Here is a 113,172-nt window from a genome sequence, read left to right on the forward strand (position 1 = left end):
AACGATCTGGGCGAAATCGTGGATCACCTGCGGGTCGGACAAGTCCTTGCGCTGGGCGGTGGTCGACATCACCAGGTGGTTTTGCACCAGCCACACGATCAGGCGACTGTCCCACGTGGGCAGTTGATGACGCTGGCAAAAGGCCTCGGCATCCACGGCACCGATGTCCGAGTGATCGCCATGCCGGCCTTTGCCGATGTCGTGGTACAGGCCGGCCATGTAGATCAGCTCGGGCTTGGGCAGCTTGCCCATGACTTTGCTGGCCAGCGGGAATTTTTCCGACACCTGGGTGTACTGCAACTTACGCAGGTGTTTGATCAGGTTCAGGGTGTGGGCATCGACCGTATAGATGTGGAACAGGTCGTGTTGCATCTGCCCGACGATAAAGCCGAATTCGGGCAAATAACGCCCAAGGATGCCGTAACGGTTCATTCGCCGCAGGTTGCGGTGGATGCCGATCTTGCATTTGAACAATTCGATAAACAGGCTGGTGTTGCGAATATCGTTGCGGAAGTCGTCGTCGATCAGGTGGCGGTGTTCCCGCAGCAGGCGAATGGTGTCGGCGCGCACGCCCTTGATTTCGGGCTGCTGGGCCATCAGCACGAAGATTTCGAGCATGGCGAACGGCGTGCGGCGAAAGACGTTGTCGTTGCGTGCCTCGATGTAGCCGTCATGCAACTGGAAACGCGAGTTGATCGGCTGCGGTGGCGCTTCGTCTTCCGGTGCGAGGATGACTTCCTCGAAGTGCTGGATGATCAGGTCGCTGAGTTGGGCGATGCTCATGACCACCCGATAATACTGTTGCATGAAGTTTTCGATGGCTTGCTTGGCGTCGTCGCCTTTGAAGCCCAGCAGCCCGGCAATGGTGCGCTGGTGATCGAACAGCAGGCGGTCTTCGGCGCGGCCGGCCAGCATGTGCAGGGCATAGCGAACCTTCCACAGGAACTCCTGGGAGGAGGCGAGCAGGGCGTTTTCGCTCTCTACCAGGAACCCTTCGCCTGCCAGTGCCCGCAGGTTCAGGGTGCCGTATTCGCGACGGGCCACCCACAGAATCGTCTGGATATCCCGCAGGCCGCCGGGTGAGCCTTTGACGTTGGGTTCCAGGTTGTATTCGGTGTCGTTGTACTTGTGGTGGCGAGCCTTTTGTTCGGCATGCTTGGCCAGGAAGAAGTCCTTGCTCGGCCACATATGCCCGGTGCTGGTGACGTCCAGCATGCGCTGGCGCAAGCGCTCGGGGCCGGCGATGGTGCGGCTTTCCATCAGGTTGGTGACGACCGTCAGGTCGGCGCGGGCCTCGACGGCGCATTCGTCGACCGAGCGAACGCTCTGGCCGACCTCCAGGCCGATGTCCCACAACAGCGTCAGAAAACGCTCGATGGAATCGCGGAAAACCTCGTGGTCGGCGCTGTCCAGAAGGATCAGCAAGTCGATATCGGAATAAGGGTGCAATTCACCACGGCCGTAGCCGCCGACCGCGACCAGCGCGATGTCGGCGTCCTCGCTCCAGCTGAACTGCTCCCAGGCCTTTTGCAGGATGTTATCGACGAACCAGGCGCGATCCTCGATCAGCCGGCGAATGTCCCGGCCATTGCGAAAACGCGTGTCGAGCACTTCGCGGGCCTGGCGGATCGCCTTCTTGAAGGCCGCGATCGGGCTTGCCTTCAGGGCCAGTTCAGCCTGGAACTGGCCGCGGTCGAAGAGTTCGGGATCCACCTGCGGCATCGATTGGCTTTCCTTTCTATAGGCGATGTACGGTAGCGGGATCAGGCCGAAACGCGAGGGATGGTGTCATCGCTGCGCAAGGTGAAGATCTCGTAACCGGTTTCGGTCACCAGCAGGGTGTGTTCCCACTGTGCCGAGAGCTTGCGGTCCTTGGTGATCGCGGTCCAGCCGTCGCCCAGTACCTTGGTGTCGGCGCGGCCCTGGTTGATCATCGGCTCGATGGTGAAGGTCATGCCGGCCTTGAGTTCCATGCCGGTGCCAGCGCGACCGTAGTGCAGGATCTGCGGCTCTTCGTGGAATACCTTGCCGATACCATGGCCGCAGAATTCGCGAACCACCGAGAAGCCGTTCTTTTCCGCATGCTTCTGGATAATTTCGCCGATGTCGCCCAGGCGGCAGCCGGGTTTGACGATCTCGATCGCCTTGTACATGCATTCCTGGGTCACCTGGGACAGGCGCTCGGCCCAGACAGGTACGTTGCCGACGTGGAACATCCGGCTGGTATCGCCGTGGAAACCGTCCTTGATGACGGTGACGTCGATGTTCAGGGTGTCGCCATCTTTGAGCGGCTTGTCGTTTGGAATGCCATGGCAGACCACATGGTTGATCGACGTGCAGATCGACTTTGGATAGCCCTTGTAGTTGAGCGGGGCAGGGATGGCTTTCTGCTCATTGACGATGTAGTCGTGGCAGATCTGGTTCAGTTGATCGGTGGTAACGCCCGGCTTGACGTATTCGGCAATCATTTCCAGCACATCGGCGGCCAGTTTGCCGGCGATACGCATTTTGGCGATATCCTCGGGAGTTTTGAGGGTGACGGTCATACAGGCTCTCTCTGCGCCAGGCGGCGCTTTCTAGACGGAAGGGGCAATGCGCGATCGAACTTCGCGGCCCTGAAAAATACGATTCTACCAGACGATCAGCGCAAATCTGCGGCTGTGTGCATCGCTTCTCTCTATAGAATGGTGCATTCTTGGCGGATTCCAAGGGGTGGAACAAAACGCTCGCCAGGATTTCAGAATCCGGGTTCCGTTTTGCCCTGTCTTGTGATATAAAATGCGCCGCTTTCCGGGGATGTCCCGGGAAGCCTAAATCCACACACGTGTCGACACGATGACCTGGGTGCCTTCAGCTGATGCTGCTGGTTGGTCATTGGGATACGTGGAGGCCAAACCCGACTTATTAAGGAACTATCATGTCCCAAGTCAACATGCGCGATATGCTGAAGGCCGGTGTGCACTTCGGTCACCAGACCCGTTACTGGAACCCGAAAATGGGCAAGTACATTTTCGGTGCGCGTAACAAGATCCACATCATCAACCTTGAAAAAACCCTGCCAATGTTCAACGAAGCTCTGACTTTCGTAGAGCGTCTGGCCCAGGGCAAAAACAAGATTCTGTTCGTCGGCACCAAGCGTTCCGCTGGCAAGATCGTTGCTGAAGAAGCAGCACGTTGCGGTTCGCCGTACGTCGATCACCGCTGGTTGGGCGGCATGCTGACCAACTTCAAGACCATCCGTGCTTCCATCAAGCGTCTGCGTGACCTTGAAGTACAAGCCGAAGACGGTACTTTCGCCAAGCTGACCAAGAAAGAAGCGCTGATGCGCACTCGTGACCTGGAAAAGCTGGATCGTTCCCTGGGTGGTATCAAGGACATGGGCGGTCTGCCAGACGCTCTGTTCGTTATCGACGTTGATCACGAGCGCATCGCGATCACCGAAGCCAACAAGCTGGGCATCCCGGTTATCGGCGTAGTCGATACCAACAGCAGCCCGGAAGGCGTTGACTACATCATCCCAGGCAACGATGACGCAATCCGCGCTATCCAGCTGTACATGGGTTCGATGGCTGACGCTGTCATCCGCGGTCGCAACAATGTTGCCGGCGGCACCGAAGTTTTCGTTGAAGAAGCTCCGGTAGCAGCAGCTGAGTAATTGACGCCTTGGCGTTGACTCAGTAAGCAAAAAGGGGGCTTGGCCCCCTTTTTGCCACCTCGAAAACCATTTGTCGGCGCCCACTGCTCTATCTGTAACGTGCGGCAGCTAACAAGGGTGGTTCGGGAAGAATTGATCGCCCGTTCGATCGGGTGGAATGGTTGAAAACCTATCCAAGAGGATTTTGAAATGGCAGAGATTACTGCAGCGTTGGTCAAAGAACTGCGCGAGCGTACTGGCGAAGGCATGATGGACTGCAAAAAGGCCTTGACCAAGGCTGGCGGCGACATCGAGAAAGCCATTGATGACATGCGTGCTTCGGGCGCCATCAAGGCTGCCAAGAAAGCCGGCAACGTTGCCGCTGAAGGCGCTATCGCCATCAAGGCTGACGACAAGGCAGCCGTGCTGCTGGAAGTTAACTCGCAGACCGACTTCCTGGCCCTGCAAGACGACTTCAAGAACTTCGTTGCTGCCTGCGTAGAAAAAGCCTTCGACGAAAAACTGACCGACGCAGCTCCGCTGATCGCCGCTCAGGAATCGGCTCGTGAAGCTCTGGTCGCCAAAGTAGGCGAGAACGTCAACATTCGTCGCCTGGTACGCGTAGAGGGCGACGTTGTCGGCACCTACCTGCACGGTAACAAGATCGGTGTTGCTGTTGTTCTCAAGGGCGGCGATGTTCAGCTGGCCAAAGAGATCGCCATGCACGTGGCGGCAAGCAACCCTGAGTTCCTGCTGCCATCGCAGGTTTCGCCAGAAGCCATCGAGCGCGAGAAGGGCGTTTTCCTGACCCTGAACGAAGACAAGATGAAAGGCAAGCCAGCTGAAATCGTCGAGAAGATGATCGCCGGCCGTATCACCAAGTTCCTGGCTGAAGCCAGCCTGGTAGAGCAAGCTTTCGTGATGAACCCGGAAGTCACCGTTGGTGCCCTGGCCAAGAAAGCCGGCGCTGAAATCGTTTCCTTCACTTACTTCAAAGTAGGCGAAGGCATCGAGAAGCCAGTGGACAACTTCGCAGAAGAAGTTGCTGCCCAGCTGGCTGCCGCCAAGCAATAAGACGGTTTTTTAACTGTCGCCCAGAAGAGGCTGCCCGCTCACGCGCGCAGCCTCTTTTCAGATGGGGTATCAATTTTTATTTGGTTTCCCTTTGGAACTGGCTTACAAAGCCATGTTCCGATGGCGCTGAAGCAGTGCCAAGCTAGAGTGAGCGTCAGCTGTAAAACAGCTCGCAAAGAATTTTTTTTAAAATACGCCGCAGGAGAGATTCGCAATGGCTCAGCAGGGCAGTGGTTATCAGGCTCGCTATAAACGCATTCTACTCAAGCTTAGCGGCGAGGCCCTGATGGGCTCGGAAGAGTTCGGGATCGATCCGAAAGTTCTGGATCGTATGGCATTGGAAGTTGGCCAGCTGGTCGGCATCGGCGTTCAGGTTGGTCTGGTTATCGGTGGTGGCAACCTGTTCCGCGGTGAAGCGCTGAGCAAGGCTGGCATGGACCGGGTCACCGGCGACCACATGGGCATGCTGGCCACTGTGATGAACGCCCTGGCGATGCGCGACGCCCTTGAGCGCGCCAACATCTCGGCCATCGTGATGTCCGCTATTTCCATGGTTGGCGTGACCGATCACTACGATCGTCGCAAGGCCATGCGTCACCTGAATTCCAAGGACGTGGTGATTTTCGCGGCCGGTACCGGCAACCCGTTCTTTACGACGGATTCGGCAGCCTGTCTGCGTGCAATCGAAATCGATGCCGATGTCGTGCTCAAGGCGACCAAGGTCGATGGTGTCTACACCGCTGACCCGTTCAAAGACCCGCATGCCGAGAAGTTCGATCATCTGACTTATGATGAAGTGCTGGATCGCAAGCTGGGTGTGATGGATCTGACGGCCATTTGCCTGTGCCGCGACCACAAGATGCCACTACGCGTATTTAACATGAACAAGCCCGGCGCCCTGCTGAATATCGTACACGGCGGCGCTGAAGGGACCCTGATCGAGGAAGGCGAACAATGATCAACGAAATCAAGAAAGACGCTAAAGAGCGCATGCAGAAGTCTGTGGAGTCCCTGTCGCACAACTTCGGCCGCATCCGTACCGGCCAGGCGCACCCGAGCATCCTGGAAGGCGTGATGGTGCCGTACTACGGCGCTGACACCCCGATCAAGCAAGTGGCCAACATCACCGTCAAGGACGCCCGCACCCTGCAAGTCGTTGCCTTCGAGCGCAACATGCTCGGCGCAGTCGACAAGGCTATCGGCAGTGCAGGTCTGAACTTGAACCCGACCAACCTCGGCGAGCTGCTGCTGATCAGCATGCCGGCCCTGACCGAAGAAACCCGCCGCGGTTTCACCAAGCAGGCCCGTGACGTCGCTGAAGACGCTCGTGTTGCCGTGCGCAACATCCGTCGCGATGCCAACAGCTCGTTGAAAGACCTGGTCAAAGAAAAAGAGATCAGCGAAGACGAAGAGCGTCGCGCCACTGGCGAGATCGACGACCTGACCAAGAAATTCGTGGCTGAAATCGACGCGAAGCTGGCAGAGAAAGAAAAAGACCTGATGGCCGTATAAGGGTCGCGTTTTCATGGAAAAGACTAAGCAGACTGCACCGTCCGCGGTGCCGCGCCATGTCGCGATCATCATGGATGGTAACAATCGCTGGGCGAAAAAACGCTTTATGCCAGGTGTCGCCGGGCATAAAGCGGGCGTGGATGCGGTACGTGCAGTCATTGAAGTCTGCGCCGAGGCCAAGGTCGAAGTGCTGACTCTGTTCGCCTTCTCCAGTGAGAACTGGCAACGTCCGGCCGATGAGGTCAGCGCTTTGATGGATCTGTTCTTCAAGGCGCTGCGTCGTGAGGCCAAGCGCCTCAACGACAACAACATCAGCCTGCGCATCATTGGTGACCGCTCGCGTTTTCATCCAGAGCTGCAGGCTGCCATGCGTGAAGCCGAGGCCATGACGGTTGGTGCCAATCGTTTTGTCCTGCAGATCGCCGCCAATTACGGCGGTCAGTGGGATATCGCGCAAGCTGCGCAACGACTGGCGCGAGAAGTTCAGGCCGGGCACTTGCGTCCGGAAGACATCACGCCTGATCTGCTGCAGACCTGCCTGGTCACGGGCGATCTGCCGTTGCCGGACCTGTGCATCCGCACCGGTGGCGAGCACCGCATCAGCAACTTCCTGCTCTGGCAACTGGCCTATGCCGAGTTGTATTTCTCCGACCTGTTCTGGCCGGACTTCAAACACGATGCCATGCGCAATGCGCTGGCCGATTTCGCTTCCCGCCAGCGCCGCTTCGGTAAAACGAGCGAGCAGGTCGAGGCTGGAGCCCGGGTTTAATGCTTAAACAACGAATCATCACCGCACTGATCCTGCTGCCGATTGCCTTGTGCGGATTCTTTCTGCTTGAAGGTTCCGGTTTTGCACTGTTCATCGGGCTGGTCGTGACCCTTGGTGCCTGGGAATGGGCGCGTCTGGCGGGTTTTGCCGCTCAAGCGTACCGCGTTGGCTATGCCGCTGTGGTCGCTCTGGTGCTGTTCCTCATGTACATCCTGCCCGGCCTCGCGCCTTGGGTATTGGGCGCTTCAGTGCTGTGGTGGGCAGTGGCGACGTATCTGGTGCTGACCTATCCGCGCTCGAGCGAGCAATGGTCCAGTGCGGCGACCAAGTTGGTGATCGGCCTGTTGATTCTTCTGCCGGCCTGGCAAGGTCTGGTGCAGATCAAGCAATACCCGCTGGGTAACTGGCTGATCATGGCGGTGATGGTGTTGGTCTGGGGTGCCGATATTGGCGCCTACTTCTCCGGTCGCGCTTTCGGCAAACGCAAGCTCGCACCACAGGTCAGTCCGGGCAAAAGCTGGGAGGGCGTGTACGGTGGTCTGGCGCTGAGCCTGGTGATTACCACAATCGTTGGTCTGGTACGCGACTGGACGGTGGCCGAGCTGCTCAAAGGGTTGATCGGTGCCGCGCTGATCGTGTTCATTTCGGTGGTGGGTGATCTCACTGAAAGCATGTTCAAGCGTCAGTCCGGGATCAAGGACAGCAGTAATCTGCTTCCGGGTCACGGCGGCGTGCTGGATCGTATCGACAGCCTGACGGCAGCGATTCCGGTGTTTGCAGTGCTGCTGTGGATGGCTGCACCATGAGCCGCCCACAACAGATTACCGTTCTGGGGGCGACCGGCTCGATTGGCCTGAGCACGCTCGACGTCATCGCTCGTCACCCTGATCGATATCAGGTCTTTGCCTTGACTGGCTTCAGCCGCTTGAGTGAATTGCTGGCGCTCTGCGTACGCCATGTCCCGCGATTTGCCGTGGTGCCTGAGATCGCAGCTGCCCGCACCCTGCAAGATGATTTGCGCGCGGCGGGTCTCTCGACCCGTGTTCTGGTGGGTGAGGAAGGTTTGTGTCAGGTCGCTTCCGATCCGGAAGTCGATACGGTCATGGCGGCCATCGTCGGTGCGGCGGGTTTGCGCCCGACACTGGCGGCGGTGGAGACTGGCAAGAAAATTCTGCTGGCCAATAAAGAAGCGCTGGTCATGTCCGGCGCGCTGTTCATGCAGGCCGTGCGCAAGAGCGGTTCGGCGTTGCTGCCGATCGATAGCGAGCACAACGCCATTTTCCAGTGCATGCCGCTCGATTATGCCCGTGGCCTTGAGGTGGTTGGCGTACGTCGGATTCTGCTGACGGCTTCCGGCGGTCCGTTTCGACAGACGCCCATGGCGGAGCTGGCGAATGTTTCTCCCGATCAGGCGTGTGCTCATCCGAACTGGTCCATGGGGCGAAAAATCTCCGTCGACTCGGCCAGCATGATGAACAAGGGGCTTGAGTTGATCGAAGCCTGCTGGCTGTTCGATGCCAAGCCTTCGCAGGTGGAGGTGGTGATTCACCCGCAAAGTGTGATCCATTCGCTGGTCGACTACGTCGATGGTTCTGTTCTGGCACAGCTGGGTAATCCGGACATGCGCACGCCCATCGCCAATGCCCTGGCCTGGCCGGAGCGGATTGACTCGGGCGTGGCGCCGCTGGACCTGTTTGCCATTGCGCGGTTGGACTTCCAGGCGCCCGATGAAAAACGTTTCCCGTGCCTGCGTCTGGCTCGTCAGGCGGCCGAAGCGGGTAACAGCGCGCCAGCCATGCTCAATGCGGCGAACGAAGTGGCGGTAGCGGCATTTCTCGACGAACGGGTTCGTTACCCGGAAATCGCGAGTATCATCGAGGAAGTACTGAATCTGGAGCCCGTAGTGGCGGTGGATGATCTCGATGCGGTGTTCACGGCAGACGCGAAGGCCCGATTGCTGGCCGGGCAATGGTTGAGCCGTCACGGGCGGTAAATGCTGCGGATAGTTGGCCCAGGCAGCAGCGGATAGGAATGCGGAGAAAGTAGATGAGCGCGCTCTATATGATTGTCGGCACCCTGGTCGCTCTGGGTGTGCTGGTTACCTTCCACGAGTTCGGCCATTTTTGGGTCGCGCGTCGCTGTGGGGTCAAAGTGCTGCGTTTCTCCGTAGGCTTCGGCATGCCTTTGCTGCGTTGGCACGACAAGCAGGGCACCGAATTTGTCGTCGCCGCCATCCCGTTGGGCGGCTACGTCAAAATGCTCGACGAGCGCGAAGGTGAAGTACCGCTCGATCAGCTTGATCAATCCTTCAATCGTAAATCCGTTCGTCAGCGCATTGCCATCGTAGCGGCGGGGCCGGTTGCCAACTTCCTGCTGGCATTGGCGTTCTTCTGGGTGTTGGCAATGCTCGGCAGCGAGCAGGTGCGTCCGGTCATCGGCGCTGTCGAGTCCGGGAGTATTGCGGCCAAGGCAGGTTTGAGCCCCGGCCAGGAAATCGTGGCCATTGATGGTGAGGCGACTTCCGGCTGGGCGGCGGTGAACCTGCAACTGGTGCGTCGCCTGGGCGAAAGCGGTTCGTTGCAGATAGTGGTGCGCGAACAGGGTTCCACGGCCGACTCTCCTCGTGAACTTGTGCTGGACAAGTGGCTCAAAGGGGCTGACGAGCCCGACCCTATCCATTCTTTGGGGATTCGTCCATGGCGTCCGGCATTGCCGCCTGTCCTGGCCGAGCTCGATCCAAAGGGGCCGGCCAAGGCTGCCGGCCTGAAGACCGGTGACCGGTTGCTCGCGCTCGATGGTCGTACGCTCGATGACTGGCAGCAGGTTGTCGATACCGTCCGTATGCATCCTGATACCAAAATCATGCTGCGGGTTGAGCGCGACGGTGCTCAGATCGACGTCCCGGTGACGCTTGCCGCTCGCGGCGAGAGCAAGTCGCCAAGCGGTTATTTGGGGGCAGGGGTGAAAGCGATCGACTGGCCGCCGGAGATGATCCGCGAGGTCAGCTACGGGCCATTGGCAGCAATTGGCGAGGGGGCTCGACGCACCTGGACCATGAGCGTGCTGACCCTCGATTCACTGAAGAAAATGTTGTTCGGCGAGCTCTCGGTAAAAAACTTGAGTGGACCGATAACCATTGCTAAAGTGGCGGGCGCTTCGGCCCAGTCGGGTGTTGCTGATTTCCTGAATTTCCTTGCTTATCTGAGTATTAGCTTGGGCGTTCTGAATTTGTTGCCCATTCCGGTACTGGATGGGGGGCATTTGTTGTTTTATCTGATCGAGTGGGTGCGTGGTCGTCCCTTGTCAGATCGGGTGCAAGGTTGGGGGATACAGATCGGTATCAGTTTGGTGATCGGGGTGATGTTGCTTGCTCTGGTTAATGATCTGGGTCGACTGTAACGCTTCGCTGAATTGCGAATCTGCCGCATTTTGCGGCAGTTTGTTTATTGCCAGTTGGAATAAGAAAGGACTTCATGAAACGTCTGCTGCTAACTGCGGTTCTCACCGTATTGATGATCGCCGAAGTTCACGCCGAGTCCTTCACTATCTCTGATATTCGCGTCAATGGCCTCCAGCGGGTCTCCGCGGGTAGCGTCTTTGGTGCTTTGCCGTTGAACGTCGGTGAACAGGCGGATGATCGTCGCCTGGTGGAATCCACTCGTGCGTTGTTCAAAACCGGTTTCTTTCAAGATATCCAGCTGGGCCGCGATGGCAACGTCCTGGTCATCACGGTAGTCGAGCGCCCGTCGGTCGCCAGTATCGAGATCGAAGGCAACAAGGCGATCTCTACCGAAGACCTGATGAAAGGCCTCAAGCAATCCGGTCTGGCCGAAGGCGAGATCTTCCAGCGTGCCACCCTCGAAGGTGTGCGTAACGAGCTGCAACGTCAGTACGTCGCCCAGGGTCGCTACTCGGCTACCGTCGACACCGAAGTGGTGCCGCAGCCGCGTAACCGCGTCGGCCTGAAGGTCAACATCAACGAAGGCACCGTTGCGGCTATCCAGCACATCAACGTGGTGGGCAACACGGTCTTCCCTGACGAAGACCTGATCGACCTGTTCGAACTCAAGACCACCAACTGGTTGTCGTTCTTCAAGAACGACGACAAGTACGCCCGTGAAAAGCTGTCCGGTGACCTGGAGCGCCTGCGTTCCTACTATCTGGACCGTGGCTACATCAACATGGATATCGCTTCGACTCAGGTCTCCATTACGCCAGACAAGAAACACGTCTACATCACCGTCAACGTCAACGAAGGCGAGAAGTACACCGTTCGTGACGTCAAGCTCAGCGGTGACCTGAAAGTCCCTGAAGACCAGATCAAGTCCCTGTTGCTGGTGCAAAAAGGCCAGGTGTTCTCGCGCAAGCTGATGACCACCACCTCCGAACTGATCACCCGTCGCCTGGGTAACGAGGGTTACACCTTCGCCAACGTCAACGGTGTGCCTCAACCGCACGACGAAGATCACACCGTAGACATCCTGTTCGCGGTCGATCCGGGCAAGCGTGCCTACGTGAACCGCATCAACTTCCGTGGCAACACCAAGTCCGAAGACGAAGTGCTGCGTCGTGAAATGCGTCAGATGGAAGGCGGCTGGGCTTCCACTTACCTGATCGACCAATCCAAGACCCGTCTTGAACGTCTGGGCTTCTTCAAGGAAGTCAACGTTGAGACTCCGGCCGTGCCGGGTGTCGATGACCAGGTGGACGTCAACTACAGCGTTGAAGAACAAGCCTCCGGTTCGATTACCGCCAGCGTCGGTTTCGCCCAGAGCGCCGGTCTGATCCTCGGTGGTTCGATCACCCAGAACAACTTCCTGGGTACCGGTAACAAGGTCAGCGTCGGCTTGACCAAAAGCGAATACCAGACCCGCTATAACTTCGGCTTTGTCGACCCCTACTGGACCGCCGATGGCGTGAGCCTGGGTTACAACGCGTTCTACCGCACGACTGACTATGACGAGCTCGATACTGACATCGCCAGCTACGCCGTAGACAGCCTGGGTGCAGGCGTGAGCGTTGGCTACCCGATCAGCGAGACTTCGCGTCTGACCTTTGGCCTGACGGCTCAGCAGGACGAGATCAAGACAGGTGTGTACACCGTTGACGAGATCTTCGACTTCGTTAACAAGGAAGGCGACAAGTACCTGAACTTCAAGGCTTCGGCCGGTTGGTCCGAGTCCACCCTGAACAAGGGTGTGCTCGCTACCCGTGGTCATTCCCAGAGCCTGGTGCTGGAATCCACGATTCCAGGCAGCGACCTGTCGTTCTTCAAGCTCGACTACCGTGGCCAGTTGTTCCAGCCATTGAGCGAGAACTACACCATGCGCCTGCACACCGAGCTGGGTTATGGCGATGGCTACGGGTCGACGGATGGCTTGCCATTCTATGAAAACTACTATGCTGGTGGTTTCAACTCGGTTCGTGGCTTCAAGGACAGCACCCTGGGGCCTCGCAGTACACCAAGTACCGGCAAGAACCCTGGTACAGCGGTCGACCCGGACCAGGATCCGCTGCCGTTCGGTGGTAACGTCCTGATCCAGGGTGGTGTGGAGGTTCTGTTCCCGCTGCCGTTCATCAAGGATCAACGCTCCCTGCGGACCTCGGTATTCTGGGATGTGGGTAACGTGTTCGATTCATCTTGCTCGGATACCACAAACGCGGATGGCTCGAAGTCCAACACCAAGTGCAACGATATCAGTCTGAGCAACATGGCCAGTTCCGTCGGTGTGGGTGTGACCTGGGTCACCGCACTGGGTCCTCTGAGTTTCGCCTTGGCCATGCCAGTCAAGAAACCGGATGACGCTGAAACTCAAGTGTTCCAATTCTCTCTCGGCCAGACGTTCTAAGCGTCTGACCCAAGATAACGACAATGAATTTTGTAGGGGTGCATCGTGCGTAAGTTGACTCAATTGGTTCTCCTGGCCAGCGTACTGGTCGCTGGTCCGGCGTTCGCCGACATGAAAATTGCTGTTCTGAACTATCAGATGGCTCTGCTGGAGTCCGATGCGGCCAAGAAATACGCCGTGGATGCCGAGAAGAAGTTCGGTCCTCAGCTGACCAAGCTCAAGACGCTGGAAAGCAGCGCCAAGGGCATTCAGGACCGTCTGATGGCCGGTGGCGACAAAATGCAGCAGGGCGAGCGCGAGCGTTTGGAGCTTGAATTCAAGCAAAAGGCCCGTGACTTCCAGTTCCAGTCCAAGGAACTGAACGAAGCCAAAGCCGTTGCCGACCGTGAAATGCTGAAGCAGCTCAAGCCGAAACTGGACAGCGCTGTGGAAGAAGTCATCAAGAAAGGTGCTTTTGACCTGGTCTTCGAGCGTGGCGCAGTGATTGATGTCAAGCCTCAGTACGACATCACTCGCCAGGTTATCGAGCGCATGAATCAGCTGAAGTAACTATGACAGCGACTATAAAGCTCGGCCAATTGGCCGAGTTCCTCGGCGCCACGCTACGTGGCGACCCGGAGAAAGAAATTACTGGGCTAGCCACTTTGCAAGAGGCTGGCCCAGCTCAGTTGAGCTTTCTCGCAAACCCTCAATACCGTAAGTACCTGGCAGATAGTCAGGCCGCAGCTCTGTTACTGAAGGCTGCTGATGCTGAAGGTTTTGCCGGTAATGCGCTGATGGTGCCTGATCCGTATCTGGCCTACGCGCGTGTTTCCCACCTGTTCGATCCAAAGCCGAAAGCGGCTGCCGGCATTCACCCGACAGCCGTTGTGGCCGAGGACGCGGTGGTTGACCCGGCTGCGAGTATTGGTGCCTTTGCGGTGATCGAAAGCGCGGCACGTATTGCTGCGGGTGTGACCATCGGTGCGCATTGCTTCATCGGTGCCCGTTGCGAAATTGGCGAAGGCGGCTGGCTGGCCCCGCGGGTCACGCTGTATCACGACGTGCGCATCGGCAAGCGTGTGGTCATTCAGTCAGGTGCCGTGCTCGGCGGCGAAGGTTTCGGTTTTGCCAATGAGAAAGGTGTCTGGCAGAAAATTGCCCAGATCGGTGGTGTGTTGGTCGGTGACGATGTGGAGATTGGCGTGAATACCGCTATCGACCGCGGCGCATTGGCCGATACCGTTCTCGGTAATGGTGTGAAGCTCGACAACCAGATCCAGATCGCCCACAACGTTCAGGTCGGTGATCACACCGCCATGGCCGCCTGCGTCGGGATCTCCGGCAGCACCAAAATCGGCAAGCATTGCATGCTCGCTGGCGGTGTAGGGCTGGTGGGGCATATCGAAATTTGCGACAACGTTTTCATCACCGGGATGACCATGGTGACCCACTCGATTACCGAAAAGGGTTCCTATTCTTCCGGTACGGCAATGCAGCCAGCAGCCGAATGGCGCAAAAGCGCGGCTCGCATCCGTCAGCTCGATGACATCGCGCGGCGCCTGCGACAGCTGGAAAAGCGTGTAGGGGAAGTGACCCCTGACGGTAATGCTTCATCAGATGGCTGATACCATTTCCATATCAAGTGTGCACAGCCGTTAGACGGCCTGCTTGATTTGCTAGAGGGGCGTGTGTCAGTCGCGCGCTCCCAATCTTTACATAGGCTTCCCCCCGAAATGATGGACATCAACGAGATTCGCGAATACCTGCCTCACCGTTACCCGTTCCTGCTGGTGGACCGGGTAGTGGAGCTGGATGTTGAAGGCAAGCGCATTCGCGCCTACAAGAATGTCAGCATCAACGAACCGTTCTTCAATGGTCACTTCCCTGCGCATCCAATCATGCCGGGCGTATTGATCATCGAGGCAATGGCTCAGGCTGCCGGGATCCTTGGTTTCAAAATGCTCGACGTGAAACCGGCTGACGGCACGCTCTATTACTTCGTCGGGTCCGACAAGCTGCGCTTCCGCCAGCCGGTTTTGCCGGGCGATCAGCTGATCCTTGAGGCCAAGTTCATCAGCTGCAAGCGTCAGATCTGGAAGTTCGAGTGCCAGGCTTCGGTCGATGGCAAGCCTGTCTGCTCGGCTGAAATCATCTGTGCGGAACGCAAGCTATGAGTTTGATTGACCCTCGTGCAATCATCGATCCGACAGCCGTTCTGGCTGACGGCGTCGAGGTCGGCCCGTGGTCGATCGTCGGCGCAGGTGTGGAAATCGGCGAGGGGACAGTCATCGGGCCACACGTGATTCTCAAGGGCCCGACCCGAATCGGTAAGCACAATCGCATCTACCAGTTTTCCTCGGTGGGCGAAGACACACCCGACCTGAAGTACAAGGGCGAGGAAACCCGCCTGGTGATCGGTGACCATAACGTCATCCGTGAAGGCGTGACGATTCACCGTGGCACCATCCAGGACCGCTCGGAAACGACCCTGGGCGACCACAATCTGATCATGGCCTATGCCCACATAGGCCACGACAGCGTTATCGGCAACCATTGCATCCTGGTGAACAACACCGCACTGGCGGGCCATGTGCATGTGGAAGACTGGGCGATCCTTTCCGGTTTTACCCTGGTTCACCAGTATTGCCACATTGGCGCCCACAGCTTTTCAGGTATGGGTACAGCGATCGGCAAGGATGTTCCTGCGTATGTCACGGTGTTCGGCAACCCTGCCGAAGCCCGGAGCATGAACTTCGAGGGCATGCGCCGTCGGGGCTTCAGCGAAGATGCGATCCACGCGCTGCGTCGTGCCTACAAGGTGGTGTACCGCCAGGGCCTGACCGTGGAGCAGGCGCTCGCCGAACTGGCGGAGCCTTCTGCGCAGTTCCCGGAAGTAGCGGTGTTCCGTGACTCCATCCAGTCTTCGACCCGCGGCATCACCCGCTAACCATGGCCAATCTGCGTATTGCGCTGGTAGCGGGTGAGGCTTCCGGTGACATTCTGGGTGCGGGTCTCATGCGCGCGCTCAAGGCTCGCCACCCGGCGGTCGAGTTCATCGGTGTCGGTGGTCCGTTGATGCAGGCTGAAGGCCTGACCTCGTATTTTCCGATGGAGCGTCTGTCCGTCATGGGCCTGGTGGAAGTGCTGGGCCGATTGCGCGAGTTGCTGGCTCGGCGCAAGAAGCTGGTCGCCGACCTGATCGACGCGAAACCCGATGTATTCATCGGTATCGACGCGCCGGACTTCAACCTCAATATCGAACTCAAGCTGCGCCAGGCCGGGATCAAGACGGTGCATTACGTCAGCCCGTCGGTTTGGGCCTGGCGGCAGAAACGTGTGCTGAAGATTCGCGAAGGCTGCGACCTGATGCTCACGCTGTTCCCGTTCGAAGCCAGATTCTACGAAGAGAAAGGCGTGCCGGTGCGTTTCGTCGGCCATACCCTGGCCGATGCCATTCCACTGCAGGCCGATCGCGCTGCTGCGCGGGCCGAACTCGGTTTGCCTGACGGGCCGCTGGTGGCGTTGATGCCAGGCAGCCGTGGCGGTGAAGTTGGCCGGCTCGGTTCATTGTTTCTCGATACGGCGCAGCGCCTGCGGGCGTTGCGCCCGGGGGTGCGGTTTGTCATGCCGTGCGCCAGTGCGCAACGTCGCGCACAGCTCGAAGAACTGTTGGCCGGTCGCGATCTGCCGCTGACCCTGCTCGACGGTCAATCTCATCTGGCCCTGGCAGCGTGCGATGCGGTGTTGATTGCCTCCGGTACCGCGACGCTTGAAGCGTTGCTGTACAAGCGACCGATGGTGGTCGCCTATCGCCTGGCGCCGCTGACGTTCTGGATTCTCAAGCGAATGGTGAAAAGCCCCTACATTTCGTTGCCGAACCTGTTGGCCCAACGTCTGTTGGTGCCCGAGTTGTTGCAGGACGATGCCACGGTCGAAGCGCTGGCCCAGACCTTGTCGCCACTGATCGAGGATGGGGAAGAGCAGACCCGCGGTTTTGACGAGATTCACCGGACCCTGCGTCTGGATGCCTCCAACCAGGCTGCGGACGCAGTGCTGAACCTGATCGGCCAAGTAAAATGAGTAAAACGAATATGCAGATGGGGCTGGATTTCACCTTGGTCGCTGAAATCGAAGAGTTGGTTGCCGGTGTCGATGAGGTGGGTCGCGGTCCGCTCTGTGGTGCGGTGGTGACAGCGGCGGTGATCCTCGATCCGAACCGCCCGATCCTCGGCCTGAATGACTCGAAGAAACTCACCGAAGCCCGTCGCGAAAAGCTCTACGACGAAATCTGCGAAAAAGCCCTGAGCTGGTGCATCGCTCGCGCCGAAGTCGAAGAAATCGACGAACTGAATATCCTGCACGCCACCATGTTGGCCATGCAGCGCGCGGTCGCCGGGCTGCACGTTCAGCCGAAGCTGGCGATGATCGACGGCAATCGTTGCCCGAAACTGCCGATGCGCTCCGAAGCCGTGGTCAAGGGCGATAGCAAGGTTCCAGCCATCGCCGCCGCATCGATTCTGGCCAAGGTCAGCCGTGATCGTGAAATGGCCGCGTTCGAATTGATCTACCCGGGTTACGGCATCGGCGGGCACAAAGGCTACCCGACCCCCGTTCATCTGGAAGCGCTGGCACGGCTTGGGCCGACCCCGATTCACCGGCGTTCGTTTGCCCCGGTGCGGCTGGCGTATGAGGCACGGGAAGGTCTCATCGAGAGTTAGTCGCGAGGCTGATGTTTTACTCAAGGCCCGGTACAATCCGGGCCTTGTTGTTTTCATGACTTAACGCAGGATCACTATGCCGGCTTCATTCGTTCACCTACGCCTGCACACTGAATACTCCCTGGTCGACGGTCTGGTGCGGATCAAGCCGCTGGTCAAGACCCTGGTGGGCATGAACATGCCTGCCGTGGCGGTCACCGACCAGAACAACATGTGTTCCCTGGTCAAATTCTATAAAAACGCCATGGGTGCCGGGATCAAGCCGATCTGCGGCGCCGACCTGTGGCTGTCGAACAAGGATCCGGACAACCCCCTGAGCCGGATCAGCCTGCTGGTGATGAACGCCGAAGGCTATCGCAACCTCACCGAGCTGATTTCCCGCGGCTTTATCGATGGTCAGCGCAACGGCGCGATCATCATCGAGCGCGAATGGGTTGCTGAAGCCAACTCGGGCTTGATCATGCTGTCGGCGGCCAAAGAAGGCGAGATCGGCCAGGCCATGCTCAGCGGCAACCCCGCCGAGGCCGAAACCCTGGCCCGCGAATGGATGGACGTGTTTCCGGATCGTTTCTATCTGGAAATCCAGCGCACCAACCGCCCCAATGATGAAGAACAACTGCACGGCGCCGTGGCCCTGGCCGAGAAGCTCGGTGCGCCGCTGGTGGCGACCAACGACGTGCGCTTCATCAAGCAGGAAGACTTCGCTGCCCATGAAACCCGCGTCTGCATCGGTGAAGGCCGCGCCCTCGACGATCCGCGGCGCTCGAAGAATTACAGCGATCAGCAGTATCTCAAAAGCGCCGAGGAAATGGCCGAGCTGTTCAGCGACATTCCCGAAGCGCTGGAAAACACCGTCGAGATCGCCAAGCGCTGCAACATTGAAGTGAAGCTGGGCACGCACTTCCTGCCCAACTTCCCGATCCCTGATGGCATGACCATCGACGAATACTTCCGCAAGGTGTCCTTCGACGGCCTGGAAGAGCGCCTTGCCGTTCTGCTGCCCAAGGACACCACCGAAGACTACGAGGCCAAGCGCCAGGTCTATGTCGACCGGCTGAATTTCGAGCTGGATATCATCATCCAGATGGGGTTCCCCGGTTACTTCCTGATCGTGATGGACTTTATCCAGTGGGCCAAGAACAACGGCGTACCGGTGGGTCCTGGCCGTGGATCGGGTGCCGGGTCGCTGGTGGCCTATGTGCAGAAGATCACCGACCTCGACCCGCTGGAATATGACCTGCTGTTCGAACGATTCCTCAACCCGGAACGGGTATCCATGCCCGACTTCGACGTCGACTTCTGCATGGACGGTCGCGACCGGGTAATCGACTACGTAGCCGAGAAGTACGGCCGCAACGCCGTGAGCCAGATCATCACCTTCGGTTCCATGGCGGCAAAGGCCGTGGTCCGCGACGTGGCGCGGGTGCAGGGCAAGTCCTATGGCCTGGCGGATCGTCTGTCGAAGATGATTCCGTTCGAAGTCGGTATGACCCTGGAAAAGGCCTATGAGCAGGAAGAGATCCTGCGCGATTTCATCAAGGTCGATGAAGAGGCCGCAGAAATCTGGGAGATGGCCCGCAAGCTCGAAGGCGTTGTGCGTAACGTCGGCAAGCACGCCGGTGGTGTGGTAATCGCCCCGACCAAGCTGACCGACTTCTCGCCGATCTATTGCGACGAAGCCGGTGATGGCCTGGTAACCCAGTTCGACAAGGATGACGTCGAGGCGGCCGGCCTGGTGAAGTTCGACTTCCTCGGCCTGCGGACCCTGACGATCATCGACTGGGCGCTGAAAACGATCAACCGCGACCGTGCCAAGGTCAACGAACCGCCGCTGGATATCGCGTTCATCCCGCTGGATGACAAACCGACCTACACCTTGCTGCAAAAAGCCGAAACCACGGCGGTGTTCCAGCTTGAATCCCGGGGCATGAAGGAGCTGATCAAAAAGCTCAAGCCCGACTGCCTGGAAGACTTGATCGCACTGGTGGCACTGTTCCGTCCGGGCCCGTTGCAATCGGGCATGGTGGACGACTTCATCAACCGTAAGCACGGTCGCGCCGAGCTGGCGTATCCGCACTCGGACTACCAGTACGAAGGCCTCAAGCCGGTACTGGCACCGACTTACGGCATCATCCTGTACCAGGAACAGGTGATGCAGATTGCCCAGGTCATGGCCGGTTACACCCTCGGTGGTGCGGACATGCTGCGTCGAGCCATGGGTAAGAAAAAACCCGAGGAAATGGCCAAGCAGCGCGGTGGCTTCATTGAAGGTTGCGCCACCAACAACATCGACGCGGACCTCGCCGGTAACATTTTCGACCTGGTGGAAAAATTCGCCGGTTACGGCTTCAACAAATCCCACTCCGCCGCCTATGGCCTGGTGTCGTACCAGACCGCATGGCTGAAGGCGCACTACCCGGCGCCGTTCATGGCCGCGGTACTCTCTGCGGATATGCACAACACCGACAAGGTCGTGACCTTGATCGAAGAAGTGCGGACGATGAAGCTGCGTCTCGACGCGCCGGACGTGAACACCTCCGAATTCAAGTTCACGGTGAACGACGAAGGCCGGATCATTTACGGCCTGGGCGCCATCAAGGGCGTGGGTGAAGGCCCGGTCGAGGCGATCACCGAAGCGCGTCTGGCCGGTCCGTTCAAGGATCTGTTCGATTTCTGCGCACGGGTCGACCTCAAGCGAATCAACAAGCGCACCCTCGACGGTTTGATCCGCAGCGGCGCCCTGGATCGCCTCGGGCCGTATTTCCACGACGAGCAGAAAGCCTACCAGGCCAACATCGACCGCAATCGCGCGGTGCTGCTGACGGCCATGGAAGAGGCGATCAAGGCGGCCGAACAGACCGCGCGCACCCAGGACAGCGGTCACTCCGACCTGTTTGGCGGTCTGTTTGTCGAAGAAGACGCCGACGTCTACGCCAATCACCGAAAGGCCAAGGAACTGACCCTCAAGGAGCGCCTGAAGGGGGAGAAAGATACCCTCGGCCTGTACCTGACCGGTCACCCGATCGACGAGTACGAAGGTGAAATCCGTCGCTTCGCCCGCCAGCGCATCATCGACCTGAAACCGGCGCGTGATACCCAGACCGTTGCCGGGATGATCATCGCCTTGCGGGTGATGAAGAACAAAAAGGGCGACAAGATGGGGTTCATCACCCTCGACGACCGCTCCGGACGGATCGAGGCCTCGCTGTTTTCCGAGGCGTTCCATTCCGCGCAGTCACTGTTGCAGACCGACGCGATGGTGGTGGTCGAAGGCGAGGTCAGCAACGACGACTTCTCCGGTGGCCTGAAGTTGCGGGTCAAGCGGGTGATGAGCATGGAGGATGCGCGCACCAATCTGGCCGAAAGCCTGCGCCTGAAGTTGCATACCAAGGACCTCAAGGGCGATCAGCTACGCTGGCTGGGTGAACTGTTGAAGCGTCACCGCGGCGCGTGCCCGATCACCTTGGACTACACCAGCCCCGATGCGAAGGCGTTGTTGCAGTTCGGCGAAGGCTGGCGAATCGATCCGGCGGATGCGTTGATTCAAGCCCTGCGTGACCAGTTCGGGCGAGACAACGTCTTCCTCCAATACCGTTGACGGTCAGTGCTATCAGATTGCCCTGACCTTGACCTGAATTTTTAATCTCGACCTCAACGCGCCTGTCCCTTAAGGTAGGGCGCGAATAGACAACCGGCCGGCCCAAGAACCCTTGGGACTCGACCCAAGACGGACGCCTATGAACCCGAATTTTCTAGATTTCGAACAGCCGATCGCCGACCTGCAAGCCAAGATCGAAGAGTTGCGCTTGGTCGGTAATGACAATTCGCTGAATATCGGCGATGAGATCTCCCGCCTGCAGGACAAGAGCAAAACGCTGACCGAAGACATCTTCGGCAAGCTGACCAGCTGGCAGATCGCACGTCTGGCGCGTCACCCGAAACGTCCGTATACCCTGGACTACATCGAACACATCTTCACCGAGTTCGACGAACTGCACGGTGACCGTCACTTCTCGGACGACGCTGCCATCGTTGGCGGTATTGCCCGTCTGGACGACAAGCCGGTGATGATCATCGGTCACCAGAAAGGCCGTGAAGTGCGCGAGAAAGTTCGCCGCAATTTCGGCATGCCGCGTCCGGAAGGCTACCGCAAGGCTTGCCGCCTGATGGAAATGGCCGAACGTTTCAAAATGCCGATCCTGACCTTCATCGACACTCCGGGCGCTTACCCTGGCATTGACGCTGAAGAGCGCAACCAGAGCGAAGCGATTGCCTGGAACCTGCGAGTGATGGCCCGCCTGAAAACCCCAATCATCGCCACCGTGATCGGTGAGGGTGGTTCCGGTGGTGCGCTGGCGATCGGCGTCTGCGACCAGTTGAACATGCTGCAATACTCCACCTATGCGGTGATTTCGCCGGAAGGTTGCGCTTCGATTCTGTGGAAAACCTCCGAGAAGGCACCGGATGCCGCAGAAGCGATGGGCATCACCGCCGAGCGCCTCAAAGGCCTGGGCATCGTGGACAAGGTGATTGGAGAGCCACTGGGCGGCGCGCACCGCGACCCGGCCGCCGCAGCCGCATCGATCCGCGCCGAGCTGAGCTCGCAACTGGCGATGCTGAAGAAGTTCGATAACGACGCGCTGCTCAAGCGCCGCTACGATCGACTGATGAGCTACGGTCTCTAAGCCGTACACGCAGTGCCCATGTGGGAGCGGGCTTGCTCGCGATGAGGGTATGACAGTCGACGAATCTGTTGAATGTCAGGCCGCTATCGCGAGCAAGCTCGCTCCCACATTTGATTTATGCAAGGTGATGGATATGAGTCGGTCCAATATTGATCTGCCCGCCAGACTCTTGTTGAATCTTGCCTCGTGGCGCAATGCTGCGACCTGGCGCATCGCCTTCTCCGGCGGCCTCGACTCCACTGTCCTGCTGCACCTTCTGGCAACACTCTCCCAAACCGAATCCCTGCCGGCGCTCAACGCCATCCATGTGCATCACGGCCTTCAAGCCGTAGCCGATGCGTGGCCGGAACATTGTCGTGCCGTGTGCGCTGCGCTGGGCGTGCCGCTGCAAGTGGTTCGCGTGCAGGTGCAACCGGGTGCCAGCCTTGAATGTGCAGCCCGGGATGCGCGGTATCACGCCTTCACTGAAGCCCTTCAGGCCAACGAAGTGCTGCTGACGGCCCAGCACCGCGACGATCAGGCGGAAACGCTGTTGTTTCGCTTGTTGCGCGGAGCGGGCGTGCGCGGGTTGTCCGGGATGCCGCGTCAGCGCCCTTTGGGCAAGGGGCATTTGCTGCGGCCAATGCTTGATGTCACGCGAGCTGAGTTGGAGGCTTATGCCAGTACGCATGGCTTGAGCTGGGTCGAAGATCCCTCGAACCAGGATCGGCAGTACTCGCGCAATTACCTTAGGCATCAAGTCTTGCCCGTGCTGATCCAACGCTGGCCGCAAGCGGTGGCGACCATGGCCCGCAGCGCGACGCATTTGAGTGAGGCGCAGGGACTGCTCGAAGAACTGGCGGACATGGATTTGCGTGAGGCCAGCTCTGCCAGTGAGTTTGCCTGGCTGGGCTTGCGGTCGCTTGAGCTGGCGCCGCTTGCGCAATTGTCTGATGCCCGGCAGCGCAACGCCTTGAGTCATTGGCTCGAACCGCTGACCCGCTTGCCGGACACTGACCATTGGTCGGGTTGGGAGGATTTGCGCGATGCCACCGGCGATGCCTGCCCGGTGTGGCGGCTGGCCGATGGCGAACTGCATCGGGCGGGCGGACGGATCTGGTGGCTGTCCGGCCACTGGCTGAGGCCTCTGCCCGGCGCCGGGGTGTGGCTGGATCCGGCTTCACCGCTGGCTATCCCGGGCAACGGCGTGCTTTCGCTGACCGGGCAAATCCCCGATGGCCCGCTGCATATCCGCTATCGTGAAGGGGGAGAGGTCATGGCATTGCCAGGCCGCGGCCATAGGGACCTGAAACGTTTGCTCAATGAAAGTGCTGTACCGTCCTTCGTACGCGGCAGATTGCCGCTGCTCTACAAAGACGGGCAACTGCTGGCGGTAGCGAACCTCAAGGGGCTCGATGGTGGTGCACTCGGCGACTGGCATTTGCATTGGCAGCCACTGAACGAAGATCAAGGTTTGAGCTGAAAGGGGCTTTCCGGTAGACTACGCTCCCTTCTTGATACAACTTCTGTGGATTCGCCTGAATTGCAGGAGTTGCCGATTACCAAGCAGTCTTTGCTGGGCGATTCCAAAAAATGTGTAGCGAGCAACGAACCGGTGTTTCATTTTCCGGTCTGTCCCAACGCGGCGGTTTTTTCGAAAGGTGCACTGTGATTAATGCAGGTGATCGGGGGCTTCGGCCTTCCTTCGCTTTCCCCGGCGGCTCGGACCGCTTTAACGCAGACTTCTAGGGTTTTTCATGACGCGCTACATATTCGTCACGGGCGGTGTTGTTTCTTCATTGGGGAAAGGCATTGCATCGGCATCATTGGCGGCCATCCTGGAGGCGCGGGGACTTAAGGTCACCATGCTGAAGCTGGACCCGTACATCAACGTCGACCCGGGCACGATGAGCCCGTTCCAGCACGGTGAAGTGTTCGTCACTCACGACGGCGCCGAGACCGACCTGGACCTGGGTCACTACGAGCGGTTCATCCGCACGACCATGACCCAGAACAACAACTTCACCACGGGCCGTGTCTACGAACACGTCCTGCGCAAGGAGCGCCGTGGTGACTACCTGGGTGCAACCATCCAGGTGATCCCGCACATCACCGACGAAATCAAGCGTCGCATCATCAAGGGGGCCGGCGACGCTGACGTGGCAATGGTCGAAATCGGTGGCACCGTGGGTGACATCGAGTCGCAACCGTTCCTGGAGGCGATCCGCCAACTGCGTTTCGAAGTCGGCGCCAAGCGCGCGATGCTGATGCACCTGACACTGGTGCCGTACATCGCCACTGCCGGCGAAACCAAGACCAAGCCTACCCAGCACTCGGTAAAGGAACTGCGTTCCATCGGCCTGCAACCAGACGTGCTGGTCTGCCGCTCCGACCACCCGATCGATGTGTCGTCGCGTCGCAAGATCGCGCAGTTCACCAATGTCGAAGAACGTGCGGTAATCGCGCTGGAAGACGCCGATACCATCTACAAGATCCCGGGTATCCTGCACTCCCAGGGCCTGGACGATTTCGTCGTCGAGCGTTTCGGCCTGCAATGCGGCGGTGCCGATCTGTCCGAGTGGGAAGCCGTGGTCGACGCCAAGCTCAACCCTGAGCACGAAGTCACCATCGCCATGGTCGGCAAGTACATGGAGCTGCTGGACGCCTACAAGTCGCTGATCGAAGCGATGAGTCACGCGGGCATCAGCAACCGTACCAAGGTCAACCTGCGCTACATCGATTCCGAAGACATCGAGAACCAGGGTACCGCGCTGCTCGAAGGCGTCGATGCCATCCTGGTACCGGGCGGCTTCGGTCTGCGTGGCGTTGAAGGCAAGATCACTGCCGTTCAATACGCTCGCGAAAACAAGGTTCCGTACCTGGGTATCTGCCTGGGCATGCAAGTGGCCGTTATCGAGTTCGCACGTAACGTGATGGGCTGGAAAGACGCCAACTCCACCGAGTTCGATCGTGCAAGCGGTCACCCGGTCGTGGGCCTGATCACCGAGTGGGAAGATGCCACCGGCGCCGTCGAAACCCGTACCGAAACCTCCGATCTGGGCGGCACCATGCGCCTGGGCGCGCAGGATTGCCTGCTGGAGCCGGGTTCCCTGGTCCACGGTTGCTACGGCAAGGACGTGATTGTCGAACGTCATCGTCATCGCTACGAAGTGAACAACAACCTGCTGCCGCAAATCATGGAAGCCGGTTTGAAAATCTCCGGTCGTTCCGGTGATGGCGCACTGGTTGAAGTGGTTGAAGCTCCGGATCACCCATGGTTCGTCGCTTGCCAGTTCCACCCTGAGTTCACCTCGACGCCACGCGACGGTCACCCGCTGTTCAGCGGTTTCGTCAAGGCCGCGTTGGCTCAACACCAGAAGAAGGCGTAACCCCGATGGCACAGAAGATCATCCGCGTCGGCGACATCGAGATTGCCAACGACAAGCCCATGGTGCTGTTCGGCGGCATGAACGTGCTGGAAAGCCGTGACATGGCCATGCAGGTTTGCGAAGAGTATGTGAAGGTCACCGAGAAGCTCGGTATCCCTTACGTGTTCAAGGCCAGTTTCGACAAGGCCAACCGGTCTTCTGTGACCTCCTATCGTGGTCCTGGCCTGGAAGAAGGCATGCGCATCTTCCAGGACATCAAGCAAGCCTTCGGCGTGCCGATCATCACCGACGTCCACGAGCCTGACCAGGCCGCGGTCGTCGCTGAAGTCTGCGACATCATCCAGTTGCCGGCATTCCTGTCGCGCCAGACCGACCTCGTGGTCGCGATGGCCAAAACGGGCGCCGTGATCAACATCAAGAAAGCCCAGTTCCTCGCCCCCCAGGAAATGAAGCACATCCTGAACAAGTGCGTGGAAGCGGGTAACGATCAGTTGATCCTCTGCGAGCGTGGTTCGAGCTTCGGCTACAACAACCTCGTCGTCGACATGCTCGGCTTCGGCATCATGAAGCAGTTCGAATACCCGGTGTTCTTCGATGTGACCCACGCGCTGCAAATGCCTGGTGGTCGCTCCGATTCCGCCGGCGGTCGTCGCGCCCAGGTCACCGACCTGGCAAAAGCCGGTATGAGCCAGTCGCTGGCCGGCCTGTTCCTGGAAGCCCACCCGGATCCGGACAACGCCAAGTGCGACGGTCCTTGCGCCTTGCGCCTGGACAAACTGGAGCCATTCCTGGCCCAGCTCAAAGCTTTGGACGAACTGGTGAAGAGTTTTCCGACGGTAGAAACCGCGTAATCCTCAATTCTCCGGTAAAGTACCGCACGATTTAACGCTCAGGCCCTCGGGCCTGAGCCTTGTCGTCTGCAAGACTGCCCGCTGCACCTCACTTGCCGACGATCAAAGATTTCCTACAGCTGCGTCGTTTTCGTCAACTTTGGAGTGTTTACAACAATGGCTAAAATCGTCGACATCAAAGGTCGTGAAGTTCTCGACTCCCGTGGCAATCCCACCGTGGAAGCGGACGTGCTTCTCGACAACGGCATCATCGGCAGTGCCTGCGCGCCGTCCGGTGCTTCCACTGGCTCGCGTGAGGCGCTCGAGCTGCGCGATGGCGACAAGAGCCGTTACCTGGGCAAGGGCGTTCTGAAGGCCGTAGCCAACATCAACGGTCCGATCCGCGACCTGTTGAAAGGCATGGACCCAAGCGACCAGAAAGCGCTCGATCTGGCAATGATCAAGCTCGACGGTACTGAAAACAAAGGTTCCCTGGGCGCCAACGCGATCCTCGCCGTTTCCCTGGCCGCGGCCAAGGCAGCAGCGCAGGACCAGGACCTGCCGCTGTACGCTCACATCGCCAACCTGAACGGCACCCCGGGTGTCTACTCGATGCCGGTTCCGATGATGAACATCATCAACGGCGGCGAGCACGCCGATAACAACGTCGACATCCAGGAATTCATGGTTCAGCCGGTTGGCGCCAAGTCTTTCTCGGAAGGTCTGCGCATGGGCACCGAGATTTTCCACCACCTCAAAGCCGTGCTGAAGGCCCGTGGCCTGAGCACTGCCGTCGGTGACGAAGGTGGTTTCGCGCCGAACCTGGCCTCCAACGAAGACGCTTTGAAAGTGATTTCCGAAGCTGTGGCCAACGCCGGTTACAAGCTGGGCACCGACGTGACCCTGGCCCTGGACTGCGCAGCCAGCGAATTCTACGAAGACGGCAAGTACAACCTGTCCGGCGAAGGCCAGGTGTTCACCGCCGAAGGTTTCGCTGACTACCTCAAAGGCCTGACCGAGCGTTACCCGATCATCTCCATCGAAGATGGCCTGGACGAGTCCGACTGGGCTGGCTGGAAGATCCTCACCGACAAGATCGGCGAGAAGACTCAGCTGGTAGGCGACGACCTGTTCGTTACCAACACCAAGATCCTGAAAGAAGGCATCGACAAGAAGATCGCCAACTCGATCCTGATCAAGTTCAACCAGATCGGCACCCTGACCGAAACCCTGGAAGCCATCCAGATGGCCAAGGCTGCCGGTTACACCGCAGTGATCTCGCACCGCTCCGGCGAAACCGAAGACTCGACCATTGCCGACCTGGCCGTGGGCACCTCGGCTGGCCAGATCAAGACCGGCTCCCTGTGCCGTTCCGACCGCGTTTCCAAGTACAACCAACTGCTGCGTATCGAAGAGCAGTTGAACGGCAAAGCCAAGTACAACGGTCGCGGCGAGTTCCGCGGTTAAGCGGTAACTGGTAAAAAGACACCGGATTGTGTCGGAAAAATCGCTACAGCGACGTTTTTGCCACTAATCTGATGCCTTATATGCACAAGCCTGGTTCTTCCAGGCTTCGTGCTATCAGAAGCTTCACGTTTGGCATGGCTGTCTTTTTTCACTGGATACCTGATATTCGATGCGCAGTCCCAATTGGTTGTTCCTCATCCTGCTTTTGTTGCTGGCTGGCCTGCAGTACCGCCTGTGGGTGGGAAATGGCAGTCTGGCGCAAGTGGCCGAGTTGACTCAGCAGATTGCGGATCAGCAGGCTGAGAACCAGGCATTGCTGGAACGCAACCGGGTGATGGACGCCGAGGTCAGTGAGTTGAAAAAGGGCATGGAGACCGTCGAAGAACGGGCTCGCCATGAGTTGGGTATGGTCAAGGACGGTGAAACCCTTTACCAGTTGGCCCAATGATTAATTCGTTACCGGCCTTCTGGGCCGTGATTCCTGCCGCGGGCGTCGGTGCCCGTATGGCTGCGGACCGTCCCAAGCAGTATCTGCAACTGGGCGGGCGCACTATTCTCGAACACAGCCTTGGCTGTTTCCTTGATCATCCATGCCTGAAAGGTTTGGTGGTCAGTGTTGCTGTAGACGATCCTTATTGGCCGAACCTGGCGTGTGCCAGTGATCCGCGTATTGCCCGGGTCGAGGGCGGCTCGGAGCGTTCCGGGTCGGTGCTCAATGCCTTGCTGCACCTGCATGCGCAGGGCGCTGATGATGAGGATTGGGTACTGGTTCACGATGCCGCACGGCCGAACCTCAGCCGTGACGATCTGGACAAATTGCTGGCTGAACTGGCTGACGATCCTGTCGGCGGGCTGCTGGCGGTTCCGGCGCGGGATACGCTCAAGCGGGTCGACAAGCACGGTCGTGTGGTCGAAACCGTGGATCGCAGTGTGATCTGGCAGGCCTACACGCCGCAGATGTTCCGCCTTGGGGCGCTGCATCGCGCACTGGCTGACAGCCTGGTGGCTGATGCTGTTGTGACCGACGAAGCGTCGGCGATGGAGTGGGCCGGTTCGGCGCCGCGCCTGGTCGAAGGGCGAGCCGACAACCTCAAGGTCACGCGTCCCGAGGACCTTGAGTGGTTGCGGCTGCGTTGGGCCAATCGTCACTGATTGATTTGGGTTCAGTGTTGTCCCCAATCGCGAGCAAGCTCGCTCCCACAGGGTTTGCTGGCGTTTGCAAGATTTGCGTTCGACCCCGCCCACTGTGGGAGCGAGCTTGCTCGCGATAGCGGTAGTCTGGGCACCGGCATCTTGCTGACACGCCAGCTAGCTTCGGTATTCCGGCCTTTCAGCCAATCCCTCTTTTAAAAAATCCACCAACTTGCGCACCTTCGGCGACAGATGCCGCTGCTGCGGATACAGCGCCCAAACCGCCGTGTTCGGCGGTTGATGCGCCTCCAGTAACGAAATCAACGCGCCGCTATTCAAATGTTCCAGCACGTAATAGTCCGGCAACTGACACAGCCCTACGCCTTGTAGCGCAGCATCCAGTACGGCTTGCCCACTGTTGCAGCGCCAGTTTCCTTGCACCCTTTGCGAAAACTCCCTCCCGTTCTGTTCAAGTTGCCAGAGGTCCGAGCTGCCGATGAGGCAGTTGTGGCGACTCAGCTCCGACAGGCTGTGCGGGCGACCGTAGCGTTCAATGTAGGAGGGTGATGCACAGAGAAACATGCGTCGCGGCGCGAGGCGGGTGGCGACCAGTCGTGAGTCCTGCAAGCGCCCGAGGCGAATCGCCAGGTCGAGGCCTTCGTGCACCAGGTCAAGCTGGCGATTGCTCAGTTCGATGTCGATCCGCAGTTGCGGATACAGCCCCATGAAGCGGGTCACCAGCGGCACGATGAAGCGCTCGCCGTAAGCCACGGCGCAGGTCATGCGCAGCATGCCCTTGGGTTCGCTGGTCAAATCGCCCACCGCGCGCAACGCCTCTTCGCGGCCATCCTGCAAGCGCTGACAATGTTGCAGGAAGGTTTGCCCGGCCTCGGTCAGCGTGACCCGGCGGGTGCTGCGGTAGAGCAGGCGGGTTTGCAGGCGCTCTTCGAGGCGTACGATTTGTCGACTGATATGGGAGGAAGAAACCCCCAGGCGTTGCGCGGCAGCGGTGAACTGGCTGCATTCGGCAACGGCGACAAACTCGTCGATCCCTTCCCAGCGATTTTCGGACATCAATGATTATCCCTGTATGGCAATAATATTTTGCATTTGCATCGATTATTCATCGTTGAGCCATGTATTACACTCCTTGTCTCGTTTTAATTCACTGGAGAATCACCATGATCAAGTCGCGCGCCGCCGTTGCCTTCGAGGCCAAGAAGCCCCTCGAAATCGTTGAAGTCGATGTCGCCATGCCCAAGGCCGGCGAAGTCTTGCTGCGTGTGGTGGCCTCCGGTGTTTGCCATACCGATGCCTACACACTGTCCGGCGCTGATCCGGAAGGCATCTTCCCGTCGATCCTCGGCCATGAAGGTGGTGCGATCGTGGAAGCGATCGGCGAGGGCGTGACCTCCGTTGCAGTCGGTGATCATGTGATCCCGCTGTACACCCCGGAATGCCGCCAGTGCAAATTCTGCCTGTCGGGAAAAACCAACCTCTGCCAGGCGATTCGCGCGACCCAGGGCAAAGGCTTGATGCCCGACGGTACTTCGCGTTTTTCCTACAAGGGCGAAACGATTTTCCACTACATGGGTACTTCCACGTTCTCCGAGTACACCGTGCTTCCGGAGATTTCCGTTGCGAAAATCGCCAAGGAAGCGCCACTGGAAAAAGTCTGCCTGCTGGGCTGCGGTGTCACTACCGGTATCGGTGCAGTGCTCAACACCGCCAAGGTGAAACCGGGTGATACGGTCGCCATTTTCGGTCTTGGCGGCATCGGTCTGTCGGCTGTTATCGGCGCCGTAAAAGCCAAGGCTGCCCGCATCATCGCCATCGACATCAACCCGGCCAAATTCGAGATTGCCAAGCAGCTGGGTGCAACCGACTGCGTGAACCCGAAAGACTTCGATCGTCCGATCCAGGAAGTCATCGTCGACATGACCGATGGCGGCGTGGATTTTTCCTTCGAGTGCATCGGTAACGTGCAACTGATGCGCGCCGCACTGGAGTGCTGCCACAAGGGTTGGGGGGAGTCGGTGATCATCGGCGTTGCCGGTGCCGGCCAGGAAATCTCGACCCGTCCGTTCCAGTTGGTCACCGGTCGCGTCTGGCGCGGTTCGGCGTTCGGCGGCGTGCGCGGTCGTACCGAGTTGCCAAGCTATGTGGAAATGGCCGAAACCGGCGAGATTCCGCTGGATACCTTCATCACCCACACCATGGGCCTGGAAGATATCAACAAGGCGTTTGACCTGATGCACGAAGGGAAAAGCATTCGCTCCGTCATCCATTTCTGAGGTCCGCCATGAGCCTGGAAAACATCTCCTGCCAGAAAAGCTTCGGCGGCTGGCACAAACGCTATCGCCATCGCTCGGAAGTGCTCGGCTGCGACATGGTGTTCGCCGTCTACCTGCCGCCGCAAGCGGAGCAGGGCGGCAAGCTGCCGGTGTTGTACTGGTTGTCCGGCCTGACCTGCACCGACGAGAACTTCATGCAGAAGGCCGGCGCCATGCGCATGGCCGCGGAGCTCGGTCTGATCATCGTCGCACCGGACACCAGCCCTCGCGGTCCTGAAGTGCCGGGCGATCCGGATGGCGCCTGGGACTTTGGCCTCGGCGCCGGGTTTTACCTGAATGCCACTCAGGAGCCTTGGTCGCGTCACTATCGGATGCATGACTATGTCGTGCAGGAATTGCCGACATTGGTCGAAGCCCATTTCCCGGCGTCGGACAGGCGCGGTATCAGTGGCCATTCCATGGGCGGCCACGGTGCGCTGGTCTGCGCCTTGCGCAATCCGGGGCGCTATCTGTCGGTGTCGGCGTTCTCGCCAATCAACAACCCGATGGATTGCCCGTGGGGGCAGAAAGCCTTTTCCCGCTATCTGGGAGAGGACCGTTCGAAATGGCGCGAATGGGATGCCTGCGCGTTGATTGCCGAGGTCGATGAAAAGCTGCCGCTGTTGGTCGACCAAGGTGATCGCGACGACTTCCTCGCCAACCAGCTCAAGCCGGAAGCCTTGCAGCAGGCGGCCAAACTGGCCGGTCACCCGCTGACGTTGCGCCTGCAACCGGGCTATGACCACAGCTATTTCTTCATTGCCAGTTTCATCGATGAGCACTTGCGGCATCACGCGCATGCTCTGGTTGGCTAATGCAGGTAGAATCACGCCCTGACAAAAATCGGGGCGTTTTTTTATGCGTATTGGCCACGGCTATGATGTGCACCGTTTCGCTGAAGGCGATTTCATCACTCTGGGCGGTGTGCGCATTGCACACAGCTTCGGGCTGCTCGCCCACTCTGACGGTGACGTCCTCTTGCACGCCTTGAGCGATGCCTTGCTCGGCGCCGCGGCGCTGGGCGACATCGGCAAGCATTTCCCGGATACCGACCCGCAATTCAAGGGCGCCGACAGCCGTGCGCTGTTGCGTCACGTCGTCGCACTGGTCCATGCCAAAGGCTGGAAAGTCGGCAACGTCGATAACACCATCGTCGCCCAGGCGCCGAAAATGGCCCCGCATATCGAATCGATGCGCGCGCTGATTGCCGCGGATCTTCAAGTAGAGTTGGATCAAGTGAACGTGAAAGCTACCACCACCGAAAAGCTCGGCTTTGTCGGTCGCGAAGAAGGCATTGCCGTGCACTCCGTTGCCTTGTTGCTGCGCGCATGAACGAACTGCAATTGCTCGGCCCGCGGGCTTACGGTGAGGCCCTCGGCACGGCGGTCCTGAAAGCGATCGCCGAAGATTTCCAGGTCGACGAAGTCCTCGACATTCCCCTCAGTGGCGAAGGCGAACACCTGTGGATCTGGGTGGAAAAGCGTGGTCTGAATACTGAAGAAGCGGCGCGACGGATTGCCAAGGCTGCCGGCGTGCCATTGCGCACCGTCAGTTATGCCGGGCTCAAGGACCGTCAGGCGTTGACTCGCCAGTGGTTCAGCGTGCAACTGCCGGGCAAGGCCGACCCTGATCTGTCGGCCGCGGAAAACGATACGCTGAAGATCCTCAAGACCGCCCGCCACAAGCGCAAACTGCAACGCGGTGCCCACTCGGCCAACGGCTTCACTTTGCGCCTCACCCAGTTCGCTGGCGACAAGGCTGCTATCGAAGAACGCCTGCAACTGATCGTTAAACACGGCATCCCTAACTATTTCGGCGCACAGCGCTTCGGCCATGACGGCGGCAACGTCGTCGATGCTCGCGCCTGGGCCGCGCGCAAGGCCTTGCCGGAGCAGCGCAACGTACGTTCGCGTCTGCTCTCGACCGCCCGCAGTTTTCTGTTCAACCAGGTGTTGGCCGCACGTGTCGCCGATGGTACCTGGCAGCGTGCCCAGGTCGGTGACCTGCTGGCGTTCACCGACAGCCGCAGCTTTTTCCCGGCAGGCGAAGCCGAGTGCAGCGACCCGCGCCTGGCGATTCTCGATCTGCACCCGACCGGCCCGCAGTGGGGCGAAGGTGACTCGCCGGCCACGGGCGTTGTCCATGAACTGGAGCAGGCAATCGCCGCGCGCGAAGCAGACCTTCGCGATTGGTTGATTAACGCCGGTATGAGCCACGAACGTCGCATCCTGCGGCTGCCCATTGGCGGGTTGACGTGGCATTATCCCGAGCCTGACATTCTGCAACTGGAATTCGTCCTGCCGGCCGGATGCTTCGCCACCGTATTGGTGCGCGAGCTTGTTGATCTGGTGCCGGTGGGGCAGACGGACAGCCCATGCGTATTCTGATTTCTAACGACGATGGGGTAACAGCACCCGGTCTCGCCGCGCTTTATGCTGCGCTGGCGGATTACACCGAGTGCGTGGTTATCGCCCCGGACCAGGACAAGAGCGGCGCCAGCAGTTCGCTGACGCTCGACCGTCCGTTGCACCCGCAAACCCTGGCCAACGGCTTTATCAGCCTCAACGGCACGCCGACCGATTGTGTGCACCTGGGCCTCAACGGCCTGCTGGAGCGCGAAGCGGACATGGTGGTTTCCGGAATAAACCTGGGTGCGAACCTGGGGGACGATGTCCTGTATTCCGGCACGGTGGCGGCGGCCCTCGAGGGGCGATTTCTGAATCACCCCTCGTTTGCCTTTTCGCTGGTCTCACGCCAGGTAGAGAACCTTCCCACAGCTGCCCATTTCGCGCGCAAACTGGTTGAAGCCCATGCTGACCTGGATCTGCCACCGCGTACGGTACTGAACGTGAACATTCCCAATTTGCCGCTGGACCGCATCCGCGGTATCCAGCTGACCCGCCTGGGCCATCGCGCCCGAGCCGCGGCACCGATGAAAGTGGTGGATCCGCGGGGCAAGTCCGGTTACTGGATCGCGGCGGCCGGGGATGCCGAAGACGGTGGCCCGGGTACCGATTTCCATGCAGTGATGCAGGGTTATGTTTCGATCACGCCGCTGCAACTGGATCGCACCTTCAATGATGCCTTCAGAAGTCTGGACGGCTGGCTGGAGGGGCTGCGCTGATGGGTCGCGAACAAGACGATATGCTGCGTCGCGGCATCGGCATGACCTCCCAGCGAACCCGGGAGCGGCTGATCCAGCGCCTGTACGAAGAAGGCATCTCCAACGCCAGGGTACTGGAGGTCATTCGCCGGACCCCGCGCCACCTGTTCGTCGACGAAGCGCTGGCGCACCGTGCCTATGAAGACACCGCGCTGCCGATTGGCAACAACCAGACCATCTCCCAGCCTTATATGGTGGCGCGCATGAGCGAGCTGCTGCTGGAGGCCGGTCCGCTCGACAAGGTGCTGGAGATCGGCACCGGGTCGGGCTATCAGACGGCGGTGCTGTCGCAACTGGTCGAGCGTGTGTTCTCGGTCGAGCGCATCAAGGTTCTGCAGGATCGGGCAAAGGAACGCCTGGTCGAACTGAATCTGCGCAACGTGGTGTTCCGCTGGGGCGATGGCTGGGAGGGCTGGCCGGCACTGGCACCATACAACGGGATTATCGTCACCGCAGTGGCAACCGACGTGCCCCAGGCATTGCTTGACCAGTTGGCACCGGGAGGCCGAATGGTGATCCCGGTCGGGGCCGGCGAAGTCCAGCAATTGATGCTGATCATCCGCGAGGAACAAGGTTTTTCGAGGCATGTCCTGGGGGCTGTGCGCTTCGTGCCACTGCTCAATGGGCCACTGGCCTGAGCATTTGTTTCGGCACGCTGAATTCTCTTCGATTGCCTTTGTCTTACAGCGGCATCGTTGTGTTAAACGGGATTCATCGTCAGGCAGCAAACGTGTGCGCGGCACCGATTCGCCACATTAAAGGTAAAGCGTGCACGGCCCGTTATACTTGCGACAGTTCATGCCGGACTCCGGCATTTCACATTTTCAGCCACCACAGAGGGAGCGGCGGGTGAGTCTCACAGTCATTGCGCAGCGTATGAGTAAAACGAGCTTTCAGCGCCTGGTGACTGGCCTTGTCTTGAGCACTTTGCTGGTCGGTTGTTCCAGCAACAAGTCCAGCGATGTTCGTGTCGTGGACCGTAACAATGCCGCGGCTCAGCGTCCAGCCGTGACCACCGGGCAATACATTGTTCGGCCCAAGGACACCCTGTTCTCCATCGCCTTCCGTTACGGCTGGGACTACAAGGCCCTGGCGGCACGCAACAACATTCCTGCGCCTTACACCATCCGTCCGGGTCAGACGATTCGCTTTGATGGTCGTACCAGTTCAACGTCGACGGCGGTGGTCAGCTCGTCCAGTTCAACACCTTCGTCGTCGAGTAAAACCACGGTCATCCGTCGTTCGGCAAACGGTACGACCACCAGCACAACGACGGTTGTACCGTCCGTCGCGAGCAAGCCAGCCCCTGCTCCTTTGCCACCTCCCGGGCCAGCCCCGACCGGCTGGGGATGGCCATCTAATGGCATTCTGATTGGAAAATTCTCTTCAAACGGTAGTTTGAATAAAGGAATTGATATCGCCGGAGATTTGGGACAGCCTGTTTTAGCTGCGTCTGATGGGACGGTGGTATACGCCGGGAGTGGCTTAAGGGGCTACGGCGAATTAGTGATCATCAAGCACAGTGAAACCTACGTCAGTGCCTACGGACATAACCGCAGGCTGTTGGTTCGGGAGGGGCAGCAGGTCAAGGTCGGACAGACAATTGCCGAAATGGGGTCAACGGGTACAGACCGGGTGAAACTGCATTTTGAGATTCGCCGCCAAGGTAAACCTGTAGATCCGCTGCAATTCCTGCCACGCCGTTGATCGCTACCAGCCTGTTCCGTCGCGTAGAGGGGACAGGCTCCAGCGTTGCCAGGGAGAAAGGCGCCGCTTGAGCTTGAGGTCGAACTCACCAAAGGACTATAACAATGGCTCTCAGTAAAGAAGTGCCGGAGTTTGACATCGACGATGAGGTTCTCCTGATGGAGAGCAGCATCGATACGGATTCGATGTCGAATGATGAAGGGGCGGCTCCACCTTCCGTTCGTGCCAAATCCAAACACTCCGCATCCTTGAAACAGCACAAGTACATTGACTACACGCGGGCACTTGATGCCACGCAGTTGTATCTCAATGAAATTGGTTTCTCTCCCCTGCTATCACCCGAAGAAGAAGTTCATTTTGCGCGCCTGTCGCAAAGTGGCGATCCGGCCGGGCGCAAACGCATGATTGAAAGCAACCTGCGACTGGTGGTGAAAATCGCCCGACGCTACGTCAATCGTGGGCTGTCGCTGCTGGACCTGATCGAAGAGGGCAACCTCGGCTTGATCCGGGCGGTGGAGAAGTTCGATCCGGAACGCGGTTTCCGCTTCTCGACCTACGCGACCTGGTGGATTCGCCAGACCATCGAACGCGCAATCATGAATCAGACCCGGACCATCCGGCTGCCGATCCATGTGGTCAAGGAGCTGAACGTGTACCTGCGGGCCGCGCGGGAGCTGACGCAAAAACTCGACCATGAACCCTCACCCGAAGAAATCGCCAACCTGCTGGAAAAACCGGTGGGAGAGGTCAAGCGTATGCTAGGCCTTAACGAACGAGTTTCTTCGGTCGACGTCTCGCTGGGTCCGGATTCGGATAAAACCCTGCTGGACACCCTGACTGACGACCGACCAACCGATCCATGCGAACTGTTGCAGGACGACGACCTGTCCCAGAGCATCGATCAATGGCTCTCGGAACTGACCGACAAGCAACGCGAAGTGGTTGTACGCCGCTTCGGCCTGCGCGGCCATGAAAGCAGTACCCTTGAAGACGTCGGCCTGGAAATCGGCCTGACCCGGGAGCGGGTCAGACAGATTCAGGTGGAAGGCTTGAAGCGGCTGCGCGAGATCCTGGAAAAAAATGGTCTGTCGAGCGAGTCGCTGTTCCAATAAGGCACTCACTGCGATGGCATGAAAAACCCCGACTGGCTCGGGGTTTTTTATTGCCTGGCCAGGAGACCGAGTCCCCTCGGGATTTTGGTTTCGTGCTGTAAGCCTAGGCTTACTCTTGCGTAAGTGTTCGTTATTTTTACACCCCGGCAGTCGTCCATTCGGAGCGTCGACCGCTTATATATCTTTGATTTATATTAATATTTTTTAGTATTAATGATGCGTGACACCTGAATCTCGCGCCAAGGGCCGATTGATCCCGGAGGGGAACACTCTAGTATTGAGGTTGTGTCGACGGACAGACACGTCCTTCATGGATGAGGGATATGGATATCGCAGGACGCGATTCATCAGGACGATGAAAAGGAACACAGGGAATAGGGAAAAAATGTGGGCGGGTCAAACCGCCCCTTTTTTTGCCCGAAGAAAAGCAAAAAGGCCCTTGTGGGGCCTTTTTCGCGAACGCGGGGGTAATCAGCGTTCGAGGTCTGCGATCTTGCCTGGCTTGCCGTCCCATTCTGCGGAATCGGGCATTGGATCTTTGCGTTCGGTGATGTTTGGCCAGATATCGGCCAACTCAGCGTTCAGCTCGATGAAGTTTTCCATGCCGGCCGGAACTTCATCTTCAGAGAAGATAGCCACGGCAGGGCATTCAGGTTCGCACAGCGCGCAATCGATGCACTCATCCGGGTGGATCACCAGGAAATTCGGGCCTTCGTAAAAGCAGTCCACCGGACAGACTTCTACGCAGTCGGTGTACTTGCACTTGATGCAGTTGTCGGTGACGACGAAGGTCATTTCTAATTTTCTCCTCAGGCGCGGCTTGCTGCGCCCCTTCTCGTAGGGGTCGCCAGGTTCGGGAGCGATAGTCTGCTGGCCAGGCTATTAGCCAGCAGCATCCCAAACCGCGCGAGATTCTAACAGCTTGCAAGCCGCTGCGTTAGATCCGTGTCTTTAGTGTATAGAGCAATTCGAGAGCACGACGTGGCGTCATGTCGTCCAGGTCGAGCTTGGCCAGGTCATCCAGCACCGGGTGCGGCAGGCTGGCGAACAGGTCGCTTTGCTGCGGCGCGGCCGGTTTGCCTTTAGCCGGTGCCGGTGTTTCGTGGGGCAAGGCGGTGTCTTCCAGGCGACTCAGATGCTCGCGAGCACGGGTGATGACCTCGCTCGGTACGCCGGCCAGCTGCGCAACGGCCAGGCCATAACTCTGGCTGGCCGGCCCGGGCAGCACGTGGTGCAGGAACACGATGCGCTCGTTGTGCTCGGTGGCATTGAGGTGCACGTTGGCCACCAGCGGCTGGGCTTCCGGCAGGACGGTCAGTTCAAAGTAGTGGGTGGCGAACAGCGTGTAGGCACGCAGATGCGCCAGGCGCTCGGCCGCCGCCCATGCCAGGGACAGACCGTCGAAGGTGCTGGTGCCGCGCCCGACTTCGTCCATCAGCACCAGGCTGCGCTCGGTGGCGTTGTGCAGGATGTTCGCGGTTTCGCTCATTTCCACCATGAAGGTCGAACGCCCACCGGCCAGGTCATCGCTGGAGCCGATCCGGGTGAAGATGCGGTCGACCAGCGACAATTCGCAACTGGCCGCTGGCACGAAGCTGCCGATGTGCGCCAGGAGCACAATCAATGCGGTCTGACGCATGTAGGTGGATTTACCGCCCATGTTCGGACCGGTGATCACCAGCATGCGGGTGTTGTCGTCCAGGCTCAGGTCGTTGGCCACGAACGGCGTGGTCAGCACTTGTTCGACCACCGGGTGACGACCCTGGCTGATGCGCATGCACGGCTCGCTGACGAAGCGCGGGCAGTTCAGATCGAGGTTCAGTGCACGTTCGGCCAGGTTGCTCAAGACGTCCAGCTCGGCCAGGGCGCCGGCGGTGTCCTGCAACGGTGGCAGCTGGCTGATCAGATCTTCGAGCAACGCTTCGTACAGCATCTTCTCGCGGGCCAGGGCGCGACTCTTGGCTGACAGTGCCTTGTCTTCGAATGCCTTGAGTTCCGGCGTAATGAAGCGTTCGGCGCCTTTGAGCGTCTGGCGGCGAATATAGTCGGCCGGTGCCGATTCCGCCTGCTTGCTTGGCAGCTCGATGAAGTAACCGTGGATGCGGTTGTAACCAACCTTCAGATGCGACAGGCCGGTGCGGGCCTTTTCCCGTGCCTCGAGGTCGATCAGGAACTGTCCGGCGTTTTCGCTCAGCGACTGCAATTCGTCGAGTTCGCTGTCGTAGCCGGTTTTTAGCACGCCCCCGTCACGAATGACCGCGGGCGGGTTGTCGATGATGGCTTTTTCCAGCAGTGCCGCCAGTTCCGGGTAGGTGCTGGTGATGGTGGCGAGTTGCTGGAGGTGTGGGGCTTCGAGCTCCGTCATTGCCACTTGCAGTTCGGGCAGTGCGCCGAGGGCGTCACGCAAGCGGGCGAGGTCGCGGGGGCGGGCATTACGCAGGCCGATCCGCGCAAGAATCCGCTCGATGTCGCCGATTTCCTTGAGCTGCGGTTGCAGTCTTTCGAAGCGATAACCGTCGAGCAGGCAGGTGATCGAGCTCTGGCGTGCCAACAGCACCGTCAAGTCGCGCAATGGGCGATTCAGCCAGCGGGTCAGCAGGCGGCTGCCCATGGCGGTCTGGCAACGGTCCACCACCGATTGCAGGGTGTTGTCGCGGCCCCCGGCCAGGTTGGTGTCGAGCTCCAGGTTACGACGGCTGGCGCCATCGAGCACCACGGTGTCGTCCAGGCGTTCATGACGCAAGCTGCGCAAGTGGGGCAGGGCGGTGCGCTGGGTTTCCTTGGCGTAGGCCAGCAGGCAACCGGCGGCACCGATCGCCAGGGTCAGGTTTTCGCAGCCAAAGCCCTTGAGGTCCTGGGTCGAGAATTGCTGGCACAGGCTTTTGAGCGCCGAATCGCGCTCGAAATCCCACGGCGCACGGCGACGTACGCCGCGGCGTTTTTCCGCCGGCAAGTCCTTGGGCCAGTCATCCGGGATCAGCAACTCCACCGGGTTGACCCGCTCCAGTTCCGCCAGCAGGTTTTCCCAACCCTTGATCTCCAGCACGCTGAAGTTGCCGCTGGTGATGTCCAGCACTGCCAGGCCGAACAGGCGCTCATCGCCCAGGACGGCGGCGATCAGGTTGTCCCTGCGCTCGTCGAGCAGCGCCTCGTCACTCACTGTCCCAGGCGTGATGATGCGTACCACCTGCCGCTCCACCGGCCCTTTGCTGGTGGCCGGGTCGCCGACCTGCTCGCAGATCACCACCGATTCGCCAAGCTTCACCAGTTTTGCCAGGTAACCCTCGGCGGCGTGGTAAGGAATCCCGCACATCGGAATCGCCTGGCCAGCCGACTGCCCGCGGGCCGTCAGGGTGATGTCCAGCAACTTGGCGGCCTTCTTCGCGTCTTCATAGAAGATCTCGTAGAAGTCGCCCATGCGGTAGAACATCAGCTGGTCCGGGTGCTGGTTTTTCAGGCGCCAGTACTGCTGCATCATCGGGGTGTGGGAGGACAGGTCGGAGACGGCTTTATTCATCGGATTGTCAGGAAGCTCGTTGAAAGAGGTGGGGCAAAAGCAGGGCAACGGCCGGGCTTTTCCGCGATGGGCGCAAGGTTACCATGGGCGGTCCGCCCGACGCAGGCGCCACGGCCGGGTGACATCCTTTACGATGCAAAAATCATGTTATGCATCGATTATGCAAATCAGCATTGTCTTCTTCGAAAAGTGCAAGCACTATGCGCGTTATGCAAAAGCGCAACGTATCTACTGTATTAAGGGCATTGCTCGATCAGCACGGGATCTCCCCCACGGAGCTTCACCGTCGCACCGGCGTGCCTCAGTCCACGCTCTCGCGCATTCTCAGCGGGAAGATCGTCGATCCTTCGGATAAACATATTTCGAAGATTGCCGAGTATTTCGCCTTGAGCACCGACCAGTTGCGTGGCCGCGCGGACGTCTCGTCTGCCGCCAATGCCGGGCGCGCTCCTGTGCATTCGGAACTCAAGGATATAAGTCTGTGGGACGACGATACCCCAGTCGATGACGACGAGGTGTCGGTCCCCTTTCTTCGCGAGGTTGAATTGGCTGCGGGATCGGGAAGATTCGTTATTGAGGAGAGCGAGCGCTCTAGCCTGCGCTTCGGCAAACGGAGCCTGCGCCATAACGGCGTGCAGTTCGACCAGGCCAAATGCGTGACAGTGCGTGGCAACAGCATGCTGCCGGTGCTGCGCGACGGCGCCACGGTCGGGGTCAATGCCGGCAAGTGCGGCATTGGCGATATCGTTGACGGCGACCTTTATGCAATCAATCACAACGGCCAATTGCGGGTGAAGCAACTCTATCGCCTGCCGACCGGCATTCGCTTGCGCAGCTTCAACCGTGACGAGCATCCGGACGAAGATTACACCTTTCAGGAGATCCAGGAGGAGCCGATTGTTATCCTCGGACATGTCTTCTGGTGGGGTATGTACGCCCGCTAACACTCATCCGTTTAGATAAAACCCGCTTCCCGAGCGGGTTTTTTTCGTGTGCCGAAAGCATTGGGCATACTTTTAGTAATGCGTTTGTGCATTGACTGATTATGCATAAGTGCATAATGTTGCTGCCTGACTATTAAAGAATGCGCTGTGATCACTCACTCAAGGAGGCATGAAATGACCGCTGAGCAATATGCATTGCTGGACATGCCTTTGTGGCTGGTCATCAGCCTGCCAATCCTTGGTGGCGTTGCCGGTGAAATGTGGCGTGCCGAAAAAGAGGGCGTTCGTGGCTGGTCCCTTGTCCGACGCCTGAGCCTGCGGTCTGGGTCCAGCATGATCTGCGGCGCTTCGGTCATCATGCTGCTGCACGCTGCCAATGTTTCCATCTGGGCTGCTTGTGCGGGTGGTTGTTTAGCGGCGATGGCCGGGACAGACGTCGTTCTGGGGTTGTATGAGCGTTGGCTGGCCAAGCGCATGGGTATCGGCCATCCCCCCTCCGGTGACGTGGAAGATTGATTCTCCGACAGGCCTTTTCCAGAGCCTCCGGTTCTTTACATTTTGATCGTTCCTGTCGCTTGCAAGTGCGGTCTGCTCGTGTACGGTTAACCTCATCCCGCCCGATCAGGAGATGACCGTGAACGAAATCACCCAGCTCGCCGCCGAACTCGGCAGACGCCTGCAGGTTCTCAATGCCCACGTCACCACGGCGGAGTCCTGCACCGGCGGAGGCATCGCCGAGGCAATCACCCGTATCCCCGGGAGTTCGGCCTGGTTCGAGGCCGGTTATGTCACTTATTCCAACCGACAGAAAACCCTGCAACTGAATGTCCCGGTGGAGTTGTTCACCACCGTGGGCGCGGTCAGCCGCGAGGTGGTCGAGGCGATGGTCCGGGGGGCGCAGGAGAAAAATAGCGCGTATTTCTCCGTGGCGGTCAGTGGCATCGCCGGGCCGGATGGCGGAACGGCGAACAAGCCGGTTGGCACGGTGTGGCTGGCCTGGGGCGTCGGAGATCAGGTGTTCTGCGAGCGGCAGCACTTCCCGGGTAATCGCGATGACGTCCGCCGACAAACGGTGAAGGCCGCGCTAGAGGGGCTGCTGCGCTATGCCGCGGCAGAAATCTCAAATCAGGGGTAGGCGATCCGGAAACGCTGTGGAATAATACTGGCTACTTATACAGGTGTTGGCCGTCAGGCCTTATTGATTACGTGAGGACTTTAATGGACGACAACAAGAAGAAAGCCTTGGCTGCGGCCCTGGGTCAGATCGAACGTCAATTCGGCAAGGGTGCCGTAATGCGTATGGGCGATCAGGACCGTCAGGCGATCCCGGCCATTTCCACTGGCTCTCTGGGGCTGGACATCGCTCTCGGCATCGGCGGTCTGCCAAAAGGCCGTATTGTTGAAATCTACGGTCCTGAATCTTCCGGTAAAACCACGCTGACCTTGTCCGTGATCGCCCAGGCTCAAAAAGCCGGCGCGACCTGCGCATTCGTCGACGCCGAACACGCCCTCGACCCTGAGTACGCCGGCAAGCTGGGCGTCAACGTCGACGACCTGCTGGTTTCCCAGCCGGATACCGGCGAGCAGGCCCTGGAAATCACCGACATGCTGGTGCGTTCCAACGCGGTTGACGTGATCATCGTCGACTCCGTGGCTGCCCTGGTGCCAAAGGCTGAAATCGAAGGCGAAATGGGTGACATGCACGTGGGCCTGCAAGCCCGTCTGATGTCCCAGGCACTGCGTAAAATCACCGGTAACATCAAGAACGCCAACTGCCTGGTGATCTTCATCAACCAGATCCGTATGAAAATCGGCGTGATGTTCGGTAGCCCGGAAACCACCACCGGTGGTAACGCACTGAAGTTCTACGCATCGGTTCGTCTGGACATCCGTCGTACGGGGGCGGTGAAAGAAGGTGATGAGGTCGTCGGTAGCGAAACCCGCGTCAAGGTTGTGAAGAACAAGGTGGCTTCGCCGTTCCGTCAGGCCGAGTTCCAGATTCTTTACGGCAAGGGCATCTACCTCAACGGTGAGATGATCGACCTGGGTGTTCTGCACGGTTTCGTCGAGAAGTCCGGTGCCTGGTATGCCTATGAAGGCACCAAGATCGGTCAGGGCAAGGCCAACTCGGCCAAGTTCCTGGCAGACAATCCGGAAGTCGCGGCAAAGCTGGAGAAGCAACTGCGTGACAAGCTGCTGTCGCCTGCATCGGTTGCGGACGCCAAAGCTTCTGCGGTCAAAGAGACCGAAGACGACCTGGCTGACGCTGATATCTGATCGAAGCGATGACCGCCGTACTCGATACACTCGTCGCGGTGCGGCGAACCGCAATGGACCTGCTCGCACGACGCGAGCACGGTCGTGTCGAGCTGACGCGTAAACTGCGTCAGCGCGGCGCCCTCCCTGAAATGATCGAAACAGCACTCGACCGGTTGACGGAAGAGGGGCTGTTGTCCGAAACCCGTTACCTGGAAAGTTTCGTTTCCTACCGCGCCCGCTCCGGTTATGGCCCTTTACGCATTCGTGAAGAGTTGGGCCAGCGTGGCCTGCAGCGCACCGATATTGAACTCGCCCTGCGTGAGAGCGGTATCGATTGGCAGGAGCAATTGATCGATACCTGGCGACGCAAGTTCTCCGGGCAATTGCCGGCAGACGCCCGGGAGCGAGCCAAACAAGGCAGGTTCCTGGCGTATCGGGGATACTCCATGGAAATGATCAACCGCCTGTTCAGCGGTCGAGGGATGGACGATTGAACTGAAACGGCCCGCTATTTAGATAGCGGGCCGTTTTTTTATGCCTCACGAAACCTTTGACGGCTCCCGCGTGCGTTGTTGTACCTGGGGTTTTGATTGTGCCCAGTTTTCCGGCAGGTTGATGTAGTCCACAAGCTCGCGCAGGCGGCCATGATTGCGGGCATTGAAGTTGAAGACCAGCCGCGCCAGATGGCTGAATTCGGCTTCGTTGTGTTCTTCACCGCTGTAAGCGTGCTGATGGAAATGATCGCTCAGGCACAGGTCGGCGAATGCCTCCTGCATGTGTTCGAGGGCGTGGTCGCTGAGTGTGTGATTCATGCGAATCAGGAACTGATGCTTGAGCCAGCGACTGGAGTGGAAGTTGCTGTAGAACTGGTTGATGTGCTCTACCGCTTCTTCGACGTTGTAGACCAGTTTCATCAGCTTCATGTCAGTGGGCAGGATGTAGTGGTTTTCCTCCAGTTGCTGGTGAATGAAGTCCAGTGCGCCTTGCCAGAATTTGCCGTCCGGCGTGTCGAGCAGCACCACGGGTACCAATGGGCTTTTGCCGGTCTGGATCAGTGTCAGTACTTCCAGCGCTTCATCCAGGGTACCGAAGCCACCCGGGCACAGCACGAGGGCATCGGCTTCCTTGACGAAGAACAGCTTGCGGGTGAAGAAGAAGTGGAAGGGCAGCAGGCTGGTCGTGCCGTCGACAGTGGGGTTGGCATGCTGTTCGAAGGGCAGGGTAATGTTGAACCCCAGGCTGTTTGCCAGTCCGGCGCCCTCATGGGCGGCGGCCATGATGCCGCCACCGGCGCCAGTGATGACCATCATGTCCGAGCGCGCCAGCGCGGCACCGAGTTCCCGGGCCATGCTGTAGAGCGGGTGTTCCATGGGGGTACGGGCCGAGCCGAAAACAGTGACCTTGCGCCGTCCCTTGAATTGTTCGAGCACGCGAAAAGCCTGTTCCAGTTCGCGCAGGGCCTGCAGGGTGATTTTGGCATTCCAGCGGTTGTGGTCTTCCTGGGCCATGCGTAGCACGGTCAGGATCATATCGCGGTAGATCGGGATGTTCGGGCTGTTGGGTGAAATCAGCTTGAGCTGTTCTTCGACCTTGCTGATGAGGTCGTGGCCGCTTTCTTCAAAATGACGGCTCAGGAGGTCATTCGGTTGGTAAGGCATTCAACTTCTCCTTCTGCACAGAACCCTCGGCCCGACAACGTACGTCGGTGCCACGACACTTCATGTGTCGCTGTCTGCCCCGGCCCATGCCTGGGCGATCTACTTGACCCGAAAAACACCGGATCATCCAAACAGGTTCTGTTTTTCCCTTGGATGAAAGAAACATTCGCACAATACGACAAGCGACGGGCAGCCCCTTTCCAGCCCTGAAAAATGAACGTGGATAACCTGAAATCTAGACCTTCACAGTGATTTGCGCTGCCTTGATCATTGCGCCTCAAAGTCTTTCCTGGCAACCGCTTATTGACGATTTGCAAGGTGCTTTCACCGCTCGTCTGAACGCACGTCGCGTGTGCTGCACTCTGATTTACTAAGTTACAGGTGCGACACGACAACTTTGCGTCAACGGCAAGGCGCGCAATACAAGCGGTTCAAGGATTTTTTGCTCAAACATGAGTGAAGTGCAAGGAGGCGGGAAACCATGGCCAGAGTCGTTCTGGAGATCGATACGCAACTGTATCGATTGCTGAAGTCATCGGCCGAGACCCATCATTTGAGTCTCGAAGAGGAGTGCTGCCGACGTTTGCGCGGTGGCGAGCGTCGTTCGCATTACTTGCAGGCGCTGCTGGCGGAACTGCGCGCCGAAGATGAACAGCGGCGCGCCAACTCCAGGTGATTACTTTTTCTTCTTGGCAGGTTGCAGGCAGTCCGATTCCTGGAAGCTTGCGGAACCGACCGGGCGGTTGGTCTTCACCTCAGTGAAGTCGTAACGCATGATCGCGCCCTTGGCCATCAGCTTGCGAAACCCTTCGTTTCGGCAGACTGAGGCTCCCAACTGGAAGTAAACCGCTTTTGGATCTGCGCGCATCTTGTCGGCGTGGCTGCTCTGCACGCTCAGATGGTTGATCAGCTGTTTGCCGTCAACGGTGTAGCCTTGATCGAGAATGTCTTCGTTGATCGCTCGAGGAGTGCCGACGCTGCTTTGGGTGGCGACGTTTTGCAGCATTTTGTTCAGTTCCGTGTCTTTCAAGGACGCAGCCTGGGCGTTGAAGGACGACGCCAGCAAAATGGCCGCGGTAGGAACGATAAGGCGCAGCATGAAACTCTCCTGGTTCAGTGATGCGGGGTTTGACCCGTCACGTGACTGTGCGTTCAGTGGCGGCGAATTATAGGGGAGGCTAGCTGGACGGTACAGGCTTGCGCCGGGCGGTCTGGTAAACTGCTGGCACTTTTTACCCTGTCGAGTGTTTTTCGTGTCGATTTCCCTTCTCTGTGGGCGTTGCCCGCGATGAGTCATACCCCCGCGCGCTTTGCCTTGAATGCCGTAGCCCGCTTGCGCGATCAGCGCGAAGAGGAGGGCATCAAGCCGATTCAGGCCCGCGGCTGGCGTGCGCCGCGCTGCCGTGACTGCCGGGTGATCGAGAGTCACTGTCTGTGTGCATGGCGTCCGCAGGTCGCTACCCGCTCCGGCGTGTGCCTGATCATGACCAACAAGGAGGTGTTCAAACCGAGCAACACCGGTTGGCTGATTGCCGACGTGGTGCCTGACAACCATGCCTTCATCTGGTCCCGTACCGAGGTTGATCCGAAGTTGCTGGCGCTGTTGTCCGACCCGCAATGGCAGCCTTACCTGGTGTTTCCGGGTGAGTACGTCGAACCTGAGCGCGTGACAAACACCGTGGACGTCGATGGCACGAAGCGCCCGCTTTTCATTCTGTTGGATGCGACCTGGACTGAAGCGCGAAAGATCTTTCGCAAGAGCCCCTATTTCGACCGACTGCCGATCCTCAGTCTGTTGCCAGAGAAACTCTCCCGCTACCGGTTGCGCCGCTCGACCCGCAGCGAGCATCTGTGCACGGCGGAAGTGGCGGCGCTATGCCTCGACCTTGCAGGTGATGTCGCGGCGGCGTCGGCGCTGGATGCCTACTTCGATGTGTTCAGCCAGCATTACCTCGATGCCAAACATCAGTTGGACATGAACGTTTCGACCCCTGCGCACGCCGAATTGATGCCCTATGTTCAGGTGGCCGCCCCATTGATGGACTGATTGTCGCGCATACTGCAATAAAGTGTACCGGCCATGCTGCTTGACCACCCCGGTTTCGCTGGGCATGCTTGGCGCCGATTAGGGTGCGGCCGGAGTTTTCGGCGCCGTTTTTTGCGCTGAGCGTGCCTTGTCAGTGCAGCTCCGTGGCTGTGCCTTGAGGTGCTTTGGCGAGGTCCGAATGCATCGGGCGTCCCATGAAAAACAGGATCATTTGAAAAATGGCCACATACGAAATCCTGATTGCCGATGATCACCCACTTTTTCGTAGTGCCTTGCATCAAGCGCTGACCTTGGGCCTTGGCCCGGATGTCCGTCTGGTGGAAGTGGCGAGCATCGCCGAACTGGAAGCCCGCCTGACGGAAAAGTCCGACTGGGATCTGGTGCTGCTGGACCTGAACATGCCGGGGGCCTACGGTTTTTCCGGGCTGGTCCTGCTGCGGGGGCAGTACCCGCAGATTCCGGTGGTCATGGTCTCGGCCCAGGAAGAACCGACCATCATGGTCAAGTCTCGTGAATTCGGCGCCAGTGGCTTCATTCCCAAATCCAGCGACTTGAGTGTGATCCAGAAAGCCGTGCGGGCGGTCCTCGATGGCGACGTGTTCTGGCCGCCACAGGCGTTCGAAGCGGTCAGCGTCTCGGATGAAGCCAAGGCGGCCAGCGAAGGGCTTGCCAGCCTCACCCCGCAGCAATTCCGGGTGCTGACCATGGTCTGCGAAGGCTTGCTGAACAAGCAGATCGCCTACGAGCTGAGTGTTTCCGAGGCGACTATCAAGGCGCACGTGACCGCGATTTTCCGTAAACTGAATGTGCGGACCCGGACCCAGGCCGCGCTGCTCTTGCAACAACTTGAGTCAATTTCCAGCCATTAAAGGCTGGCAAATTCACGCTTTTTTGACTTTGGTTGAACTAGCTTTCCCACTTCTTTTTTGCCAGTTGCCCACTCTATGTCACCTTTCAAAGGCCAGACCGGCCTGAAACGTATTCTCAATGCTTCCGGTTATTCGTTGGACGGCCTGCGTGCAGCCTTCACCGGTGAAGCTGCCTTTCGGCAATTGGTATTGCTCAACGTCATCCTGATTCCTTTGTCGTTCTTCCTGAATGTCAGCCGGGTCGAACAGGCGTTGTTGATCGCGGTATGCCTGTTGGCGTTGATCGTCGAGTTGCTCAACTCGGCCGTGGAAGCGGCCATCGACCGTATTTCCCTTGAGCGGCACCCGCTGTCCAAGAATGCCAAGGACATGGGCAGTGCCGCCCAGGCCGTGGCATTGAGCATGATTGCCCTGGTATGGGCGGTGATTCTGCTCTAGGCGATCGTCGGCAGCACGATCTCGTCGCTGCGCTGAACCCCGGCGGTGAAGGCGCGGCACAGATCGAGGAACTCGCGCATCGCCGAGGTCTGATATTTCTGTTTATGCCAGATGAAATAAAACTGTCGCGCCAGATCCAGATCCGGCGTCTCGACAGGCACCAGGCTGCCGCGGCGAAATGCGTCGCGCAAAGCCAGCCTGGAAATGCAGCCAATCCCCAAACCAGACTCCACCGCGCGTTTGATCGCTTCGGTGTGCTCAAGCTCGAGCCGGATGTTTAACGAAGTGCGGTGATGGCGCATGGCTTGATCGAAGGTCAACCGCGTGCCCGAGCCCTGTTCGCGCAGGATCCAGGCTTCGTGGCTCAACTCCTCCATGGTGGCCGTGCCACGCTTGGCCAACGGATGCTGAGGGGCGCAAAACACCACCAGTTCGTCCTCGACCCAGCTTTGCACTTCGATGTCCGGATGACTGCAGTCGCCTTCGATTAGACCCAGATCAATTTCATAGTGGGCCACTTGCTGCACGATATTGGCAGTGTTCTGCACATGCAGCTTCACCTGGCTTTCCGGGTGGCGCTGCATGAAGCTGCCGATCAACAATGTGGCCAGGTAATTGCCGATGGTCAGGGTCGCACCCACGGCCAGCGAGCCGAAACCGGATTTGCCATTGAGCAGGTCCTCGATTTCCTTGGCCTGGTCCAGCAGCGCCACCGCTTGTGGCAACAGTTGTTTACCAAGGGCGTTCAGGCTCAACCGTTTGCCGGCACGGTCGAACAACTGGCAGCTGCACTGGCGCTCCAGTTCGGTGATCGAGGTGCTCGCCGCCGATTGCGAGAGGTTGAGCAGACCCGCGGCACGGGACACACTTTCCTGCTGGGCGACGGCGACGAATACTTGAAGTTGACGGAGAGTAAATCGCATATCGATATAACCGATAACCCTTATCTTAATAATCCATTTAACAGATATTGTCTCTGCCTTTAGAATGCGATGCAATTGCGCAGAGCTGGCTTTTTTGCATAGCAGGCGCCGAACACGCGCAGACAAATCTCCAGGAGTCCCACGTACATGAGCAACATGAACCACGAGCGTGTCCTCAGTGTTCACCACTGGAACGACACTCTGTTCAGCTTCAAGTGCACCCGTGATCCGGGTCTGCGCTTCGAGAACGGTCAGTTCGTGATGATCGGCCTGCAACAGCCCAACGGCCGCCCGCTTATGCGCGCTTACTCGATTGCCAGCCCGAACTGGGAAGAGCATCTCGAGTTCTTCAGCATCAAGGTGCCTGATGGTCCGCTGACTTCGCAGTTGCAGCATCTGAAGGAAGGCGACGAGATCATCATCAGCAAGAAGCCTACCGGCACGCTGGTACTGGATGACCTCAAGCCTGGCAAACATTTGTACCTGCTCAGCACCGGCACCGGTCTGGCGCCGTTCATGAGCGTCATCCAGGACCCGGAAACCTACGAGCGCTTCGAAAAAGTGATCCTGTGCCACGGCGTTCGTTACGTCAACGAAGTCGCTTACCGCGAGTTCATCACCGAGCACCTGCCGCAGAACGAGTTCTTCGGTGACGCACTGCGTGACAAGTTGATCTACTACCCGACCGTGACCCGTGAGCCGTTCGAGAACGAAGGTCGCCTGACCGACCTGATGCGCAGCGGCAAGCTGTTCAGCGACATCGGTCTGCCACCGATCAACCCGCAGGACGACCGCGCCATGCTGTGCGGCAGCCCGAGCATGCTCGACGAGACCAGTGAAGTGCTGAACAGCTTCGGCCTGAAGGTTTCGCCGCGGATGCGCGAGCCGGGTGATTACCTGATCGAGCGGGCGTTCGTCGAGAAGTGACCGCAGGTCGCCTGTAGGAGCGAGCTGGCTCGCGATGGTCGTTAACGATAACGCGGGAAGCTTGATACCCCGCGGCGTCCTCAGGTTTTTCGCGAGCATGCTCGCTCCTACAGAAGATTTGCAGCGCATCTAAAAAGCCCGCATGACCTGAGAAGGTCATGCGGGCTTTTTCGTTTCCGGAGTTCAGACCCGCGCGGGAATGACTTCCAGGACGCGGATCAGCTCCGGTGTCGGGTAATGCCAACGCACATCCAGATCCCAGAACTGCGCGCCGTATTCCCGCTCGGGTGCAGGTATTTGATAGGCCGGGCGTGGATCTTGCGCCAGGCATTGCTCGATCAACTCAACCAAAGGCTCCTCAAGGCGCTGAGCGTGCTCGTGAGCCTGTTGCAGCGCTGCGTCCGTCCACTGCACGGGAATCAACAGCGGCGCAGCGCTGGCGATGCTGTTGGTGGCTGTATCGATGATGTCGGCGTAAGGCACGTAGGGTTTTATGTCGAGAATCGGCGTGCCGTCCAGCAAGTCAATACCGGATATCCACAGGCGATTGGCTTCGATCTTGTCCAGCTTGACCACGGATTGACCGATGCCATTGGGGCGGTGGGTGGCGCGGGTGGCGAACACGCCCATGGACTTGTTGCCGCCGAGGCGAGGAGGGCGGACCTTCAAGCGAGGTTTTTCTTCCAGGGCCTGGTGGAACAGGAACAGCAGCCACACGTGGCTGACCTGCTCCAGGCCTTGTACCGCGTCCCCTTGATCGAACGGAGCCACCAGTTCCAGCACGCCACGGGCAGCCGGGGCCAGTTGCGGTTGGCGCGGAATGGCGAATTTCTCCTTGAAGCAGGAGCGCACGAAGCCGATGGGGGAAACGCTGTAGGTCATGGTTTGGGGTCGAGGTGGAATTTAAGGCAGGCATGATAACCCACACGGCCTTTGGCCCGGTGGCGCCTATCGGTCCGTCATCGCGGGCAAGCCACGCTCCCACAGGGTTCTCGAGCGCACACAAGATTTGTGTCCGTCTCAAAACCTGTGGGAGCGTGGCTTGCCCGCGATGGCCGCACCGCCGATCTACAGGCTGAACCCACCATCCAGCGGAATGATATTCCCGGTCATATAAGCCCCGGCAGTACTCGCCAGGCTGATCGCCAGCGCCGCCATTTCCTCCTCGCGGCCCCAACGCTTCATCGGGATCAACGCCGTATCCTGCGCCAGCGCCTGTTCATCATTGCCGATGTGCTGGGTCATCTTGCTCGGAAACCGCCCCGGGGCGATCACGTTGACGTTGATGTGCTGGCTCACCAGTTCGCGCGCCAGAATCCTCGACAGTTGGTGCAACGCAGCCTTGCTCGGCCCGTAGGCATACGCCTGCTCGCCGAAGGAGGAAATCCCTGCCACCGATCCTATGTTGATGATCCGCGCCGGATTCGCTTCGGAACCGGCCTTGCGCAGCAGGGGCAGGAACTGCTGGATGCAGTTGAACACCGACGTCACGTTGAGCTGCATGACTTTTTCCCAGCCCTTGATCGGGTAGCTCTCCAACGGTGCGCCCCAGGTGGTGCCGGCATTGTTCACCAGGATGTCCAGATGAGTGATCTGCTCGCCCAGGCGGGTGGCCAGTTGCAGGACGCCCTCTTCGGTGGCGAGGTTTGCCGCGATGGCGCGGCAGCGCCCAAGTGCACCGAGTTCGTCAGCGGTTTGCTGGCAGGCTTCGACGTCGCGGGCGCAGACGTATACGGTGGCGCCCGCCTCGACGTAGGCCTTGGCGATCATCTTGCCGATACCACGGGTGCCGCCGGTCACCAGGGCGGTGCGGCCTTGCAGGGAAAAGTAGGGATGCATGGCGAATCCTGAGAACTGAGGTCTTTACACCCTAGTCGTCAGCCGCCAGAAGCGGAGCCACTATTTTTGCGCGGAATAGGGAGGCATTCGGTCCTGTAGGAGCTGGCTTGCCAGCGAAGGATGAGAGACCGCCGCGTTCATCCAGTCAGCACGCTTTATCGTTTGCGACCATCGCTGGCAAGCCAGCTCCTACAGAAAACAGATGTGTCTTGAGCTTACTGCGGACGCACTCGCAGGGTCAGGCCCTTGAGGAAATTGCGCAGCAGCTGGTCGCCGCACGGGCGATAGTTAGTGTGACCGAACTTGCGGAACAGTGCGCTCAGCTCAGGCTTGGACACCGGGAACTCGGCAGCCTTGAGGATCGCGTGCATGTCGTCTTCTTTCAGCTCGAACGCCACCCGCAGCTTTTTCAGGATGATGTTATTGGTCACCGGCACTTCGATCGGCTGCGGCGGGCGGCTTTCGTCCTTGCCGCGCTTGAAGATCACCAGACCGTCGAGGAAGTGCGCCATGACTTCGTCCGGGCAGCGTACGAAACCTTCCTCGTCTTCCTCTTTCTTGTCGAGGTAGGTCAACAGATCCGGCAGGGTCACGTCCAGGCCGCCGAGCTTGATGATCTCGATGACTTTCTTGTCGCTGATGTCGAGCATGTAGCGCACGCTGCGCAGTACGTCGTTATGAATCATGTGTGCAGTCCTGATATTCAGCTGTGGGCGTCGCGGCCAGGCGCGGCGCCGAAATGGATGGCGGCGAGAAAAGCCTTAGAACTTCTCTTTGCCGGACAGATAGCGCCATTGCCCCACCGGCACTTTGCCGATGGACACGCCACCGATGCGAATACGGCGGATACCGACGACCTTGAGGCCGACCGCCTGGCAGAGCAGGGCGATGATGCCCGGCTGCGGGTTCTTCATGGCAAAGCGCAGACGGTTCTCGTTCTGCCAGCTGGCCTTGACCGCCGGCAACTCCTTGCCCTTGTAGGTCAGGCCGTGGTTCAGGCGGTTCAGGCCGTGGGCCACCATCTCGCCTTCAACCTCGACCACATACTCTTGCTCGATCTTGCTGGAGTCGGCGGTAAGTTTGCGCAGGATTTTCCAGTCCTGGGTGAACACCAGCAGCCCGCTGGCGTTGGCCTGCAGGTCGGTGCTGGCGGTCAGGCGCAGGAAGTGCCCGCGCAACGGGCGCTTGCCGTAGCGGTGCTCTTCGCTCAGGGTCTCGGCGCCGAGGGTGGCCAAGGCGGTGTCTGCGTCCATGCCTGCGGGCACATTGAGCAGCAGGGTCACCGGTTCCGGTGCGGTGGCCTTGGCTTCTGGATCAAGCTCGACCTTCTGGGTGTCGACCTTGAATTGCGGCTCGTCGATGACCACACCGTCGACGGTGACCCAGCCGCCCTCGATGAACAGCTCAGCCTCCCGACGGGAACAGCCGACGAGTTCGATGAGGCGTTTGGAGAGACGAATCGGGTCAGTCATGTCAGGGCCGTAACAAAAAGGGGGTGGGCATTGTACCTGCCTGGCGCCGGTTAATCCCGGTTCCATTTACGCGCAGTGCTTTTTGTAGGAGCTGGCTTGCCAGCGATGGATTCAAGAGCACCGCGTTCTTCTGAAATAGCGCGTTATCGTTCACCACCATCGCTGCGATGCGGCGACCCGACAAGCCAGCTCCTACAGATGTCCGTGTTGTATCAGCCATGTTGGGAATGTTTCTGGGCCCGGCGCAAACGCATGTGCAACAACGGATACGGCTGGCCCATGCCATCGACCTCCGAACGACCGATGACCTCGAAGCCTTGCTTGAAGTAAAAGCCGAGGGCTTGCGGGTTCTGTTCGTTGACGTCCAGTTCGTCGGCGTTCAGGTGTTCCAGGGCATAGTGCAACAATTTCTTGCCCAGGCCCTGGCCGCGATGGTCGGGGTCGATGAAGAGCATTTCGATCTTGCCCGCCGCGACGCCGGCGAACCCGGTGATGCGCTGGTTCGAATCCTTGGTGCAGATCAGCATCACCGCGTCGAGGTAGCGGGTCAGCACCAGGTTCTTCAGCAGTTCGATGTAACTGTCGGGCAGAAAGTCGTGGGTGGCGCGTACCGAGGCCTCCCAGACCCGGGTCAATTCTTCGTAGTCGCTGAATTTCGGCGTGTGAATGACCGAATGCTGACGCATGCCTGTCTACCCCTGATGCGTGAGTGATTTGAATCCGTTCAATCTCAAACGATAGCCGTAAAAAAGCCCCGCATCTCGTCTAGAGAGCGGGGCTTTGCGTATTTTTTGCGTTTAGATCTGTTCAGCCCACAGGTCGTATTCGTCGGCGTCGGTCACTTTGCACCAGACCTTGTCGCCCGGCTTGAGATTGCTGCCGTTGTCGATGAAGACGTTACCGTCGATTTCCGGGGCGTCGAAGAAGCAGCGGCCTACCGCACCTTGCTCGTCGACTTCATCGACCAGCACTTCGATCTCGCGGCCGATGCGCATTTGCAAGCGTGCCGAGCTGATGGCCTGCTGGTGCGCCATGAAGCGCTCCCAACGATCCTGCTTGACGTCGTCCGGGACGACTTCCAGGTCCAGGTCATTGGCCGGTGCACCTTCTACCGGCGAGTACTGGAAGCAGCCGACGCGGTCGAGCTGGGCTTCGGTCAGCCAGTTCAGCAGGTACTGGAAGTCTTCTTCGGTTTCGCCGGGGAAGCCAACGATGAAGGTCGAACGGATGATCAGGTCCGGGCAGATTTCGCGCCAGTTCTTGATCCGCGCCAGGGTCTTGTCTTCGAACGCCGGGCGTTTCATCGACTTCAGCACTTTCGGGCTGGCGTGCTGGAACGGGATGTCCAGGTACGGCAGGATCTTGCCGGCGGCCATCAGCGGGATCAGCTCGTCAACGTGCGGGTACGGGTAAACGTAGTGCAGGCGAACCCAGACGCCGAGGGTGCTCAGGGCTTCGCAGAGTTCGGTCATGCGGGTTTTCACCGGCGCGCCGTTCCAGAAACCGGTGCGGTATTTCACGTCGACGCCGTAGGCGCTGGTGTCCTGGGAGATCACCAACAGCTCTTTGACGCCGGACTTGACCAGACGCTGGGCCTCGTCGAGCACATCACCCACCGGGCGGCTGACCAGTTTGCCGCGCATCGACGGGATGATGCAGAAGCTGCAGCTGTGGTTGCAGCCTTCGGAAATCTTCAGGTAGGCGTAGTGGCGCGGGGTCAGCTTGATGCCTTGTGGCGGCACCAGGTCGATCAGCGGGTTGTGGTCCTGGCGCGGCGGCACGACTTCGTGCACGGCATTGACCACTTGCTCGTACTGCTGCGGGCCGGTCACCGCCAGCACGCTCGGGTGTACGTTGCGAATGTTGCCTTCTTCGACGCCCATGCAGCCGGTCACGATGACCTTGCCGTTTTCCTTGATGGCTTCGCCAATCACTTCCAGGGACTCGGCCTTGGCCGAATCGATGAAGCCGCAAGTGTTGACTACCACGACATCGGCGTCCTGGTAGGTGGACACCACGTCATAGCCTTCCATGCGCAGCTGGGTAAGGATGCGCTCGGAGTCGACCAGTGCTTTGGGGCAACCCAGGGATACGAAGCCAACCTTTGGATTGGCCGGCGCAGGAGTGGTGGACATGTCTAACCTCGGTATTTTGTGACGCCGCTTGCCGGGCAGGCAAAACCGACGGACGGGCGCTTGAACTGCGCCTCTGATCAAAAAGTGCGCAATTCTAGCGATGAGTCGTTCACTTGACCAGCTTTATGCGGGGAAATACGACGAGTGCTGCGCTATGCTTCGCGCCGTTACGCCTTACAGATTTTTTACTGTCAACAAAACGTCTGTAACGTGAAGTAAAACAGCGCATGCTGCACGACAAAGCATAGTGCTTCTTTCAAAGAAGCCCGGGTCTGAGAAGTAGGAGTGGTGGATGGGTCAGGCAAGTAGTCAGGCTACCGATGCCGAGCATTCGGCGGTGAAGCCGATCGGCATGCTGGTCGCGGCAGTCGGGGTGGTTTATGGCGATATCGGCACCAGTCCGTTGTACACCCTGAAGGAAGTATTTTCCGGAGGCTATGGCGTGCCGGTCAACCATGACGGGGTGCTGGGGATTCTTGCGCTCATTTTCTGGTCGCTGATCTGGGTCGTGTCGATCAAGTACATGATGTTCGTGCTGCGCGCCGACAACCAGGGTGAAGGCGGGATCATGGCCTTGACCGCACTGGCCCGGCGGGCGGCGGCGGGGCATGCCAAATTGCGCATGTTGCTGGTGGTCTGCGGACTGATCGGCGCGGCATTGTTCTATGGCGACAGCATGATCACCCCGGCGATCTCCGTACTGTCGGCGATTGAAGGCCTGGGGCTGGCGTTCGAAGGTATCGACCATTGGGTCGTGCCGCTGTCGCTGGTGGTGCTGGTCGCGCTGTTTCTGATCCAGCGTCACGGCACGGCGCGCATCGGCATTCTGTTCGGGCCGATCATGGTCACCTGGTTCCTCGTGCTGGGTGCATTGGGCGTCTATGGCATCAGCCAGCATCCGGAAGTCCTGGAAGCGATGAACCCGATGTGGGGCGTACGTTTCTTCATGGTCCATCCGGGCATGGGCGTGACGATTCTCGGCGCCGTGGTGCTGGCATTGACCGGTGCCGAAGCGCTGTACGCGGACATGGGCCACTTCGGCCGCAAACCGATTGCACGTGCGTGGTTCATCCTTGTACTGCCGGCGCTGGTGCTGAACTACTTCGGTCAGGGCGCGCTGCTGCTAGGTGATCCGGAAGCGGCCCGTAACCCCTTCTACCTGCTGGCGCCGAGCTGGGCATTGATCCCGCTGGTCGGCCTTTCGACCCTGGCCACGGTGATTGCCTCGCAAGCGGTGATTTCCGGTGCGTTCTCCCTGACCCGCCAGGCGATCCAGCTCGGTTACATTCCGCGCATGCACATCCGACACACTTCCAGTGCCGAACAGGGCCAGATCTACATCGGTGCGGTGAACTGGGCGTTGATGGTCGGCGTGATCCTGCTGGTGATCGGTTTCGAATCCTCCGGCGCCCTGGCCTCGGCCTATGGCGTGGCAGTGACGGGCACCATGCTGATGACCACCATCCTGGTGTCGGCGGTGATGCTGCTGCTGTGGAAGTGGCCACCAATCTTCGCGGTTCCGATATTGTTCGGCTTCATGTTGGTCGATGGTCTGTACTTCGCCGCCAACGTGCCGAAAATCGTTCAGGGCGGTGCATTCCCGGTGATCGCGGGTTTCGCGCTGTTTGTGCTGATGACCACCTGGAAGCGCGGCAAGCAGTTGCTGGTCGAGCGTATCGATGAGGGTGGATTGCCACTGCCGATCTTCATTAGCAGCATTGCCGTACAACCACCCCATCGTGTTCAGGGCACCGCCGTGTTCCTGACGGCACGGCCGGATGCCGTGCCCCACGCGCTGTTGCACAACCTGCTGCATAACCAGGTACTGCACGAGCAAGTGGTGCTGCTGACGGTAGTGTACGAAGACATCCCGCGGGTGCCGCCGAATCGGCGCTTCGAGGTCGACTCCTATGGCGAAGGGTTCTTCCGGGTCATCCTGCATTTCGGCTTCACCGATGAGCCGGACGTACCGCAGGCGCTGAAGCTGTGTCATCTCGATGAGCTGGATTTCAGCCCCATGCGCACCACGTACTTCCTCAGCCGCGAAACTGTCATCGCCTCCAAGCTCGAAGGCATGTCGCGCTGGCGCGAGGCGCTGTTTGCGTTCATGTTGCAGAACGCCAACGGCAATTTGCGTTTCTTCAATTTGCCGCTGAACCGGGTAATTGAATTGGGGACGCAGGTCGAAATGTAAATCTGATCCTGTAGGAGCGAGCTTGCTCGCGATGGTCTCAAATGCACCGCGTTTATTCAGGATTTCCGCGTCATCGTTGACGTCCATCGCGAGCAAGCTCGCTCCTACAGTGTGTTGTGGTGTTGAATGAAAAAGCCCCCGCTATCGTGAGATGGCGAGGGCTTTTCTTCAACGAGGCTCAGCTCACTCTTGAGCTTCTGCTTCTTTGGCTTGACGCTTCTCGATCACATCCACCAGGCGCTTGGCCAGCGCCGGGTAGTTCTCGTCGAAGTGGTGGCCGCCAGGCAGCTTGATGGCTTCGCCTACTGCCGTCTTGTCGGTGCAGCCACTCTCGTCGGTTTCTTCTTCGCCGTAGATGCACACCACTTTGGCGGCTGGTAGCTTGGCCATTTCCGGGCCGGTGGCGGCTTCCTTGCCGGCGTTGCCGAGCCAGCCTTCGACTTCGATCTCGAAGCTGCCGGTACGGGCGAAGGCCAGCAGGATGATCGCGTCGACGCGTTGCTGTTCCGATTCGGCCAGGCGGTTGTAGATCGCCGGCAGTACGTCGGCGCCGAACGAATAACCGGTCAGGATGAAGCGCTTGGTGCCCCATTTCTGCCGGTAGTGCTGCATCAGTTCAGCCAGGTCCAGCGCGCTTTGCTCCGGGCTCTTGTGCTGCCAGTAGTAGCGCAGGGTATCGATGCCGACCACCGGGTAGCCGATCTTGGCCATCTCGCCCGCCACGTCGCGGTCGAGGTCGCGCCAGCCGCCGTCGCCGGACAGGAACAGGGTCACGGTGTCACTGGCCTGGCCCGCTGGCACTTCGACCACCGGGATCTGCAGGCCGCCAGCGGCTTTGTCGCCACCGACGAGGATCTTGCGCAGTTCGTTGTTCAGCACTTGCGGCAGGTTGATGTCGTAGTCGCTGATGCTGGTTTCGGCGTTCGGTTGATCACGCACGAAGCCGGCACTGGTGTCGTCCGGGTTGTCGTTCCACGCGACCAGCCAGTGACCGTGGGCCGCGCTTTTGGGCAGCAGGTGAGTGCAGCCGCCCTTTTCCAGGGCCAGGTCGACCGAGACGGCCTGGGCCTTGTCGTCCTTTTGCTCGGACAACCAGCGCCAGGCCAGCACAGCGCCAGGGCCGATGCCGCTGACCAGGGTCGCGGGGCCTTTGAGTTCGCGCAGGCCCGATTGCAGGGCGCGGCTTTGCAGCAGGCAATCCTTGGGCAGGATCACCTGGACAATTTGCGCCGCGCCACTGCGGCTCAGGGTCATCAATTGCTTGTCGCTGAGTTTCTGGTCTTCGTTGACCGCCACCAGCACCTGGGCGCGTGGCGTTGTGCCGGGGATGACACGGGTCATCGCCGCACCATCGGCCGGGGTCAGCAATTCGAGGGTCGGCTCCGGTGCCGGGCGTTTCAGGTACCAGAAACCGCCACCGAGAATCAGGGCCACTATCACCAGTGTGCCCAATACATACCGCAAGGAGCGTTGAATCATCAGCGTTTCACCAATCCGGTCAAGCCACCCGCGATCAGGGCAGCGGTGTCGGCCAGCGCAACCAGCGGATCGAGTCCGGCGGGCACGGCCATATAACGGGGTTCCCAATCAGGCTGGAACTTGTCTTTGAAGCGGCGCAAGCCTTGGAAGTTGTACAGCTGCTCACCACGGCGGAATACCATCGAGCCAAGGCGCTGGGTCAAGGGTGCGCCGCGACGGGGTTGCAACCCCGACAACGGCACCATGCCCAGGCTGAAACGCGCGTATCCATGATTTTTATAATGTTGAATCAGGCCGACCATCATGAACTCCATGGTCAGCTTCGGCGCATCCGGGTGTGCGCGCATCAGGTCGAGGCTGGCCAGGTCATGGCCGTAGGTCTCGAGCAAGTTTGCGAACGCCACCGGGCGTCCTTCGAAACGAATCACTGCGATGCGAAAATGCTTGAGGTAGTCATCGCTGAAGCGGCCCAGTGAAAAACCTTTCTCCCGGACGTTCTTGCCGGTCAGCCAGGCATCGGAAATTACCTTGAGCTCATCCATCGGCGCCTGGCCGGGTTCATGGATTTCCAGGGACAGGCCGTCGCGGGTGCCACGGTTCCAGGTGTAGCGCAGGTCCTTCATCTCTTTGCCCTTGGCATCGAGATCAAAACGCTTGAGGTCGACCCGGGCTTCTTCGCCGAGCTTGATCGCGGTCAGGCCGATGTCCATGTAGTACGGCAGGTTCTCTGCACGCACTTGATAGAACACGGGGCGGGCGTGGTGGATGTCACAAAGGTCGCGGAACTGCCAGATCATTTCCGCCCGTTGCTGGCCCGGGCCGATCGGGTCATACAACGCCACCAGGCTGCGACCGCGACGGGCGTACATCAGGAACGCCTCGTCGTTGGGGTGGAACAGCAGCGCCTTGTCGCCGGTCAAGGCCAGGCCGCCATCCGGTTGGGCCGATGCCATGAGGATCTTGCTGGCGCGCTCCAGTTCGTCGGGCGTGGGCAGGTGAATGACCGGACGCGCGGTGCGCAGCAGCCAGGTCAGCGACACCACCACCAGCAGCACGGCAGCCCCGAGCAGCGAGCGCAGGCCGCGAGGGGCATCGGCGTCCAGAGTGAACTGCCACCAGAGTTGGTGACTGTATGGAACATCCTGGTAGGCGAACAGCAGCAACCAGATCGAGGCGCCGAGCACGCACAGGCTGGCCACCAGGTACAGCGGCGAGAACGGTACTTCGGTCAGGCGGCTGGGGCGATAGAACGAGCGGCGGAATACCCCGAGCAGGCTCGCCGTCAGCACCATCAGGCTGGCTTCTTCCCAGTCGAAGCCTTTGAGCAGTGAGAGCAGAGCGCCGACCAGTAACAGAATGGTGGTCAGCATCCACGCGGCCGACAGCCGGCGACGCAGCCCCTGGGCCAGCAACAGGCAAAGCACGCCGACCAGGCTGGCGCCAAAGTGCGAAGCATCGACCAGTCGATGGGGGATCAGAAAACCGATGTGTTCCAGGCGCGTATCGATTTCCGGAGTGACGCCGGAGAACAGCAGGACAACACCGGACAGGAACACCAGCACCGCCAGTATCGGAGCCGCCAGACCCGAGGCCGCGCGCAACGTCTGGCGCGTCTGGAACAGGCGCTGGCCTTCGTTGATCAGCAGCAACAGGCAGGCCACCAGCAAGGGCAGGACCACGTAGATCAAGCGATAGAGCAGCAGGGCGGCCGCCAGTGGCGCAGCACCCAGGGTGTCGGAAAACGCCGCCAGCAAAATGGCCTCGAACACCCCGACACCGCCCGGCACATGGCTGAGCACGCCGGCAGCCAGCGCCAGCAGGTAAACCAGAAGGAACGCACCGAAGGGTGGTGTTTCCGGCAGCAGCAGATAGAGCACGGTCGCGGCGGCGGCTACGTCCAGGGCGGTGATGACCAATTGCAGGAAGGTCAGGCGACGCCCGGGCAGACGCAAGGTGCGGCGCCCGATCCTGACCAGCAGGTTGTCCGGGTAAGGCTGTTCCGGCAGCCGTCGACGGTAGATACCGATGGCCAGCACTGAAAACAGCACGAGCACGGCAGTCGCCACCACGCCCAGCAACGTCTCGGAGAGTCCCAGGGCGGAGGACGCCGCTGGCAGGTCGCTGAGCGTCGCCAGGGCAGCCAGCGGCGGCAGGGCGCAACCCAGCGAGAGGCTGGCGAACAAAGTCATGCGGGCGACTTCTGCCGCTCCCAGGCCATGACGGGCATAGAGGCGATAGCGAACCGAGCCTCCCGACAACATTGAAAGACCAATGGCGTTGCCGATGGCAAAGGCCGTGAAACCGCCCAGAGCCAGCGTGCGCGGTGCCAGGCTCGCCCCGGCATAGCGGCTGGCTGACCATTCGTAGCCGAGCAGAATGATGAAGCCCACCACAGTTGCAGCCAGTGCGCCCATCAAGGCAGGTTTCGGAACGTCGAGGATCGAGTCGTGCAGGGCGTTAAGGTCGAGTTCGCTCAACAGGTGGCGACAGGCAATCAGCGCGATCGCGAACAGCAGCAGGGTGACCGCCAGGCCAATGGGTTGACGGTATTTGCTCAAACGATCAAGCAGGCGCAGGCGCTCGGCATTGATCGGTTGTGTCGCTGTGACAGTGTCTTGTGAATCAGACGAGTTGGCGCGCATCAATCACCTCTTGGATCGTGCGCGACAGGATGGAGGTATCCAGCCAAGTTACCAATCCCTGTAGAAAAAAATAATCACAAATTTTAACGCTTATCACCCGGCAACAGGGATGGCGCGGTATCAGTCGCGGAGGCTTCAGCCTGTGATAGAGCATAGTCTGAACCCGGCGCATGGGTGACCCCCAAGCGGCTTGCTACACAGTGACAGGTCATTGTTGCGAAAGGACTTTTTCAACAGATACAAAAAAGGCCACTCTTTCGAGTAGCCTTTTTTGATGTTTGGTTGCGGGGAGCCGGATTTGAACCGACGACCTTCGGGTTATGAGCCCGACGAGCTACCAGACTGCTCCATCCCGCGTCTGTGTGGCGGCATTCTATAGAGATGCGCCGGGGTGTCAACCGTTAATCCTGAAGCAGGTCAAATAAATGTTGAATCGCGGCAAACGGTCGCAGGGATGGCCTAAGTTTCGGAATCAGAACGATTTCCGGTTTCGGTTTCGTTGAGCGTCCAGGCCTTGTTTCGGCGTTCGGTGCTACAAAACGAGCGCGCACAAAAAAGGCCACTCTTTCGAGTAGCCTTTTTTGATGTTTGGTTGCGGGAGCCGGATTTGAACCGACGACCTTCGGGTTATGAGCCCGACGAGCTACCAGACTGCTCCATCCCGCGTCTGTGTGGCTCATTCTATAGAGATGCGCTCGGGTGTCAACCTCCAATTCCGATAAAACCTCTTCCCGTTCAATCGCTTAGCGTTCAAAAGGGGAGGTCGGCCGGTCTGTGAGGCAGGCAGGACAAGGCCTGCGAGTCTATTGAAAGTATTTTTTCGATTGAAAAAATAAATTCACAATCGACTCTTCCTACAATTGGAAAAGAACATTCAGACTACTGGTGCTATATACAGGTGTCGGTGAGATACTGTTTGTCCGGCACGCCATGACGCCTTTTCCTTGCCATGAACACAGCTTTGCTATGACCCAACGCAAGATCATCCACGTCGATTGTGACTGCTTCTATGCAGCCATCGAAATGCGCGACGACCCACGCCTGGCCGGTAAACCACTGGCGGTAGGTGGGTCGGCGGACCGGCGCGGGGTGATCGCCACCTGCAATTATGAGGCGCGAGCGTACGGGGTGCGTTCGGCGATGTCCTCCGGGCATGCCTTGAAGCTGTGCCCGGACCTGACCATCGTCAAGCCACGCATGGATGCCTATAGAGAAGCGTCCAGGGAAATTCATGCGATCTTTCGCGATTACACCGAGATCATCGAGCCGCTCTCGCTCGATGAGGCGTACCTCGATGTGTCGGACAGCGCGCATTTCGCAGGCAGTGCAACGCGAATCGCCCAGGACATCCGGCGCCGGGTCTCCAACCAGTTGCACATCACCGTGTCGGCGGGTGTGGCGCCGAACAAGTTTCTGGCCAAGATTGCCAGTGACTGGAAAAAGCCCAACGGCTTGTTTGTCATCACTCCGGATCAGGTCGAGGACTTTGTCAGTGGTTTGCCTGTGAGCAAATTGCACGGGGTCGGCAAAGTCACCGCCGACAAGCTCGGCAAGCTGGGTATCAGCGATTGCCTGCAATTGCGCGAGTGGGACAAGTTGGCGCTGGTGCGTGAGTTCGGCAGCTTTGGCGAGCGACTCTGGAGCCTGGCCCGTGGGATCGACGACCGTGTGGTGCACAACGACAGTCGTCGTCAGTCGATCAGCGTTGAAAATACCTACGACGTTGACCTGCCGGACCTGAAGAGCTGCCTGGACAAGTTGCCCGAGCTGCTGGAGACCCTGGCCGGTCGCATGGCGCGGATCGACAGCAGCTATCGTCCGGGCAAGCCGTTCGTCAAAGTGAAGTTCCACGACTTCACCCAGACTACATTGGAGCAGGCCGGGGCAGGGCGGGATCTGGGCAGTTATCAGTTGATGCTGACCCAGGCCTTCAATCGCGGCGGTAAGCCGGTGCGGTTGTTGGGTGTCGGGGTGCGGCTGGAGGACTTGCGGGGCGGGTTCGAGCAGATGGAGTTGTTTGAGCGGTAGTTTTGTGGTGAATGTGGGGGCCCCTTCGCGAGCAAGCCCGCTCCCACATTGGATTTGTGAACACCTGAAATCCTATGTGGGAGCGAGCCTGCTCGCGTTTAGTTCAGCCCCGGATTCGCTACCAGTCGCTCGCCATTGCGGGCCAGTGACTTCAGGAACTCAGTCTGCAATTCGGGATCATTGCGTGTCAGTTCGATCAGGCTCTGTTCCAGTTCACTGGCTTCCTCTTCAAGACCCAGCTCCGACAGGCGCTTGACCCGGTGGACCCACTGATTGACTTCGTCGCCCTCGAGATCGTCATAAATCAGCCCGTGGGCCTCATAGAGCTTGCTGCGCAAGGTGCTGCTGACGGCTAGCGAGGAGTCGGTGTGTACGTCGTCCTTGGCATCCTCGACACGAATCAGCAATCGGCTCAGGTGATTGATGTCATGTTCGGCGAACGGGTTGTCCAACAGATTCAGGCGCAACACGCCGTTTTTGTCGGTGGTCAGTTCGAAGGTTTCCTTGCCGGCCTTGACCTCGACCGGGCGCTCGCTCCAGGGCAGGCTTGAGTACTCCGTGCGCTTGTCGCGCTGGACTTCATCAATGCCGGCCAGGTTCTGCTGCGCGCGACCATGGGACTGCACGTTCATGAACGGGTTGAGCCCGGCGAAACCGTAGCTCAGCCAGTCCTTGGTCACGCTGTCCGGCAAATTGCCGAGGGCAAACACATTGACCACGTTGGCACCGACACCCGCTACCACGGCCACCGCGCCCAGCGGGATTTCGTAAATCTCCCGCCAGGGTTGGTACGGCGTATAGCGGTCATAGTGACGCGTGACTTCGTATTCGGTGACTTCGAAAGTCTTCTGCTCGTGGATTTTCACCCGCCGTTGCGGAAGCTCAAGCACCTTGGGCTCACCGACATCGATCTGCAGGCTGTGATCGAGCAATTTGCGCTCGACACGTTCCTCGTGCTCGCTGCGTTGTGACATTTGATTGGCACAGCCGCTGACCAGCAGGGCGCCGCACAAGGCGGCACCACCGAGGCCTAAGGTGTTTCGCTTGAACATGACGTCTCTATATCTGCTATCAGCGGCGGATGCGGGCCTGAAGGAAGGACAGTACGTCGGCGACCGGCAGCGCTTGTGCGTCGGCCTCGGTACGGCTCTTGTATTCCAGGTTGCCTTCGGCCAGGCCGCGGTCGCTGACCACGATCCGGTGTGGAATGCCGATCAGCTCCATGTCCGCGAACTTGATGCCCGGGCTGGTTTTCTTGTCACGGTCATCCAGCAGCACTTCGAAGCCGGCAGCGGTAAGTTGCGCGTACAGCTTGTCGGTGGCTTCGCGAACCTGCTCGGTTTCATAGCGCAGCGGCACCAGGGCAATCTGGAACGGCGCGAGGGTGTCGCTCCAGATGATCCCGTTTTCGTCGTTGTTCTGCTCGATGGCAGCCGCCACCACGCGAGACACACCGATGCCGTAGCAGCCCATTTCCAGGGTGACCGGCTTGCCGTTCTCGCCCAGCACTTCGCATTTCATCGCTTTGCTGTACTTGTTGCCCAGCTGGAAGATGTGCCCGACTTCGATGCCGCGCTTGATCTCCAGGGTGCCCTTGCCGTCCGGGCTCGGGTCGCCGGCCACGACGTTGCGCAGGTCGGCAACGGTCGGAACAGGCAGGTCGCGTTCCCAGTTCACACCGAAGTAGTGTTTGTCATCGATGTTGGCACCGATGCCGAAGTCGCTCATCAGCTCGACCGAACGGTCGATGATGATCGGCAGCGGCAGGTTCAACGGGCCGAGGGAACCGGCACCGGCGCCAATGGCCTCGCGCAGTTCGCCTTCCGAGGCCATGACCAGCGGGCTGGCAACGCCTGGCTGGTTGGCGGCCTTGATTTCGTTCAGCTCATGGTCGCCACGGATGATCAGGGCAATCAGCTTGCCTTTCTCTTCAGCATGCACCACGAGGGTCTTGATGGTTTTCTCGATCGGCAGGTTGAAGCCTTCGACCAGTTGCGCAATGGTCTTGGCGTTCGGCGTGTCGACCAGGCGCAGCTCTTCGGTCGCAGCGGCACGCGAGGTTTCGCGAGGCACGGCTTCGGCCTTTTCGATGTTGGCGGCGTAGTCGGAGCCGTTGCTGAACACGATGTCGTCTTCACCGGACTCGGCCAGTACGTGGAACTCGTGGGAGCCGGCACCGCCGATGGAGCCGTTGTCGGCTTCTACAGGGCGGAACTTCAGGCCCAGACGGGTGAAAACGTTGCAGTAGGCTTGGTGCATGCGGTCGTAGGTGACCTGCAGCGAAGGCTGGTCGGCGTGGAAGGAGTAGGCGTCCTTCATGATGAATTCGCGGCCGCGCATCAAGCCGAAGCGTGGGCGGATTTCGTCACGGAATTTGGTCTGGATCTGGTACAGGTTGATCGGCAGCTGCTTGTAGCTGCTCAATTCGTTGCGCATCAGATCGGTGATGACTTCTTCGTGGGTCGGGCCGGCGCAGAAGTCGCGACCGTGGCGATCCTTGAAGCGCAGCAATTCAGGGCCGTACTCTTCCCAGCGCCCGGATTCCTGCCACAGCTCAGCCGGTTGCGTGCTTGGCATCAACACTTCGAGAGAGCCGGCAGCGTTCATTTCTTCACGAACGACGGCTTCGACCTTGCGCATTACCCGCAAGCCCATCGGCAGCCAGGTGTACAGGCCTGAGGCGAGTTTGCGGATCATGCCGGCGCGCAGCATCAGCTGGTGGCTGATCACGACCGCGTCGGAAGGCGTTTCTTTTTGTGTGGCGAGCAAAAATTGACTGGTGCGCATGGTTGGCCGTTATCGATTGCTGATGACGAGATATGACGGAGCATTGTACGGGCGAGATCCGCTGGCGTACAGGCGTGCGGTCGGTGGTGTGGCAGGAGGGCGCGATTCACTCGGCCCTCCGCGATTCTTCCTGCGTAAAGAACCTACGATTCTTCGGCGACCGGGGTGTGCACCGGTTCCGGTGTAGGTGTCGGACCTTCACGGCGGTTCTCCTGGAACCAGTGCAGCGCGATCAACAGCAGGGTCGGGACGCCCAGCAGGGCGGTAATCAGGAAGAAGTCGTGATAACCGAACTTCTCCACCATGACCCCTGAATAGCCGCCGATCAGGCGTGGCAGTAGCAGCATGATCGAGCTGAGCAGGGCGTATTGGGTGGCGGAGAATTTGAGGTTGGTCAGGCTCGACAGGTAGGCGACGAACGCCGAGGTCGCCAGGCCCGAGCTGAAGTTGTCCAGGGAGATGGTCAGCACCAGCATGTTCAGGTTGGGGCCCATGTCGGCGAGCATCAGGAACAGGATGTTGGTCGCCGCGGAGGCGACACCGCCGATGAACAGGATCGGCAGGATGCCGAAACGCACGATCAGCAGGCCGCCCATGCCGGCGCCGACCAGGGTCATGATCAGGCCGAAGATTTTGCTGACGCTGGCGATCTGGTCCTTGGTGAAGCCCTGGTCGATGTAGAACACGTTGGCCATCACGCCCATGACCGTATCGGACATCCGATAGGTGGCGATCAAGCCGAGCAGCAGCAGCGCTTGCCAGCGGTATCGCAGGATGAAGTCGTTGACAGGTGTCAGCACTGGCGCCAGGCCGCGGCGGCCCATGGCCGAGAGGCACAGGGCGGTGAGGGTGGTATAGAGAATCGCGCGCAGGAAGGCACGGTCCTCCAGCAGCAGGTCGAGCAGGCTCTCGCCTTCGAACAGTACGCTGGCGAAGTCGGTGTTGTAGAGCTGGGTGAACATGGCCGGCACGGACACCAGCAATACGATCAGCACGAACACCGAGGCCAGTTGATGCACGAAGCTGTAGCGCCCGGCCTGCAGTTGCGTGCGCAATGGTACTGGCGGCTCGCGCATGAACAGGGATGTCAGCAGTGCCGGGACCATCAGGGCACCGAACAGGATGTAAGTGCCGGCCCAGGCCGAATGCTTGTAGTTGAAGCCGGTGGAGCCAAAACCTTCGGCGAAGTACAGCGCGCCTGCGGTAGCCAGCAGCGCGGCGACCCGGTAACCGGACATGTAACTGGCGGCCAGTGCGGCCTGGCGGTTGTCTTCGGCGATTTCCAGACGGTAGGCATCGACCGCGATGTCCTGCGTCGCTGATGCGAAAGCGACGACGACGGCAATGGCGATCAGCCAGGACAAATGCTTTTGCGGGTCGCAGAAACCCATCCCGATCAGGCCAAGGATAACCAGTGCCTGGGACAGCACGAGCCAGGACCTTCGTCGACCGAGTTTGCCGAGCAATGGCAGTCGCCATTGGTCGAGCAGGGGTGACCAGACCCATTTGAAGGCATACGCCAGGCCGATCAGGCTTGCATAGCCAATGGTTTCACGCGCCACGCCGGCTTCACGCAGCCAGACTGAAAGCGTCGAAAACACCAGCATGTAGGGCAGGCCGGCGGCGAAACCAAGCAGCAACAGCACGAGTGTCGAGGGGCTGGCATAAGCGGCGAGCGCGGCGCGCCAGGTTTTACGGGGCATGGGCTGGAGTCTGCCTCAAGAAATACGGAAACAAAGCGCGCACTCTAACCGCTGTGCTCTACCGGACGCCAGCCATGGCGCTGAATATCAACACGATTATTCAGGACACTGATGCCCTCCATGTGTAATCGTGCGCGCTGCTCATCACCCGAAGGGCTGCCGACCGGCAGGCTGATACGCCCGTTTGCGCCCAGAACACGGTGCCAGGGCAACTTGCTGTCGCCGGGCAGTTGACTGAGGGTGCGCCCGACCCAGCGGGCGGCGCGACCCAGTCCTGCGAGCTCGGCCAACTGGCCGTAGCTGACGACTTTGCCCTCGGGTACTTGTGCCAGTGTCAAATACAGCGCCGTGCGTCGGATTTGCGCTGCACTCTCGGGGTCTTCGGTTGGATCGGTCACGTCCGTCAGTCCTGAAGAAGTTTGCCTTACCATCTGTAGAGTAATTCCTGCGCAGGAAGTTGAGAAATGAACTCAACAGAAATAGTCGGGTCAGTCCTTGTCAGGGCATTGTTCCTACGGATAATGCCGACTTTTCTCGCAAGCCTGAGCCTGTATTTTGTTTATGTTGTCCAGATCCCTGCTGTGTCTCGCCGTCCTTGGCGCATCCTCTCCCTTGTTGGCCGATACCGTGTGGTTGAAGAACGGTGACAAGCTGAGCGGCAAGATCACGCTGTTCGATGGCGGAAAGCTGCTGATCCAGACCGAGTACGCCGGTGCGGTGACGATCGACTGGAAACAGGTCAAGACCCTGGACAGCGATCAGGAGTTGCTGGTCAAGCAGGATGCCTACAGTGGTGAGAAAGCCAAATCGTTGAAAGCGGCGGACGACGGCAAGGTCACGCTGGCCAACGGCGAGGGACCGAAGACGGTCGAACTGGCGAGCATCCAGCAGATTCTCAAGCCAAAACCGGTGGTCGAGGATCTGGTGTGGAAAGGCAACGTCGATGTCGCGCTGGATTATCAGCGGGCGGAAAACGACACCGATGACTACGACATCGACTTCAAGACCAGTGCGCGACACGGGCGCTGGCGGCACACCGCTGAAGGTGAGTACAACCGTGAGTTCCAGGACGACGTGGTGACCACGGACAACTGGCGGGCGGAATACTCCATCGACCGATTCCTGACCGAGCAATGGTTCTGGCAGGGGCGCCTGGTCTACAAACGCGACAAGGTCGAAGACCTTTCCCGTCAACGCACCGTCGGTACCGGTCCCGGCTATCAGTTCTGGGATAACGAACTCGGGGCGTTCTCCCTGGGCTCGCTGGTCAACCGCACGGACTATGAATTCTCCGATGGCAGCGAGGAAAATTTCTACGCCTTGGCCATGAAGTGGGACTACAACCGCTACCTGATCGGCAAGCGTGTCGAGTTCTTCACCAATGGTGAGGTCGGCAAGCCGCTGTCGGGCGTGGCCGACTATGCGCTCGATGCCGAGATGGGGTTGCGCTACAAGGTGACTGACTGGGCTTCGCTGAACCTGAAGGCGGAACGCGATATCATCAGCGGCGCCGACGATGCGGATCTGGACAAGACACGCTACACCGCAGGGTTTGGCGTGACCTGGTAAGGGCATCAAAAGATCGTCGCCTTCGACAGCGCCTGCAGGGTCAACCCGGGAGCTGTCGAAGGCGGCGATCTTTTTTGTGTGGACAAAACATCCGCCCACAAAAAAGCCCCGCTGTTGAGGGCGGGGCTTTTTACTAAAGCAAGTACAAGTTAGATAACTTGAACTTCTTCAGCTTGCATGCCTTTCTGACCGCGGGTAGCGATGAAAGAAACCTGTTGGCCTTCTTTCAGGCTTTTGAAGCCGTCGGACTGGATAGCTTTGAAGTGAACGAACAGGTCGTCACCGGATTGTGGAGTGATGAAGCCGAAGCCTTTTTCATCGTTGAACCACTTAACGGTACCGGTTTGGCGATTAGACATGGTGTAACTCCTTGAACAAAGATAACTGCGACTCAGGAAGAACCCTGGCCGAGACTGAGTGCAAAGAGCAGGAAAAATTCTTGTAGATGGTTGGATCGAAATTCAACATATCGTGTAGAGATTCTCAGTGACACAAGCAGCACAGTGACGCCACCTTAACCCTTTTTCCGGAACGTGCCAATGCTTCTTGCACAGGTTTCTCTGTTTTAAGGATCGGCGGTGTGACGGTTCGTCGCCAGCGCAGGTAATTCCCGCCTGTTCGGCGAGAATTGCACCGCGGACTTTGAACCCGGCGGCGCGCCCGGTAAGATGCCGGACAGAATTTTTCGACCTCGCTATTCAGGACACCCGCCATGAGCATCAAATCGGACAAGTGGATTCGCCGCATGGCGCAGGAACACGGCATGATCGAGCCATTCGTCGAGCGCCAGATGCGCGGCAGCGACGATAGCCGTGTGATCTCCTACGGCGTGTCGAGCTACGGCTACGATGTGCGTTGCACCAATCATTTCAAGGTGTTCACCAACATCAATTCGGCCATCGTCGACCCGAAGAACTTCGATGCCGGCAGCTTCGTCGACATCCACAGCGACGTGTGCATCATTCCGCCGAACTCCTTCGCCCTGGCCAGCACCGTCGAATATTTCCGCATTCCGCGTAATGTTTTGACCATTTGCCTGGGTAAAAGCACCTATGCGCGCTGCGGCATCATCGTCAACGTCACACCGCTCGAGCCTGAGTGGGAAGGTCACGTGACCCTCGAGTTCTCCAACACCACCAATCTGCCGGCGAAAATCTACGCGAACGAAGGCGTGGCACAGATGCTGTTCCTTGAGTCTGACGAAGAGTGTGAAGTGTCCTACAAGGACCGTGGCGGCAAGTATCAGGGCCAGCGTGGCGTGACCCTGCCTCGCACCTGAGTCAACCGTCTGGCAAATGCCGGGAATTCCTGAGCGGGCGTACACTCTATGGGGTGTACTGTTCCGATCCGCGCAAGGTGGGTCGGGTCATCGCTCAGGAGTGCCGAATGAAGATCGATCCGCGAATCAGTGCCGAACTGGCAAGGCTTGAACCCAATCAGGTTGGCGTTCTGGCCTGGTCCTTGTTGGCACACCCGCCCGTCAGCATGGCAGGGGGTATTCCCGGCCAGCCTGATCCTGATACCCCGAACGAGCAGCCTAATGAGCCGGGCGAGCCTACGCTGCCGGATGAGCCGCCGCCAGCGCCTGTTGTCTGACTTTCGATTTCCGCTACTCATGGCCGGTGAACTGCCGCTGTCGTCTTCAGCAAGCAGGCCTGTGCCTGTTGTTGCTGTGGACGACCGTGGCGTCTGAATCAGCCTGAAAATATTCGGAAGTAACTGTGTCTGTCGTGGAAACCAATCGACGGGCACGGCTGTGGTTCCATTCAGGAGCTGCGTGCCCTTGGGCCGGAAGCAAAGGGCCTCAGGCAGTTAACTTCGAATATGAAAAGGAACATTCAGATGAGTGCAAATCGATCGGGGTATTTGAGTGCCGATGTAATCACGACGGGAGGCTCCATGCAGTTTCGCGTAACGGATGGGGTCGATTTTTATCAGCGCTCAGACATCCATTGCATTGAGGCGGATAACGGTCAGGGGACTGCGTTTTACGTGTACTTGCCGATGGACATCCAGAGTGGCAGCTACAGCCTCAGGCTCAACGAGGCAGCTCCCATGGTCATCCATGTGATCGGCAACTCGGAGGCAGAGCTTTATCCGGGAACGCTTGAGTTAACGGTGGGAGGTGACGCGCAGTTTGCCGGGCGCTTCAGTGGGACGGACGCTAATGGTCTACAGGTGACAAATGGCAGTTTCAGGCTGGAAAACGAAGCGGGGGCATAACGGTGATTGATGTTGGAAGCCGGACAAGCCGGCTTCCACTTCTACTTCCGGCGGCTATTTCAGGTTGCCGCTGAGGAACTGCTTCAACCGCTCGCTTTTCGGATTGCCCAGCACTTCTTCCGGTGCGCCTTCTTCCTCCACCAGGCCCTGGTGCAGAAACAACACCTGGCTCGACACTTTGCGGGCGAAGCTCATTTCGTGGGTCACCATGATCATGGTCCGGCCTTCTTCGGCCAGGCCCTGGATCACCTTGAGCACTTCACCCACCAGTTCCGGGTCCAGCGCCGAAGTCGGTTCGTCGAACAGCATGACTTCCGGCTCCATGGCCAGTGCGCGGGCAATCGCTACCCGTTGTTGCTGACCGCCGGACAGGAATGCCGGGTATTGGTCAGCCACACGGGGGGCCAGCCCCACTTTGTCGAGGTAGCGCCGGGCGCGATCCTCGGCTTCTTTCCTGTCACAGCCCAGCACCCGGCGCGGCGCCATGGTGATGTTTTCCAGCACCGTCATGTGGCTCCACAGGTTGAAATGCTGGAACACCATGGCCAGACGGGTGCGAATCCGCTGCAGTTCATTGGCGTCGGCCACGTGCATGCCGTGACGATCCTTGATCATGCGGATGTTCTGCCCGTCGAGGCTCATGGCGCCATCGTTGGGTTGTTCCAGGAAGTTGATGCAACGCAGAAAGGTACTTTTACCCGAGCCGCTGGCGCCGATCAGACTGATGACGTCGCCGGTTTTGGCCTTGAGCGAAACACCTTTGAGGACTTCATGGTCGCCGTAGCTTTTATGCAGGCCTTCGATGGTCAATTTGTACATGGGGCGTGCATCCTCAAGGCGAAAGTAGATAGCCGCTGCGATAGGCTTCGGTGCCCGCGACGTGGGCGATCACCATGCCGGCAGTGGCCATGCGGCGCAGCGAGCGGGCGTACATCAGCCCGGCTGTGGCGCAATGAACGGGAGTGACCAGATCGTTGACCGGATCAATGATCTCGGCGATCAGTTGGCCGGCTTCCAGGTACTGTCCCGGCCGCGCGGTGAATACCAGCAGGCCGCCGACGGGCGTGGCCACCGGCTCAACACCGGCCAGCGGTGTCGCCGGATAGGGCAGGTCGGGCAGGGGCGCGGGTTCGCCGGCGATCGCGCCGAAATGGATCAGGTAATCGATCAGTGCCTGGCAATCGAGGCTGGCCAGCGGGTGATTGACGTCGCCTTGACCGCGCAGTTCGACGGTCACCGAAAAACTGCCCGGCGGAATGTCGAACTCCTCGCCGAAGCGATCCTTCAATTGCCACCAGAGCAGGGTGAAGCATTCGTCGAACGACTGGCCACCGGAATCGGTTGCCAGCAGGCTGGCTTGGGCGCCGATGTAACGGGCCAGCGGCTCGACCTGCGACCAGGCTTCAGGTGTGGTGTAGAGGTGCGCGACCGCTTCGAAATCGCAATGCAGGTCGAGCACCATGTCGGCGTCGCAGGCCAGTCGCTGCAGGGTCAGGCGCTGGGATTGCAATTGGGTGCCGGCGGTCTGCCGGGCCAGCGCATCGCGCAGGTTGCTGCGGATCAATTGCAGGTTGTGCTGCGGATCGTCACCGAGCTTGCCTTCGATCGCGTTGCCGACTTCCTCGCTGAGGTCGACGAACCAGCGGTTGAAGTTCTGGCCGCTTTCCAGCTCGTAGCGACCCAGCGGCACATCCATCAGCACTTGTTCCAGGCCCACCGGGTTGGCGATGGGCACCAGCACGATTTCGCTGCGCAGGCGCCCGGCGGCTTCCAGCTCCGCCAGGCGTTGCTTGAGGTGCCAGGCCACCAGCATGCCGGGCATTTCGTCGGCGTGCAGGGAGGCCTGGATGTAGATCTTGCCGTTGGCCGATTGAGGGCCGAAGTGAAAGCTGTGGATCTGTCTCGCGGTCCCCGGCAGCGGGGCCAGCAGGTCATGTTTCTGGTGGCGCATCTGTTGTTCCTGAAGCAGGTTGAGACCTAGTGGGTCGGCCCGAGGAAGGCCAGCCATCGGCGTTCGGCAAGGCGGAACAGGCCGACCAGCGCAAAAGTGACGGTCAGGTAGATCAGCGCGGCGATGCCGAACGACTGGAAGGTCAGGAAGGTCGCCGAGTTGGCGTCCCGAGCAACTTTGAGCACGTCCGGGATGGTCGCGGTGAAGGCCACGGTGGTCGAGTGCAGCATCAGGATCACTTCGTTGCTGTAGTACGGCAACGAGCGACGCAGGGCCGATGGCATGATCACGTAGGCATACAGTTTCCAGCCGGTCAGGCCGTAAGCCTTGGCCGCTTCGACTTCGCCGTGGTTCATGCTGCGGATGGCCCCGGCGAAGATCTCCGTGGTGTAGGCGCAGGTGTTCAGGGCGAAGGCCAGGATCGTGCAGTTCATCGCATCGCGAAAGAACGCGTCCAGTACGGGCTGGGCCCGAATGGCGGCCAGGCTGTAGATCCCCGTGTAACAGATCAATAGCTGGATATAGAGCGGCGTGCCACGGAACAGGTAGGTATAGAACTGCACCGGCCAACGGATGTAGAAGTGCGGCGATACACGGGCGATGGACAGCGGGATCGACACGATAAAACCGATGAAGATCGAAGCGCTGAGCAGCCACATCGTCATGGCCAGGCCGGTGATGTTGTTGCCGTCGCTATAGAGGAAGGGTTTCCAGTATTCCTGCAGGAGTTCGATCATCGTACGGCCTCCCGGGTCCCGGCGGAGTAACGACGTTCGAGCCAGCGCAGGATGACGTTGGACGCGCTGGTGATCACCAGGTAGATCAGCGCGGCAAGCACCAGGAAATAAAACAGCTGATAGGTACTTTTACCGGCGTCCTGGGCAGCCTTGACCAGGTCGGCGAGGCCGATGATCGACACCAGGGCCGTGGCCTTGAGCATCACCATCCAGTTGTTGCCGATACCCGGCAGGGCATAACGCATCATCTGCGGGAACACCACGATCCAGAAACGCTGGCCGCGCTTGAGGCCATAGGCGGTGGCCGCTTCGACCTGACCCCGTGGGACGGCGAGAATCGCGCCACGGAAGGTTTCAGTGAAATACGCACCATAGATGAAGCCCAGGGTGATGACCCCGGCGCTGAACGGGTTGATCTCGATGTATTCCCATTCCATGTAATCGGTAAACGAGGTCAGCCAGGTTTGCAGGCTGTAGAAGATCAGCAGCATCAGGACCAGGTCCGGAACGCCGCGAATGAGTGTGGTGTAGAGCTGGGCAGGCACGCGCATCAGTTTGACTTTTGACAGCTTGGCACTGGCGCCGAGCAGCCCGAGCAGCACGGCCAGCAACAGCGACAACGCCGACAGCTTGATCGTCATCCAGGTACCTTGCATCAGCAGCGGACCGAAGCCCTTGAGGCTGAAGGCAGAGAGCCCCAGATTTTCTAATAAGGTTTCGAACATAAATCAGCAACCTGATCGGATGAAAAAAGCGCCCATCGAGAGATGGGCGCCGGGCATTATTTGCCGCTGTACAGATTCAGATCGCCAAAGTGTTTCTTCTGAATGGTGGCGTAGGTGCCATCATCGTGTAACGCTTTGATACCTTTATCCAAAAGTGCTTTCAGCTCGGTGTTACCTTTCTTAATACCGACCGCGGTTTTGGCAGGCAGCAGTTCGCTGTCGACTGGCTTGCTGACTTCGTAGCCTTCACCTTTTGGTGACTTCAAGAAGCCCAGTTCGGCTTGCAGCATGTCCTGGATCGCTGCGTCGAGACGGCCGGAAGTCAGGTCGGAATACACCTGATCCTGATTCTGATAGGCCTGGGTTTTCACGCCGGCCTTGTCGAGAACGGCTTTGGCGTAGGCTTCCTGGATGGTGCCTTGCTCGTAGCCTACGGTTTTGCCCTTCAGCGAAGCGACGTCCTCGGTCAGGCCGGAGCCTTTCTTGAACACGTAGGCGGTTGGGCCGGAGAACAACTCGCTGGAGAAGTCGATGACTTTTTCACGGGCCGGGGTAACGGTCATCGACGAGATCACACCGTCGAACTTATTGGCTTTCAGGCCCGGAATCATGCCATCGAAGTCACTCTCGACCCACTTGCACTTGACCTTCAGTTCGGCGCAGATCGCGTTCCCCAGATCGATGTCAAAGCCTACCAGGCTGCCATCGGCCGCTTTCGATTCGAACGGTGCGTAGGAAGGGTCAACGCCGAAACGCAGTTCTTTGTACTCCTTCGCCATGGCGGAACCAGCCGCCATGCACAACGCCAGTGCAGAAAGGGTCAGCAATGCTTTTTTCATTATTCAATCCCTAAAAACCAATATGAGCGCTTGTGGCGCAGAATTATTGTTACTGGAAAGCGTAAGACCTGTTGAAAGTAGCAATTTCCGAACCAGAGTGCCGAACAAGCGTTTTATTTAGGTACTTGGAAATGGCCGGAGACAGATTTATGCACGAAAACGGGCGCAGGGAAATGGGTGCACCAAATCAACTCGCCACAAAAGAACGGATTGACTGAGCAGGTTTCGCAGGGCCGGGCACTCCACCTCGTGACACGACTTGTCCTTGAGTCAGCGCAACCGCGATAACGATTCAACATTCAACCTCTATTTTGAATGTCAGACCGCTATCGCGGGCAAGTAAAGGGCTGGGTTATTTACCGGGTGTCAGCGTCAACCGCGCCTTGCCATAGGCGTTGTCGAAGTTCTGCGGCTGCATCGGCAGGCTCATGTACTGGCCCTTGAACCACGGCTCGATGCTGTTGAGGTAGTTCGGGCTGGCCGGGTTGCCGGACTGGCCGGTGCCGTTCTGCGCCATCAGCGGTTCGGACTGGCCGAAGTCGACGATAAAGCGCATGGCTGGCGCCAGCGTGGTGTTGAAGTCCTGGCCCCAGGCGAAGGCGGCGGTGTTGAGAGTGGTGTGATCGCCACCGGCCGGCAGCGGTCCGCGTACGGTCTGGCCGCTGCTGTTTTTCCATTCATGGCGATGCAGTTTGCCCCATTGCCAGGCTTTGTGATCGCCGCCCAACTGGCTGTCGCCCGCGCTGATCGCGGCGGTGAGGCTGCGAGCGAGGATGGCCGGTTTGTCTTCTTTCTGTGCGGTGCGCACGTCATCCCAGAACGGGCTGTCCTCACGCCCGAGCAAGTGATCGGCCTGGGCCGCGTAGGACAACTTGCCGTCGGCGACAAAAGCTTTCCACGTCGGGCTGCTTTCCGGGCCCAGTTCATCGAGGAAGATCTGCCGCGTGCTTTCCTGCAGGAACAGTTCGTAGATGGCCGCATCGGTGGAGGTCGGGCTGAGCTTGCCGTCGAACGCCATCAAGCGGCTGTAGGCTTCGTGTGCCTTGGCACGATCGGCCGCCGGCAAGGCGTCCATGGCTTGTTTGAGTGGCTGGGCCATACCCGGCGCTTCGAACATTTTCTTCAGCTTGGCAGCGAAGGTGGTGGTCTGGTCGTATTGCATGGCGATCAGGCTGCGGCTGTCGTGTTTGCCTGCGCCGGCCAGTTCGGCCAGGCGCTCGCCGCGCTCCGGAGCGGCCCAGGAATTGGACAGCTGCATGCCGTAGCCATGGGGGATGACCCGCTGGTTGGCGGTGCCGAGCCAGCCCTGAGCCGGGTCCTGATCGTACGGGTGCAGCATTGGGTCGGCGTAACCGTCCCAATCGTATCGACCTTCCCAGCCCGGCGAGGGCAGCAAGCCTTCGCCTTCGCGGCGGTTCGGGTAACGACCGGTGACTTGCCAGCCGATGTGGCTGACATCGGCGAACACCAGGTTCATCGCAATGGCGCGGATTTCGCGGCTGGCATCCGAAGCTTTCTCGACACTCTGGGCGCGGGACAGGTCGAAGAGCGCGTCCAGGGTCTTGTCGTCGGTGAAGTTCGGCGTCTGCAAGGCCAGGCCGAAACCATTGGCCAGCGTGGCGCCTTGGGCGCTGTTGAGCAACGGGCCATGGCGGGTTTCGTACACCGCTTCGCGAGTCGGCCGCTGGCCTTTGACGAAATAGGTTTCGTTGCGCACGATCGCCGGCTGCCACTTCCCGGCGTTTTCGTAGGTAAGCCCGTTGCTCTGGCGCTTGATCTTCTCCAGGAACAGATCCTGGTTGTCGCCCATCACGGACGTCATGCTCCACGCCACTTTGCCGTTGAAACCTCCAAGCACCATCGGCAGACCTGCGATGGTCACGCCGGATGCCTGATACTTCGGCGTGCGAATCTGCACGTAACTGAACAATGAAGGCACGCCCAGCGGGCCATGACTGTCACTGGCCAGCAGGCTCTTGCCGCTGCGGCTGCGTTGTGGAGCGATGGCCCAGTTGTTCGACGAAGTGGCGCCCAACAGGTTCAGGTCCGACAGTTGGCCCGTGGCTTTGCTGAGTTCGGCCAGCCCCGGTATTTGCCCGTTGAGCTTGAGGCCTTGCAGTTTTTCGCTTTCGGCGACCGGCAGTTTTTCGTCGGGAGCCGACGGCGTCAGCCATGCAAGTTTGTCGGTGGTGACGGTCTGGGCCAGTACCAGCGAGGAAATTTCTTCCGGCAGGTTGGTCGACTGGCTGAAGTTCAGCAGGCAGAAAATCAGCGCCGAATCCTCCGGCTGCCAGTACTCAGGCTTGTAGCCGGTGGCTGCCAGATCCGTCGGCAGTTTGTCGCGGTAGCGGAACAGGTAGGCGTTGACCCCGCGCGCATAGACTTCGAAGAAACGCTTGAGGCGCGGTGAAGAAGCCTTGTACAGCTCGCCAGCACTTTTCTTCAGGTTGACCGCCCGCATGTAACGGTCGGCATCCAGCAGGTCCGCACCGTGCATCTCGGCCAGACGGCCCTGGGCCAGCAGGCGCAGGGTGACCATCTGGGTGATGCGGTCGCTGGCATGCACGTAACCGAGGGTGAACAGCGCGTCGTGGAAGCTGTTGCTTTCGATCAGCGGCATGCCCATGGCATTGCGGCGCACCGAAACGCTCTGCGCCAGGCCCTTGAGTGGTTGTACGCCGGAGGTCGGCGGGAGGGTGTCCTGGGCGTTGAAGTTCTGACAACCGGTCAGGCTCAACACACCGGCCACTGCTGCGGCAACGCCGAACCGGGGTAGAAAATGAGTAAGGGCTGGCGAGGCCATGGCAAAGCTCCTGCGGGGGTAGAGGCGGCGGCGCGCAATAAAGGCGCTACGTTAGTGAGCGGGAGGTGGCCGCGCAAGCGGGGTACAAGGTTATTTCAGGATTTGTCTGATAAACCGGAAAGATCGCAGTCTTGTCAGTCGCAATGGGAGATGTTGAAGTGCGAAACGCTCAACAATCCAGGAGAACAGTCGGCATGGAGCTCAAGGCAAACGCGGCACTGATCATCATCGATCAACAAAAGGGCATCCTGCATCCCAGGCTCGGCCGCAGGAATAATCCAGAGGCCGAAGCGCGCATGCTGGACTTGCTTGGCCATTGGCGATGCACCGCTAGGCCGGTGATCCATGTGCAGCACCTGTCGCGCTCGGAGGACTCGGTATTCTGGCCGCAGCAGTCGGGGGTGGAGTTTCAGGAACGGTTTGAGCCAATGGCCGGTGAACGCTTGATCCAGAAGCAGGTGCCGGATGCGTTTTGTTCGACGGGGCTGGAGGCGCAGTTGCGCGAGGCGGGGATCGGGCAGTTGATCATCGTCGGTGTCGCGACCCACAACTCGGTGGAGTCCACGGCGCGTACCGCGGGCAACCTGGGGTTTGATACGTGGGTGGCCGAGGATGCGTGCTTTACCTTCGACAAGGCTGATTTCTTTGGCCAAGCCCATAGCGCCGAAGTGGTGCATGCGATGTCGCTGGGGAATTTGCACGGTGAGTATGCGACGGTGGTCAGCACCGCATGTGTATTAACGGCTGACTGAAAAACCTGTAGGAGCGAGCTTGCTCCGGGCGGCGTTCCGACGATAGCGGTCTGACTGACACATTGATAGTTGATGTGCTGCCGTCATCGCGAGCAAGCTCGCTCCCACAGGAGAGGATTGCGATTCAACAGGCGAAGCAAGTCTTCGCCCGAAGCATCAAGCGCCGTGGCACTTCTTGAATTTCTTGCCGTTGCCGCATGGGCACGGATCGTTGCGGCCGACGTCTTTCAGGGCATTGCGCACCGGTTCCTGGTGAGCGTGGCCGCAGTTCGGACCGTGGACATGGCCGTGGTCGTGATCATGGTGGTGATGGTCATGATCATGATCGTGATTGCAGTCAGGGCCGTGGACATGGGGTTGCTGGGTCATCGGTGTTGCTCCGGAATTAAATCGGCGGCGATTATCACGCCATTGCGCGTCAGGTGCACGTAGTGGGTGATGAATATACCGGTTTCCAGTTCACCTTCCAGACGATAGGGAATGGGTTGATCGGATTTTTTCAGCAGTTTGGCCAGATCACGGACCTTGGACCACAGGTTGGTGCGGATCGGTACCTTGAAGTAAGCGCTGTGCCTGGGGCTGATGGTGAACCAGTGTTCGTACTCGCCGTCGGCCAGCAGTATGTCGCCCAAGTGAACGCGGTACTCCAGACCGCGCACGGTCAGGTCGCTGTCGTTGGGGTTGTCGATGCGAAAATGCAGGAGGAGTTTCTGTTCCAGCAGTTTGGCGTTGACCACCTCGATCTTCACCAGATGGACCTCGGGGTCCGGCAAGTCGTCGTCGAACCACGAGGCACAGCCGCCGAGTCCCAGTGTCAGGAACAAGGTGAGCAGACAGAGTGCGCAGCGGCGGATGATCATCGTGGTGTTTCTCCCTTGAGCTCCAGTCTAGACCCAAAGGATCGCAGCCTTCGACAGCTCCTGCGTGGTGGTCAGTCATTCCATGTACTAGCTGCTGAAGTACCCCGCACAACACTTCTTGAACTTCTGCCCACTCGCGCACGGGCAAGGGTCATTGCGCCCGAGTTTGAGTTGCACGGTCGGGTCGATGAAATACCAGCGCCCGGCGTTCTGTACGAACGATGAGCGCTCTCGATGACTGTGCTCGCCATTGCTGTCGTGCCAGCGCGCGGTGAAGGTCACGAAAGCGTGTTCAGGCTGGCCGCCCAGCACTTCGGAGCTTTCCACCTCAAGGCCCAGCCACGTACTTTGCGCGCTCCAGTCGCTGATCGATTGACGGTCCAGGCCAGCCTGTTGGGCGGGCAGGGTGGTGGCCACCAGATAGTCGACCAACCCCAGCACATAAGCGCTGTAGCGTGAGCGCATCAAGGTTTGCGCGCACGGCGCCGGGTGTCCGGCATGGTAGTGACCGCAGCAGGCGTCGAGCAGGGTGCCGCTGCCGCAAGGGCAAATGGATGTACTCATTGCATTACCACCAGTATTTCCCGAAGTTTTCCGGATTGGCCCAGAAGCGCGAATTGAGCCAGTCGGGGACTTGTTTGTATTCAAGCAGATCGTAGGTAAACAGGGTCAGGACCTGTTCGTCCCGTTGGAAGCGTTCACTGGCTTGCAGGGCCAGGGAGAAAAAGTCGGTTTCCTGCCAGCCACAGGCCGGCAGATCCGCCAGCACCGCGATGCGGCTGGCGTTGAGGTTGCGGATGCCACCCAGCAGGTTCAGGCCGTCGCGCTTGGGCAGATGCTCCAGGCAATCGACCACCAGGGCCAGGTCGAAACGGCGGGCCGCCAACTCGTCGGGCAACGGCCCGGGGGCGGCGAAAGCGACGCAGCTGTCCGGGTGAGCGAGTTTGAAAGCCTCCAGTGCCGGGAACTCGCTGGCGCCGATCAACAACAGACGTGTGGGGGCATATCGGTCGAGTAACGCGGCCAGTGCCTGTTGTGGCGTGCGTGAAGAAATACCTGCAGTCATCGAAGATCCTCAATCAGATCTGCCAAGACTAGCCTGCCCTTACGTTCGGGCCTAGAGCGCCTTGGCGACAAAAGCGCCAAGCTGCCGTTAATACGCGAATAAACAGCATGGCCTATTGCTGGCGGAGTTTAAAACTCGGGTCTTTACTACCTGAATCGGTTCTAAGCCGATCCTTCAGGAGAAAACTAGATGAGCATAGTTCGGACAGCATTACCCTTGGTTCTGCTAACCAGTGTCTTGACTGGTTGCGCAGGTTTGCAGAAAACCGACTGGCCGACCTGTGCGGCTGTTGGTGGTGTCGTGGGTGCGGGCCTCGGAGCGACCGAAAGCTCGGCATGGGCAGGGTATGGTGCTCTGCTCGTCGGCGGTACGGCAGCGGCTTATTGCTGGGTGCACGGTGATGGCGACGAAGACGGCGACGGTGTGCCGGATAGTCGCGACAAGTGCCCAGGCACGCCTAAAGGCGTTCAAGTCGATGCCAACGGTTGCCCACCACCTGCGCCTGTGGTCGAAGAAGCGGTTGTGGTCCAGGAAGAAACCATCGTCATTCGCGATGTCCACTTCCAGTTTGATAAAGCCACGCTTACCTCGTCCGACAAACTGGTACTCGACAAGATTGCCACTCGCCTGAAAGCCGAAGCCCCGACTGCTCAACTGACCGTAACCGGCCATACCGACAGCGTGGGTAGCGACGCCTACAACCAGAAACTGTCGGATAAACGCGCCCACTCGGTGGTTGAATACCTCATCGATCAAGGCGTACCTCGCAGCAACTTCGTGTCGGTTGTCGGTGCCGGTGAAAGCCAGCCGGTTGCAGACAACAAAACCGCTGACGGTCGTGCACAGAACCGTCGTACCGAAATCAAAATCCAGCGTTAGGCCCCCCTCGCATCCGCGCCTTGTGCAGTCGCGGATGCGGGTCTTTACTCCTGTGTAACCGGTATTGGCCGGGGACACAGGAGCTTTCAACATGATCGTTCTCACAAGGACCGTCTTGCCGGTTCTGCTACTTGGCAGCCTCTTGACCGGCTGCGCGACCCACAGCGATGGCACCGCCCCCCTCAATCAACGCACCTGGCCAATTTGCAGCCTCATCGGCGGTCTGGTCGGTGGTGGTCTGGGCGCAATCGAGAGTAGTGCCTGGGCCGGGGGTGGGGCGGCGCTGGGTATCTTGTCCGGCGGCTTGATCTGCTATGCCCAGGATGGCGACGAAGATGGCGACGGCGTTTTCGACCGACGCGACCGTTGCGCTGATACCCCTGCCAATACCCCGGTCGACCATCGCGGTTGCGTGGTGCCGCAGTACCCGGACAGCGTCCAGGTCGAGCCTGCGCAATCCGAAGTCATTACTCTGAGCGATGTACTGTTTGTCTTCAATCAATCCGAGCTGACCCCGACGGCGAAGAGTCAACTGGATGCGTTGATGAGCAAGTTCGAGGATGCCGATGTGGTCAGCATCAAGGTGGTCGGCCACACCGACAGTGTCGGTTCGGATGCCTATAACCAGGCCTTGTCGGAGCGGCGTGCCAGCAGCGTGGCGGAATACCTGTTGAGCCAGGGTGTGGCGCCGAACAAAATTACCAGCGAAGGCAAGGGCGAGAGCCAACCGATTGCCGACAACGAAACAGAAGAAGGCCGTGCGAAAAACCGTCGCGTGGAACTGCATATAAACCGCTGAGCCAAGAGATAGAGCCGTCGAGCGACTAGTGTGATCGCTGCGACGGCCGTTCGGCGGCCTCCATGAAGAATTTTCCCTTGCCCTCTGGCTTATCCCGCGTGGAAGCCGTTACTGTGCGCGCAAACAATAATTCTCATCGGGGGCGCGTATGAAAGTCATATGGGGACTGGGGCGATTACTGACCTTGCTGTTCTGGGCGGTAGTGCTGGTCAATCTGCTCACACCGTTTGTCTTTCCGCTGCACCCGTTGGTCAACCTGGCCGGCGGCCTGTTGGGGTTCATCCATCTTCTGGAAGCGTTGCTGTGCTATCGCAGCCTTCGAGGTCGCGCCCATCCCTGGCTTGACCGCCTGAAGATCGTCATTTTCGGCGTATTCCACCTGCAAACCATTCCAGCCCCCACCGCTTCGAAGGCTTCCCATGCGTAAACTCTGTCTGCTCGCCGCACTCATCAGCCCATTGGCCTGCGCACAGGTGGTGAGTGTCGAACCCAACTCGCTGATGCGCTTGCCCAACACCGCCAGCGCCCTGCAACTGGAACGCCTGGAAGTGGCCGATTACGGCACCTTGCTGATTCCTTCGAACGTCACCGAAGTCACCGTGGGTGAATTGCATCTGGGGCGTGAAGCGCGCATTGCCATCGTGCCGGGGGAACAGGCGCTGGCGCTGAAGGTCCGTCGCGCTGATTTGTCCGAAGGCAGCCAGATCACCTCCCGTGGCTCACCCGGGACCTACCAGAAGGCCGCTCGATCCGGGCGCAGCCTTGATTTGCAGATCAAGACACTGAACGCAGCGCAATTGACCGTTGATGCTCGCGGTGGTGCGGGTGCACCGGGGTTCGTTGGTCTTGATGGGGGTAACGGCCAGGAACCGGGCTGCACATGGGGTCAGGCCGGTCGCGGTGCTGATGGCAGTGATGGCAGCAACGGTCAGCCGGGAGCACCGGGGGCGCTGATCAAACTGGCAGTGCCGCACGACTTCCCGGCAGACCGGATCAAGGTTCAGGTGGCTGGCGGCGCCGGTGGCCTGGCCGGCCCGGGCGGCAAACCGGGCGCGGGTGGCAAGGCCAAGGGCTGCCTGATTTACAAGGCCGATGGTGGCAAGAGCGGTAAACCCGGGGCTGATGGTCAGCCTGGGCCTGAAGGTGCCGCTGGTTCGGTGACTGTGCAGCGGTTGTAAGAAGCGCCGAAAGCCCTGTGGCGAGGGGGCTTGCCCCCGTTGGGCCGCGAAGCGGCCCCATTTCCGGCAATCGCGAAGGTTAGTGGTGTCTGGTTTACGACTGCTTCGCAGCCGAACGGGGGCGAGCCCCCTCGCCACAAAAGTTCGGCAGAATCAAAACATCGGCCGGGCCGCGGCAATCACCACCAAAGCCAACCCTACCAGCAGATTGATCCCCACCAACTTGCGGATCCGTCCCAGCACCGCTGCACCGGCTGGCCAATCCTGCTCGGCCACGGCGGTGCGCAGTTCCGGCAGCATCAGCGCCTGAATGCGGATGAACAGCGCGGTCATTACCACATACAAGCCCATCATCACCTGCACATAACGCGGCGCGGCTTCAAAACCGTTGAATTGCATGTGCAGCATGCCCACGCCGCTGACTGGCAATAGCACCACCGCCACCCAGACCCAGCGGAAAAAGCCTTGAAACACTTCTACCCACAGCTTCAGTCGGGCTGGGCCTTCAAGTGCCTTGATTGCGGCGGGGCGCAGGACCATCCAGGCGAAAAACATGCCGCCGACCCAGACCAGGGCCGCCAGTACGTGCAGGCTATAAATGAGGCTAAAAGGTGTCATTGGGTTACTCCGTTCTGCGCGGGATTCATTAGCGGGGTATGATAGCGACCGAACCGAACTACTGAAAATTTATCCAGCGTTTTTTGCGCCCGACAATCCATGATCAGCACTGAACTCAAAACCACGATCCAGGGCGCCTACTCGCGTTTTCTCGAAGCCAAGAGCCTCAAGCCGCGCTACGGCCAACGCCTGATGATCGCCGAAGTCGCCAAGGTCCTGGGTGACATCGACACCGACGACGAAGGCCGGCGCAGTGGCGACCCCGCGATTGTCGCGGTGGAAGCCGGCACCGGTACCGGCAAGACCGTGGCCTACAGCCTGGCGGCGATTCCCACGGCGAAGGCCGCCGGCAAGCGCCTGGTGATCGCCACGGCCACCGTGGCCCTGCAAGAGCAGATCGTCTACAAGGACTTGCCTGACCTGATGCGCAACAGCGGGCTGAATTTCAGCTTCGCCCTGGCCAAGGGACGCGGGCGCTACATGTGCCTGTCCAAGCTCGACATGTTGCTCCAGGAAGGCCACGCGCAGACCGCCACCGCTCAGTTGTTCGAAGAAGAAGGTTTCAAGATCGAGGTCGACGAGGCCAGTCAGAAGCTGTTCACCAGCATGATCGAAAAACTCGCCGGCAATAAGTGGGACGGCGACCGCGACAGTTGGTCCACCGCCCTGGAAGACGCCGACTGGGCGCGCCTGACCACCGATCACAGCCAGTGCACCAACCGTCATTGCCCGAACTTCGGCCAGTGCGCCTTCTACAAGGCCCGCGAAGGCATGGGCAAGGTCGACGTGATCGTCACTAACCACGACATGGTACTGGCCGACCTGGCCCTGGGCGGCGGCGCCGTGCTGCCGGACCCGCGCGACACCATCTACGTGTTCGACGAAGGCCATCACCTGCCGGACAAGGCCATCGGCCACTTCGCCCATTACACGCGCCTGCGCTCCACCGCCGACTGGCTGGAAACCACCGCCAAGAACCTCACCAAACTTCTGGCCCAGCATCCATTGCCGGGGGACCTGGGCAAGTTGATCGAGCAGGTGCCGGAACTGGCGCGGGAGATCAAGACCCAGCAGCAGTTCATGTTCACCGCGTGCGAGCAGATTGCCGATTTCAAGCCCGGCGAAGACGTCGAAGGCCGCGAGCGCCCGCGTCACCGATTCGTCGGCGGGGTGATTCCCGAGCACATGCGTGAAATGGGCATCGAACTGAAGAAAGGCTTCGCACGGCTGACCGATCTGTTCACCCGCCTGACCGAGTTGCTCAAGGAGGGTATGGACGGCGAGGTCAACATCGGCATCGCCAGCAACCAGGCCGAGGAGTGGTATCCGCTGTTCGGCAGCCTGTTGTCGCGTTCTTCCGGCAACTGGGAGTTGTGGACCGCCTTCACCGTCGAAGACCCGGAAGACAACCCGCCCATGGCGCGCTGGCTGACCCTGGCCGAAAGCGGCTCGCTGTTCGATATCGAGGTCAATGCAAGCCCCATCCTCGCGGCGGAAATGCTCCGGCGCAACCTGTGGAACGTGGCGTATGGCTGCCTGGTGACGTCGGCGACCTTGACGGCCCTCGGCACCTTCGATCGCTTTCGCATGCGCGCTGGTCTGCCGAAAAAAGCCGTGACCGCCGTGGTCCCAAGCCCCTTTCATCATGCCGACGCCGGCGTGTTGCGGGTGCCGAACCTGAACGCCGATCCCCGTGATGCAGCGGCGCATACCGCCGCGATCATTCGTGATTTGCCTGAGCTGGTCGAAGGCTCGCGGGGCACGCTGGTGCTGTTTTCCTCGCGCAAACAGATGCAGGACGTGTTCGACGGCCTGGACCGCGACTGGCGCAAGCAAGTGTTCATCCAGGGCAACCTGTCGAAACAGGAAACCCTGAACAAGCACAAGGCGCGGGTAGATGGCGGCGATTCCAGCGTGTTGTTCGGCCTGGCGAGCTTCGCCGAAGGGGTCGACTTGCCCGGCGCCTATTGCGAGCACGTGGTCATTGCCAAGATTCCTTTCTCGGTACCCGATGATCCGGTCGAAGCGGCGCTGGCCGAATGGATCGAAGCCAGGGGCGGTAATCCGTTCATGGAAATCTCCGTGCCGGACGCCTCGCTGAAACTGGTCCAGGCCTGCGGTCGCTTGCTGCGCACCGAAGAAGACCGCGGCACCATCACCTTGCTCGACCGGCGCCTGGTGACCCAGCGCTATGGCAAAGCCATCCTCAACGCGTTGCCGCCGTTCCGTCGAGAAATTTCCTGAAGCACCGGTGGGCAGTTTTGCCCGCCGCGTTGTCTATCTCTCTGCCATCGCTTTTCCACTGGCCCATTGAAGGTCGTTAGGGAGAATTTCGTTCTCATGATTTGCCGTTCGTTGCCTGCTGTTTTTACCCTGCTGTTCGCAACACCGCTGTTGGCAGCCCCCGCCAGCCAGCAGACGCTGTTCAACTTTGTGCGCCCCGCCGACGTGGTCCAGGTGGCGACTCAGGACGCCAGCCTGCCGCAATCCAACGCCGAGCAAACCCCCGAGGGCGAAGTGCTGCGCCGGGTGACGTTCAACCCGGTCGCCCGGCCGACGTTGCGCCTGACCCCGCAAAGCGGCGCCTGGGACTGGTCGCAGTCGGGCGTCATGAGCCTGCGGATCCAGAGCGCCATGAACTGGGCCTTGACCCTGTACGTGACCATCCAGAGCAACGACGGCAAGACACTGGTCAGCCGCGTCGATCTGCCGGCGGGGCCTGCGCAAACCCTGTTGGTGCCTTTGCAAGCGACATCACCGCTGAGCCAGGGCATGAAGGCTGGCCCGCCGATGCCGATGACCGTTGAGGGGCAGCGAGTGTTGCTGGCCAGCAGCGCCGGTGAGCTGGATCGCAGCCGGGTGGTGTCGGTGAGCCTGTCGATGGACCAGCCCAAAGCCGCGCAAAGCATCCTGCTGGAGCGCTTTGGTGTGCAGGACGGTGAGTCGATAACCCAAGCCGTGTATGGCGGGTTGGTGGATGCCTACGGCCAGTCGACCCGAAACAAATGGCCGGAAAAAATCAGCAGTGACGAACAACTGAAAAGCGCCGCCAGCAAGGAGCAGCAGCAACTGAAAACCTGGCTGGCCGAGCGCGAGAAGTCCTCCCTGGACAAGTTCGGTGGTTTGACCAAAGGCCCGTCCTTCAAGGCCAGTGGTTTTTTCCGCACCGAGAAACGCGATGGACGCTGGTATCTGGTGACGCCGCAAGGCCATCCGTTTTACTCGCTCGGGGTTAACACCGTCGCTGCAGACGTCAACCCGACCTACGTTGCCGGTCGTGAGTGGATGTTCGAATCCCTGCCCAAAGCAGATGACGCACTCGCCAGCCACTACGGCGAAGGCGACAACCGTGGCGGCAACGGTGCCGATCAAGGGCGTGGCTACAATGCCGGTCGCTGGTACGACTTCTACGGTGCCAACCTGCAGCGCCTGTATGGCGACCCGTGTGTGAAGGGCAGCGATACCAAAGCGGGCGTCGCCGCGGCGGCCAAGGCGGATGCAGTTGAGGCGACCGCGGCCAAGGCGGCGGAGCAACCTGTAGTGCCTGCAACTGCCGAGTCTGGTGTCGCCGAAGCGGCCAGGACTGAAGCGACGGTAGCGAAAGCCGCCGAGCAAAAAACCGCCGAACCGTGCAAGCCGCTGTTCGACGAGCAGCGTTGGGCCATTCACACCCTTGATCGCTTGCAGGCCTGGGGCTTCAACACCATTGGCAACTGGAGCGCACCCGTATTGGGCGACGCTGATCGCGTGCCCTACACCTTGCCGCTGGCGATCGTCGGCGACTACGCCAGCATCAGCACCGGTACCGACTGGTGGGGCGGCATGCCCGACCCCTTCGACCCGCGTTTCGCCATGGCCACCGAACGTGCCGTGGCCATTGCCACCCGCGATCATCGTGACGATCCGTGGTTGATCGGTTACTACGCCGACAACGAACTGGCCTGGGCCGGTCCCGGGGATGACCCGAAAGCCCGGTATGCCTTGGCCTACGGCACCTTGAAAATGACCACCGACGTGCCGGCCAAGCGCGCATTCCTCAAGCAGCTGCGTGACAAGTACCGCAATCAGGCTGGCTTGTCGAAAGCCTGGGGCATCGATCTGGCGGCCTGGGAACTGATGGAAGATCCGGGATTCGTGCCGCCGTTGCCAAGCGCCGAGCACCCGGAAATCGAAGCCGACTTCAAATACTTCCAGAAGGTCTTTGCCGACACTTACTTCAAGACCATCTCCGACTCGCTCAAGTGGCACGCACCGAACCAGCTATTGCTCGGCGGCCGTTTCGCCATCAGCACGCCGGAGGCCGTGGAGTCCTGCGCCCAGTATTGCGACGTGTTGAGCTTCAACATGTACACCTTGCAACCCCAGGATGGTTACGACTTCGCCAGGCTGCGCAGTCTCGACAAACCGGTACTGATCACCGAGTTCAATTTCGGCTCGGCTGATCGTGGCCCGTTCTGGGGCGGCGTTACGCCTTTGGTGAAGGAAGAAGACCGCGGTCCGGCGTACGCCAACTTCCTCAAGCAGGCATTGAGCGAGCCGTCGATTGTCGGCGTGCATTGGTTCCAGTACCTCGATCAACCGGTCACCGGGCGCCTGCTTGATGGCGAAAACGGTCACTTCGGGTTGGTGGGCATCACTGATCTGCCGTTCCAGGGGTTTGTCGACAGCGTGCGCAAAAGCAACCTGGCGACAGTCGAGCAATTGGGCAAAGAGGCCGAGAAGGCTGCGGCCGCCGCCGACAAAGCCAGCCACGACGCCGAGGGCGGCCGCAAGGCCGACGCCGGCAAGGGGCCGGGGAAGGGTGCTGGCGGGCACTCCGGCAAAGGCCATTAAAAGCTGAAACCCTGTGGCGAGGGGGCTTTCCCCCGTTGGGTTGCGTAGCAACCCCAAAATCTCGGCAGCGGCCGAAAAATTTGGGAGCACTACGCACTCCAACGGGGGCAAGCCCCCTCGCCACAACCGCCCGGCCCAATCCTGTTCCCAAAACCCTCAAGGGCTGGAACAATGCCCGCCACTTTGTAGAGCGTTAATCCGGGGGAGTTGCGGGTGCAGATTCAGGGTCATTACGAGCTTAAGTTCGAAGCGGTGCGAGAGGCGTTCGCGGCGCTGTTCGACGATCCCCAGGAACGTGGCGCAGCGTTGTGCATTCAGGTCGGCGGCGAAACCGTCCTCGATCTGTGGGCCGGCACTGCCGACAAGGACGGGGCCGAGGCCTGGCACAGCGACACCATCGCCAATCTGTTCTCCTGCACCAAGACCTTTACCGCCGTCACCGCGCTGCAATTGGTGGCCGAAGGCAAGCTGCAACTGGATGCCCCGGTCGCGCGCTACTGGCCCGAATTTGCCGCTGCCGGCAAAGAGTCCGTCACCTTGCGTCAATTGCTCTGCCATCAGGCCGGCCTTCCGGCATTGCGCGAGTTACTGGCCCCCGAAGCCCTTTACGACTGGCAAACCATGGTCGACGCCCTGGCCGCCGAAACGCCGTGGTGGACGCCGGGCGAAGGCCACGGTTACGCGGCGATCACCTATGGCTGGCTGATCGGCGAATTGCTGCGCCGTGCCGACGGTCGTGGGCCGGGTGAATCCATTGTCGCGCGGGTCGCCAAACCGTTGGGGCTGGACTTCCATGTGGGCTTGGCCGACGAAGAGTTCCATCGCGTGGCCCACATTGCGCGGGGCAAGGGCAATGTCGGCGATGCCGCCGCCCAGCGCCTGCTGCAAGTGACCATGCGTGAGCCAGCGGCCATGACGACCCGGGCGTTCACCAACCCTCCGTCGATCATGACCAGCACCAACAAGCCCGAGTGGCGACGCATGCAACAGCCGGCCGCCAATGGCCATGGCAATGCCCGCAGCCTGGCCGGGTTCTATGCCGGCCTGCTCGACGGCAGCCTGCTGGAAAGCGAAATGCTCGATGAACTGACCCGCGAGCATAGCCTCGGCGAGGACAAGACTTTACTGACCCGGACCCGTTTCGGTCTGGGCTGCATGCTCGATCAACCGGACGTTGCCAATGCCACCTTCGGCCTTGGCCCGCGGGCGTTCGGTCATCCGGGTGCCGGCGGCTCCATCGGTTTTGCCGACCCGGAGCACGACGTGGCTTTCGGATTTGTGACAAATACCCTGGGGCCGTACGTCTTGATGGACCCGCGTGCGCAAAAGCTGGTGCGGGCTCTGGCCACTTGTCTGTAAAAACGGCTATCGGGTTCCAGGGTTGGAACCCGATAACCTTTTCAGTTTCAAAGTGTTTGTTTGTACCGGCCAATGTGGCCTGATTTTTTTGACTTCATTCTTGTGGATATCCAATGTCATCCAATAAAACCCTCGCCTTGGCCCTGTGCTTCGCTATTACCGGTTGCGCACAGACTCCACAGAAAGACGTGACGGCACCTGTCGCCAAGACTGAAAGCGGCAGCCACTGGTACTGGCCGTTCAGTTCCGACGACAGTGCCGGCAAGCCTGTGGCCAAGCCGGAGGTGAAACCTGAAGTCAAACCGGTTGCGGTGGCCAAGGCCGGAACCGATAGCGGCAGCAAGTGGTACTGGCCGTTCGGCGGTAGCGAGCAGAGCGCCGCCAAGGCTGTGCCGATGCCCGACCCGAAAGTCACCCAGGCCTGGCTTGACGACTATGAACCGCGTCTGCGGGAGGCGGTCAAGGGCAGCAACATGCAACTCGAGCGCCGCGAAAACGTGCTGGTGGTGACTGCGCCGGTCGAAGGCTCGTTCAACCCTGATCGTCCGGCCATGCTGTTGCCGGTCACGCTCGGTCCGTTCACCCGCGTTGCCAAGATCCTTGAAGCCGATCCAAAGACTGCTGTGTTGATCCTCGGCCACAGCGATACGTCCGGCGCTGTGCCTGCCAACGTCAAACTGAGCCAGGAGCGTGCCCAGTCCGTTGCGGCGATTTTCCGTCTCAGTGGTTTGCAGCGTGATCGCTTGATGCTGCGTGGCCTGGGCGGTGATGCGCCGCGTGCCGCCAACGACAGCGTGCAAGGTCGTGCGTTGAACCGTCGCGTGGAACTGCTGGTGACCCCTCAAAACACCATGGTCGCGCTGCTGAGCAAGTACAACATGCCGGCTCCCGCCCCGGTAAGCATGGTTGCTGCCGCGGACGCCAAGCCGGTCGCCAAGCCTGTGACACCGGCCCCTGCGACTAAAAAGGCTGCGGTTCCAGCGGTGAAAAAAGCTCCGGCGAAAAAAGCCCCGGCCAAGAAAACACCTGCGAAAACCGCAACGCCGGCAAAAAAGACCACGCCAGCCAAAGCCTCGACGGCTGACAAGAAAGTCGCCGCCACTGATACTGCAAAGCAGTGATTCGTTAACCAAAAGGAATGCGCCATGACCCAGGGCCTGGCTGATATGCGTCGTGACTACACCCGTGATGGCTTGACCGAGGCACAAGCCCCGGCCGAGCCGTTTGCGTTGTTCCACCAATGGTTCGCCGACGCGGTGAAAACCGAACAGGTCCCTGTGGAAGCCAACGCCATGACCCTGGCCACCGTTGACCAGGACGGTCGACCGCACTGTCGCATTCTGTTGCTCAAGGGCCTGGACGAACTGGGCTTCACCTTTTTCACCAACTACGAAAGCGCCAAGGGCCAGCATCTGGCCGCGAATCCGTTCGCGGCCATGACGTTTTTCTGGCCGGCGCTGGAGCGCCAGGTGCGCATCGAAGGGCGGGTGGTGAAGGTGACGCCTGAAGAGTCCGACGCCTACTATCAGGTCCGTCCACTGGGCAGTCGCCTGGGAGCCTGGGCGTCGCCGCAGAGCCAGGTGATCGCCGATCGTAGCGAGCTCGAAGCGCTGCTCAAGGACACCGAGCAACGTTTCAGCGACACCCAGCCCCATTGCCCGGAACATTGGGGTGGTTATCGCCTGCTGCCGGAACGCATCGAATTCTGGCAGGGGCGCCCAAGCCGCCTGCACGACCGCCTCAATTACCGCCAGCAGGGCGCCGACTGGATTCTTGAACGTCTGGCACCCTGAGCAGTCTACCGATCGGGATAGCCTGCCGCAGCGGCCTCCAGCCACTTCGGCAGGTCTCGACGCTTGATCTTCTGCGCCTGAGCACTCGCCAATCGTTCGAGCATGAAGGCTTTTTTCTGCTCGTCCTTGCCCGCCAGCGCTAGCGCCAGGTCGCGGTCCATCCAGCGTTTGATCCGCACGTACAGCCACCAATGGAAGTACAAACCGGCAACAGTCGTGACGACGATGATAAAGTAATCCATGGAAATCCTTGGCCAGTGGGGCAGCTTTGCGAATTTGCCGCTACTGTGTGAGTTCGTTGAAGCGCCTTAACGGAGCCTGAATCAAACCAATTTTACCCGGGCGATGCCGTGACAGGCGTCAAGCAGCGGAGTTTAATGAACAACTGTTTTTTTGGAGTTGATGCTATGCGTAAGTCTGTTCTGCTGGTTGCTTCCTTTTCCACGATGGCGATGTTGCTCACTGGTTGCCAATCGAGCCTGACCGGTGACTCCTACTCCCGTGACGAGGCGCGTCGCGTGCAGACCGTTCGCATGGGCACCATCGAAGCATTGCGCCCGGTGAAAATCGAAGGCACCAAAACCCCGATCGGCGGCGCTGCAGGTGCAGTGGTCGGCGGCGTTGGCGGCAGTGCCATCGGTGGCGGCAAAGGCAGCGTCGTTGCAGCGGTTATCGGTGCCGTGGCCGGTGGCCTGCTCGGTTCAGCCGCTGAAGAAGGCCTGACCCGCACCCAGGGTGTGGAAATCACCGTGCGCGAAGACGATGGCAGCATGCGCGCCTACGTTCAGGAAGTTCAGCCGAACGAAGTGTTCCGTGTTGGCGAACGTGTGCGCATCGCAAGTGTGAATGGCACCAGCCGCGTTTCGCATTAAGCGCAAACACCGGCTAAACAAAAAACCCGATCAGGTGACTGATCGGGTTTTTTGTTTTTCAGCTCAGGTGAGTCCTGATTGATGCCGGCCGTTATGGCGGTTTATCAGGAGGCCAGCGCGCTGTTCTTGCGGCTCGCCATCGCCGTCACCACATAACCGATCAGCGCAGCCAGAATCGAACCGGTCAAGATCCCCATGCGGTCCATCCCGGCGAAATCACTCACGCCTGGCTCGAAGGCCAGCGAGCCGACAAACAGACTCATCGTGAAACCGATGCCACAGAGAATCGCCACGCCCAGTATCTGGCCCCAATTGGCACCTTGGGGCAGGGCGGCGATACCGGTTTTCACGGCCAGCCAGGTCAGGCCGAAGACACCGACGGTCTTGCCCAGCAGCAGCCCGATGGCGATGCCCATGGGGACGTGGTGAGTGAAGCTCTCGACGGTGACACCGCTCAGGGACAGGCCGGCGTTGGCAAAGGCGAACAGTGGCAGGATGCCGTAGGCGACCCACGGGTGCAGGGCATGCTCCAGGGCAAGCAGTGGCGAAGGTTCGGCATTTTTCGTGCGCAACGGAATGCAGAATGCCAGGGTCACGCCGGCCAGGGTGGCGTGGACACCGCTCTTGAGCACGCAGACCCAGAGGATCAGTCCAATGATCATGTACGGCCCGAGCTTGACCACGCCAAGCCGGTTCATCCCGATCAGCGCCGCAATACAGGTCGCGGCCAGCGCCAGAGACAGGGTCGACAGCGCGCCGGAATAGAAGATCGCAATGATGATGATCGCGCCAAGGTCGTCGATGATCGCCAGGGTCATCAGGAACAGTTTCAGCGAAACCGGAACCCGTTTGCCCAGCAGCGCCAGTACGCCAAGGGCGAAGGCGATGTCGGTGGCGGTCGGGATTGCCCAGCCGTTCAGGGCGGCTGGCGTGTCGCGATTGAGGTACCAGTAGATCAGCGCCGGCACCACCATGCCACCAATGGCGGCGGCACCGGGCAGGACGATCTGCGACGGTTTGGACAACTGGCCGTCGAGGACTTCGCGCTTCACTTCCAGGCCGATCAGCAGGAAGAACAGCGCCATCAGGCCGTCGTTGATCCAGAGCAGCAAGGGCTTGGCGATTTTCAGTGCGCCGATCTGCGCCACCACGGGGGTGTCCAGCAGGCCGTTGTACAGCCACGACAGCGGCGAGTTGTTGATGATCAGAGCCAGAACGGCAGCGGCGATCAGTAACAGACCGCTGGCAGCTTCCAACTGAAAGAAACGCGTGAAAGTGCTACGCAGAGGCAAGGTCGCTCTCCATCCATGAATTCAAAAGGTGTTACACCCTAACAAGTACCGTTAGTTGTTAAAACAAAAGTTATATTCTTTTTTGTTATATGCCGTTACAGAGTGATCCCTCGGCACCGACCTGAGCCTAGCAGTTGCCGGGCGTATTGGATTTCATCTGTACCTGTGCTGGATGCAGGATTTTTCCTAAGCTTGTTGGATGAGCCTTGTCAAAAGGCCGACTCCTGCCCGATACAACGAGAAAACCATCATGAGCGACAACCGACAGTGGTCCCGCGAAGCGATTCGGATCATCGAAGCCGATTTCCAGCGCAGCGCCGACACCCACTTGATCCCCTTGCCGCTGCCGGGTTTTCCAGGCATCGAGTTGTATTTCAAGGATGAGTCCAGCCACCCCACGGGCAGCCTCAAGCACCGCCTGGCCCGTTCGCTGTTCCTGTATGCGCTGTGTAACGGCTGGCTCAAGCCCGGTGCGCCGGTGATTGAGGCATCCAGCGGTTCGACGGCGATTTCCGAAGCGTACTTCGCGCGCATGCTGGGCTTGCCGTTCATTGCGGTGATGCCGGCGACCACGTCCAAGGAGAAGATTGCGCAGATCGCCTTCTACGGTGGCCAAAGCCACCTGGTGGACGATCCGACCCAGATCTACGCCGAGTCCGAGCGCCTGGCCCGTGAACACGACGGGCACTTCATCGACCAGTTCACCTACGCCGAGCGCGCCACCGACTGGCGGGCGAACAACAACATTGCCGAGTCGATCTTTCAGCAGATGCGTTTCGAGCAGCATCCCGAACCGAGCTGGCTGATTTCCAGCCCCGGTACCGGCGGTACCACGGCCACCCTGGGCCGATACGTGCGTTATCGCCAGCATGGCACCCGCGTGCTGTGTGCCGATGCCGAGCGTTCGGTGTTCTTCGATTACTACCAGACCGGCGATGCCAGCCTGCGACTGGACCACGGCTCGCGTATCGAAGGCATCGGCCGGCCGCGCGTGGAAGCGTCGTTTCTGCCCAAGGTGATCGACGCGATGGTCAAGGTGCCGGATGCCTTGTCGCTGGCGGCCATGCACTACCTGGCGGAGCGTCTGGGACGGCATGTGGGCGGGTCGAGCGGGACCAACCTGATCGGCGCACTGATGGCCGCCCAGCACATGAAGACGGCGGGGGAGACGGGGTCGATGGTGGCGATTCTGTGTGACAGCGGCGAGCGCTATGCCACGACCTATTACGATCAGGGCTGGCTCAAGGCTCAGGGGTATGAGCTGAGTGGTTTGATGGCTGCGGTGGCAGCGACGGTGGAGCGGGGTGAGCCGTTGCCGGACTCGGTTTTGCGCGCCAATATCTGAGATCTTTCAGACATTGAATACCCCTGTGGGAGCGAGCTTGCTCGCGATGGCGGCATAACATTCAACACCTATGTTGACTGATTTACCGCTATCGCGAGCAAGCTCGCTCCCACAGGGTTTTGCATTACTTCCGGGATCGCGTATCAGGCTTCCAGGCCAAGGATATCCCGAGCCACAGCCTCGGCAATGCGAATCCCGTCAACACCCGCCGACAGAATCCCGCCCGCATAACCGGCCCCTTCACCGGCCGGGAACAAGCCCTTCACGTTCAGGCTCTGCAACGACTCGTTACGGGTAATGCGCAGCGGCGACGAAGTGCGGGTCTCGATCCCGGTCAGCACTGCGTCGTGCAGCGAGTAACCACGAATCTGCTTCTCGAATGCCGGCAAGGCTTCGCGAATTGCTTCGATGGCGAATGCCGGTAGTGCCAGCGCCAGATCACCCAGGGCAACGCCCGGCTTGTAGGACGGCTCGACGCTGCCCAGTTCGGTAGACGGTTTGCCCGCGATAAAATCGCCGACCAGTTGCGCCGGGGCTTCGTAGTTGCTGCCGCCCAGCACGAATGCGTGGGACTCCAGGCGTTCCTGCAGCTCGATACCGGCCAGCGGACCGCCCGGATAATCGACTTCCGGCGTGATGCCGACGACGATGCCGGAGTTGGCATTGCGCTCGTTACGCGAGTACTGGCTCATGCCATTGGTGACCACGCGGTTTGGCTCGGAAGTCGCCGCCACCACGGTGCCGCCCGGGCACATGCAGAAGCTGTAGACCGAACGGCCGTTCTTGGCGTGGTGCACCAGCTTGTAGTCGGCGGCGCCCAGTTTCGGGTGGCCGGCGTACTTGCCCAGGCGCGCACGGTCGATCAGCGACTGCGGGTGCTCGATGCGGAAACCCACCGAGAACGGCTTGGCTTCCATGAACACGCCACGGCCGTGAAGCATGCGGAAAGTGTCGCGGGCGCTGTGGCCGAGGGCCAGGATCACGTGTTTGGAGTGGATCTGTTCGCCGCCATTGAGTTCGACGCCGACCAGTTGGCCGCCTTCGATCAACACGTCGGTGACGCGCTGCTGGAAGCGCACTTCACCGCCCAGGGCGCGAATCTGCTCACGCATGTTTTCCACCACGCCGGTCAGACGGAACGTACCGATGTGCGGTTTGCTGACGTAGAGGATTTCTTCCGGAGCACCGGCCTTGACGAATTCGTGCAGGACTTTACGGCCGAGGAATTTCGGGTCCTTGATCTGGCTGTAGAGCTTGCCGTCGGAGAACGTCCCCGCGCCGCCTTCACCGAATTGCACGTTGGATTCCGGGTTGAGCACGCTTTTGCGCCACAGGCCCCAGGTGTCCTTGGTGCGCTGGCGTACTTCGGTGCCGCGCTCGAGGATGATCGGCTTGAAGCCCATTTGCGCCAGCAGCAGCCCGGCAAAAATCCCGCACGGGCCGAAGCCGACGACGATCGGCCGCACGCTCAGATCGGCCGGCGCCTGGCCGACTTCCTTGTAGCTGACATCCGGCGCCACGTTGACGTTACGGTCATCGGCAAACTTGTGCAGTACCGCCGCCTCATCGCGAACTTCAAGGTCGATGGTGTAGATGAAGCACAGTTCGGAGGACTTTTTGCGCGCATCGTAGCTGCGCTTGAACAAGGTGAAATCGAGCAGGTCATCGCTGGCAAGCCCTAAGCGCTGCACGATGGCAGGGCGCAGGTCTTCTTCGGGATGGTCGATCGGCAACTTGAGTTCGGTGATTCGTAACATGGCGGGATCCGGTTCGCGGGGCGCACAACTGCGCCAGGGCGTTTGAAGCCCGCGATTATAAGCCTCAAAGGCGCAGGCCCGTGAGGCTTAAACGATCAGTCGTCGCGCGATCCGCCGAAATACCCGCAGCCGCGCTGTACCTGACCGTCGATGCGCAGCTCGGCGCTCATGTGCTGGATGCTGCCGGTGCTGCTGTCGACGCAACGTTGCGGTGCAACCCACAGTTCGATGTGCTGGTTGTTGGCTTCGGTGCTGAGGTTGAAACGGCCATCGCCCAGTTGCTCCTCGACGTAAGGCACGGCCAACGGCGGCTGGCCGGCCCGGTCGAGGACCATGCCTTTGCCGCTGACTTTCACGCTCCACTCCGGGGTGTGGCCGGCGGCGCGCAGGATCAGCAGCTTGAAATTCGGATCGTCGCACGCGGTGCCCGAGCGCTCGACGCGGTACAACTGCTCCAGATCGAGCTGGCCGTCACCACCGCCGCCGGCCACAACCCGCCCGCGCACGTCGGCAAACAGCTTGCCCTGTTTGTCCGCCAGGTTTGCGGCCTGCTGCAGGACGCTGGTACCGCCCGTGTCGTTGACCACGTAGCGGTTTGTCTGGTTGCACGGCTGGAACAGCAGTTTGCCGTCCACCGCGGTCAACTGGCCTTGCATGCGTGTCTGGCCGACATGGGAGGCGTTCTGCCGCTCACCCTCGAACAACTGGCAAGCGGCGAACAGCGGAAGCAGGGCAACGAGGACTAAGGAACGGGCAACACGCATCTTGGGGTCTCCTGACAAGTGTCGCCACGTTACTCAGGCTGACCGTTCATCACAACCGGTTATCGTCTCCACTTTGTATTGGCGCGGACGCAGGTTGCGATTTTTCATCTTCAGATGTGAAAGGTCTGACCCGTTTGCAGGCCTTCCACACTCTTGGCGTAGGCCAAGGCCACATCCGCCGCAGAAACCGGCTTGAAGCCACGGAAGTACGGCGCGTATTTGCCCATGGCTTCGACCAGGACGTTCGGGCTGATCGAGTTCACCCGCAGGCCGCGCGGTAGCTCGATGGCGGCGGCGCGGACGAAGCTGTCCAGTGCACCGTTGACCAGCGCCGCCGAGGCGCCACTGCGAATCGGGTCGTGGCTGAGCACGCCAGTGGTGAAGGTGAACGAAGCGCCGTCATTGGCGAAGTCGCGGCCGATCAGCAGCAAATTGACTTGGCCCATCAGCTTGTCTTTCAGGCCCAGGGCAAAGCTCTCTTCGGTCATCTCGTTGAGCGGTGCGAAGGTCACGTTACCGGCCGCGCACACCAGTGCATCGAATTTGCCGGTCTGCTCGAACAGCTTGCGAATCGAGGTGCTGTCACTGATGTCCACCTGAAAGTCGCCGCTGGTGCGACCGATGCGGATGATTTCGTGGCGTTGCGACAGTTCCTTGTCGACTGCCGAACCGATGGTGCCGCCTGCGCCGATCAAAAGAATTTTCATGGGGGCTGATCCTCGTATGGGTTGAACGAGGTTTCAGTTTAGGGTGGTTTTTTCTCCGGATAAGCGCACTAATAGGCAACCTTTGGTTTTCAAATGGAAACAATCCATGAGCGAGATGGATGACCTGGCGGCGTTCGCGGTGTTGATCGAAGCGGGGAGTTTTACCCTGGCGGCGCAGCAGCTTGGTTGCAGCAAAGGTCAGCTGTCCAAGCGCATCAGCCAGTTGGAAGCGCAGTTTTCCGTGGTATTGTTGCAACGTACCACCCGCCGCTTGAGCCTGACCGCCGCCGGTGCTGCGTTGTTGCCCCAGGCCCAGGCGCTGGTGGTGCAAGTCGAGCGGGCCCGCCAGGCCCTGGCGCGCCTGAAGGACGACATGGCCGGCCCGGTGCGGATGACGGTGCCGGTGTCGCTCGGGGAAACCTTCTTCGATGGCCTGTTGCTGGAGTTCTCGGCCAGGTATCCCCAGGTGCAGATCGAGCTGGAGCTCAACAACAGCTACCGCGACCTGTCTCGCGACGGCTTCGATCTGGCGATTCGTTCCGACGTGGCCATTGACCAGCGACTGGTGGCGCGTCCACTGCTGGCGTGGCAAGAACTGACCTGTGCCAGCCCGGCTTATCTGGAGCAATACGGTGAACCGCAAACCCCCCAGGCGCTGGCCGAGCATCGCTGCCTGCTCAACAGTCATTACAGCGGCCGCGAAGAGTGGCTGTATCACCAGCAGCACGAGTTGTTGCGGGTGCGAGTGTCGGGGCCGTTCGCCAGCAACCACTACAACCTGTTGAAGAAAGCCGCACTGGTCGGCGCCGGTATTGCGCGCCTGCCATCCTACTGTTTGCCAACAGAGCTTGCGGACGGGCGCTTGCGATGGCTGCTGCGCGATTATCAGACCCGCAGCATGCCGATGTACCTGGTGCATCCGTATCAGGGCGGTTTGCCCAAGCGCACGCAGGTACTGGCGGATTATCTGATCGGGTGGTTCAAGCGCAGTGGGGAGGCGTTGGACAGGCTGTAAATGTCCTGTGGGAGCGAGCCGGCTCGCGATGGACGTTAACGATGACGAGGGCTGTCTGAATGAACGTGGCGCCCTCCAGTTCTTCGCGAGCAAGCTCGCTCCTACAGAAGAGGGTTTGCGTAGTCAGGGAGGTTGGCAGACATAAAAAAACGGCCCGCAAAGGCCGTTTTTTTGTTTACCGCTAAGGCTTAGCCGCCCAAGTACGCATCACGCACTTTCGGGTCGGTCAGCAGCGCTTCACCGGTGCCTGTCATCACCACCCGGCCGTTCTCCAGAACGTAGGCTCGGTCAGCGATCTTCAGCGCCTGGTTGGCGTTCTGCTCGACCAGGAACACTGTCACACCGTCCTTGCGCAGCTGTTCGATGATGTCGAAGATCTGCTGGATGATGATCGGTGCCAGGCCCAGCGATGGCTCGTCGAGCAGCAACAGCTTGGGCTTGCTCATCAGCGCACGGCCGATGGCGAGCATTTGCTGTTCGCCGCCGGACATGGTGCCGCCGCGCTGGTTGAAGCGTTCTTTCAGGCGTGGGAAAAGTCCGAGAACCTTGTCCATCTGTTCCTGATAGTCGCCCTTGGCGGTGAAGAAACCACCCATGGACAGGTTTTCTTCAACGGTCAGTCGGGAAAACACCCGACGACCTTCCGGCACCACGGCGATGCTCTTGCGCATGATCTGCGAAGAGTCCTGGCCGATCAGTTCCTCACCCATGTAGCGGATGCTGCCGCTGTGGGCGCGCGGCGAACCGCAAAGCGTCATCAGCAACGTGGACTTGCCGGCACCGTTGGCACCGATCAGGGTCACGATCTCGCCCTGGCGGACTTCGACGTTGACGCTGTGCAGGGCCTGGATCTTGCCATAGAAGGTGGAAACGTTTTCGAACTGCAGCATTTACGCTTCCCCCAGGTAGGCTTTGATCACTTCAGGATTGTCGCGGATCTGTTCCGGCGTACCGTTGGCCAGGGGCGTGCCCTGGTTGATCACGACAATGTGGTCGGAAATGCTCATGACCAGCTTCATGTCGTGTTCGATCAGCAGCACGGTGACGTTGTGCTCTTCACGCAGCATGCTGATCAGCGCCTTGAGGTCCTCGGTTTCCTTCGGGTTCAGGCCGGCAGCCGGTTCGTCGAGCATGAGGATCCGCGGGCGGGTCATCATGCAACGGGCGATTTCCAGACGACGTTGCTGACCGTAGGCCAGGGTGCCGGCCGGACGGTTGGCGAACTCCTTGAGATTGACCTTTTCCAGCCAGAATTCGGCGAAATCCATGGCCTCGCGCTCGCTTTTGCGGAACGAAGGGGTCTTGAACAGGCCGGACAGGAAGTTGGTGTTCAGGTGACGATGCTGGGCGATCAAGAGGTTCTCGACCGCCGTCATGTCCTTGAACAACCGCACGTTCTGGAAGGTGCGCACCACGCCTTTGAGGGCAATCTTGTGGCCCGGCAGGCCTTCGATCGCTTCGCCGTCGAGCAGGATGCTGCCGCCGCTCGGCTTGTAGAAGCCGGTCAGGCAGTTGAACACGGTGGTCTTGCCGGCGCCGTTGGGGCCGATCAGCGCAACCACTTGTTTCTCTTTCACGCTCAAGGCTACGCCGTTGACCGCCAGCAAGCCGCCGAAGCGCATGCTCAGGTTTTCTACTTTAAGGATCTCGCGGCTCATTTGCGCAGCTCCATGTGAGGACGTTGCATGGGCAGCAGACCCTGAGGGCGCCAGATCATCATCAGTACCATCAAGGCACCGAACATCAACATGCGGTACTCACTGAACTCACGCATCATTTCCGGTAGCAGGATCATCACCACGGCAGCGAGGATCACGCCCAGCTGCGAGCCCATGCCACCCAGCACCACGATGGCGAGGATGATCGCCGACTCGATGAAGGTGAAGGACTCCGGCGTCACCAGACCCTGACGGGCAGCGAAGAAGCTACCGGCGAAACCGGCGAAGCTCGCACCCAGGGTGAAGGCCGACAGTTTGATGACGGTCGGGTTCAGGCCCAGGGCACGGCAGGCGATTTCGTCTTCACGCAACGCTTCCCAGGCGCGGCCCAGGGGCATGCGCAGCAAACGGTTGATGACGAACAGCGCACCAAGGGCAAGCAACAGCGCAACCAGGTAGAGGAAAATCACCTTGTTGATCGAGTTGTATTCCAGGCCGAAATACTCATGGAAGGTTTGCAGGCCTTCCGCGGCTTTTCGTTCGAAGGTCAGGCCGAAGAACGTTGGCTTCTCGATGTTGCTGATACCGTTCGGACCGCCAGTGAGGCCGGTCAGGTTACGCAGGAACAGACGAATGATTTCACCGAAGCCCAAGGTCACGATCGCCAGGTAGTCACCACGCAAACGCAGCACCGGGAAACCGAGCAGGAAGCCGAAGGTGGCCGCCATCAGGCCGGCGATCGGCAGGCAGATCCAGAAGCTCAGGCCGTAGTAGTGCGACAGCAGCGCGTAGCTGTAGGCGCCGACGGCATAGAAACCGACGTAACCGAGGTCGAGCAGACCGGCCAGGCCGACCACGATGTTCAGGCCGAGGCCGAGCATCACGTAGATCAGCACCAGCGTAGCGATATCGACCGCACCGCGAGAGCCGAAGAACGGCCAGACCAGGGCACCGGCGATCAGCGCGATGATGATCCAGCGCTGGGTGGTCGGCAGGGTCAGGAAGTTGCTGGCCTTGGCCGGGATCAGCGGCATGCTCGGTGAAGAGCGCCAGGCCGAGCTGATCTGCTGGTCGAACAGCACACGCAGGAACATCAGCACCGAGCACACCGCGATGGTGATCAGGGTGGCGTCGCTGGTGCCATGAACTTCGAGGTTGATGCCGACGATGGTCAGCTTCAGACCGAGTACCGGGTAGGCCACGGCCCACACCAGCAAAGCGCTGAACAGCGCCTGTTTAAGATTCCTAGTCATACCTTCTCAACCTCCGGACGGCCCAGCAGGCCGGTTGGCCGGAACAACAGCACCAGAACCAGCAGGCCGAACGCCACGACGTCCTTGTACTGGTCGCCGAAGATATCGGCACCAAAGGCTTCCGCCACACCCAGTACCAGCCCGCCGAGCATGGCGCCCGGAATACTGCCGATACCGCCCAGTACCGCGGCGGTGAAGGCCTTGAGGCCGACGAGGAAACCGGCGTTCGGGTTGATCACGCCGTATTGCATGCTCAGCAGCACGGCGGCGATGGCTGCCAGAGCCGCACCGATGACGAAGGTCAGGGCGATGATGTTGTTGGTGTTGATACCCAGCAGGTTGGCCATCTTGATGTCTTCGGCACAGGCACGGCAGGCGCGGCCCAGGCGAGAGCGGGAGATGAACAGGGTCAGGCCGAGCATGGCGACGAGAGTCACCACGAACACCACGATTTGCATGTAGGAAATCAGCACTTCATGTGCGCCACCTGGCCCAAAGGCAAAGTTGCCCGGAATCAGGTTGGGGATGGATTTGTCCTTGGAGTCTTGCGCCAGCAGAACGGTGTTCTGCAGGAAGATCGACATGCCGATGGCGGAGATCAGCGGGATCAGACGGTTGCTGCCGCGCAAGGGGCGGTAGGCGATCCGTTCGATGCTGTAGCCGTAGGCACTGGTTACAACGATGGTTGCGAGAAAAGCGGCGGTCATCAACAGCGGCACGCTGTCGAGTCCCAGCATGGCCAGCCCGGCGATGGCGATGAACGCCACGTAGGAGCCAATCATGTACACCTCGCCATGGGCGAAGTTGATCATTCCAATGATGCCGTAGACCATCGTATAGCCGATGGCGATCAGGGCATACGTGCTGCCAATGGTCAGGCCATTAACCAGCTGTTGGAAGAAGTGATAGATGTCAGGCATTACAGCGCTCCTAAAAACCTGATACGCATTTCACTGGTGGAGTCATTTTCCCGCCCGAGCCCCGTGGATCTGCATCCACTTCGAATTCGGGGTTTGCCAGCGAACCGCTGATGACGGTTTTGAGATTTTCAGGTGGGGAGACTGGCGGATCACGCCAGCGCGGCCCAGATACGTTCGTAAAACAAAGCCCACGGCACGCCGTGGGCTTTATTGGCAGTCAGTCTGGCAACGCCTTACTGAGGCTTGGCTTCAGTTTTTGGTTTGCCGAAGTGCCACTCGTAAACCACGAATTTGAAGTCTTTCAGGTCGCCTTTCTCGTCGAAGCTCAGGTCGCCGGTAGGCGTCTTGAAGGTGCCGGCGTGGATGGCTTCAGCCACTTTGGCGGAGTCTTCGGACTTGGCAGCCTTGATGCCGTCGGCGATCACGGTCACAGCCGAGTAGGCCGGGAACACGAACGGACCGCTTGGATCTTCTTTCTTGGCTTTGAACGCATCAGCCAGGGCAACGTTGGCCGGATCCTGGTCGAAGGATTTCGGCAGGGTCACCAGCAGGCCTTCGGAAGCGTCCTTGGCGATCTGCGAAATGGAGTCGTTACCCACGCCTTCCGGACCCATGAACTTGGCTTTCAGGCCTTTTTCCGCAGACTGACGCAGGATCAGGCCCAGCTCTGGGTGGTAGCCGCCGTAGTAGACGAAGTCGACGTTGGCTTGCTTGAGCTTGGCGATCATCGAGGAGAAGTCTTTGTCGCCGGCGTTGACGCCTTCGAACACGGCAACCTTGACGCCTTTGCCTTCCAGGGTTTTCTTCACGGCAGAGGCGATGCCTTCACCGTATTGCTGTTTGTCGTGCAGAACAGCAACGATCTTCGGTTTTACGAAGTCGGCAATGTAGTTACCGGCGGCAGGGCCCTGGGCGCTGTCCAGACCGATGGTGCGGAACACCATTTTGTAACCACGGGCGGTGATGTCCGGGCTGGTGGCAGCCGGGGTGATCATGATCACGCCTTCGTCTTCGTAGATGTCCGAAGCCGGTTGAGTGGAGCTGGAGCACAGGTGACCGACTACGAACTTGACGCCGTCGTTGACGACCTTGTTCGCGACTGCCACAGCTTGTTTCGGATCACAGGCGTCATCGTATTCAACGGCTTCGAGTTTCTTGCCGTCCACGCCGCCCTTGGCGTTGATTTGCTCGATGGCCATTTTGGCGCCACTGAACTGCATGTCGCCGTATTGGGCTACAGGGCCGGTCTTAGGGCCGGCGATGCCGATCTTGATGGTGTCAGCTGCGAACGAATGGCTGGCAACCCCGGCCAGAACCATAGCGGCAAACAGTTTGGAAATCTGCTTAGTAGCCTTAGTCATAGTGCTCCACTCTTACTGTTGTAGTTTTTATAGTCCTGGCGCCGAAAGCAGCAGAACCGGGTCGGATATCTGCGACATTCCCCCGGAAAAGTCCCTCGGCAACTGTACCGGTACAGTGTAGAGCGCCGATTGTCAGCCTGGGAAGGCGGCGCCGGGGGACAAAACCTGCAAGTGTCGCTTTATTGAAAGTAAAAGACAGAATTGCGGCGGGGTGTTGAGGGGCTTATAGCCGTATTCAGTGCATTCCCTGGCTTTCCTGCGCTTTTCATTTCGGTCACTCAATTGCATCCGGGTTTTTCTGCCCGTCCACCGACGTTATCATTCGCGTCGATTTCTTTTCCGGACAGTCCCATGAATCAAGAACCTAGCACCCTCTATGCCAAGCTGCTTGGTGAAACCGCATCTATTACCTGGAAAGAGCTGGAGCCGTTCTTCGCCAAGGGTGCCCTATTGTGGGTCGATCCTGGCCTGGATCTGATCGCCGCCGCCGAGGCCGTGGCCCAGGATGAAGGGGAGAAAGTGGCTGCCTGGCTGGCCGCCGACAAACTCGGCAAGCTGTCTGAAACGCGGGCGCTGGATCTTTTTGAACGTGATCCACAGCTGTGGGCCGTGGTTGTTTCGCCGTGGATTCTGATCCAGGAAAGGGCGCAGGCTTAAAAGGTCGCACCTTATTGGTGCGTTCATTTCTGAGGGAAAAGTGTGTAGCCGAGTAGCGTGATGGCATGTTGCCGTAGAGAAAGGCCACAGCCTCACGGTGACGTAAACGTAACGGGAACAGTTGGAAGGGCAACTGAACGTCTGCTCAATTGTTTCTGGATGTTGATTTGCAGTAATTCAAGGCCGCCATCGCGAGCAAGCTCGCTCCCACAGGGATCGCATTCTTTCAAATAGAACGCGGTCAACTGTGGGAGCGAGCTTGCTCGCGATAGGGGTGGTGAGTTTTCGGGTCTTGTTAAGCCGTCTTGCCCGTATGGTTATTCAACGAAATAACCTTGGTCTTGCCGATGCGGTGACGGTAGATCTCGCGCAGGTACTTGATCGATTTCTTCACGCAATCCCGGGACAGGCGGATGTCGTTGATCGAGACGAACTTGTCCTTGTCGTTGATCAGCTCACGGTACTTCTTCTCGTACATCGGCTTGATCGCGTACCAGTTGGTATCGAGGATCTTCGCCGGGTTCTCGAATTCGTTGAGTAGTTCGTCAATCCGGTCTTCATCGAACTGTTCGTTGATGATGAAGTCCAGGATCGAGTTGTCCAGGGTCTCGTCGAAGCGGTACGGGTTTTTCGCGAAGCAGCGCTTGATGAAGGCCACGATCAGCGTCAGGAAATCGTCCGACAGGCACGGGCTCTTGGCGATCAGGGTGGTCAGCGACAGGTTGGCCGAAGCACCGATCACCAGCGCGTAGCGCTTGAGCGTGGTGTTGGGGAACAGGCTGTTGAGATGAGTCTTCAACCGGTTCAAATCCATGTAGGACAGCTTGTAGTCCTTCGGCAACGAAACGATCGACACCACCGACGAGCAATTCTTGAAGAAGTGCAGGTCATGCAGGGCCGCCGCGTCGTAACCCGAGTTCTTGTACTGCTCCAGTGACGCGCGATAGCGCTTGGACTCGATCGGCAACAGGCTGATGCCCTCGATGGCCTGGGTGACCTTGTTGAAGTGCGGCAGGTCGATCGAGCGGAAGAACAGGTCGTCGATGTTCAGGCGTTGCGGCTCTTTCTCGAACACCTTGAATTTGTCGCTGCTCGGCGCCGGGGTTTCCGGCACCACGGACTCGGCGTAGGCAATCGCCACCGGGCCGGCCAGGCTCATGAACAGGTCGTTGGCGTCCAGGCGGATGGTTTCGCCGATGTCGATGCCGGCGCGACGGAAATAGTTCTGGTCGTAGTCGGTGGTCACCGCCTGGGCCGTCAGAATGTTGAAGATCTGCTGCGAGATGTATTGGTTGGCATGCTTTTCCATGGCATTGACATCAATGTTCTGGATATTGCCGTCATCGTTCTCTTCGGCGTAACGCATGATGTCGTTGGAGATCAGCATCATCGCGTTCCATGGGCGGATGCGGCCCATGACGCTGGCTTCGCTGCTGTCTTCGTTGGCGAAGTTGTAGGAGAAGTCCCACTCTTCCGACAGGTATTTGCACAACAGGCGACCGGCGTTGATGTGCAGCGCCTCGGACATCTCACTGCGGTGATCTGAAATGTTCGGCAGTACACAGATGCCACTGGTGAAGATCGGTTCGAAGACGAAGGAGTGGCCGCTCTTGCTGTCGTGCTCGTCCATCGGCTTGGTGTCGAACGTCTTGTTCATGTACGAGTGCTGCTGGGCCAGGCCGAACTCCGAGGCCATGCCCGAGCCGGTACCGCCGCCGGCACTGAAGATCGAGAAATACAGGCGCGACTGGTTGGCCTTGATGCCGCAGCTGTCGATCAGGTACGAGTGAATCATTTTCCAGTCGGGGCTGGAGAAGCGCTGGGTGTCCTTGTTCAGGATGATCTTGGCCAGGTACTGGCCGAGGATCGGCGCGTTACCGGCGCCACCGGCGTGGACTTCCGACAGGTCCATGATCTTCATCTTGCTGTAGTCGCGCAGAAAGCCGCTTTTTTCGCCCTTGCGCGAGAAACGGATGCGCCCGGCGATGTCCTTGTCCAGGTCGCCGAGCATCACCAGCGGCTCGACCAGAAACACCGGCTTGGTGTTTTTGTTCTGGCCCAGGCGCAGGTTGTTGCGGATCCACTGGGCCGGGCTGTAACCCCTTTCGGCAAAGCGCTTGTCCGGCGACAGGCGATCTTCGTTATTGAATTCATTGAGGTAGAACTTGCGGGCGTTGTACACCAGTTCCGCCACGTCCAGCGCAATGTTCGAGCCACAGCGGCCCAGGCCGATCAGGCATACCGACGGGAATTCCTGATCGCTGTGCTGTTCGCTGTCGCCTTCCAGGTGCGGTGCGCGCGGGAACACCATGTCGCGCAGGCCGTCGAGGTTGTCGAGGATGCGGTCGGTGTTGGTTTCGGTGAAGTACAGGTATTGCTGGGTCGCCAACGGGCGCGATTGAATCGATGGCTTAGGTGATGACGGGCTGTTGGCCGCGGGGCTCAACGTCAGATCGGTTACCGCAGTGGCCGGGTTGTTTTTAGAAGTCATAGTTCGCCATCTACCTGGGCTGATTGGTTGGCCGACTCACTGTCGTCGAACCGTCACGGAATACAATCGCGTCTTTTTTCAGCGCGTACTTGGACCATGCCTTGGTCTTTAGCCTGAGCATTGCTCGGAGTGAATCCTTTCCTGAGTCATGATGAATCGGCCAATATTCGGTGATCTTTAATCAAGAAGAGGCAAAATGATGTCAACGCTACCTTCGCTAGGGTTTGCCGGGATCGGCCTGATGGGGCTGCCGATGTGCCGGCGCCTGCTGGCCGCGGGTTATCCGCTGGCGGTATGGAATCGCAATCCGGACAAGTGCAAGCCGCTGGTGGAGGCTGGCGCGCGCCAGGTCGCCAGCCCGGCCGAACTGTGCCAGCACGCTGACGTGGTGATGCTGTGCCTGGCGGATACCTCGGTCGTATGCGAGGTGGTGTTTGGTCCGGCAGGTGTTGTGGAGGGCGCCCAAAAAGGCCAGCTGCTGGTGGATTTCTCCAGCCTGGAGCCCAACGCTACGCGGGAAATGGCCGCAGAACTTGCCGCTAAAACCGGCATGGGCTGGCTCGATACGCCGGTGTCCGGTGGCGTGGTCGGTGCCGAGGCTGGAAGCCTGGCGATCATGGTCGGCGGTGAGCTACAGGATCTGGAGCGGGTCCGGCCTGTCCTGTTGAACCTGGGGCAGCGTGTGACGCATATGGGCGGCGTCGGGGCCGGGCAGGTGACCAAGGCGTGCAATCAGATGATCGTCGCCTGCAATGCATTGGTGATTGCCGAAGTGGTCGCGTTGGCGGAGCGTTCCGGGGTTGATGCCAGCCTGATCGCCGAAGCGCTGGCCGGCGGCTTTGCCGATTCGAAACCCTTGCAGATCCTGGCTCCGCAGATGGCGCAAAATCGATTCGAACCGGTCAAGTGGCACGTACGGACGTTACTCAAGGATCTGGATACAGCGGTGAAGTTTTCCCGTGAACAAGGCTCGGCGACACCGATCAGCGGTCTGGCCGCGCAGTTGATGCGCCTGCATGGGAGTCAGGGGTTTCTTGAAAAGGACCCGTCTACATTAGTACAGATGTACCGTGAACCAGGCTCAGCGTCGTGACGGTGTAGGCGTGCTTGCGCTGGTTGATTTCGTTCAGCACCGGATGCAGTTCGGCCAGTGGCACCGGCCGACTCAGCAGATAGCCCTGAACGAAGTCACAGCCATGGTCTTCCAGGAACTGGTATTGCTCAAAGGTTTCGACCCCTTCGGTGACCACTTGCAGGTGCAGGGTATGGGCCATGACGATAATCGCCTGGACGATTTCCATATCCTGGGTCGCCTTGGGAATGTCCTGGATGAACGAGCGGTCGATTTTCAGCGTGTTGAGCGGCAAGCGCTTGAGGTAGGCCAGGGATGAATAGCCGGTGCCGAAGTCATCGATAGACAGTGAAACGCCGAGGGCGCGTATCTGGCGCAGCAACACCAGGGTGTCGGCGATATTGCCCATCAAGGCGTTTTCGGTGACCTCCAGTTCCAGACGGTGGGGCTCCACACCGGAGGCCCGCAATGCGTACTCGATTTCATCGGCCAGTTCTTCGCGCGCCAGGTTCAGGGGCGAGCAGTTCACGGCGATCTTCAGGTCTTCACAGCCTTGGCGCGACAACTCGCCCAGATCCTCGCAGGCCTTGCGCAGCACCCAGTTGTCCAGCTCGGCGATCAGGCCGTTGGCTTCGGCGATGGCGATAAAACGATCCGGTACGAGGAAACCGTGGACCGGGTGTTGCCAGCGGATCAAGGCTTCGAGCTTGCTCACCTGACCGGTCTTGAGGTCATAGATCGGCTGATAATAAAGCATCAAACCGGTGTCTTCACGCAGGGCGTGGCGCAACTCTTCTTCCAATTGCAGCTCGAATGTGGCGCGGGTTTTCAGGTCGGCACTGAAAAAACTCAGCCCGTTGCGGCCGCTGCCCTTGGACTGATACAGCGCCAGGTCGGCGTTTTTCAACAGTTCCTCACAGGTCTTGCCGTCTTCCGGAAACAGGCTGATGCCGATGCTGGTGGTCATGACCATGCGCCTGCCGGCCAACTCGATGGGCTCCTTCATTTTCAGCATGATGCGTTGGGCCATCTGCCGCGCTTCGTCACGATCACGCAAGTCGATGAGCAGGCAGAACTCGTCGCCGCCGAAGCGAGCGACCACATCCTCATGACTGCGAACAGAGCTCTTGATGTGCCCGGCAAGCACTTTGAGCAGTTCGTCACCGGCATCGTGGCCAAGGCTGTCGTTGATCCGCTTGAAATGGTCGATGTCCAGGAACATGACCGCCAGCATCCCGCCTTTGTTGGTTTTCTCGATAAGTTTTTCAGCGAAGACCTGGTTGAACCCACGGCGGTTGATCAGGTTGGTCAGCGCATCGTAGTGCGCCAGCTGTTGCAGCGACATGCGCGCCTGATCAAGTTGGCTTAGCAGGGAGTTGACCCGTTGCAGGTCGTGGTCCTTGTGTTGCAGCTTCTTGTCCGCCAGTGCCGCGCTGATGCTGCTGCCGATGATCAGCAGGGTGATGACTGTCACGGTCAGCGCCAGTTGCAGATGGCTGTGTTCGCCGGTTTGCGCTGGCAGGCTGTCGCTGGGCATCACCATGTTGAAGGCGGCCATGGCAGTGAGGTGCATACCGAGGATGCCCGCCCCGAGCACCAGGCTGGCGCAGAATTTGAAAAGCTGATGCAGCATGCCGGCGCCGTCGCGCAGATACCATGCCAGCAACAAGGCGGCCAGCGCGGCACCGATCGCGATCGCGATGGAAAGGGCGAACAGGCCCGGATGGTAATAGACCGAGGCATTGGAGTGCATGGCCGTCATGCCCACGTAATGCATGGTCGCGATACCCAGGCCGATCCCGACCGATGACGTGAGGCACTGTCGAAAA

At 59.6% G+C, this 113,172-nt stretch carries 106 protein-coding genes and 2 tRNA genes (2 of these 108 running past the window's edge); 62 read left to right on the plus strand and 46 right to left on the minus strand.

Features of this window, described 5'->3' with window-relative positions; all coding sequences use genetic code 11:
• Positions 1-1,722 carry the 5' portion of a [protein-PII] uridylyltransferase gene (locus AC1Q6Y_RS11970; RefSeq protein WP_057716175.1) on the minus strand. 981 nt of this gene lie to the left of the window's left edge, so the window shows 1,722 of its 2,703 coding nt (coding positions 1-1,722); it begins with the start codon at positions 1,720-1,722; its stop codon lies off the left edge, out of view.
• Between the two features lie 41 nt (positions 1,723-1,763).
• On the minus strand, positions 1,764-2,546 hold the full coding sequence (map, locus tag AC1Q6Y_RS11975; protein ID WP_057716174.1) for a type I methionyl aminopeptidase: 783 nt from the start codon (positions 2,544-2,546) through the stop codon (positions 1,764-1,766).
• A 371-nt stretch (positions 2,547-2,917) separates the two neighbouring features.
• On the opposite strand from map, the gene rpsB reads away from it, so the two are divergent.
• The 23 genes from rpsB to ispD all read left to right on the plus strand — a co-directional run bounded on the left by rpsB (position 2,918) and on the right by ispD (position 29,040).
• Positions 2,918-3,655, plus strand: coding sequence for a 30S ribosomal protein S2 (rpsB, locus tag AC1Q6Y_RS11980; protein WP_007978390.1), 738 nt, complete (start codon positions 2,918-2,920; stop codon positions 3,653-3,655).
• A 189-nt stretch (positions 3,656-3,844) separates the two neighbouring features.
• On the plus strand, positions 3,845-4,708 hold the full coding sequence (gene tsf / locus AC1Q6Y_RS11985; protein ID WP_008052779.1) for a translation elongation factor Ts: 864 nt from the start codon (positions 3,845-3,847) through the stop codon (positions 4,706-4,708).
• Positions 4,709-4,922: 214 nt separating this feature from the next.
• On the plus strand, positions 4,923-5,666 hold the full coding sequence (pyrH, locus tag AC1Q6Y_RS11990; protein ID WP_008000043.1) for a UMP kinase: 744 nt from the start codon (positions 4,923-4,925) through the stop codon (positions 5,664-5,666).
• Positions 5,663-6,220 carry a ribosome recycling factor gene (gene frr / locus AC1Q6Y_RS11995; RefSeq protein WP_008019552.1) on the plus strand — a complete coding sequence of 186 codons (558 nt, stop codon included), beginning with the start codon at positions 5,663-5,665 and terminating at the stop codon, positions 6,218-6,220. The genes pyrH and frr overlap by 4 nt, the downstream gene beginning before the upstream one ends.
• A gap of 13 nt (positions 6,221-6,233) precedes the next feature.
• Positions 6,234-6,989 (plus strand): polyprenyl diphosphate synthase, encoded by a 756-nt coding sequence (gene uppS / locus AC1Q6Y_RS12000; protein WP_057716173.1) that lies wholly within the window; start codon positions 6,234-6,236, stop codon positions 6,987-6,989.
• Positions 6,989-7,795, plus strand: a complete 807-nt coding sequence (locus tag AC1Q6Y_RS12005) for a phosphatidate cytidylyltransferase (RefSeq protein WP_057716172.1) — start codon at positions 6,989-6,991, stop codon at positions 7,793-7,795. Before uppS ends, AC1Q6Y_RS12005 begins: the two co-directional genes overlap by 1 nt.
• Positions 7,792-8,982: a 1-deoxy-D-xylulose-5-phosphate reductoisomerase gene (gene ispC, locus AC1Q6Y_RS12010; protein ID WP_492624618.1), complete on the plus strand. Its 1,191-nt coding sequence runs from the start codon at positions 7,792-7,794 to the stop codon at positions 8,980-8,982. The genes AC1Q6Y_RS12005 and ispC overlap by 4 nt, the downstream gene beginning before the upstream one ends.
• A gap of 53 nt (positions 8,983-9,035) precedes the next feature.
• Positions 9,036-10,388 carry a sigma E protease regulator RseP gene (gene rseP, locus AC1Q6Y_RS12015; RefSeq protein ID WP_492624619.1) on the plus strand — a complete coding sequence of 451 codons (1,353 nt, stop codon included), beginning with the start codon at positions 9,036-9,038 and terminating at the stop codon, positions 10,386-10,388.
• A 74-nt stretch (positions 10,389-10,462) separates the two neighbouring features.
• Entirely contained in the window at positions 10,463-12,838 is a 2,376-nt protein-coding gene (gene bamA / locus AC1Q6Y_RS12020) for an outer membrane protein assembly factor BamA (RefSeq protein ID WP_057716169.1), read from the plus strand.
• 45 nt (positions 12,839-12,883) lie between these two features.
• The gene (locus tag AC1Q6Y_RS12025) at positions 12,884-13,387 is read left to right on the plus strand and encodes an OmpH/Skp family outer membrane protein (RefSeq protein ID WP_007990260.1); all 504 of its coding nucleotides are present in this window, start codon (positions 12,884-12,886) and stop codon (positions 13,385-13,387) included.
• Positions 13,388-13,389: 2 nt separating this feature from the next.
• Complete coding sequence (lpxD, locus tag AC1Q6Y_RS12030) at positions 13,390-14,445, plus strand: UDP-3-O-(3-hydroxymyristoyl)glucosamine N-acyltransferase (RefSeq protein WP_090453388.1); 1,056 nt, start codon at positions 13,390-13,392, stop codon at positions 14,443-14,445.
• Positions 14,446-14,553: 108 nt separating this feature from the next.
• The gene (gene fabZ, locus AC1Q6Y_RS12035) at positions 14,554-14,994 is read left to right on the plus strand and encodes a 3-hydroxyacyl-ACP dehydratase FabZ (protein ID WP_007978374.1); all 441 of its coding nucleotides are present in this window, start codon (positions 14,554-14,556) and stop codon (positions 14,992-14,994) included.
• A complete protein-coding gene (lpxA, locus tag AC1Q6Y_RS12040; protein ID WP_057716167.1) occupies positions 14,991-15,767 on the plus strand; it encodes an acyl-ACP--UDP-N-acetylglucosamine O-acyltransferase in 777 nt (258 codons plus the stop codon). Before fabZ ends, lpxA begins: the two co-directional genes overlap by 4 nt.
• Positions 15,768-15,769: 2 nt before the next feature.
• A complete protein-coding gene (gene lpxB / locus AC1Q6Y_RS12045) occupies positions 15,770-16,900 on the plus strand; it encodes a lipid-A-disaccharide synthase (protein WP_090453390.1) in 1,131 nt (376 codons plus the stop codon).
• A gap of 11 nt (positions 16,901-16,911) precedes the next feature.
• Positions 16,912-17,538: a ribonuclease HII gene (gene rnhB, locus AC1Q6Y_RS12050; protein WP_340316675.1), complete on the plus strand. Its 627-nt coding sequence runs from the start codon at positions 16,912-16,914 to the stop codon at positions 17,536-17,538.
• Between the two features lie 76 nt (positions 17,539-17,614).
• Complete coding sequence (dnaE, locus tag AC1Q6Y_RS12055) at positions 17,615-21,136, plus strand: DNA polymerase III subunit alpha (protein ID WP_057716164.1); 3,522 nt, start codon at positions 17,615-17,617, stop codon at positions 21,134-21,136.
• Between the two features lie 139 nt (positions 21,137-21,275).
• Positions 21,276-22,223: an acetyl-CoA carboxylase carboxyltransferase subunit alpha gene (locus tag AC1Q6Y_RS12060; protein ID WP_057716163.1), complete on the plus strand. Its 948-nt coding sequence runs from the start codon at positions 21,276-21,278 to the stop codon at positions 22,221-22,223.
• A gap of 133 nt (positions 22,224-22,356) precedes the next feature.
• Positions 22,357-23,685 carry a tRNA lysidine(34) synthetase TilS gene (tilS, locus tag AC1Q6Y_RS12065; RefSeq protein ID WP_492624620.1) on the plus strand — a complete coding sequence of 443 codons (1,329 nt, stop codon included), beginning with the start codon at positions 22,357-22,359 and terminating at the stop codon, positions 23,683-23,685.
• A 274-nt stretch (positions 23,686-23,959) separates the two neighbouring features.
• The gene (gene pyrG / locus AC1Q6Y_RS12070; protein WP_057716161.1) at positions 23,960-25,591 is read left to right on the plus strand and encodes a CTP synthase; all 1,632 of its coding nucleotides are present in this window, start codon (positions 23,960-23,962) and stop codon (positions 25,589-25,591) included.
• A gap of 5 nt (positions 25,592-25,596) precedes the next feature.
• Positions 25,597-26,442, plus strand: coding sequence for a 3-deoxy-8-phosphooctulonate synthase (gene kdsA / locus AC1Q6Y_RS12075; protein WP_015093773.1), 846 nt, complete (start codon positions 25,597-25,599; stop codon positions 26,440-26,442).
• A 156-nt stretch (positions 26,443-26,598) separates the two neighbouring features.
• Positions 26,599-27,888, plus strand: coding sequence for a phosphopyruvate hydratase (eno, locus tag AC1Q6Y_RS12080; protein WP_008019783.1), 1,290 nt, complete (start codon positions 26,599-26,601; stop codon positions 27,886-27,888).
• A 169-nt stretch (positions 27,889-28,057) separates the two neighbouring features.
• Positions 28,058-28,336: a cell division protein FtsB gene (ftsB, locus tag AC1Q6Y_RS12085; protein ID WP_007970710.1), complete on the plus strand. Its 279-nt coding sequence runs from the start codon at positions 28,058-28,060 to the stop codon at positions 28,334-28,336.
• On the plus strand, positions 28,333-29,040 hold the full coding sequence (ispD, locus tag AC1Q6Y_RS12090) for a 2-C-methyl-D-erythritol 4-phosphate cytidylyltransferase (RefSeq protein WP_492624621.1): 708 nt from the start codon (positions 28,333-28,335) through the stop codon (positions 29,038-29,040). The genes ftsB and ispD overlap by 4 nt, the downstream gene beginning before the upstream one ends.
• A 156-nt stretch (positions 29,041-29,196) precedes the next feature.
• On the opposite strand, the gene AC1Q6Y_RS12095 is transcribed toward ispD, so the two are convergent.
• Positions 29,197-30,093, minus strand: coding sequence for a LysR family transcriptional regulator (locus AC1Q6Y_RS12095; protein WP_340316466.1), 897 nt, complete (start codon positions 30,091-30,093; stop codon positions 29,197-29,199).
• 107 nt (positions 30,094-30,200) lie between these two features.
• On the opposite strand from AC1Q6Y_RS12095, the gene AC1Q6Y_RS12100 reads away from it, so the two are divergent.
• The 8 genes from AC1Q6Y_RS12100 to rpoS all read left to right on the plus strand — a co-directional run bounded on the left by AC1Q6Y_RS12100 (position 30,201) and on the right by rpoS (position 37,334).
• Entirely contained in the window at positions 30,201-31,313 is a 1,113-nt protein-coding gene (locus tag AC1Q6Y_RS12100) for an S-(hydroxymethyl)glutathione dehydrogenase/class III alcohol dehydrogenase (protein WP_015093777.1), read from the plus strand.
• A gap of 8 nt (positions 31,314-31,321) precedes the next feature.
• A complete protein-coding gene (gene fghA, locus AC1Q6Y_RS12105) occupies positions 31,322-32,167 on the plus strand; it encodes an S-formylglutathione hydrolase (protein WP_057716158.1) in 846 nt (281 codons plus the stop codon).
• Positions 32,168-32,210: 43 nt separating this feature from the next.
• Positions 32,211-32,684, plus strand: coding sequence for a 2-C-methyl-D-erythritol 2,4-cyclodiphosphate synthase (gene ispF / locus AC1Q6Y_RS12110; protein ID WP_007970721.1), 474 nt, complete (start codon positions 32,211-32,213; stop codon positions 32,682-32,684).
• Positions 32,681-33,739 (plus strand): tRNA pseudouridine(13) synthase TruD, encoded by a 1,059-nt coding sequence (gene truD, locus AC1Q6Y_RS12115; RefSeq protein WP_057716157.1) that lies wholly within the window; start codon positions 32,681-32,683, stop codon positions 33,737-33,739. Before ispF ends, truD begins: the two co-directional genes overlap by 4 nt.
• A complete protein-coding gene (gene surE / locus AC1Q6Y_RS12120; protein ID WP_057716156.1) occupies positions 33,727-34,476 on the plus strand; it encodes a 5'/3'-nucleotidase SurE in 750 nt (249 codons plus the stop codon). The genes truD and surE overlap by 13 nt, the downstream gene beginning before the upstream one ends.
• 41 nt (positions 34,477-34,517) lie before the next feature.
• A complete protein-coding gene (locus AC1Q6Y_RS12125) occupies positions 34,518-35,153 on the plus strand; it encodes a protein-L-isoaspartate(D-aspartate) O-methyltransferase (protein ID WP_172435346.1) in 636 nt (211 codons plus the stop codon).
• 211 nt (positions 35,154-35,364) lie between these two features.
• The gene (locus AC1Q6Y_RS12130; RefSeq protein WP_150812916.1) at positions 35,365-36,222 is read left to right on the plus strand and encodes a peptidoglycan DD-metalloendopeptidase family protein; all 858 of its coding nucleotides are present in this window, start codon (positions 35,365-35,367) and stop codon (positions 36,220-36,222) included.
• 104 nt (positions 36,223-36,326) lie between these two features.
• Positions 36,327-37,334 (plus strand): RNA polymerase sigma factor RpoS, encoded by a 1,008-nt coding sequence (rpoS, locus tag AC1Q6Y_RS12135; protein ID WP_007990225.1) that lies wholly within the window; start codon positions 36,327-36,329, stop codon positions 37,332-37,334.
• Between the two features lie 471 nt (positions 37,335-37,805).
• Here the strand turns inward: rpoS and fdxA are convergent, their stop codons facing one another.
• Positions 37,806-38,129: a ferredoxin FdxA gene (gene fdxA, locus AC1Q6Y_RS12140; RefSeq protein ID WP_007970729.1), complete on the minus strand. Its 324-nt coding sequence runs from the start codon at positions 38,127-38,129 to the stop codon at positions 37,806-37,808.
• A gap of 142 nt (positions 38,130-38,271) precedes the next feature.
• Positions 38,272-40,851, minus strand: coding sequence for a DNA mismatch repair protein MutS (gene mutS, locus AC1Q6Y_RS12145; RefSeq protein WP_492624622.1), 2,580 nt, complete (start codon positions 40,849-40,851; stop codon positions 38,272-38,274).
• Positions 40,852-41,060: 209 nt separating this feature from the next.
• Here mutS and AC1Q6Y_RS12150 point away from each other — a divergent pair, with 209 nt between their 5' ends.
• The 5 genes from AC1Q6Y_RS12150 (at position 41,061) to recX (ending at position 44,548) form a co-directional block, all read left to right on the plus strand.
• Positions 41,061-41,795: a LexA family transcriptional regulator gene (locus AC1Q6Y_RS12150; RefSeq protein ID WP_150812917.1), complete on the plus strand. Its 735-nt coding sequence runs from the start codon at positions 41,061-41,063 to the stop codon at positions 41,793-41,795.
• A 174-nt stretch (positions 41,796-41,969) separates the two neighbouring features.
• Entirely contained in the window at positions 41,970-42,311 is a 342-nt protein-coding gene (locus tag AC1Q6Y_RS12155) for a phage holin family protein (RefSeq protein ID WP_492624623.1), read from the plus strand.
• Between the two features lie 118 nt (positions 42,312-42,429).
• A complete protein-coding gene (locus tag AC1Q6Y_RS12160; protein ID WP_057716659.1) occupies positions 42,430-42,930 on the plus strand; it encodes a CinA family protein in 501 nt (166 codons plus the stop codon).
• Positions 42,931-43,013: 83 nt separating this feature from the next.
• Positions 43,014-44,072: a recombinase RecA gene (gene recA, locus AC1Q6Y_RS12165; protein WP_007996915.1), complete on the plus strand. Its 1,059-nt coding sequence runs from the start codon at positions 43,014-43,016 to the stop codon at positions 44,070-44,072.
• 8 nt (positions 44,073-44,080) lie between these two features.
• Positions 44,081-44,548, plus strand: a complete 468-nt coding sequence (gene recX, locus AC1Q6Y_RS12170; RefSeq protein WP_056720921.1) for a recombination regulator RecX — start codon at positions 44,081-44,083, stop codon at positions 44,546-44,548.
• Between the two features lie 45 nt (positions 44,549-44,593).
• On the opposite strand, the gene AC1Q6Y_RS12175 is transcribed toward recX, so the two are convergent.
• On the minus strand, positions 44,594-45,712 hold the full coding sequence (locus AC1Q6Y_RS12175; protein ID WP_057716152.1) for an LOG family protein: 1,119 nt from the start codon (positions 45,710-45,712) through the stop codon (positions 44,594-44,596).
• A gap of 481 nt (positions 45,713-46,193) precedes the next feature.
• Here AC1Q6Y_RS12175 and AC1Q6Y_RS12180 point away from each other — a divergent pair, with 481 nt between their 5' ends.
• Positions 46,194-46,388, plus strand: a complete 195-nt coding sequence (locus tag AC1Q6Y_RS12180; protein WP_057716151.1) for a hypothetical protein — start codon at positions 46,194-46,196, stop codon at positions 46,386-46,388.
• Here the strand turns inward: AC1Q6Y_RS12180 and AC1Q6Y_RS12185 are convergent, their stop codons facing one another.
• On the minus strand, positions 46,389-46,811 hold the full coding sequence (locus tag AC1Q6Y_RS12185; RefSeq protein ID WP_057716150.1) for a PA3611 family quorum-sensing-regulated virulence factor: 423 nt from the start codon (positions 46,809-46,811) through the stop codon (positions 46,389-46,391). It lies immediately after the preceding gene.
• A gap of 189 nt (positions 46,812-47,000) precedes the next feature.
• Between AC1Q6Y_RS12185 and AC1Q6Y_RS12190 the strand changes: the two genes are divergently transcribed.
• From AC1Q6Y_RS12190 to AC1Q6Y_RS12200, 3 genes are all read left to right on the plus strand, one after another.
• A complete protein-coding gene (locus AC1Q6Y_RS12190; RefSeq protein WP_154861805.1) occupies positions 47,001-47,759 on the plus strand; it encodes a tRNA-uridine aminocarboxypropyltransferase in 759 nt (252 codons plus the stop codon).
• A 218-nt stretch (positions 47,760-47,977) separates the two neighbouring features.
• Positions 47,978-48,628, plus strand: a complete 651-nt coding sequence (gene erdR / locus AC1Q6Y_RS12195) for a response regulator transcription factor ErdR (protein ID WP_090453499.1) — start codon at positions 47,978-47,980, stop codon at positions 48,626-48,628.
• A 75-nt stretch (positions 48,629-48,703) separates the two neighbouring features.
• Positions 48,704-49,066 carry a diacylglycerol kinase gene (locus AC1Q6Y_RS12200; RefSeq protein ID WP_057716147.1) on the plus strand — a complete coding sequence of 121 codons (363 nt, stop codon included), beginning with the start codon at positions 48,704-48,706 and terminating at the stop codon, positions 49,064-49,066.
• On the opposite strand, the gene AC1Q6Y_RS12205 is transcribed toward AC1Q6Y_RS12200, so the two are convergent.
• Positions 49,063-49,989: a LysR family transcriptional regulator gene (locus tag AC1Q6Y_RS12205; protein WP_043302480.1), complete on the minus strand. Its 927-nt coding sequence runs from the start codon at positions 49,987-49,989 to the stop codon at positions 49,063-49,065. The genes AC1Q6Y_RS12200 and AC1Q6Y_RS12205 overlap by 4 nt on opposite strands.
• Positions 49,990-50,136: 147 nt before the next feature.
• Here AC1Q6Y_RS12205 and fpr point away from each other — a divergent pair, with 147 nt between their 5' ends.
• Positions 50,137-50,916: a ferredoxin-NADP reductase gene (fpr, locus tag AC1Q6Y_RS12210; protein ID WP_008054100.1), complete on the plus strand. Its 780-nt coding sequence runs from the start codon at positions 50,137-50,139 to the stop codon at positions 50,914-50,916.
• Positions 50,917-51,099: 183 nt separating this feature from the next.
• Here the strand turns inward: fpr and tsaA are convergent, their stop codons facing one another.
• The 6 genes from tsaA to rimO all read right to left on the minus strand — a co-directional run bounded on the left by tsaA (position 51,100) and on the right by rimO (position 56,362).
• Positions 51,100-51,798 carry a tRNA (N6-threonylcarbamoyladenosine(37)-N6)-methyltransferase TrmO gene (tsaA, locus tag AC1Q6Y_RS12215; RefSeq protein ID WP_090453501.1) on the minus strand — a complete coding sequence of 233 codons (699 nt, stop codon included), beginning with the start codon at positions 51,796-51,798 and terminating at the stop codon, positions 51,100-51,102.
• 186 nt (positions 51,799-51,984) lie between these two features.
• Positions 51,985-52,755 (minus strand): SDR family oxidoreductase, encoded by a 771-nt coding sequence (locus AC1Q6Y_RS12220; RefSeq protein WP_057716145.1) that lies wholly within the window; start codon positions 52,753-52,755, stop codon positions 51,985-51,987.
• Positions 52,756-52,970: 215 nt separating this feature from the next.
• Complete coding sequence (locus AC1Q6Y_RS12225) at positions 52,971-53,441, minus strand: YehS family protein (protein ID WP_046041186.1); 471 nt, start codon at positions 53,439-53,441, stop codon at positions 52,971-52,973.
• 75 nt (positions 53,442-53,516) lie between these two features.
• Positions 53,517-54,227, minus strand: coding sequence for an rRNA pseudouridine synthase (locus tag AC1Q6Y_RS12230; protein ID WP_057716144.1), 711 nt, complete (start codon positions 54,225-54,227; stop codon positions 53,517-53,519).
• Positions 54,228-54,439: 212 nt separating this feature from the next.
• Positions 54,440-54,913, minus strand: a complete 474-nt coding sequence (locus AC1Q6Y_RS12235) for a GNAT family N-acetyltransferase (protein ID WP_492624624.1) — start codon at positions 54,911-54,913, stop codon at positions 54,440-54,442.
• Between the two features lie 111 nt (positions 54,914-55,024).
• Complete coding sequence (gene rimO, locus AC1Q6Y_RS12240; RefSeq protein WP_008052161.1) at positions 55,025-56,362, minus strand: 30S ribosomal protein S12 methylthiotransferase RimO; 1,338 nt, start codon at positions 56,360-56,362, stop codon at positions 55,025-55,027.
• A gap of 292 nt (positions 56,363-56,654) precedes the next feature.
• Here rimO and AC1Q6Y_RS12245 point away from each other — a divergent pair, with 292 nt between their 5' ends.
• Positions 56,655-58,556: a potassium transporter Kup gene (locus AC1Q6Y_RS12245; RefSeq protein ID WP_057716141.1), complete on the plus strand. Its 1,902-nt coding sequence runs from the start codon at positions 56,655-56,657 to the stop codon at positions 58,554-58,556.
• A 183-nt stretch (positions 58,557-58,739) separates the two neighbouring features.
• Here the strand turns inward: AC1Q6Y_RS12245 and AC1Q6Y_RS12250 are convergent, their stop codons facing one another.
• The 4 genes from AC1Q6Y_RS12250 to AC1Q6Y_RS12265 form a co-directional block, all read right to left on the minus strand.
• Positions 58,740-60,035, minus strand: a complete 1,296-nt coding sequence (locus tag AC1Q6Y_RS12250) for a virulence factor family protein (RefSeq protein WP_429520654.1) — start codon at positions 60,033-60,035, stop codon at positions 58,740-58,742.
• Positions 60,035-62,677: a bifunctional lysylphosphatidylglycerol flippase/synthetase MprF gene (gene mprF, locus AC1Q6Y_RS12255; protein ID WP_407514144.1), complete on the minus strand. Its 2,643-nt coding sequence runs from the start codon at positions 62,675-62,677 to the stop codon at positions 60,035-60,037. The genes AC1Q6Y_RS12250 and mprF overlap by 1 nt, the downstream gene beginning before the upstream one ends.
• A gap of 279 nt (positions 62,678-62,956) precedes the next feature.
• Positions 62,957-63,034 (minus strand) — tRNA-Met (locus tag AC1Q6Y_RS12260).
• A 232-nt stretch (positions 63,035-63,266) separates the two neighbouring features.
• A tRNA-Met gene (locus AC1Q6Y_RS12265) sits at positions 63,267-63,343 on the minus strand.
• A gap of 300 nt (positions 63,344-63,643) precedes the next feature.
• Here AC1Q6Y_RS12265 and dinB point away from each other — a divergent pair.
• Entirely contained in the window at positions 63,644-64,705 is a 1,062-nt protein-coding gene (gene dinB, locus AC1Q6Y_RS12270) for a DNA polymerase IV (protein ID WP_154909638.1), read from the plus strand.
• Between the two features lie 98 nt (positions 64,706-64,803).
• On the opposite strand, the gene AC1Q6Y_RS12275 is transcribed toward dinB, so the two are convergent.
• The 4 genes from AC1Q6Y_RS12275 to AC1Q6Y_RS12290 all read right to left on the minus strand — a co-directional run bounded on the left by AC1Q6Y_RS12275 (position 64,804) and on the right by AC1Q6Y_RS12290 (position 69,626).
• Positions 64,804-65,757 carry a hypothetical protein gene (locus AC1Q6Y_RS12275; protein WP_057716137.1) on the minus strand — a complete coding sequence of 318 codons (954 nt, stop codon included), beginning with the start codon at positions 65,755-65,757 and terminating at the stop codon, positions 64,804-64,806.
• A 19-nt stretch (positions 65,758-65,776) separates the two neighbouring features.
• Positions 65,777-67,492 carry a proline--tRNA ligase gene (locus AC1Q6Y_RS12280; protein ID WP_057716136.1) on the minus strand — a complete coding sequence of 572 codons (1,716 nt, stop codon included), beginning with the start codon at positions 67,490-67,492 and terminating at the stop codon, positions 65,777-65,779.
• Between the two features lie 143 nt (positions 67,493-67,635).
• Complete coding sequence (locus tag AC1Q6Y_RS12285; RefSeq protein ID WP_057716135.1) at positions 67,636-69,195, minus strand: AmpG family muropeptide MFS transporter; 1,560 nt, start codon at positions 69,193-69,195, stop codon at positions 67,636-67,638.
• Between the two features lie 44 nt (positions 69,196-69,239).
• Positions 69,240-69,626, minus strand: a complete 387-nt coding sequence (locus tag AC1Q6Y_RS12290; protein WP_492624625.1) for an MGMT family protein — start codon at positions 69,624-69,626, stop codon at positions 69,240-69,242.
• Positions 69,627-69,756: 130 nt separating this feature from the next.
• Here AC1Q6Y_RS12290 and AC1Q6Y_RS12295 point away from each other — a divergent pair, with 130 nt between their 5' ends.
• Positions 69,757-70,764: a DUF481 domain-containing protein gene (locus tag AC1Q6Y_RS12295; protein ID WP_090453513.1), complete on the plus strand. Its 1,008-nt coding sequence runs from the start codon at positions 69,757-69,759 to the stop codon at positions 70,762-70,764.
• Positions 70,765-70,913: 149 nt separating this feature from the next.
• On the opposite strand, the gene AC1Q6Y_RS12300 is transcribed toward AC1Q6Y_RS12295, so the two are convergent.
• On the minus strand, positions 70,914-71,123 hold the full coding sequence (locus AC1Q6Y_RS12300; protein ID WP_002554837.1) for a cold-shock protein: 210 nt from the start codon (positions 71,121-71,123) through the stop codon (positions 70,914-70,916).
• 353 nt (positions 71,124-71,476) lie between these two features.
• Between AC1Q6Y_RS12300 and dcd the strand changes: the two genes are divergently transcribed.
• The 3 genes from dcd (at position 71,477) to AC1Q6Y_RS12315 (ending at position 72,987) form a co-directional block, all read left to right on the plus strand.
• Entirely contained in the window at positions 71,477-72,043 is a 567-nt protein-coding gene (gene dcd, locus AC1Q6Y_RS12305) for a dCTP deaminase (protein WP_007940589.1), read from the plus strand.
• 107 nt (positions 72,044-72,150) lie between these two features.
• A complete protein-coding gene (locus tag AC1Q6Y_RS12310; RefSeq protein WP_008052149.1) occupies positions 72,151-72,360 on the plus strand; it encodes a hypothetical protein in 210 nt (69 codons plus the stop codon).
• A 303-nt stretch (positions 72,361-72,663) separates the two neighbouring features.
• On the plus strand, positions 72,664-72,987 hold the full coding sequence (locus AC1Q6Y_RS12315; protein ID WP_492624626.1) for a hypothetical protein: 324 nt from the start codon (positions 72,664-72,666) through the stop codon (positions 72,985-72,987).
• Positions 72,988-73,041: 54 nt separating this feature from the next.
• On the opposite strand, the gene AC1Q6Y_RS12320 is transcribed toward AC1Q6Y_RS12315, so the two are convergent.
• From AC1Q6Y_RS12320 to AC1Q6Y_RS12345, 6 genes are all read right to left on the minus strand, one after another.
• The gene (locus AC1Q6Y_RS12320) at positions 73,042-73,806 is read right to left on the minus strand and encodes an ABC transporter ATP-binding protein (protein WP_057716131.1); all 765 of its coding nucleotides are present in this window, start codon (positions 73,804-73,806) and stop codon (positions 73,042-73,044) included.
• Between the two features lie 13 nt (positions 73,807-73,819).
• A complete protein-coding gene (locus AC1Q6Y_RS12325; RefSeq protein ID WP_429520652.1) occupies positions 73,820-74,938 on the minus strand; it encodes a succinylglutamate desuccinylase/aspartoacylase family protein in 1,119 nt (372 codons plus the stop codon).
• Positions 74,939-74,964: 26 nt separating this feature from the next.
• Entirely contained in the window at positions 74,965-75,675 is a 711-nt protein-coding gene (locus tag AC1Q6Y_RS12330; RefSeq protein ID WP_057716129.1) for an ABC transporter permease, read from the minus strand.
• The gene (locus tag AC1Q6Y_RS12335; RefSeq protein ID WP_057716128.1) at positions 75,672-76,400 is read right to left on the minus strand and encodes an ABC transporter permease; all 729 of its coding nucleotides are present in this window, start codon (positions 76,398-76,400) and stop codon (positions 75,672-75,674) included. The genes AC1Q6Y_RS12330 and AC1Q6Y_RS12335 overlap by 4 nt, the downstream gene beginning before the upstream one ends.
• Positions 76,401-76,456: 56 nt before the next feature.
• Positions 76,457-77,239: a transporter substrate-binding domain-containing protein gene (locus AC1Q6Y_RS12340; protein WP_057716127.1), complete on the minus strand. Its 783-nt coding sequence runs from the start codon at positions 77,237-77,239 to the stop codon at positions 76,457-76,459.
• A 352-nt stretch (positions 77,240-77,591) separates the two neighbouring features.
• The gene (locus AC1Q6Y_RS12345) at positions 77,592-80,042 is read right to left on the minus strand and encodes a penicillin acylase family protein (protein ID WP_492624627.1); all 2,451 of its coding nucleotides are present in this window, start codon (positions 80,040-80,042) and stop codon (positions 77,592-77,594) included.
• 194 nt (positions 80,043-80,236) lie between these two features.
• Here AC1Q6Y_RS12345 and AC1Q6Y_RS12350 point away from each other — a divergent pair, with 194 nt between their 5' ends.
• The gene (locus AC1Q6Y_RS12350; protein WP_150812934.1) at positions 80,237-80,794 is read left to right on the plus strand and encodes a cysteine hydrolase family protein; all 558 of its coding nucleotides are present in this window, start codon (positions 80,237-80,239) and stop codon (positions 80,792-80,794) included.
• Between the two features lie 156 nt (positions 80,795-80,950).
• On the opposite strand, the gene AC1Q6Y_RS12355 is transcribed toward AC1Q6Y_RS12350, so the two are convergent.
• From AC1Q6Y_RS12355 to AC1Q6Y_RS12370, 4 genes are all read right to left on the minus strand, one after another.
• The gene (locus AC1Q6Y_RS12355; RefSeq protein WP_015093814.1) at positions 80,951-81,163 is read right to left on the minus strand and encodes an SEC-C metal-binding domain-containing protein; all 213 of its coding nucleotides are present in this window, start codon (positions 81,161-81,163) and stop codon (positions 80,951-80,953) included.
• On the minus strand, positions 81,160-81,654 hold the full coding sequence (locus tag AC1Q6Y_RS12360; RefSeq protein ID WP_090453523.1) for an LEA/WHy family protein: 495 nt from the start codon (positions 81,652-81,654) through the stop codon (positions 81,160-81,162). The genes AC1Q6Y_RS12355 and AC1Q6Y_RS12360 overlap by 4 nt, the downstream gene beginning before the upstream one ends.
• Positions 81,655-81,741: 87 nt before the next feature.
• Positions 81,742-82,218: a YchJ family protein gene (locus tag AC1Q6Y_RS12365; protein ID WP_057716123.1), complete on the minus strand. Its 477-nt coding sequence runs from the start codon at positions 82,216-82,218 to the stop codon at positions 81,742-81,744.
• A 4-nt stretch (positions 82,219-82,222) separates the two neighbouring features.
• Positions 82,223-82,720 carry a DUF6231 family protein gene (locus AC1Q6Y_RS12370; RefSeq protein ID WP_057716122.1) on the minus strand — a complete coding sequence of 166 codons (498 nt, stop codon included), beginning with the start codon at positions 82,718-82,720 and terminating at the stop codon, positions 82,223-82,225.
• 189 nt (positions 82,721-82,909) lie between these two features.
• On the opposite strand from AC1Q6Y_RS12370, the gene AC1Q6Y_RS12375 reads away from it, so the two are divergent.
• The 4 genes from AC1Q6Y_RS12375 to AC1Q6Y_RS12390 all read left to right on the plus strand — a co-directional run bounded on the left by AC1Q6Y_RS12375 (position 82,910) and on the right by AC1Q6Y_RS12390 (position 85,576).
• Positions 82,910-83,599, plus strand: coding sequence for a PA1041 family peptidoglycan-binding anchor lipoprotein (locus AC1Q6Y_RS12375; protein ID WP_057716121.1), 690 nt, complete (start codon positions 82,910-82,912; stop codon positions 83,597-83,599).
• Positions 83,600-83,690: 91 nt separating this feature from the next.
• The gene (locus AC1Q6Y_RS12380; RefSeq protein WP_218495055.1) at positions 83,691-84,398 is read left to right on the plus strand and encodes a PA1041 family peptidoglycan-binding anchor lipoprotein; all 708 of its coding nucleotides are present in this window, start codon (positions 83,691-83,693) and stop codon (positions 84,396-84,398) included.
• A 148-nt stretch (positions 84,399-84,546) separates the two neighbouring features.
• On the plus strand, positions 84,547-84,825 hold the full coding sequence (locus AC1Q6Y_RS12385) for a DUF1145 domain-containing protein (protein ID WP_150812938.1): 279 nt from the start codon (positions 84,547-84,549) through the stop codon (positions 84,823-84,825).
• A complete protein-coding gene (locus AC1Q6Y_RS12390) occupies positions 84,818-85,576 on the plus strand; it encodes a collagen-like protein (RefSeq protein WP_492624628.1) in 759 nt (252 codons plus the stop codon). The genes AC1Q6Y_RS12385 and AC1Q6Y_RS12390 overlap by 8 nt, the downstream gene beginning before the upstream one ends.
• Positions 85,577-85,729: 153 nt before the next feature.
• Here the strand turns inward: AC1Q6Y_RS12390 and AC1Q6Y_RS12395 are convergent, their stop codons facing one another.
• Positions 85,730-86,194, minus strand: coding sequence for a CopD family protein (locus AC1Q6Y_RS12395; RefSeq protein WP_057716117.1), 465 nt, complete (start codon positions 86,192-86,194; stop codon positions 85,730-85,732).
• Between the two features lie 99 nt (positions 86,195-86,293).
• Between AC1Q6Y_RS12395 and dinG the strand changes: the two genes are divergently transcribed.
• The 5 genes from dinG (at position 86,294) to pdxH (ending at position 94,179) form a co-directional block, all read left to right on the plus strand.
• Entirely contained in the window at positions 86,294-88,438 is a 2,145-nt protein-coding gene (gene dinG / locus AC1Q6Y_RS12400) for an ATP-dependent DNA helicase DinG (protein ID WP_007992389.1), read from the plus strand.
• Positions 88,439-88,534: 96 nt separating this feature from the next.
• A complete protein-coding gene (locus tag AC1Q6Y_RS12405) occupies positions 88,535-91,027 on the plus strand; it encodes a beta-galactosidase (RefSeq protein WP_492624629.1) in 2,493 nt (830 codons plus the stop codon).
• 213 nt (positions 91,028-91,240) lie between these two features.
• On the plus strand, positions 91,241-92,386 hold the full coding sequence (locus tag AC1Q6Y_RS12410; RefSeq protein ID WP_340316520.1) for a serine hydrolase domain-containing protein: 1,146 nt from the start codon (positions 91,241-91,243) through the stop codon (positions 92,384-92,386).
• A 113-nt stretch (positions 92,387-92,499) separates the two neighbouring features.
• A complete protein-coding gene (locus AC1Q6Y_RS12415) occupies positions 92,500-93,507 on the plus strand; it encodes an OmpA family protein (protein WP_492624630.1) in 1,008 nt (335 codons plus the stop codon).
• A 24-nt stretch (positions 93,508-93,531) separates the two neighbouring features.
• Complete coding sequence (gene pdxH / locus AC1Q6Y_RS12420) at positions 93,532-94,179, plus strand: pyridoxamine 5'-phosphate oxidase (protein WP_057716113.1); 648 nt, start codon at positions 93,532-93,534, stop codon at positions 94,177-94,179.
• A 5-nt stretch (positions 94,180-94,184) separates the two neighbouring features.
• Here the strand turns inward: pdxH and AC1Q6Y_RS12425 are convergent, their stop codons facing one another.
• Positions 94,185-94,421 carry a hypothetical protein gene (locus AC1Q6Y_RS12425; RefSeq protein WP_046041257.1) on the minus strand — a complete coding sequence of 79 codons (237 nt, stop codon included), beginning with the start codon at positions 94,419-94,421 and terminating at the stop codon, positions 94,185-94,187.
• 165 nt (positions 94,422-94,586) lie between these two features.
• Between AC1Q6Y_RS12425 and AC1Q6Y_RS12430 the strand changes: the two genes are divergently transcribed.
• Positions 94,587-95,051: an outer membrane lipoprotein gene (locus AC1Q6Y_RS12430; RefSeq protein ID WP_057716111.1), complete on the plus strand. Its 465-nt coding sequence runs from the start codon at positions 94,587-94,589 to the stop codon at positions 95,049-95,051.
• Positions 95,052-95,155: 104 nt separating this feature from the next.
• Here AC1Q6Y_RS12430 and nhaA read toward each other — a convergent pair whose 3' ends face one another.
• Entirely contained in the window at positions 95,156-96,343 is a 1,188-nt protein-coding gene (gene nhaA, locus AC1Q6Y_RS12435) for a Na+/H+ antiporter NhaA (RefSeq protein WP_057716110.1), read from the minus strand.
• A 247-nt stretch (positions 96,344-96,590) separates the two neighbouring features.
• Between nhaA and AC1Q6Y_RS12440 the strand changes: the two genes are divergently transcribed.
• Positions 96,591-97,688: a PLP-dependent cysteine synthase family protein gene (locus AC1Q6Y_RS12440; protein WP_191622271.1), complete on the plus strand. Its 1,098-nt coding sequence runs from the start codon at positions 96,591-96,593 to the stop codon at positions 97,686-97,688.
• Positions 97,689-97,831: 143 nt separating this feature from the next.
• Here the strand turns inward: AC1Q6Y_RS12440 and AC1Q6Y_RS12445 are convergent, their stop codons facing one another.
• The 3 genes from AC1Q6Y_RS12445 to AC1Q6Y_RS12455 all read right to left on the minus strand — a co-directional run bounded on the left by AC1Q6Y_RS12445 (position 97,832) and on the right by AC1Q6Y_RS12455 (position 100,916).
• On the minus strand, positions 97,832-99,445 hold the full coding sequence (locus tag AC1Q6Y_RS12445) for an NAD(P)/FAD-dependent oxidoreductase (protein WP_057716108.1): 1,614 nt from the start codon (positions 99,443-99,445) through the stop codon (positions 97,832-97,834).
• A 95-nt stretch (positions 99,446-99,540) separates the two neighbouring features.
• Complete coding sequence (locus tag AC1Q6Y_RS12450) at positions 99,541-100,209, minus strand: COG3650 family protein (RefSeq protein ID WP_407514124.1); 669 nt, start codon at positions 100,207-100,209, stop codon at positions 99,541-99,543.
• A 110-nt stretch (positions 100,210-100,319) separates the two neighbouring features.
• Positions 100,320-100,916, minus strand: a complete 597-nt coding sequence (locus AC1Q6Y_RS12455; protein ID WP_429520645.1) for a short chain dehydrogenase — start codon at positions 100,914-100,916, stop codon at positions 100,320-100,322.
• A gap of 106 nt (positions 100,917-101,022) precedes the next feature.
• Between AC1Q6Y_RS12455 and AC1Q6Y_RS12460 the strand changes: the two genes are divergently transcribed.
• Positions 101,023-101,931 carry a LysR family transcriptional regulator gene (locus tag AC1Q6Y_RS12460; protein WP_090453542.1) on the plus strand — a complete coding sequence of 303 codons (909 nt, stop codon included), beginning with the start codon at positions 101,023-101,025 and terminating at the stop codon, positions 101,929-101,931.
• Positions 101,932-102,119: 188 nt separating this feature from the next.
• Here AC1Q6Y_RS12460 and AC1Q6Y_RS12465 read toward each other — a convergent pair whose 3' ends face one another.
• The 5 genes from AC1Q6Y_RS12465 to AC1Q6Y_RS12485 form a co-directional block, all read right to left on the minus strand.
• Entirely contained in the window at positions 102,120-102,821 is a 702-nt protein-coding gene (locus AC1Q6Y_RS12465; protein ID WP_492624631.1) for an ABC transporter ATP-binding protein, read from the minus strand.
• Complete coding sequence (livG, locus tag AC1Q6Y_RS12470; protein ID WP_057716103.1) at positions 102,822-103,589, minus strand: high-affinity branched-chain amino acid ABC transporter ATP-binding protein LivG; 768 nt, start codon at positions 103,587-103,589, stop codon at positions 102,822-102,824. It abuts the gene before it with no gap.
• Positions 103,586-104,842, minus strand: a complete 1,257-nt coding sequence (locus AC1Q6Y_RS12475) for a high-affinity branched-chain amino acid ABC transporter permease LivM (protein ID WP_057716102.1) — start codon at positions 104,840-104,842, stop codon at positions 103,586-103,588. Before AC1Q6Y_RS12475 ends, livG begins: the two co-directional genes overlap by 4 nt.
• The gene (gene livH, locus AC1Q6Y_RS12480) at positions 104,839-105,762 is read right to left on the minus strand and encodes a high-affinity branched-chain amino acid ABC transporter permease LivH (RefSeq protein ID WP_007947264.1); all 924 of its coding nucleotides are present in this window, start codon (positions 105,760-105,762) and stop codon (positions 104,839-104,841) included. The genes AC1Q6Y_RS12475 and livH overlap by 4 nt, the downstream gene beginning before the upstream one ends.
• Positions 105,763-105,995: 233 nt before the next feature.
• Entirely contained in the window at positions 105,996-107,123 is a 1,128-nt protein-coding gene (locus AC1Q6Y_RS12485; protein WP_046816661.1) for a branched-chain amino acid ABC transporter substrate-binding protein, read from the minus strand.
• 351 nt (positions 107,124-107,474) lie between these two features.
• Between AC1Q6Y_RS12485 and AC1Q6Y_RS12490 the strand changes: the two genes are divergently transcribed.
• The gene (locus AC1Q6Y_RS12490) at positions 107,475-107,780 is read left to right on the plus strand and encodes a DUF2288 domain-containing protein (RefSeq protein WP_008052913.1); all 306 of its coding nucleotides are present in this window, start codon (positions 107,475-107,477) and stop codon (positions 107,778-107,780) included.
• A 295-nt stretch (positions 107,781-108,075) separates the two neighbouring features.
• On the opposite strand, the gene AC1Q6Y_RS12495 is transcribed toward AC1Q6Y_RS12490, so the two are convergent.
• Positions 108,076-110,271 (minus strand): hypothetical protein, encoded by a 2,196-nt coding sequence (locus AC1Q6Y_RS12495; RefSeq protein WP_492624632.1) that lies wholly within the window; start codon positions 110,269-110,271, stop codon positions 108,076-108,078.
• A gap of 196 nt (positions 110,272-110,467) precedes the next feature.
• Between AC1Q6Y_RS12495 and AC1Q6Y_RS12500 the strand changes: the two genes are divergently transcribed.
• A complete protein-coding gene (locus AC1Q6Y_RS12500; RefSeq protein WP_492624633.1) occupies positions 110,468-111,364 on the plus strand; it encodes an NAD(P)-dependent oxidoreductase in 897 nt (298 codons plus the stop codon).
• On the opposite strand, the gene AC1Q6Y_RS12505 is transcribed toward AC1Q6Y_RS12500, so the two are convergent.
• A protein-coding gene (locus AC1Q6Y_RS12505; RefSeq protein ID WP_492624634.1) for a putative bifunctional diguanylate cyclase/phosphodiesterase crosses the window boundary here: on the minus strand, positions 111,321-113,172 show its 3' portion. Its footprint extends 365 nt past the window's final position; only the last 1,852 of its 2,217 coding nucleotides appear in the window; its start codon lies beyond the right edge, outside the window; the stop codon is at positions 111,321-111,323. The genes AC1Q6Y_RS12500 and AC1Q6Y_RS12505 overlap by 44 nt on opposite strands.

The sequence above is a fragment of the Pseudomonas sp. GW823-FHT06E10 genome (assembly GCF_058794995.1).

Coding starts and splice junctions, on each gene's coding strand:
- AC1Q6Y_RS12495 (WP_492624632.1), bottom strand. CDS start 110,271: ATGACTTCTAAAAACAACCCGGCCACTGCGGTAACCGATCTGACGTTG.
- frr (WP_008019552.1), top strand. CDS start 5,663: ATGATCAACGAAATCAAGAAAGACGCTAAAGAGCGCATGCAGAAGTCT.
- dnaE (WP_057716164.1), top strand. CDS start 17,615: ATGCCGGCTTCATTCGTTCACCTACGCCTGCACACTGAATACTCCCTG.
- AC1Q6Y_RS12340 (WP_057716127.1), bottom strand. CDS start 77,239: ATGAAAAAAGCATTGCTGACCCTTTCTGCACTGGCGTTGTGCATGGCG.
- AC1Q6Y_RS12180 (WP_057716151.1), top strand. CDS start 46,194: ATGGCCAGAGTCGTTCTGGAGATCGATACGCAACTGTATCGATTGCTG.
- AC1Q6Y_RS12100 (WP_015093777.1), top strand. CDS start 30,201: ATGATCAAGTCGCGCGCCGCCGTTGCCTTCGAGGCCAAGAAGCCCCTC.
- AC1Q6Y_RS12190 (WP_154861805.1), top strand. CDS start 47,001: ATGAGTCATACCCCCGCGCGCTTTGCCTTGAATGCCGTAGCCCGCTTG.
- tsaA (WP_090453501.1), bottom strand. CDS start 51,798: ATGACCTACAGCGTTTCCCCCATCGGCTTCGTGCGCTCCTGCTTCAAG.
- AC1Q6Y_RS12290 (WP_492624625.1), bottom strand. CDS start 69,626: ATGGTAAGGCAAACTTCTTCAGGACTGACGGACGTGACCGATCCAACC.
- AC1Q6Y_RS12355 (WP_015093814.1), bottom strand. CDS start 81,163: ATGACCCAGCAACCCCATGTCCACGGCCCTGACTGCAATCACGATCAT.
- fpr (WP_008054100.1), top strand. CDS start 50,137: ATGAGCAACATGAACCACGAGCGTGTCCTCAGTGTTCACCACTGGAAC.
- AC1Q6Y_RS12315 (WP_492624626.1), top strand. CDS start 72,664: ATGCAGTTTCGCGTAACGGATGGGGTCGATTTTTATCAGCGCTCAGAC.
- AC1Q6Y_RS12330 (WP_057716129.1), bottom strand. CDS start 75,675: ATGATCGAACTCCTGCAGGAATACTGGAAACCCTTCCTCTATAGCGAC.
- AC1Q6Y_RS12155 (WP_492624623.1), top strand. CDS start 41,970: ATGACCGCTGAGCAATATGCATTGCTGGACATGCCTTTGTGGCTGGTC.
- AC1Q6Y_RS12245 (WP_057716141.1), top strand. CDS start 56,655: ATGGGTCAGGCAAGTAGTCAGGCTACCGATGCCGAGCATTCGGCGGTG.
- AC1Q6Y_RS12310 (WP_008052149.1), top strand. CDS start 72,151: ATGAAGATCGATCCGCGAATCAGTGCCGAACTGGCAAGGCTTGAACCC.
- AC1Q6Y_RS12250 (WP_429520654.1), bottom strand. CDS start 60,035: ATGATTCAACGCTCCTTGCGGTATGTATTGGGCACACTGGTGATAGTG.
- rseP (WP_492624619.1), top strand. CDS start 9,036: ATGAGCGCGCTCTATATGATTGTCGGCACCCTGGTCGCTCTGGGTGTG.
- AC1Q6Y_RS12380 (WP_218495055.1), top strand. CDS start 83,691: ATGATCGTTCTCACAAGGACCGTCTTGCCGGTTCTGCTACTTGGCAGC.
- AC1Q6Y_RS12365 (WP_057716123.1), bottom strand. CDS start 82,218: ATGAGTACATCCATTTGCCCTTGCGGCAGCGGCACCCTGCTCGACGCC.
- surE (WP_057716156.1), top strand. CDS start 33,727: ATGCGTATTCTGATTTCTAACGACGATGGGGTAACAGCACCCGGTCTC.
- AC1Q6Y_RS12325 (WP_429520652.1), bottom strand. CDS start 74,938: ATGCGCCACCAGAAACATGACCTGCTGGCCCCGCTGCCGGGGACCGCG.
- AC1Q6Y_RS12460 (WP_090453542.1), top strand. CDS start 101,023: ATGAGCGAGATGGATGACCTGGCGGCGTTCGCGGTGTTGATCGAAGCG.
- fabZ (WP_007978374.1), top strand. CDS start 14,554: ATGATGGACATCAACGAGATTCGCGAATACCTGCCTCACCGTTACCCG.
- truD (WP_057716157.1), top strand. CDS start 32,681: ATGAACGAACTGCAATTGCTCGGCCCGCGGGCTTACGGTGAGGCCCTC.
- AC1Q6Y_RS12005 (WP_057716172.1), top strand. CDS start 6,989: ATGCTTAAACAACGAATCATCACCGCACTGATCCTGCTGCCGATTGCC.
- pdxH (WP_057716113.1), top strand. CDS start 93,532: ATGACCCAGGGCCTGGCTGATATGCGTCGTGACTACACCCGTGATGGC.
- AC1Q6Y_RS12275 (WP_057716137.1), bottom strand. CDS start 65,757: ATGTTCAAGCGAAACACCTTAGGCCTCGGTGGTGCCGCCTTGTGCGGC.
- AC1Q6Y_RS12230 (WP_057716144.1), bottom strand. CDS start 54,227: ATGACTGACCCGATTCGTCTCTCCAAACGCCTCATCGAACTCGTCGGC.
- AC1Q6Y_RS12345 (WP_492624627.1), bottom strand. CDS start 80,042: ATGGCCTCGCCAGCCCTTACTCATTTTCTACCCCGGTTCGGCGTTGCC.
- AC1Q6Y_RS12415 (WP_492624630.1), top strand. CDS start 92,500: ATGTCATCCAATAAAACCCTCGCCTTGGCCCTGTGCTTCGCTATTACC.
- kdsA (WP_015093773.1), top strand. CDS start 25,597: ATGGCACAGAAGATCATCCGCGTCGGCGACATCGAGATTGCCAACGAC.
- AC1Q6Y_RS12475 (WP_057716102.1), bottom strand. CDS start 104,842: ATGACTAGGAATCTTAAACAGGCGCTGTTCAGCGCTTTGCTGGTGTGG.
- pyrH (WP_008000043.1), top strand. CDS start 4,923: ATGGCTCAGCAGGGCAGTGGTTATCAGGCTCGCTATAAACGCATTCTA.
- AC1Q6Y_RS12375 (WP_057716121.1), top strand. CDS start 82,910: ATGAGCATAGTTCGGACAGCATTACCCTTGGTTCTGCTAACCAGTGTC.
- AC1Q6Y_RS12465 (WP_492624631.1), bottom strand. CDS start 102,821: ATGCTGCAGTTCGAAAACGTTTCCACCTTCTATGGCAAGATCCAGGCC.
- dinB (WP_154909638.1), top strand. CDS start 63,644: ATGACCCAACGCAAGATCATCCACGTCGATTGTGACTGCTTCTATGCA.
- ispC (WP_492624618.1), top strand. CDS start 7,792: ATGAGCCGCCCACAACAGATTACCGTTCTGGGGGCGACCGGCTCGATT.
- lpxA (WP_057716167.1), top strand. CDS start 14,991: ATGAGTTTGATTGACCCTCGTGCAATCATCGATCCGACAGCCGTTCTG.
- mutS (WP_492624622.1), bottom strand. CDS start 40,851: ATGAATAAAGCCGTCTCCGACCTGTCCTCCCACACCCCGATGATGCAG.
- AC1Q6Y_RS12360 (WP_090453523.1), bottom strand. CDS start 81,654: ATGATCATCCGCCGCTGCGCACTCTGTCTGCTCACCTTGTTCCTGACA.
- AC1Q6Y_RS12370 (WP_057716122.1), bottom strand. CDS start 82,720: ATGACTGCAGGTATTTCTTCACGCACGCCACAACAGGCACTGGCCGCG.
- fdxA (WP_007970729.1), bottom strand. CDS start 38,129: ATGACCTTCGTCGTCACCGACAACTGCATCAAGTGCAAGTACACCGAC.
- bamA (WP_057716169.1), top strand. CDS start 10,463: ATGAAACGTCTGCTGCTAACTGCGGTTCTCACCGTATTGATGATCGCC.
- tsf (WP_008052779.1), top strand. CDS start 3,845: ATGGCAGAGATTACTGCAGCGTTGGTCAAAGAACTGCGCGAGCGTACT.
- tilS (WP_492624620.1), top strand. CDS start 22,357: ATGAGTCGGTCCAATATTGATCTGCCCGCCAGACTCTTGTTGAATCTT.
- rimO (WP_008052161.1), bottom strand. CDS start 56,362: ATGTCCACCACTCCTGCGCCGGCCAATCCAAAGGTTGGCTTCGTATCC.
- pyrG (WP_057716161.1), top strand. CDS start 23,960: ATGACGCGCTACATATTCGTCACGGGCGGTGTTGTTTCTTCATTGGGG.
- AC1Q6Y_RS12205 (WP_043302480.1), bottom strand. CDS start 49,989: ATGCGATTTACTCTCCGTCAACTTCAAGTATTCGTCGCCGTCGCCCAG.
- AC1Q6Y_RS12125 (WP_172435346.1), top strand. CDS start 34,518: ATGACCTCCCAGCGAACCCGGGAGCGGCTGATCCAGCGCCTGTACGAA.
- AC1Q6Y_RS12395 (WP_057716117.1), bottom strand. CDS start 86,194: ATGACACCTTTTAGCCTCATTTATAGCCTGCACGTACTGGCGGCCCTG.
- fghA (WP_057716158.1), top strand. CDS start 31,322: ATGAGCCTGGAAAACATCTCCTGCCAGAAAAGCTTCGGCGGCTGGCAC.
- lpxB (WP_090453390.1), top strand. CDS start 15,770: ATGGCCAATCTGCGTATTGCGCTGGTAGCGGGTGAGGCTTCCGGTGAC.
- AC1Q6Y_RS12450 (WP_407514124.1), bottom strand. CDS start 100,209: ATGCGTGTTGCCCGTTCCTTAGTCCTCGTTGCCCTGCTTCCGCTGTTC.
- dcd (WP_007940589.1), top strand. CDS start 71,477: ATGAGCATCAAATCGGACAAGTGGATTCGCCGCATGGCGCAGGAACAC.
- AC1Q6Y_RS12490 (WP_008052913.1), top strand. CDS start 107,475: ATGAATCAAGAACCTAGCACCCTCTATGCCAAGCTGCTTGGTGAAACC.
- rnhB (WP_340316675.1), top strand. CDS start 16,912: ATGCAGATGGGGCTGGATTTCACCTTGGTCGCTGAAATCGAAGAGTTG.
- AC1Q6Y_RS12350 (WP_150812934.1), top strand. CDS start 80,237: ATGGAGCTCAAGGCAAACGCGGCACTGATCATCATCGATCAACAAAAG.
- AC1Q6Y_RS12235 (WP_492624624.1), bottom strand. CDS start 54,913: ATGCGTCAGCATTCGGTCATTCACACGCCGAAATTCAGCGACTACGAA.
- uppS (WP_057716173.1), top strand. CDS start 6,234: ATGGAAAAGACTAAGCAGACTGCACCGTCCGCGGTGCCGCGCCATGTC.
- AC1Q6Y_RS12390 (WP_492624628.1), top strand. CDS start 84,818: ATGCGTAAACTCTGTCTGCTCGCCGCACTCATCAGCCCATTGGCCTGC.
- AC1Q6Y_RS12150 (WP_150812917.1), top strand. CDS start 41,061: ATGCAAAAGCGCAACGTATCTACTGTATTAAGGGCATTGCTCGATCAG.
- eno (WP_008019783.1), top strand. CDS start 26,599: ATGGCTAAAATCGTCGACATCAAAGGTCGTGAAGTTCTCGACTCCCGT.
- AC1Q6Y_RS12445 (WP_057716108.1), bottom strand. CDS start 99,445: ATGTTACGAATCACCGAACTCAAGTTGCCGATCGACCATCCCGAAGAA.
- AC1Q6Y_RS12200 (WP_057716147.1), top strand. CDS start 48,704: ATGTCACCTTTCAAAGGCCAGACCGGCCTGAAACGTATTCTCAATGCT.
- livH (WP_007947264.1), bottom strand. CDS start 105,762: ATGCCTGACATCTATCACTTCTTCCAACAGCTGGTTAATGGCCTGACC.
- ispF (WP_007970721.1), top strand. CDS start 32,211: ATGCGTATTGGCCACGGCTATGATGTGCACCGTTTCGCTGAAGGCGAT.
- mprF (WP_407514144.1), bottom strand. CDS start 62,677: ATGCGCGCCAACTCGTCTGATTCACAAGACACTGTCACAGCGACACAA.
- AC1Q6Y_RS12300 (WP_002554837.1), bottom strand. CDS start 71,123: ATGTCTAATCGCCAAACCGGTACCGTTAAGTGGTTCAACGATGAAAAA.
- AC1Q6Y_RS12335 (WP_057716128.1), bottom strand. CDS start 76,400: ATGTTCGAAACCTTATTAGAAAATCTGGGGCTCTCTGCCTTCAGCCTC.
- AC1Q6Y_RS12430 (WP_057716111.1), top strand. CDS start 94,587: ATGCGTAAGTCTGTTCTGCTGGTTGCTTCCTTTTCCACGATGGCGATG.
- ftsB (WP_007970710.1), top strand. CDS start 28,058: ATGCGCAGTCCCAATTGGTTGTTCCTCATCCTGCTTTTGTTGCTGGCT.
- AC1Q6Y_RS12220 (WP_057716145.1), bottom strand. CDS start 52,755: ATGCATCCCTACTTTTCCCTGCAAGGCCGCACCGCCCTGGTGACCGGC.
- rpoS (WP_007990225.1), top strand. CDS start 36,327: ATGGCTCTCAGTAAAGAAGTGCCGGAGTTTGACATCGACGATGAGGTT.
- AC1Q6Y_RS12485 (WP_046816661.1), bottom strand. CDS start 107,123: ATGACTAAGGCTACTAAGCAGATTTCCAAACTGTTTGCCGCTATGGTT.
- erdR (WP_090453499.1), top strand. CDS start 47,978: ATGGCCACATACGAAATCCTGATTGCCGATGATCACCCACTTTTTCGT.
- AC1Q6Y_RS12280 (WP_057716136.1), bottom strand. CDS start 67,492: ATGCGCACCAGTCAATTTTTGCTCGCCACACAAAAAGAAACGCCTTCC.
- dinG (WP_007992389.1), top strand. CDS start 86,294: ATGATCAGCACTGAACTCAAAACCACGATCCAGGGCGCCTACTCGCGT.
- rpsB (WP_007978390.1), top strand. CDS start 2,918: ATGTCCCAAGTCAACATGCGCGATATGCTGAAGGCCGGTGTGCACTTC.
- ispD (WP_492624621.1), top strand. CDS start 28,333: ATGATTAATTCGTTACCGGCCTTCTGGGCCGTGATTCCTGCCGCGGGC.
- AC1Q6Y_RS12295 (WP_090453513.1), top strand. CDS start 69,757: ATGTTGTCCAGATCCCTGCTGTGTCTCGCCGTCCTTGGCGCATCCTCT.
- lpxD (WP_090453388.1), top strand. CDS start 13,390: ATGACAGCGACTATAAAGCTCGGCCAATTGGCCGAGTTCCTCGGCGCC.
- recX (WP_056720921.1), top strand. CDS start 44,081: ATGACCGCCGTACTCGATACACTCGTCGCGGTGCGGCGAACCGCAATG.
- AC1Q6Y_RS12500 (WP_492624633.1), top strand. CDS start 110,468: ATGATGTCAACGCTACCTTCGCTAGGGTTTGCCGGGATCGGCCTGATG.
- AC1Q6Y_RS12320 (WP_057716131.1), bottom strand. CDS start 73,806: ATGTACAAATTGACCATCGAAGGCCTGCATAAAAGCTACGGCGACCAT.
- AC1Q6Y_RS12175 (WP_057716152.1), bottom strand. CDS start 45,712: ATGCCTTACCAACCGAATGACCTCCTGAGCCGTCATTTTGAAGAAAGC.
- recA (WP_007996915.1), top strand. CDS start 43,014: ATGGACGACAACAAGAAGAAAGCCTTGGCTGCGGCCCTGGGTCAGATC.
- AC1Q6Y_RS12285 (WP_057716135.1), bottom strand. CDS start 69,195: ATGCCCCGTAAAACCTGGCGCGCCGCGCTCGCCGCTTATGCCAGCCCC.
- AC1Q6Y_RS12405 (WP_492624629.1), top strand. CDS start 88,535: ATGATTTGCCGTTCGTTGCCTGCTGTTTTTACCCTGCTGTTCGCAACA.
- AC1Q6Y_RS12455 (WP_429520645.1), bottom strand. CDS start 100,916: ATGAAAATTCTTTTGATCGGCGCAGGCGGCACCATCGGTTCGGCAGTC.
- livG (WP_057716103.1), bottom strand. CDS start 103,589: ATGAGCCGCGAGATCCTTAAAGTAGAAAACCTGAGCATGCGCTTCGGC.
- AC1Q6Y_RS12060 (WP_057716163.1), top strand. CDS start 21,276: ATGAACCCGAATTTTCTAGATTTCGAACAGCCGATCGCCGACCTGCAA.
- AC1Q6Y_RS12225 (WP_046041186.1), bottom strand. CDS start 53,441: ATGATTCATAACGACGTACTGCGCAGCGTGCGCTACATGCTCGACATC.
- AC1Q6Y_RS12385 (WP_150812938.1), top strand. CDS start 84,547: ATGAAAGTCATATGGGGACTGGGGCGATTACTGACCTTGCTGTTCTGG.
- AC1Q6Y_RS12185 (WP_057716150.1), bottom strand. CDS start 46,811: ATGCTGCGCCTTATCGTTCCTACCGCGGCCATTTTGCTGGCGTCGTCC.
- AC1Q6Y_RS12425 (WP_046041257.1), bottom strand. CDS start 94,421: ATGGATTACTTTATCATCGTCGTCACGACTGTTGCCGGTTTGTACTTC.
- map (WP_057716174.1), bottom strand. CDS start 2,546: ATGACCGTCACCCTCAAAACTCCCGAGGATATCGCCAAAATGCGTATC.
- AC1Q6Y_RS12095 (WP_340316466.1), bottom strand. CDS start 30,093: ATGTCCGAAAATCGCTGGGAAGGGATCGACGAGTTTGTCGCCGTTGCC.